This is a genomic window from Oxobacter pfennigii, from assembly GCF_001317355.1.
In the GTDB taxonomy this organism is placed as follows: Bacteria; Bacillota; Clostridia; order Clostridiales; family Oxobacteraceae; genus Oxobacter; species Oxobacter pfennigii.
In genome coordinates this window covers 230,687-346,029 of the sequence record NZ_LKET01000029.1, presented here as the reverse complement: position 1 = coordinate 346,029, position 115,343 = coordinate 230,687, and the positions used below count along the sequence as shown (strand labels likewise).

The window sequence follows — 115,343 nt, the reverse complement described above, 5'->3', positions numbered from 1 at the left end:
AAATGGGATTTGGCTCATACTGTGGTCAAGCCGGTTAAAATGGATATAAGAAGCTATTATTTTAATATACTTAAAATATATTATAAAATAACCATGAACCCGGTAAATATTTTAAAGATGATAAAAAAGTATGGCATAAAGGAATGCTTTAAATTATCACTGGGAACAAGCAGCATTACGATGCAATACATTAAAAAATCACTGCAAAAGGAAATCAGGTGAAAGCTATGAATAAAAAAATACTCTTTATACAGCCTACACCATATGACATGAATAAAAACCTTATAAAGAAGAAAAAGCTTTATTTTGTAGGCCTTGCCTTTCCTCTTCTTGCCGCATTGACTCCTCCCGATTGGGAAGTTGAAGTTTGCCTTGAAACAATTGAGGATGTTCCTTATAAAACGGATGCAGATGTAATTGCCATCGGTAGTATGGGACATGCCGTTATAAGGAGCATGGATATTGCAAAAAAATTTAAAAAAAGAGGCAAAACTGTGCTTTTGGGAGGTTATATGGTTAGCCTTATGCCTGAAGAAGCAAAAAAGTGCTGCGACAGCATCGTCATAGGAGATGCCGAAGGCGTATGGCATGAGGTTTTAAAAGACATTGAAGATAATAATCTCAAGCCCTTTTATCAAAAGGAATTGACAGAGTTAAATTGCCCTACCCCAAAATATGAATTGCTTTTAAATAAAAATATCGGTGACTTTCTGCCGGTACAGGCAGGAAGAGGCTGTCCCAATGTATGCAGCTTTTGCTCGGTCTACTGCCTTTATAAGACTAAATATTACAGAAGCCCAATAGAAAACGTAATAAGAGATATAAAAAGAGTAAAAGAGTTGGGTTTTAAAAAATTTCTCCTTCTGGACGATAATATACTTTCTGACAAAGACTATTTAAAAAAGCTGTGTACAGAAATCAAAAAGCTTGATATGTCCTGGCTGTCCCAATGTTCTGTTGAGATAGGCAGAGACGGTGAGATATTAGAGATTGTAAGAGACAGCGGCTGCATTGCCTTAAGCTTTGGAATAGAGAGCATATCTCAGGAGAGCTTAAACAGCATGAACAAGGCCTGGGCAAAGGTTGAAGAATACGGAAAGCTATTGGAGAATATCAGAAAGGCGGGGATTGATGTATCCACAGAGATGGTAGTGGGTGCAGAAGGGGATACCGTTGAATCCATAATGGCAACTGCCAAATTCATTGAAGATAATAAAATTGTTGTGCCCAGATTTTATATTTTGACCCCCATACCCGGCACGGAATTTTTCAGCAAGATGAAGGAACAAAATAGAATTATAAACCATGATATTTATTCATATAACGGCACGGAAGCAGTTCATCAACCAAGAAATATGTCTCCCGATGAGCTTACCCAAAGCTACTGGAAGCTCTATAACAAAGTATTTTCAATTAAAAGCATATTGAACAGGACGATTTTTCACGGCAATTTTTTTAAAAGGCCGTTGAATTTCCTTTTTTATCTGGGCGTTAATTTATTTTACAGGTCTCAGATAAAAAACAAAATTACTCCAAATATTATATAAAACAAGAGGTGCCCTATGAAAATACTGTTGGTACGCCCTCCCAGGGTTAAGCAGGCGGTAACCTTAGGTGAGTTCATGTTCTGTGAACCCATTGGCCTTGAAATGGTGTATGCGGTCTTAATGGACAGACATGAAATCAAGATACTGGATATGATGATAGAAAACACGCTTGAAAAGGAACTGGAAACCTTTAAACCCCATGTTGTGGGCATTACTTCTCTGTGCATTGATGTAAACATGGTTAAAAGCATTGCGTGTAAAGTAAAAGAAATAAATTCCGGCATCATAGTCATTGCAGGAGGTACTCAGGCATTTTTAAATCTCTCCTCTTTTTATGACATTAACATAGACCATGTATTTAAATACACCACAAGGGACAATTTAAATTTACTCTTTGATGCTTTAGAATCTAAAAAAGAACTGCATTTAATTGACGGAATCCACAGCAAAGTAAACCAATATAGATCCACCAATGTATTCGGAAGAAATGAATATATCATCCCAAACAGGCTATCAACGCAAAAATACAGGCAACATTACAGCTACCTTGGATACAAACCCTGCGCAATTATGCAGACTTCTTTAGGCTGCAGCAGCAACTGCGACTTTTGCCTAAGGTGGAGGATTGAGGGTGCAAAAGAAAATGATATAGACCTTGAATGCGTTATGAATCAGATAAAGGACATTCAGGAAGACAGCATAATGTTTTATGATAACAATTTTCTCAATAACCGGGACAGGCTGGAGAAATTCTGCGATTTAATTGAGCAAAACAATATAGTAAAGAATTTCATTTGCTACGGCAGCGTAAAAAGCATAATATCTCACCCAGAAACCATAAAGAGGTTGGGAAAATGCGGCCTTAAAGCAGTATTGGTGGGATATGAAACCTTCAGTGAAAAGGAGCTTGCAGATTATAAAAAGAAATCCACAGTGGAAGACAACTATAAAGCCAGCAAAATCTTAAAGGAAGCAAAAATTGACTGCTGGGCATCCTTTATGCTCCACCCTGATTGGGATACAAAAGACTTTAAGAATTTCAGGAGCTTTGTAAAAAAACTAAAGCCTGAAATAACCACCTTTTGTCCCTTGACTCCTTTTCCCAATCTTCCCATGTACCAAAAATACAAAGACCGCCTTCTTTTAAGGATTGAGGATTATGAAATGTGGAGCTTTAGCAAGGTTTCCATAAAGCCTTCCAAAATTTCATTAAGCAGGTATTATTTCGAGATTCTTAAGTTTATTCTATTCGTAAACCTCCGTTTAAACAGCGCCTCATACATGATAAATCGCTTTGGATTTATGACTCTTATAAGAATCACAAAGGGTTCCATAAAAATACTCCCTTTATATATAAAGCTGATGCTGGAAGTAAGAAAAAGTTAAGTTTAAAGCCGGGAAAGCCTCCCGGCTTATTTCTAAAGCTGAAACTTACTTGTCTCAACGGACAACTCCTGTGCCATTGTTTTTAAGTCTTCTGCAAATTGGGATATCATTTCAATTGATGCCAATTGCTGTTCACTGGAAGCTGAAATCTCCTGGGCACTGGCTGCAGATTGCTGTGAAACAGCAGCCATGTCCTGGGTTTGAACTGCTATTTCATTTGAAACTTTATTTACATTTTCAAGCATATAGGCGGATTCTCTGGTGCGTTTTACTATGTCTTCAACTGCCATCCTGATTTTTTCAAAAGCATCCTTGGTTTCGTAAATGGCCTTGGTTTGTGCATCCACTATGGTTCTTACCTGTGCCATCTTATCCACGGTATATTTGCTTTTGTTTGTGGTGGCATTTATTATTTCAATTATCTCTTTAGCTGCATCAGAAGAGCTCTCGGCAAGCTTTCTTATTTCATCGGAAACCACGGCGAATCCTCTTCCTGCTTCTCCCGCCCTTGCCGCCTCAATGGCTGCATTCAATGCAAGAAGGTTTGTTTGCTCGGCTATAGATGTTATGACATCCACAATGCTTACAACTTTTGAAATCATTTCACCCAGCTCTCCGACGGATGTCCCTACTTCTTTTGATATTGCTTGATTTTCATTGCTTTTTTCTATTGTATGTGCCACGGCTTTCTGCCCCAGCTGGATTATTTCAAGGGATTTATCCGCGCTTTGCGTATTTTCGGCTGTTGCAGAGTTTACCTCGTCTATGGTTTTTACCACCTGAAGTATGGTGTCGCTGGTCTTATTGACCATTTCGGCCTGCTTGCTGTTTCCTTCGGCAATTTCATTAATAGTGACAACTACCTGCCCAATAGATTTAGTATTCTCATCAGCTGCAACGGCCAATTCCTTAGAACGGTCTGTTAGATTCCCTGAAACAGTTATCAAGCGCTTTGCCATTTTTCTTAAGGATTTACCCATCTCGTACATATTTTGAGACATCGCACCCGTCTCGTCCTTACTGTTCATTATTATTTTGGAGCTGGGGTCATAGGTAAGATTAAAATCCGACAACCTTTTTATTATAGTATTTATACCGTGGATAGGCTTGGTAATGGATTGAGCAATAAAATAACCGAATACCAGAGCAAGCAATACTACAGATGCTATTATGATGAGAATAAGCATACCTACTTTACTGTCTTCATCCGTATTCTTATACTTGCTCATAAATATACCGGAGTTATAATTTGAAAGCTCAAGAATGGCATCGTTAAATTCATCCAGCGCACCTTTCCCTGTGGATTTAAACAATGAATAAGCTTCATCTATGTTTCCGCCTTTAATAAGTGTGATACATCGGTCAATAACATTGACCCATGCGTTCAAACTATTTTTAAGAAGCTCCAAATTCGCAGCTTCATTTTCATCAATGGTGCTTCTTTCATAGGCTGCAAGGCTTTCGTTAATCAAGTTTTTCCGATTTTCTATATCGTTAGTGATAGCATTTTGTTCTGATAAACTATCATTCATTATAAGCTCAATTAAATCGGCTTCCATAGCACTTGATTGTTTACTGATTTCGTTGATAAATTGGATTGGAAGAAGATATTCATTGTATATTTCTGCCGTATTTTGTCTGTCCATATTTGTGTAATAGTATCCTACAGCTCCTACCGCTGTAATTCCAATGGCCATAAAGATGGTTAGAATAGTTAGTTTTGTTCTGATTTTTAGATTTGACAATATGCTCATGGATAAATTACCTCCTCATATGTAGCGTCTATTCGACGTAAATCATCGTGTTTCCTCTTTTTTTTAAATATTTCTTCATAGTTTCTTTTTATTTAAATCTATATTTATATAACCATTAAAATATTGATTTTATTAATTATTTAATAATTTTTTGACTTAAATTATATTGATATATATACTTAAATTATACTGAATGCCAAATACCTCTAAGTTGAGCAAAGAATGTCAGGTTTTTTGATTATTAATTGTATATAATATCTATAAATATGAATAATGAAAGGCGACACTTCTCCTTCGGTGAAATGTCTCCAACTAAAGGAGGGTATATCATGGAGTATGCAACCAAAATTCAAAAATCAATTAATTTTATAGAAAATAACCTATGTGAGAAATTGAAACTGAGTGATATAGCCAAACAGTCCTACTTTTCGGAATTCTATTTCCACAAGCTCTTCCGAAATGTTACCGGAGCTCCTGTTATGGAATATATAAGGCAAAGAAGGCTTAATGAGGCATCAAATGATTTGTTAAGAACAGATGAAAAGATTACTGATATAGCTTTCAAATACCAGTTTAGCTCCGAAGAGTCATTCTCAAGAGCTTTTAAGAGGGTTTTCGGTTTGAGTCCCAGAAAATATAGAAACATGATAAATGAAAATGTTCATGTTCTCCAAAAGCACTCTGTTAAAAATACACCTGTTGAAACCATAGTTTCAATGGCTGCATAAAAATATACTGTTACAATTCAAATTAATGATACAAGGAGTTGATTATATGTCATTAGTACCAATAGTAGTTGAACAAACCAATCGTGGAGAACGTTCCTACGATATATATTCCCGTCTTTTAAATGACAGGATAATAATATTAAGTGATACGGTAAACGACGTAACCGCAAGCTTAGTAGTTGCCCAATTGTTATACCTGGAAGCAACCGACCCTGATAAAGACATTCATTTTTATATTAACAGTCCGGGGGGTTCCATTTCATCAGGTTTTGCCATCTATGATACAATGCAGTATATCAAATGCGATGTTTCTACCATTTGCATAGGCCTGGCAGCAAGCATGGGTTCCTTCTTGCTGGCAGCAGGCACAAAGGGAAAACGCTTTGCTCTTCCCAACAGCGAGATACTTATACATCAGCCGCTTATTGGAGGATTGCAGGGTCAGGCTACGGATATCAAGATACACGCTGAGCATCTTTTAAGGACAAAAGATAAGTTAAATAAAATATACAGCGAAAGAACAGGTCAGCCTTTGGATAAAATCCAAGCCGATGTTGAGAGGGATTTCTATATGACTGCCGACGAAGCAAAAGCATATGGGATAATTGACGATGTAATATTAAAAAGATAAACTAAAGGGGGGTATAAAACCTCCCTGCTTTTATTTTAACTCAATCTCCGGATCATCCTCATAAGCAGAACCCATCAAGCATAACTGATTTAATACTACTGCAAATAAGAAATATAACATTTTTAAAACTTCTACTTCCTTAATAACTCCTGTAACCTGAAAGCACAGTTCATCCACTCCCTCGGGAAACTGGGAACCGAACCAGCCTTCATCATCCTTAACCTCTAAATGTATTCCTGGCTGATACTCTATTAATTCGCGAATCTTTTGATTTGCAAACAATTCCTTTAATTTTTCTGTGTCCGTTCCCTGTATAATAAAATCCCTGTCAAAGCCTTCATAACCAACCTCTACATCCTGCATGCCGAAAAGCTTGCCTAAATCGCTGAAAATTCCCTTGCGATATATTTTGAATCTGAAGCCGTCTTTATTTACATAAGGAGCTCTCATCCTGGTATAAGTAACGGAGGATTTTCCCGTAGAAACTGTATAGGTATCTAATATAATGGTCCAATCTCCAACCTTGGCAACTACCTTATCACCTTTCCAAAACCCGCCATTTACATAATCCGCTCCAATTTCTTCACTTAACTTTGTCCAAATTTCTTCTCTGCTTGGCCCGAATACATCTCTTAATATACCCATAAATGCATCGCCTCCTTAAACATTATTATAGACCCATGTGCGGCAGTTAACAACTTTAACTGAAGATAGGATGTCATTCCTATTGTATATTTCCTGTTAAAAATTTATAATGTGCTGGATAACTAAAACTTTTTGCAGGGCACAGCCGTCTAACAAATGTTGAACAACAAGATACGTATCTTAAAGGAGCGGCCGGTGAAATGAATTTAATCAGTTTAAAAAACCAATTGGCAGAGCATGTCATTGAATACAGGGAAAAATATTATAGGCTGGCATACAGCCATGTAAAAAATATTGATGATGCAATGGATATAGTACAGGAATCCATATATAAAGCAATTTCGACAATAAATACCTTAAAAGAACCCTCTTACATAAGAACCTGGTTCTACAGAATTGTAGTGAACACTTCGCTGGACTTTTTAAGAAAACAAAAAAGGCTGAAAGTTGTGGGTGAAGATGTAATTACGTACCTTGACAGCGGTATAACCGATACTTATGAGAACATTGACCTTAGTATAGCCATTGACACTCTGCCGGATATCTGCCGTAGCATCATAATATTAAGATATTTTGAGGACCTTAAATTATCCGAAATTGCTGAAATTTTAAATGAGAATATCAATACGGTAAAAACTCATCTGTATAAATCCTTAGAAAAACTGCGTCTGGAAATGATTGACCTAGACGAGGAGGTATAACAATGAATAATAAAGACATGAACAAGCTTAAAAATGATTATCTGAATGTACCCATCCCCGGGAACCTTGATTTTGTTGTTAAAAAAGCTTTTGAGGATAATGGAGTTGCTAAAAAAGTCAAAAGAGGTAATTATGTTTTAAAAGTATCCTCCCTTAGTGCAGCTGTTGTCCTCTTAGTAGTTACAATAGGGGTAAACAGCAGTTCTGCAATGGCTTCTGCTTTATCAAAAATACCGGTAGTAGGCGGCATTATAAAAGTGCTTACAATCAGGGAATACAAAATAGAGGATAAAAACTTCCATGCAGATATAAAGGTTCCTTCCATAGAAGGTTTGGAAAATGAAGAGCTTCAAAGCAGTTTAAATGAAAAATACCTTGCTGAAAATAAAAAGCTTTATGAACAGTTCATGCAGGATATTGAAGAGCTGAAGAAAAACGGTGAGGGAAAAATGGGCATTGACACCGGTTATAAAGTCATGACCGATAACGACGTCCTATTTTCAGTGCAGCGCTATGTTGTAACCATTGCCGCTTCTGCTGCCGAAAAGCTTAAATATGACACAATAGATAAAAAGGACCAGGTTTTAATCACACTGCCCAGCCTGTTTAAGGATGAAAGCTATATAGATATCATAAGCCAAAATATAATAGATCAGATGAAAGAAAGCATGGAAAAGGATGAAGGTGTTATATATTGGTTTGAAGGCGGCATTGATGATGAATATATTGAACCTTTCAGAAAAATATCAAATGAGCAAAATTTCTATATAAATGGAGATTATAAGCTGGTAATTTCATTTGATGAATATGAAGTTGCCCCCGGCTACATGGGCACACCGGAATTCATCATCCCGACAGAAGCTATAGCTGATATTCTGGTTGGCAATGAGTATATCAAATAAATTTTTTATAGTATATTTGGTAATCAAAAAGGCACTCCGTGAAGAATGCATTTTTCATGGAGTGTTTTTCTTGATTACATTACATTAATATATATTATAATATAATTATTCGAAATCAACCTATAGATAGACTATACATGTTAAATGAGTATGGCTTAGAAGGAAGGTAATAAATTGGATAAAAGTGCTGTTGAAATAAAGATGTTGAGAATAGCTGATTTACATCCGGATACTTTGAGAAAGTTCAACCGTTATCAGATTACAAACCGGGTAAAATATATGGAAAGCGGCCATTATGACTATAAGGATGATCATTTTATTGAGCACTGGGATGATAATAAAAAGCATCAGGTTATAGAATCTCTTCAAAGATGTATCCAGACAGGCGGTATTGCTGCAGGCGCCTTTATATGCTGCGAGCTAATTGGCTTTGCAAATATAGAAAAAAACTTTTTCGGAAAGAACAAAGAATATCTTGAACTTCCATATATCCATGTATCCTATGAATACCGCAGCCATGGCATCGGCAAAAGATTATTCGCCCTGTGCTGTGATCAAGCAAAAAAATTAGGGGCCAGAAAAATATACATATCATCCCATCCGTCTGAAGAAACCCAAAGTTTTTATAAATCAGTTGGGTGTGTACTGGCATCCGAAGTGAATATGGAAATACTTAACAGAGAGCCTCTGGACATACAGCTGGAATTTGTATTATAAACCTGACCTCATTATCCTTGCATATGCATCTAAATTTTATTACAAGTAGTTATTTGTCAATGAATAAATTGATCTCTCCAAAACCTTCCCGTCAGAAGGATCAGTCTCATAAAAACTTTCTCCCTTTAGAAAATTATTTCTTTCCAGGAGTTTTACCGACTTTGAATTGCCTGGGTCAGGTACAGCTTCTATTATACTAAGTCTCATATCTTTAAAGCCGTATTTAATTACGGCTTTAATTGCTTCCTGCATTATCCCTTTTCCCTGCCAATCTACCATCAATTCATAACCAACTTCAGCCTTGGACTCATTCCTGGAGATATTCCAAAAACAGATTGAACCAATTAATTTATTTTCATTTTTAAAAGTGATTCCCCATGTTATGGACTCATTCTTACCTATATCATCGTTAAGCACCAGAAGCTTTCTGCGGGACTCCTCATAGGTCTTAGGCTTTGCATTGTAATATTTCAATAATCTCTCATCAGATTTAAGTATAAAAAATTCGTCCATGTCTTCAATTACAATCTGTCTTAAATTTAAACGTTCAGTTATCAGCACCGGAAAAGGTGTAAAATTTATATCGCTCATTTTTCTATGGCCCTCCAAAATTTCATTAGATGCATTAAGCTTACCTTATAGCAGTATAGCAGTAAAATTGTTTGTTTACATCCTTAATCATCAGTTTTTTTATATATCACAATAACCTATGTTTTAAAAAACATGCAAATACCCAATAAAAGTGTTGCAAAGTTGATTTTTATGTTTTGTTCCCTTTCCTTCACCTAACATTTTAATCGTGAATACAGTTCAAAATAGGCTTAAAATATTGCATAATTATTAGTTAAAGATTAGAAGCATTAAAATTGACTATGCAAAAATAAAATTCTTTTATTCATATTCTTGATATTTTTACAAACGGTATATTATAATCTCTATATGCTTTGGTGAAAAATAGCATCTGAATGATCCTTCTATTTTAAAGTCATAAAATCTATTTATTGGCTAAGTAAGGAGGGTAAAATTCGTTATAAGGAGGGAGTATTTGAGCACCAATGCAAAAAAACAATGGAGGTTAGTATCTTGAAAATTACCAAAACAATTTCTTTAACTCTATTAGTCGTACTATTTATCTTCACAGCAATCCCATCTACAGTTCTGGGGGCCGTCCCTGCTGACAAATATACCTATTCTTTGTCCGGTAAAATAGACGCAGAAACCAAAACCCTTCAGTTCGAACCCAGCCCAGCCGAGGAATACGAGGTTGTGTATGTCGAAGCTAATGCTGAAGTAAAGTTCACACCCAAGGAAACCATGTCAGCTAGTATACGTGCCTATGACCCCGATGGCTTCTATTCGGGTAGCCTCATGTGGACCATAGACGGTCAGGAAGTGGCCGCAACTGAAATTGAAGCCAATAAAACTGCATCTGCAATCCTGACAGAATACTTTTGGGGTATGGAACCTTACTACGTATTCAGTTTTGGTGATGCTGATAATACTACAAAAATCGTATATAAGGTCACCGATGGCGTAGCTCCGACTCAGGAACCTACTCCTGCTCCAACTCCAGAGACAACCCCTGTTCCCACTCCAGAGACAACCCCTGTTCCCACTCCGGAACCTACCCCTGCTCCGGCTCCAGAGCTAACTCCTGTTCCGACTCCGGAACCTACCCCTGCTCCGGCTCCAGAGACAACTCCTGTTCCCACTCCGGAACCTACTCCTGCTCCGGCTCCAGAGACAACTCCTGTTCCCACTCCGGAACCTGCAGCAGAATCTCAAGGAAATATCATATATACAGTACAAGCGGGAGATACTTTGGGAACTATTGCTTTAAACCATTATGGAAGCTACGGGTATCATACAAAAATATATAATGCCAATGCAGAACTTCTTAAGAAAAATAACAATCATCTAATTGCCGGTATGAACCTCGTTTTACCCGGAGATGGAATGCTGCCAGCTCTTAAAAGTGAAAATGGAACAGTTTACACTGTCCAAGCGGGGGATACACTTGGCAAGATTGCGGCGGAGTATTATGGAGATTCAAGCAAATACATTAATATTTATGAGGCTAACAAGGATAGAATTAAAAATCCGAACCTGATCTTCGAAGGGCAAAAAATTGTCATAACGAAATAGGCCGACCTGGCTTTTAAAAGCATTCATTAAGTTCTATACAAAGATCGGTTAGTTTTTTTCACACCTGAGCACGATAATAATGTCGTACTCAGGTGTTCATTTGAAATCGCCCTCTCCTCCTTACTTCCATAGCATAAAAAATCTAAATTTGTTATAATTAATTCATATTTTTATTTTTATTATTACCGGGGGATTAATATATGTATAATCAAATGGCAGTTATAAACCAAGTCATCATACTCTCGATTGTTATGGTTATAGGTATTATAGCCAGAAAAAAAGGATTTATGAAAGACCAGGTGAGAAACGGGATAACAGACCTTCTTTTATATGTTACTCTGCCCCTAATGATAGTTTCATCATTTGATTTTGATTTCTCAAAGGACATGCTGTTAAATGCAGGAGCTATCGCTTTTTATTCTTTTATAGTACATGGCGGACTGTTTTTCTTAAGCAAGTTTCTATATTATAAATTTCCTAAGGATGTGCAAAGTGTATTAAGATATGTTACCGTATTTTCCAATGCTGCCTTCATGGGCTTTCCTATCCTTGAAGGATTGTACGGAAAGATAGGTATCTTTTATGCGTCAATTTATAATATCCCTTTCCGTATCTTCATGTGGACCCTTGGAATTGCATTGTTTTCCGATAGCAAAGAAGGCAAATCCATTAAAGGCCTTTTGTTAAATCCCGGTATCGTAGCCGTTTATATAGGAATGGTGCTGTTTTTCTTCTCTATTAAGCTTCCGAGCGTTATAACAGAGCCTATAAGCATGGTAGGCTCGATGACAACTCCTTTATCCATGATGATTGTTGGTTCCATTCTGGCTGACATTAAAATCAAAGACATTTTTACAGATTTAAGAGTATTTTACGGCACCTTTGTAAGACTCATACTATTGCCCGTAATAGCTCTTTTAGCCCTTAAGGCCATAGGTACAACAGATATGGTATTGGACATTATAGTTATACAGGTTGCCATGCCTGCCGGTATTACAACAGCCATCCTTGCGGAAAAATATAAAGCAAATGCAGCTTTCGCATCAAAATTAGTCTTTATGACTACCTTGTTTTCCATTGTGACGATACCGTTGTTTATAATTTTCCTATAAATGAATGGGGACACAACTAAAGTTATCCTCAGGATATTCAAAATCGAATATCCTTTTAATGCGCTTCAAGCCATGCAAGTACATCATTCATAACTTCATCTTTATTTATTTCATTCAGCATTTCGTGCCTTCCGCCTTTGTAAAACTTATAGGTAACATCACAAATGCCCAGTTTTTGGTATTCCCTTATAAGCCACAAAACTGACTTACAGTTTTTCCCTACAGGGTCCAGCTCTCCGGAGAATAAATATATGGGAAGATCCCTTCTTATATTTTTTATGTTCTCTTTTTTATGTGCAGCCTTTGTACCTCTGAAGAAATCATAATAAAAGCCTGAAGACATTATGTATCCGCAGTATGGATCATTGACGTATTTATCTACTTCTTCTGTATCCCTGCTAAGCCAGTCGCTTTTTGTGCGGTTGGGGCTGAAGGCATTATTATAGCTTTCGGTTGTCATTTTGTTTATCCTGATGCTCTGATGTCTTTCTCCTTTGCTAGCCATTTCCATCCTGGCAATTTTAATTCCTATATCAATCATAATTCCCTGATTGCCAAAGGTCCCGGATAATATAACTCCGTTTATATCCTGGCCGTTTGATATAATATAGCGCTGTGCTAAAATAGAACCCATGCTGTGCCCGAAGAGATAGATGGGAATATCATTGCTTTCTCTCCTTATTATCTCTGTAAGCTTAATCATATCCTTAAGCATAAAATTAAAGGAATCCTTGCCTGCGAAGCCTAAGTTTTCCTTCTGGCCTGCAGTTTTTCCATGCCCTCTATGGTCATTGGCATAGACAATATATCCTTTATTGTTCAAAAAGCTGGCAAACCTGTCATATCTTGCAGCTGTCTCTGCCATGCCGTGGGAAATTTGGACAGCTCCCTTTATCTTTACATTTTCTTTGGGAATCCACTTATATGTATGTATACTAACCTCTTCATGGCTGATAAAAGTAAATTCTTTTCTTTTCATAAGCCCCCCACTGAAAATTGACATTTTTTCTTCAATCTTTATAAATATTATAGCATGAATCATGTTGTAGAAATTGCATTTTGAATATGTTTAGATTTTCATAATTAATACATACTATAAATAACCTGCCGTATCTTTATTCGCTCAATTTTTACAAGTGGGGGGACATGTATGAGTATTATTTTCTTTTATATATCAATACTAATCATATGGATTTTATTCTTTGCAATTACCCGTAATAAACACCTAGATAAAAATATTTTAATCATCGGTATAGCTTCTGCCGTTTACTCCCTTATATTTGAAATGACGATAGGTGGGCATTATGGGCTTTATCATTATATAAATCCTGAAAATTCAATGATTTATTTGATTTTAGCATCTATTCTCATATATCCCTTGCTGAATATGTTTTATATAATTTATCTGCCCGGTGATAAAAATGCATTATTAAAATATACAATTGTCTGGATTATCGCCATGCTGATTTTTGAATTAGCAAGCTTGTATACCAAAACCATTGTACTGACAGGATGGCAGGTAATGCCCTGGTCCATTTTAACCTATGTTTTTACCTACTTTTGGATTAACATACTATATAAATACTTAATTAAAAGGCCCTCGTCTATGCGGGCATGAATTATTAATTATGAGCCATACTTATTTAAAACCATAAACCACAATAGTACGAAGCTGCCAATAATAGATGTAAATAAAATATATAGAAATAAGCTCATTTTTTTCTCCTTATTTATATTCCTCCATCGGAATTTCTGTTAAGCACAACTATATCAAACCAGCTTATAACCACCATTGCAGCAGTATTTACAATAATACTGTCATAAAAATGCCAGTTCATATATTCAAGTGAACCCCTGATAAGCAACAAATATTCCTGAGCTGAATAAAGAATTGTAAGAACAATTATATTTACCATTCTGAACCTTCGCTTCATTGGATGAAATTTGCATATAAGCATACCTATTACAAACACAGGACCAAGTACGAAAAATACAGACGTCCCATATAATTTCAATGAGCAATTGTGTATTTTATAAAGCTGATGAGTCATTGCATTCGTATCAACCAGCATTTGTAAAACTACAGCCAAAATCCCAGACCATATTGTAAGTTTAAGATTCTCCCATCCTTTTAATATAAAGAATAATATCCAGCTTGTAGTAAAAAGTATTACCCAGTCCAATTTAAATACCTCCAATTTAATATCCAGGTCTCGATATATAAAATTACTTTATCTAGCTCATACCTTAGACATAGATATTTTCCCGAATTTGTGTAAACATTATTCTTTAAAGATGTGCCACTCAAACCCACAATTTCTTGTATAACACCTGATATACCGATTCGTCACCCATTATCACCCAAACTCAGCTTACTGACTCCGAGTGCATAATTTGCCCAAAGCGTATCTTGAACCATTTCTGATTTATCTTCATTACATTCAATAATAAGAACGACTTCCGGTACCTTTTTATAGCTCTGTTTTCTAGAATACTTCTTTGTAACTATCAATTTAATAATGAATCCTAGGGCAAATCCGGCTACCAGTCCAATTAATCCCCACAATATGGGTCCCCACTTTAGAATGAAACCATAAATAGTGCCGATAATCATAAATACGGTTCCTAATACTGCAGCAAGATCTATTAAACTCAATCCATCAGAGCTATGCATTGTATCAAAAAGCTTTCTCTCCTCTCCCCTTTTATCCATAGAGACTGCAAGGATATCTTCCTTTGCAATACCTTTCATTTGGATTGCAGTGATTGCTTTCTCCAAATAAATTGAATGTTCAAACGTAGAAATAATATGCATTCTATCACCTCTTCCAGCACTTCTCTTGGACGGTATATTAAAATTCTTGTTTTGATAATCCCTTTTAAAAAATTTTGTCTGCTCCCAATCAAAAAGCTTATTATTCTCAACAGTGTTTGCATAAGCATCGTACACTGCAAATAAATATACTGAAGAAAAATTCAAAAGCCAGTGAGGGTCAACTACCTCTTTAACCTGTTTAAAATCCCCTATAAAAGTGTAGTGAATAGCAGGAAGTAATCTAGATAAGTATACAATAGCTATCCACCATACAAGAACAAAAGCTGCAGTAACAATCCGGTGAATATAGAGCTGGCCTGCACCAGGCACCAGTAGCGACCATACCGCCGACACCCAGGGCGTTCTTTTATCCAGATAATTAATCTCCATTGCACTGATGTTAAATGGTTTAATTTCAGCATCTTCCCTTGCTGCCAACATGTAGTTATTATTGATATCAACTGTTGTCCTATAACTATCCCAGATAGCAAAAACATATAATGAGCAGTAAAGCATCGTCCATCTAATATCAAGTACTTCTTTTGCCATCTCATATCTTCCTGTAAAAGAATAGAGGATGGCCAGATTAATATGCGCTTCTGTATTTATTACTACTTCCCAAATAAATAATAAAAATCCTCTTAAATATTTAGAAAGCAACAGGTGACCCATCCCGGGAAATGCAGCAGACCACCATGCAATGACAAGGGGATTTCTCAAATGCAATTGAGTTGTACCCAATATACTTGTATAGGCTATTTGCCGGCGGGTTGATGAATTATTTGACTCATTTCTATTCATTGCAGCAGCTCCTCGTTGCGACTTTCCAATATTTCCTCCAGGAGTGATTATATAATTCCAGTATAATTATCAGCATATTTTATGATTTTAAAACCTATTTATCATCACAGTCAGATTAACCCAGTTTAAGATCACCTTCTATTGAAGCTTCTGAAACTGCAGAACTTATTAAAAAGCAATACGGCCTCCTTACTTATTTGAGTATAATTTAACCTGTGCCGTAAAGACTAACACATATAAAATAAATAATATAAAAGGGAGAGTGATTGACTTTGAAAGTAGCTATAATCGGAGCCGGGACTTCGGGTCTGTCATGCGCAATCGAACTTGAAAAGCAAGGTATTTCTCCAGTTATTTTTGAATGTAATGACTTTATAGGTGAGTATCACTCCCACGTATCTGCTTTTTTAGGCCTTATCACCCGCCCGGTAGCAGACCCCATTGTATATATAAACCGGGATTTAGGCATAAAATTAAAACCTTTAAACCGCTTTCGCAAGGTTATACATTACTCCCCCAATAATCAGACTGTAGTTTCCGGTCCTTTAGGTTATTTTATGATACGAGGAAGAGAAGAAATATCCGTAAAAAACCAGCTTTACGCCCAAATTAAATCCCACGTCCATTTTGGAAGCTTTGTACAGCCGGAGGACCTGGAAAATGAATTTGATCATATAGTTGTGGCTGATGGGCAGTGGACAATACCTGCACGTTATGGAATATGGCAGGAAATGATGAGAACCTGGCTTAAAGGCGGTATATTTGAAGGTGATTTTGAAGACGATACGTTACATATGTGGTTGGATAAAGAGCTTACCAATGGTGCATACATATACCTGGCACCTTACAGCAAAAACAAAGCTGTTATAGCCCAGATTGTGCAAAATATAGAACATGCGGAACTGAATGATTACTGGTACAGATTCTTAAGTTCCCGGGATATCCTTAAAAAATATAATTTGCTTGAAACCTGGGAGCTTCCCCACCATGCAGGCTCTGTAACCACCAATAAGCTTAATAAAATGTATTTCATCGGTGCTTCCGGCGGCGGCGCCGAACCATTTTTAGGCTTTGGGCAGTTCAATGCCATAGTGGCGGGTGTGATGGCTGCAAAAAGCATCGCAACAGGGGCCGATATGAATTTTCTTATGAAAGATTTAACTAAAAAAGGTCAGCAGATGGCAGACTTCAGGTCTTTGATGAATTCTGCCACCAATAAGGATTTTGACCATTTGCTGACTTTTATGAAAACACCCGGTTTAAGAAGTCTTATATACAAGACAGACATTAATATTCTTGATATTCTCGCAAAGGGTTTGTCATTTATGCCCTCAAGAAACAAAGGGGATATACTGCAAAGCAGGGGAGGAAAATAATTTGACAGGATTTAAAATCTCATGCGGCAATTGCGGTTCAGATAAAATTGTTGAAAAAAGTGCCCATAACCTGCTGGGACAATCAGGTGAAAGGAGCATTTACGGTGAAGGGATCCAAAGAAAATGCCTGAATTGCGGAAATGAAGATTTCTCTTTATTAAAGACCCGGCTCACTTAAGCCGACCTTTCACTTTATCCCTCATCCTCAGCACTGTAGCTCCATATTTTATAACATTAATCGGCGTATCATATATTATAGGTTTTACTCCTGGAAAACCTATAAGTTTAACCAGTAAATCATAGTTATTGTGACCGGCTCTGTTAAAAGCCTTTCTGAATTCATAAAGCCTTAAATTAAGGGTATAAATATCCTTAATGAGTTCTTCATAATCTGTACCATCAACAATAGCCTTGGCTGCCATGGCCCCCATATAAACAGACTTTAAGGCTCCAAAGCCTAAAAACGGGTCAATAGCACCGCCTGTGTTTCCGGCAAGAAAAATATTATTTACCCTGTGGGGATAAACATCTCCGCTGGTATGCTTTACCTTGAAGGTCTCTATAATTTTATATCTAAGCCCTTCCTGGCTTAAAAACAAATCCCAGTAATAATCAAGCTGATTTTTATCAACATCGGGTACATATAATTCCAAAGAGGCCCTTTTTTCATTATAGGGGGTAAGATATGCATATCCGTTTTTACAATAGGTATGATTTATCCACATAACCAATTCGTTAGGATTGAAGCTGCCTTCTATTACAGCTCCCTTCACAAATCCTTTTATCCAGTCTTTAAAGCAGCTCAATTCCTCGGCTATATCCGGCTTACCGTCGGCAGCCACCACAAAATCATATTCATTTATCAGATTCTTATAATTTACTTCTATATTAAACGTAATAGGTGTCCTTTTAAGCTGGGAATACAGCTGACCTTTAAGTGAATTTTCTTCCTTGCCTCGTACCAAAAAATAGCCAAAATTACCTTTGATTGTTGTACTTTCGTTAGGCGAGTAATGTGTCAATAAATTTACGGCATTTAAAGGTTTTATGTCTATGCCGCATTTTTCTTTGACGTACTTTATCATATCCTTGACCGGCCTGTTTATTATATTTAAATCCGCACCAACATGGGGCTCTCTGTCACCTATAAAACCGTTTTTTTCAAATACATCAGGTATTATACCATTCCTCTCTAGCACAATTGCACAGGATAGACCTGCTATTCCGGCACCTATAATCGCGACTTTCATTTAAATTACTTTTCCCTCCCTTTCCCTTAGCTTTTTAACTTATCTCGTAATGATTACATATAAGGGCAGTATAAACATTATTACCGTCAGCAGAACACAGCCAAAGGCTGCGAACTTATTCTTTTTGTCCCAGTTGTATTTCGCATAGCTTAAGGGATTAATAGATATTATCAGCAAAATAGGTATAACTATGTATATCATTTATACGCTCCTTTCTTTTTTCTGAATATAGCTGCCATTAAAGCAATAAAAGGCATTATATAAAACACCGGTATGGCATAAATCCTTAATATTTCAATATATTTTGTAATAACGCTGTTAAAATCCTTGGGTATCATGGCAGTTGTAAAAAGAAGTACCGCCGAAGGTATTATAACCGGCTTTGTTTCCTGCATCCTGAAGGTTTTGCAATAGCAGCTTACAATGCAATAAAACAATACTGCAATGGTTATAAAGGTAGTTATGTTCCATAAAAAGATAAATAAAGGGTCCAGCCTTTGTACAAAGCTTCCGTATTTTATGAGCCTTGTAATCTCGTATACAGGTGCAGCAATCTCCTGGACTATGCTGTATGGAAAAGTAAATGAAACACATAATACGGCAGATGATACAAAGAACCCTGAAAGTATTAAGGATATAAATCCAGCTTTTTTTATATGTTCAGCGCCCTGCAGGGCATTGGCAAAAACTGAAATCACGATAATTTCACTATAAGCTGAGCTCCTTCCCAGGCTGCTTATCACCGTATTTTTTAAACCATATCCAAAAACTGGAGATATATAAGCTATATTCCAATTTTGTATTGATAATATCAGTAAAAGCATATATCCTAACAAGACAGCATAAGCAGAAAGTTTGGCGAACCTTGCTATACTTTCTAAACCAAGAAATGCTGAAATTGCCGCGGCAGAAACCAGGGCGGTTATCAGAAACTTAGGATCAATTGACTGAAATATATATGTGTTCAATACATCTATAAATTCTCTTAGCAATATGCTGCACCCCACAAGGAAGGACGCAGCGTATGTAAAAGAAAAAACAAATCCCACAACAGGACCTAGGGTAATATAAAAGATCTCTATTATACTTTTGCCCGGGAAGCGCTTAAGCAACATATATATGAAAGCAAAAGCAATTATGGTGACAGCAGCGGATATCAATGCCGCGTACCATCCGGCAGTGCCCACAATTTTAACCAGGGCAGAAGGAGAAGTAAAGAAAATTTTATTGCTTATGGTTATGGTCGTAAGGCATATGGCTTCTGCAAGCCCAATTTTCCCTTCCTTAATCAATTATTTTTCACCGCCATTCGACGTCTTTACCGGATTGGTCTTGGTCATTGTACCTGTTCTTCTTATTATGAAATTAACACCTGTTGTAACTTTACATTCCTTAAAACGGCTTATCCAGTTATATTTTTCCCATTCCTGAATGGTAAGGAACTGAGTTACCGCCTTTTCTCCAAAACCAAATACGTCACAATTTAAAGCCTTGCATTTGTCAATTGTCTTATCCAAATCTTTTTTTATAAGTTCTTCCAGAGTTTGCTCCAGCAGAGGATTTAACTCCTCACTTTCATATTCTTTTTCGCTCTGAACATTCAGCAAATCTCCTTCAAGGTATACTTTTACATCTATAACAGGTTTATCTCCGTCAAAATAAATATTTACAGCAGGCCCTTTATGGGGGTGAGTTTCAACGCTTATTCTCCTGTCGGGTTCAAGGGGGTCGGGTATTGTTATTGACCCTCTTGAAAAATCACCTCTCATCATAAGCATAGCTCTCGTTTCATCTCCGTTTAATTCTCCTATCATCTTATCTCCATTAAAGAGAGCACTTCCTAAAAATTCAAATTTGTTTCCTCCCGAACGAGGTGTTTGTCCGGGCTGATAATCTCCCTCCGATTTATTGTTTTCCTTATTCAATTCTGCTTCATTAAAATGAGAAAAATCATTTATGGCTGCCAATGCGGCGTCAGATTGCCTGTAGGAGGACTTCATATTATTTACAAACTCATTGTATGTAACTGAATCGAACAATCCCGTTTCATGCTCCTGATCTATCATCTTTTCCATCAATTTTGAAAGTCCCATGCCTGTTACAGGGGTAAGTATTTTAACAAATTCTCTGGCACTTCCTTTGACAACTATAATATTCATAGAACGCCTTATTTGGCGGCTCCTTATCATGCCATTTATAAAGCTTTCCACTCCGTGTCTTGCCAATTCTTCCGATACCATAATGTATTTGGCATGGGTATAGCTTACTGTTTTTGCCAGGGAGGAATTGACCATGTTGGTTGCGGCATAAAGAGTTGGGGCATCTACGGAGATAACAGTAAAAGCATCCTGAGCCTGCGCCTGAAAACCTCCCTGGCTACTCTGCCCTGTTTCTCCTCCTAATATCGGCAGTTGAAAAGTATAACGGTATTTATCAGCAACTCCTTTATCAATGCCTATGGAGTATACATAAGCCCACTCATCAATTTCCTTGGCATCGGAGCAGGATACAAGAGTAAACATATTGATGAGGCATAAAAAGGCCAATATAAGCTTACGCATTTGATACATCTCCCTTCTTTTTACGGATTTTTGCAGCTGCCAGCGCAATTATAGGCAGGCCAAAGAAGACAAGTGATCCATATATTCTGGAAGACTGGACATATTTTGTAACAACGCTCATAAAACTTTCGGGAATAAATGCATATGAAAAAAGAATTACGGCCATGGGTACAATAACCGGCCTTGCATCCTGCAGTCTGAAAGCCTTGCAACATACGCTTACAGAGGAATTAAACAGTATGCAAATCGTTATAACCGTTGTTATATTCCACAAAAACAGAAAAAAAGGATCCAACCTTTGTACAAAGCTCCCGTATTTTATCAATCTGGTCAGTTCATATACCGGCGCCGTTATTTCCTGAGCAATCTGATACGGAAAGGCCATGGATATGCTCAAAAGTCCCAGGGATATTATGAAACCCGACAGTATGAGAGAAATAAATCCTACTTTTTTTATATCGCTTATTTTCTGTATGGACCCTGCATATACGGCAAGAATAATTACTTCAGCATAGACGGAGCTTCTTTCTATCCCAATACTTACTGTTTTACTCAAGCCATAACCCAGCACCGGAAAGATATAGTGGTACTTGAAGTTCTGGGATGTTAAAATCAAAAGTGTAAGAAAGCCGATAATTGAAGTATATGCCGACAGTTTTGAAAACCTAGCAATGCTTTCTAATCCTAAGGAAGCTGCAATTGCAGCTGATATAACTGCCGGTATCATCAATAAACTAATGGGAGTCTCGGGATATACGTATATCTTTATTACTTCTGCAAATTCTCTTAAAAATACGCTGGTGTTTATAAGAAAAGCTATTCCCATGGTTAAAGAGCATATAAAGCCAATGATTCGTCCAAATGAAATATCAAAAATTTCTACTATGCCTTTACCCGGGAAACGCTTTAGCAATAGATAAGTAAAAGCAAAAGCTGCCATAGCCGTAATATTTGATATCAATGTCATATACCAGCCGGCAGTCCCTACGAATCTCGTTAAAAAGCCGGGACTGGTAAAAAATAATTTGCTGCTTATGGCTGCCGTAACAAGGGATATCATCTCCTGAGCACCCAGTTTACCTTCCTTTATCATGAATTGTCCCCGCCTTCTTGGCTCCCATCGTCTTCTTTGCTCCAATTCGTTACATTTCTGCCCTGTCTTCTCCTGTTAGGTACATTTAAATAGTCAGGCCGATTTCTTTGCATCCATATAGGATATTTAATGATAATATCCGGATTTGTTCTTGTCTTTGGTGCAACAGGTGAAAAGAAGGGCACTCCGAAAGACTTCATACTGCAGGTCATGATACCTAAAAGAAAAATCAGCAAAGATATACCGTAAAATCCCAGAGCCGCTGCGAAAAAAATGAAAAAAAACTTTTCAATCCTGATTGCCATAGCCATGGTATAGTTTGGTATGGCAAAGCTGCCAAGGCCTGTTACGGATACGATAATTATAAGAATCGGACTTACCAATCCCGCTGCCACCGCTGCCTGACCAAGTATCAATGCACCTACTATTCCAAGGGTCTGGCCAATGGCGCTGGGAACCCTTATTCCTCCTTCACGTATAAGCTCAAAGGATACTTCCATTATCAATACTTCCAATATAGTGGGAAAAGGCACTGTTTCCTTTGCCTTTGATATGGATGACAAAAGTTCTGTCGGTATCATTTCAGGATGATAAAGGGCAACTGCAACATATAATCCCGGCAGCAGAGTTGCACAAAACAATCCAAACATCCTTATAAGTCTTAAAAAAGTACCCAAAGGCCAGCGGACAAATGAATCTTCAGAAGTATGAAATAATCTGAAAAAGGTTACCGGCACTGCCAGTGCAAAAGGAGTCCCTTCAGTTATTATTACAACCTGTCCTTCCATGATGAAAGATGCTGTTCTATCCGGCCTTTCAGTGGATAAGATCTGGGGAAAGAGCATAAATGGATTATCTTCTATAAATTGCTCCACCATGCCGTCGCCTAATATAAAGTCTGTATCTATTTTTTTAAGCCTCTTTCTTACCTCCTCAATTACTTTGGGATTTGCTATACCCTCCAGGTACATTACTGCACAGCTGGAGTGATTGGTCTTCCCAAGAGGTATTACCTCTGTCATCAAGTTTTCATTTTTTATAATCCTTCTGACTAATGTAACATTGGTCTGAAAATCTTCGGTAAAGCCCTCCTGTGAACCTTTTACAACTGTCTCTGTCATAGGTTTGTCTACGCTTCTTTTTTCATATCCTCTGGTATCAATAAGTATGCACTCTGAACTTCCTTCAACAAAAAGTGCGCTTAAGCCGCTCAATACGTTTTTAATAATTGTTCTATACTCGCTTGTTTTATTTACGCTATATACGGCGATGACGTTTTCCATGAGGTAATCTGCAGTACATTCCTCGTTTCTTCCGTCAAAAGCCTCCTTAGACATGAGCTGGGGAAATATGGACAAATTCAAGGTATTCTTATCTACCATTCCGGCAATATACAATATGGCCGCCTTAACTTTCCTTCCTATATTAAACTCCCGGATTACAATTCCCTGATTTTTATATGTGCTGAATTTTTGCCTCATGACTTCAATGTTGATCTGAAGGCTTTGTGACACCGCCTCGTTATTCTCCTTTGACTGACTGGATTGCTGAGGCTTTCTTTTTTCATTTATCTTTCTGGTTTTTAAAGGCGCTATACCTGAGGCAGTCCTTTGCTTCTCCAAATTTTCTTTTTGACTGTCACTTCTATTATCAGAAGTATTATCATCTTGCCTTTCAATGCCTTCAGTTTTGTCTTCTAATAGCTCAAAGCCCATCTCTTCTTTCTTGGGTTCTTTATATAAAAACAAATCTATGACTGAATTGAAAAATTTTTTCATATAAACATCCTCTACAAAAATCCATGATATTTATTATTTGTTACAATCATCCATGATATTCAATTTAAAAAATAATCCCTTCAATATATAGACTATTTCTGTCAAAATATTTACAATGTTAATTAAACATAATTTTTCGGAGGTACATATGAGTAAAGAAAATTATAAAACAGGAAAGCATTCATCTGAAGGTTATATAAAAATGGTTGATGGAGTGGAACGGAAGACCTTAGTTTATGGAAACAGCTCTTTAATGACGGAGTTTCGCCTTGAGAAGGGCAAAAATCTGCCTATGCACAAACATGAAAACGAGCAGACAGGTTATCTGGTATCTGGTTACATAATACTTACTATTGACGGTGAGAAACACCCTATGCACCCAGGGGACAGCTGGGCCATTGAAGGCAACATCGAGCATGGGGCGGAAATTGTTGAAGATTCCATAGCTATAGAAGTATTTACACCCATAAGGAATGATTATATATGATTATAAAAAAGAGAATCAAAAATTTGATAAGCCAATTTGTTAAAGAATATCCCGATAAAAACAACACGGAAACTATGTGGCAAGAACCCTTAACCGCTTTTGCAGATGCAAAAGATGAGTTGTTTTATGAATTAAAGCAGTATGTAAGTCCTACCCATGCTTTGCCTGTGGACTTGCTTCCTGGAGCCGAGACAGTGGTGACTTATTTTATACCTTTTGATAAGACAATAGCGAAGAGCAACATAGAAGGGCCGGAGGCCTCGAGAGCATGGGCAAAAGCTTATATTGAAACCAATAAGCTAATACTGGATTTGAATACACATATGCATAATGAAATACAAGCTTTAGGATATAACTCAAATATCATGCCTGCCACCCACAATTTCGATGTAGTAAAGCTTATAAGCGATTGGTCTCACCGACATGCAGCCTATGTTGCAGGCCTTGGTAAGTTTGGTTTAAACAATATGCTTATAACGGAAAAAGGCTGCTGCGGAAGATTCGGAAGCTTTGTAACAGATGCACAAATTGAAGCCGATGAAAGAAAGATAAGTGAAAATTGTTTGTACAAGCATAAAGGTATATGCAAAAAATGCGTGGACAGATGCGTTAACGATGCCTTGAAAGTCGGCTCCTTTGACAGGCATAAATGCTACGGAATGTGCCTTTTTAATGATAAACTCCATTCAGACCTAAGCATCTCCGATGTCTGCGGCAAATGCCTTGTAAATGTTCCCTGCTCTTTTGTAAATCCAGTAAAAAAGGCTTGAGTATTTGAATTGTTCAAGCCTTTTTCCCTTTAGGTTATTCCATTTACACAGAAGCTATTACACTCTCCATAATATAATAACAATGCTTGAAATTACTAATGTCGCAGTTATCCATTTTGCAACTTTTTTTGAATGATCATAAGAAGAATTTTGTGAAGAATCTTATATCTTAAAATATAAATTATTTGTTATCGTATTTCTTTGATTTAAAATTCCATTGTACCATGCTAACTACAATTCCGCCCAATCCAAAGATAATTGCATAAGAAACAAACCTTGCAACTATACTTGCAATATTGTAGTTTTTTGGATTTGGATTAAAAAATATAGTTAGAATACCGAATATTAAAGAACCATATACACCCCAAAGTAATACCCCATAAATTAGTATAAATCTTTTCTTTCCTATAAGTTTTTGATTATTACATTTTTTCTTTTCTCTATCTGTATTGTTCAACAAAATCACCTTACTTTTGGTTCATATTTTTAACTGTTATGACTGAATAAATGCATTCTAGTTCATAATCGTATTTTACCTCGTCCTTTACTACCCTATAGAGTTTTATATTAACATGTCGTATACCTCGCCATTATATACTATTATGAGTATAACTCCGGTTAGTATACTGATATAACTCACTGGTATATAGAAGTAAAAATAAAAATCCCGCCGTTTGGCGAGCTTTATTAAATTAGATTGACATATATGTTTTAACCTTATAAGCCTTGCTTTTATTAGTGTAGTTATGCCAGTCCACACAATTTCCGTGTGTGCTCTCTCTTTCCCGAATTAAGCAGAGAATATATGAGCCGGGTGTTACACCGGATATTATGAATGAACAAAAGTTAAAAGAGATTGCGGCTGAGATTGAGGCTGAAACTGAAGAAACTAAAGTATTAACTACGCTTAAAAACCTGGGATTATCAGATGAAGAAGCAAAATTGCTTATCTTAAGAATAATTGAAGTTGTGAACATGTAAAGAGCGTACCAAACAGTGAAGGGGCTGTATCTTCAGCTCTTACTGAAGATACAGCCCCAATATATCAGTGTATGGATTATATTAACCCAGAGAACCATAAATTAATTTAACCCTGCTGCAATTTTGATATTTGCCTGGTGTTTGGCATCGACGCTGCCGTCGTTATGCCTTGTACTGTTTAAGAAGTGAATATCAAAATGGCCGTCGATGCCATTATTCTTTATCCAGTCAAAATTTGTACCTGCTCCATAATTATCGCTTCTCCAGCTTGTCCAAACTCCTGCCGCGGCAGCATCATTTCCCGCGTGAGGCATAGAGCTCACACTTGCTGCTATTTGCCTTCCATTATATTTAATTAATACAGGCCGTCTTGTCCAGCTAAAACTTCCCCCCCATATTTCTTTCATTTTTTTAGTATCTTCAAGGGTCAAAGTTTCACAGTCAGCATGATTGGCGCCGGTGGTGCGCCTTGCATAGAAGGATTTTCCCGTATAGAAGTCGACAACTTCAAAGTCAGCTCCTACAGGTATTACATACTGTGCTTCAGTCCACCAGTCCAAGGCTTCCCCATACTTTGGTCCCGGAGTACTTTTGACAGGTATGTGATGCACGGGAATTTTCAGTACATCATTAATATTTAGCATTGACGATTGGCTCAAGTTATTTGCCTGTAATAATTCAGTCAGAGGTATCCCGAATTTATCTGCGATGTTCCACAGTATATCACCTTTTTGCACCGTATAATTTGTATATGTTATATAGGGTTTACTGCCAGTTTCAGGCTGTGGAGCAGTACCCGTATCTGAAGAGGCAGCGGGTATTTTAATCTGCTGTCCTATATACAGATAGGATTTTTCATCGGCTCCGTTTAATTTCAATAGCTCAGCGATATTTACACCGAACTTTTGACTGACGTTCCAGTAAGTATCCCCCTTTTGCACGGTATATACTTTTGTTTGAGATGCGGAAGTTTTGTAGGGTATAACTACTTTATCCCCAACATTAAGCCAGGATTTGTCAGTAGCATTGTTGGCACGTAGAAGCTCATTGAAATCAACAGAATATGCCTTGCTTATTGTCCAGTAAGTTTCACCTGATTTGACGGTATGCACAGTATTTTGAGGGACTTTTATATTCTGTCCTATGTATAATACCGTATTCTGGTCTGCATTATTTGCCGCCATCAGGCTCTGGATGGATATGCCCAGTTTCTGACTTATGAGCCAGTACGTATCACCTTTCTGCACCGTATAGGTAGGATTTTGTGCAAACACCCCCGTGATGCTCCCGGCAAAAACAGCAGTGCTCAATATCCCTGAAACTAAAAGTTTTCTAAAATTCATAATGCCCTCCTTTATCGTCATACGATTTTACCGCATCTTAATAATAAATCCCATGAACATATAATTTACCGTTATATGCTTTAATTCCGGAATCTATGTTAATTAAGGTTACATAATATTTCGACAAAAAACCGGCATTCCCTCCATGTAAATAATAGTAAAACCTGAAATGATATCCTTATGTGCAAAGTGCGATAATATAAAACAAATCTGTAACATAATTAACTTGAACCTAGTATTATAAAATAGAAATATAATTGTAATAAGGCGGTTTGAATGATAAATCCATATTTTTACAGACAGTGTCTGGCAGGCTTTGTACCATACACTATCAGGAGAGGTGATACGCTGGATAGAATAGCTGAGGCATATGGCACTTCGGCACAGGACATTATGATTGCTAATCCAGGTATCAATCCATATAATTTGCAGGTTGGCATACTTATCTGCGTGCCATTGAAAATTCAGTTATATCCATCCTGTCCAACCACCAACTACTACGTAGTCAGGCAAGGCGATACGCTGGAATCCATTGCAGGTTATTTCAACATAACACCAATGCAGCTTTTATACTCCAACTACGGCATCGACCCCGATGACCTTTATGAAGATCAGATTTTATGTATCCCTGTAGCCCCTTCTCCTGTGAGTATCGACGTAAGAATATCAGAAGGGCGTCTAATAGTATACCTCGACGGAAATGCATTCCGGACTTATTCTATAGCAATTGAAAACACCGCATATCCTGTCCCCCGGGGTACCTTCACAGTTTTAAATAAACAGGTAGATCCCGGTACAGAACGCGGCGCAAGATGGCTGGGACTATCGGAAGCCGGTTTTGGCATACACGGAACAAATACTCCCGGATTTATTGACGTTGTATCCTCAGGTAACAGCATTATTATGTCCAATCAGGATATAAGCGAGCTATTTAACCTCACACCTGTGGGCACAACTGTAAAAGTATCATAGTTAGGAGGGTGCAGGAATGTTTTATGGAAATTGGTTTCGTCAGTGTCCAATGGGATCAGCTGCTTATATAATAAGGCAGGGGGATACACTTTATAAAATCGCCCAAAAGTTTAGCACCACCGTAGAAGCTATCATTTCAATTAATCCGGGTATAAATCCAATGGCGTTATATATAGGCCAGCAGATATGTGTGCCTCAACGCCTTCCGCAGCCTTTATCCTGTCCTATAGGGACATCGCCTTATCAGGTAAAAGCCGGAGATACACTGTATGCCATAGCAAAAAAATTTAATACAACTGTACAGGCAATTATATCCGCCAATCCTGATATAGACCCCGATAAGTTATATGTAGGGCAGCAAATATGTGTAACTGAAGAACTGCCGCCAGTTACTACATGCCCTACATTGAATACCTATGTCATACAAAAGGGAGATATATTATCTGTAATAGCCAGAGCCTTTAATGTGTCAATACAAAATATACTGGCAATTAATCCGGGGCTTAATCCTAACAATATGCCTGTGGGCGCCGTTATATGTTTACCTGTAGCACCGTCGCCATTAAGCATCAATGTCAGCATACGTGCTAAAACTCTGGGCTTGTACCGCTCCGGAAGCCTGGTGAAATCATACCCCGTAGCCACAGGAAAGCCCACAACCCCTACCCCTGAAGGGACTTTTAGTATAATAAATAAACAGGTTAATCCCGGCGGACCCTTTGGGACGAGATGGATGGGATTATCAAAGCCCCATTATGGTATCCATGGTAATAATAATCCGGCATCCATAGGAACAGCAGCCTCAAACGGCTGTGTGAGAATGTACAACGATGATGTAAACGAACTTTTCAATCTCGTCCCCGTTAACACCATAGTAAGGATATTTTAAGTGAAAAATGCATAATAAATATCATACCTGCTGCGATATTAGTAAAGGTATATACCTGTTCTTCTTCCATATGCTGCTGAATTGGGAAAAGGGCAGGGGGCTTTCCCCTTCCCCCAGTTCAATGGTAAAACCAGGACGGCCATAATTTTGAACGTACCAGTCCTTAAGTCCACCGCTTGAGACCTTATTTCCTTTTGGAGGCAGCTTATAACCCGTGGTGTATGCAATAGCATCTGCGATTTTTCTATCCCTGTTATATGAACTTCCTTTTTGAAAATAATACCAGTACACCACTTGACCAGCACTATGATAAGTAAGCACTGCATTAAAATTCCTTTTACTTATATAGTTTGCAACAGCCCAGCTTTCAGGCTCACTTAAAGGATATGGACCCTTATAGGCTTCCGGCCCCGCAGGCATATATTGTATTTTCTTCCACCCTGCATTGAAATTGCGGTTTAAGTCCACACCTCTGGCATTGGCTTTCCAGCTTTTAAAATTATGGCTCCCCTTATTTAATTTAAGCAGCATATTTTTCATTTTTTGATTTTTTACAGAGTTCAGTCCCGCCTGGGAAAGCATCACTCCATCTGGATTAAGCATGGGTATAAAATAAATGCATACCCTTTGTAATTGATTGACAATATAAACCTGGTTGAAAGAATGCATAGGATTGTTAAGGTAAAATTCCATCTGCTTCATTATAAGCTGAGTGCCTATATACTCGCGGCCGTGAATGCTTCCGATAACAGCTATTTTCTTCGGAGCCTGCGGATTCCCAAGTATAATTACCGGTATATCTCTTCCTAAGACGCTCTTGCCGATAATCCTTTTTTGTATTTTCCCGGTATGTGCTTTCACTAAACTATCGATATCCTGAATCATCTCATAATAGGAATATATCTGTTTGTTATATCTCAAGGAGGGTTTTTTTATTTCTTTACCCTTAGCCGTGTTTTGGGCCAGATAATTTACAGGCGTGCAGCTTACAGCTAATTCCTTCTTTATTAATATGTCATTAAAAGAAATATTGATTATATATAAAGCTGTCAAACCTGTAATACATACTGTTCTTAGAATAAACCTTGAGTATTTGTGCCTTACAGCCATATTAGCCACCCCTGTCGCTTTATTTTTATTATACATGTCTTAATGCATCTATCGGATTTAGCCTGCTGGCTTTTCTCGCCGGTACCAGCCCAAACACAATACCTACTGAAGCTGCAAAACCTACTGCAAGTAAAATAGTTGAGGCAGTTATTGCCAATGAAAATTCCATCATATAAGAAGCCGCCAGTGCAATCAAAATGCCCAGAATGAGCCCTATGATGCCTCCGAACAAAGAGATAAACACCGACTCAATCAAAAATTGCAGCTGAATTTGCAACGGTTCCGCCCCCAATGCTTTTCTCAAGCCTATTTCAGCAGTCCGCTCCGTTACAGATACCAGCATCATATTCATAATACCGATACCGCCGACAAGAAGGGATATTGACGCTATACCTGCCAAAAGAAGGGTCATCATTCCTGTTATATTGTTTAAAACATCAAGCATATCCTGCATATTAAATATTGAAAAGGTATCCTCCCGATAATTAAATGCCGAATTTAATATCCTTTTAATATCATTTATTATGGCTTCTGATTTTGAAGCATCCGTCATATATACATCTATATTTGTAATATAACCTGTGCCCAGAGACTTCATGGAAAAGGTATAGGGTATAATTATAACATCGTTGCCGGGACCGGTTAATGAATCGCTTTTTGGTGCCATTACCCCTATGACATTAGCAGTATAACCGTTTATAATCATCTTTCTTCCGATAGGATTCTCACCGAAAAAAAATTCTTTTGCAATATCACTGCCTAAAACAGCCACCTGGTTTTTATTTTCAACATCAAGTATGCTTATTTCTCTGCCTGTTAACAGGCTGTCTTTTTCCCTGTTAAAATACACTTCATTCCTGCCTTGTATTGATACATCGTCTTTTACTTTTTCGCCTGCCACGATGGAGGTTTTTCCCGATACAGTAGGCGAGATACCGCTGATATAATTAACATCCATAATTCTATCTAAGTCCTTTTCATTAAGCCCTCTCTTAATGCGGGTTCCTATGACCTGTATGTTGATTTTATCAGCTCCTAAAGATGTTATCTGGCTTGTAATGCTTCCCGTAGCACCCTGTACAATAGTAATAAGCGCAATTATCGATGATACGCCTATTACGACACCTAAAACTGTTAAAAATGAACGCATTTTATTATGAGTTATGTTGTTCCAGGACATCTTAATGCTTTCTGCGAACACTAATTTAGAGCCCCCTCACTTAAGTTACCGTCAAGTATATTTATAATCCTCTTTGCATGCTTTGCAATATTTATATCATGGGTGATCATAATAATTGTCCTTCCTTCTTTGTTAAGCTCTAAAAAAAGCTCCATAATCTGCCCTCCTGTCTTTTGGTCAAGGGCACCGGTAGGTTCGTCAGCCAGGAGTATTGAAGGTTCGGTGACTACAGCCCGGGCTATTGCAACACGCTGCTGCTGCCCCCCTGATAATTGGTTGGGATAGTTTTTCATTTTTTCTGACAGTCCCACCCGTTTTAGCATTTCAGCTGCTTTTTTTCGACGGTCGTGAGATGATATACCGGCATAAATCATGGGAAGCTCTACATTTTCAATGGCATTCATTCGAGGCAAAAGCTGGAAGCTCTGAAAAACAAAACCTATCTGCTTATTCCGTATCCGTGCCAGCTCTTTTTCATCCAGCTCCTTCACATCATGGCCAGCCAGGGCGTATGTACCGCTTGTGGGAGTATCAAGGCAGCCTATGATATTCATTAGAGTGGATTTTCCTGAGCCGGACGGTCCCAAAACAGATACAAACTCACCTTCATTTATTATGAGATTTATATTTTTAAGCACCTGAAGCTCTTCAGCCTCAAGATAATAGCTTTTGACTATATCATTCATATTTAATATTTCTCCCATATTCCGCCTCCCTAAGGTCCTTGTAAATATCTGCTCCTGTTTTGCTGAATGGGACTTTGCTCAAACTCAGCCATCTTTGTCTGATAAGGTAACAATATGGTATCATTTTCCGATATGCCGCTTTTTATCTCTGCCTGTACGCCGTCATTCATTCCAATATTCACAGAGGTTTTCTTAGGATTATTATCCATGTCCTTCAATAATACATAGGGATTATTATCTGCATCAAACTGTATTGAAGATATAGGCAGCAGTATTGCATTTGAAACTTTCTTGTTTAACACCTTGGCTTCAGCGGACATGCCTACTCTTAAGTCATTTTCCGCCGGTAGGGATATTAAAGCGGTAAAATTAGCCACCCCATTCAAATATTCACCCTCTTTGGATATGTCGGTTATTATGCCAGTTACATCTCTATTCAAGGCATGGATGGTCACTGTTGTTTCTTTATCCTTTGAAATGGCTGCAAGATCATATTCATCCACCTGGATTACAAGCTGCAAATCCGAATAATCTACTATATCAATTAATTTAGATCCGGCCATTAACTGGGAATTTTCTTGTACATAGATACTGGTTATTTCTCCGGCAATTTTGGATTTTATATCCGCGCCCATGGTTGCGGTCAATAAAACAGTATTCTCAGATACTCTATCGCCTTCCTTGACCTTTATGCTTTTAATCTGCATATTCCTGTCTGATAAAACCGTCTCTTTGTTTTTTACCTCAATGCTTCCGGGAAAGCTGTAGTATGTTTCCAGGCCTCCTGTAGATGCCTTGATTTCTGTATATAGTGTACTTCTGGGCATAAATATTCTGTTTAAAACAAAGGCTGCTGTCAATAAACCAAGAACCGACCATATAATTACACCTGTAATGGTTCTTCTTTTTTTCATTTTTATCTCCCGCTCCTATTATCTTAATTTACTTGCTTATTTTTTGAAGCATTGCTTTCAAATATACTCCTTCCACAAATTGCATAAATATTGCTTTCATTAAAAAAGAAACTTCAACTTCCTCAAAGATGAAAGTTGAAGTTTCTTACAGTATCCATAATAGAACGCATTAAAATTTTTATTTTGCAGAAAGCCTATGCCTTACATTTCCTTTTTCATTACCATAAAAAAATACTCTTTACCGAATTCATTGGTGAATTGATTTTCAAATTCTTTCAGCCTTTCTTCCTGGGCCTTGCCAAGCTCCGCGAATTTTAAAGCTTTTAGTGAATCAAGATACATCTGCTCCATTTGCTTGCACCTCCTTATAAACAAAAAAGTTTTCTGTTAAGAAGCCTTGATAGTTTAGTTATTACCCTTATTTTAAAATTTATCACTCATTTTAACCTTCGACGGGTCAAGAAAGTTTTTTAGGAATATAGTAATTATCATTTAAAGGTAAAAGTATATTGACATGCCCCCCCACATGTAGTAGATTAATTGGTAATAACAAATTAAAGTAAAGCCTGTCAATTTTTAAAATTGTAACGTGGCAGACTATTGACCAAAAAGGAAATAGTCTGTTTTCTTAATATAAAAAACTAAGGAGGCATCCTAATGAACAGTCATGAAGTAACAAAAGGCCTGGCCAGATCGCCTCACCGCTCTTTATTCTATGCCATGGGCTACCTGCCCGAAGATCTGGAAAAACCATTAATAGGCATTGTCAATTCTAGAAATGAGATCATACCCGGACATTTTCATCTTAATGACCTGGTACAAGCAGTTAAACTGGGAGTAAGCGCTGCAGGGGGAACCCCCATAGAATTCCCTGCAATCGGTGTATGCGATGGAATAGTTATGAACCACAGCGGCATGAACTATTCCCTATCCAGCAGGGAGCTTATTGCCGATTCCATAGAAGCAATGGCAATTGGACACAAATTTGACGGCCTTGTACTGGTAGGTAACTGCGATAAAATTGTACCGGGAATGCTTATGGCGGCAGCAAGGCTTAACATACCTTCAATTTATGTAAGCGGCGGCCCTATGCTTGCAGGAAAGAGCAAGGGCAAAAAGCTTGATTTGATTCGCGGGCCCTTCGAAGCCGTAGGGGCCGTTACCGCGGGCAAAATGACTCAGGAAGAACTGGATGAGATAGAAGTTTCATCATGTCCTACCTGCGGAAGCTGTGCGGGATTATTTACCGCAAATACCATGAACTGCCTTGCAGAGGTTTTGGGAATTGCTCTCCCCGGAAACGGAACTGTGCCTGCCCCTTATGGCAAGAGAAGGCAGATTGCCAAAAGAGCCGGGATGAAAATAATGGACTTGGTTAAAAACAATGTGCGTCCGAGGGATATACTTACACTTGATGCATTTAAAAACGCCATCACCGTTGATATGGCAATAGGAGGTTCCTCCAATACCGCCCTTCATCTTTTAGCAATAGCCCATGATGCAAAGGTGGAACTGGACATTGATGAATTTGACAGAATAAGCAAAATGGTTCCCAATATAACAAAAATAAGTCCTGCCGGCACCCACGCAATAGAGGATTTAGACCAGGCAGGCGGCATATCGGCAGTTACCAATATGCTGCTAAAAGCAGGTCTTATAAAGGGTAACACCATTACCGTAACAGGTTCAACCTTAGGGGAAACCGTTAAAAATGCTGAAGTTTTTGATTCCTCAGTTATCAGGCCACTGGATAACCCCTACGGCAAAGAAGGCGGAATTGCAGTTCTTCGCGGCAATTTGGCTCCCGACGGTGCCATTATAAAGCAGTCGGCTGTTGAGCCTGAAATGATGTGCCACAAAGGCCCGGCCAGAGTTTATAATTCCGAAAATGAAGCTTATGCAGCAATCCTTGGTAAAGAGATAAAACCTGGTGATGTGGTTATCATACGCTATGAAGGACCAAAGGGCGGCCCGGGTATGAGAGAAATGCTGAGCCCGACGGCAGCTATTACCGGAATGGGACTTCATACATCGGTGGCCCTGATAACAGACGGACGCTTCTCCGGCGGTACAAGGGGGCCCTGCATAGGTCACGTATCTCCTGAGGCTTCCGAAGGCGGTCCTATAGCTATAGTTGAAGAAGGCGATATCATAGAAATCGATATTCCACAGAGGATATTAAGAGTAGAATTATCCGATGAAGTTATAAAAGAGAGGCTTTCAAAATGGGTACAGCCGCCCTCAAAGGCGACTCCCGGGACTTACCTTTCCCGCTACAGCAAGCTTGTAACATCAGCAAGCACGGGAGCTGTACTGCAGGACTGATAAAGCAAACCGCCATAATATGGCGGTTAGGTCAAAGCTGTGCCGGCAATTGCCGGCGCAGCTTATTTTATTGCGCTTTTGTGCTATGCCCTCTTACTTTTCAAGTCTTTTACTCTGTATTACCTCAGTCAATCTCCTGTCAACCTTTATATCAAGCTCTTGCTCCAAACGCTTTTTAAAGCTGTAATAAAGCTTGACTGACTTGCTTTTCCTTCCCTGTGACATATATAGCTTAAGCAGTTCTAAGCATATGTTTTCGTTGTATGGTTCTGCTGCTAAAGCACGTCTTAAAATTTCCTCAGCCCGCCGCAGTTCTCCGCGCTTTATATAGATTGAGCCTAAGTTCAAGCATACCTCCATAAATATGGATTTGAGCCTTTCCCGCTCATAGAATACCAAATCTCCGTAATCGCTGCCTTCCATCAAGTCCCCTTTATAAACATATATCATTCTTTCCAGAATATCTGCCTGTCTTTGCTCTGTTTGAGAAGTTACAATGTTAGAGAACAACTCGCTATGGAGGCGTAAAAATTCGTGTATATCAAGATCTAATATATCATTCTTTCTTATTTGCAGGCCTTCGGGAGTTTCATATATAAAGGCATTGCTTCCTGTAACTTCCGCATTATATTTTGAAAGTATTTTCCTCAGATGATACAGTGCCGTCCTCTGTGAAGCAATTGCGGATTTGCTGTCCGAGCCGGGCCAGAAAGTCTCTGCCAGGACCTCTTTTGACATGGTGTTGCCGCTGTTAAGCAAAAGATATTCTAGAAAGCCCCTCACCTTTTTGGTTTTCCATTCGGCGTCGGAAACTTTTATACCGTTTACCGAAATCTCAGGCTTTCCAAACAGAGATGACTTTACAAAATAAAGCTGTTCGGAGCTATCCGCTTTGTACGTGGAGACAAAATCGCCGACAAAAGCTTCTATTCGGCTTTCGTCTATGGCTTTGGCCTTTTCGCTCAAGTATTTTACCGTCTTGCTGCCATAAAATTTACTCAGCAGCTCTTCGGCATAACCGGTGCAATAACCATATCGGATACTCCGGAGCGTCATTTCAACAACAGTGGGGATATGGATATCCCAGAACATGAAATATCTATTGCTCTCTGCCAGTTCCATGGCCTGCTTCAGATAATAGTGCCCTTTTTCCGTGCCGCCGCCGGCAAAATACAGCTTGGCTATGTGGAAGCAGGAGCCGCAGAGCACCTGATATCCCTTTTTTGCCTTTGCTTCCTTTATGGATGAAAGCAGGCAGTATTCTGCAAGGTTAAAATCTCCTGACTCCCTGGCAATAGCCCCCAGTACGGACAGGGAATACTCATAGACCATCATGCCGGGGCATTCCTCCCGGATTACCTCTAAATCCTCACGGGCTTCGTCAAGGTCAAGCACGGGACTGTTGTACCGTATGGCCCAAAGGCGCCGCAGCAATCTGCAGGCCGCAGCCATTGCTTTATTATTTATCCGGCGGAAATTGAAAACAGCGTGATCAAGCATTTCAACAGAAGCTTCCCCTTCAAAGGATAGGTATCGCTCAAAAGCAGCCAGACGCCTCCCATGGGCTGATAGGTATTCATAGTCATATTTCTCACCGATAGCAAGGATTTCAGCTATGTATGACGGCAGGCATTCTCTCTGGTTTTTAAGAGATAAAATAATGGAAAGGAAAAGCAGGATAAAGCCTCTGGAAGGCTCAATATTTTTAAACTTATCCAATATTAAAGCTGTCTCCATGCAGCGCTTCCCATTGTCAAGCTTGCCGAGGCAGTAATAAATGATGCAGGAAAGGATTAAATACAGCCATTTACTGTCTTCAGGAAGAAGGGTATATATTATACTTTCGCTTTGTGCTTCCGCCATGGAAAACTGTTCTTCTCCGATGGAGTGCACCATGTCAAGTACGATCAGAGTGTTTCTAAGTTCAACTGATACCTTTTGGCGCTGTTTGGGAAGACCTTCTGTCATTTCCAGCAATCCTTTCATGTTGTTGCTGCACATGAAAATATAAATGAGGACTGACGCCGCATCATAATAAATGGCAAGATTATTGTTTTGCAGTGACAGATTAAGAACCTCTTTTAAGGTGTCTACCATTTCTATCTGCCTGTTGTTGGGCATCAGCTGGGCTTTAAACAGCAAAAGCACCGGATTGCTTCTTATCATATCCTCAGGCAGCAAATCCAGCCACATCTTCAATTGTCCGGTTTCTCCGATCATAAACTTATTAAAGCCTTCTTTTGTTACCATATCCATTACCGAAGCAGAATCACCGCATTTTGCCATATGCTCTGCAGCACGGCCATAGGTTGCATGTCTCATGTAATATTGGGCAGCCTGCAAGTGGAGCCCTGCAATTTGCCCTTCATAATAGCGGTCTTTTAGAATATATAATAGGAATTCCCGGAATAAAGAATGAAAACGGTATACCACAGGATCTCCGGGAATCCTCTGGATGAACATTCCAAACCCCATACACTGCTCTATCAATGATTTTATATCATTTATTTCAAGTATTTCCGATGCCTCAGACTCGGAAAAATCCTGAAGCAGTGCAAGTCTGGCAAGGGCGTCCTGGGTAACGTTATCGACAGATTTGAGGACCTCCATGGACATGTACCTAAACAGGGCATCTTCATGACCCAGCTTGGCGAGTTCAATTGACGCGGTATCAGACCCTTTGCTTTTGACAGCCTGACATAAAATGATGATACCAGCTATCCAGCCTTCGGTGTTTTTTTCAATGAAGCCCGCCACTTTCCTGTCGGCCGCAATTTGCCCCATGCTAAGCATCAAATCTTTTATTTCAGCATTATTGAAAGCAAGACCATCTGTACCTATTTCTAAAATCTTTTTTTCAAGTTTTTGTTTTTCAGTAAAAACATTAAGGTTTGCCCGGTTCAATATAAAAATAGCACAGGAGGGCGGAAGGTTATCAAGCATATATCTTATCATATCGCATATATCCTGGACTTGAACCACGTTTTGAAAATCATCCAGCACAATATATGTCCGGATATGACCGGCCTTGCTGTGATGTGCCCACATTTCATGACATATCATGGAAATAGTATTATGCGGTTGTAATTGCATACCAGAGTTGTCAAAAAGAGCTTTCCTGGATTCTGAGAACTCAGCAGTTTCCGCTGGAAATACTGCTTCTTTGAGGTGGGCAATAAACACCGGCAGGTTTTTGTCCTCAGGGTCCAGTCGATACCAGCATACCCTGGAAGGCATAGCTGCCTGACGGTTAAAATATGAAACTACAAGAGTCGTTTTGCCGTATCCGGCAGGTGCGCATACGGTAACTGCTCTGCAAGACTTCATATTTTCATGAAGCCTTGTAAGCCTGTCCGTCAGTAGAAAGCTTCCGGACAGCTCCGGCATAATCAGCTTGCTCTTTAAAACGGGAATGTTGTCCATATAATCGACCTCGCAAGTACATTTTATAATATAATTTTCAGAAGCATCATAATACAACAAAAGTACTTTAATGTTAAAAAATTTAATGACCTTTGCTGAAAAGACGGCAGATTGGATAATAGAAAATTCAAGTTTAGATTAGATCATCTTTATAGACTTTTAAAATATTTTACTTTATTTTACCATAAAAAAACCAGGTATAAAATAGCTGATATGTTGATTTTTAAGGGCTTCCCGCACATATCAGTCCTAGTTTTCATTTTATATTTTTTTGATGGCTGTATTGTAAGATTATAAAGGAAAATTCAAATAGAATTTTTTATATTTTTGCCTTAAAAGGGACCAAACAAAAAATCTTTTTTAAGGGAGAGGAGGATTATGTACGAGGATGATAAGGCGATAAGGGCTTTAAGAAGGTAAGAAAGGATGTGATATTATGAAGCTTAAACTTAAAAAAATGTTGTCCATGTTTTTAGTCTTATGCCTTGTAATGGCCTTGGTGCCTGCCAGTATAACAACTGCAATGGCGGCAGAAAATGATGTTTGTGAAATTGATGGTATTTCATATGGAACTCTCGGCGAGGCACTGGCAGCAAGGACTGCAGTTACAACACCGACAACTATTACGCTGCTTGACGACATCGAGTACAGTGTTGCTATTGCCGTTGACGGCAAAGACATCACCTTTGAATTAAACGGCCATACACTGAATGTCAATGCGGCTGGGACGGCACTTGAGGTAACAAACGGCGCCAATGTAGCTTTAACGGGCACAGGTGAATTCAACGTCACCGGTACTGCGTACGGAGTGAAAGCGGCAGATGGCGCCACAGCTGTTGTGACTAATGCAACGGCAGAAGGCGGTACAGGCGCATATGCAGAAGCCGGCGGAGAGATCACCGTAAACGGCGATGCAGAGGGCTATGCTATGGGAGCTTACTCCAATGGTGCAGATAGTACGGTTTTCATTTTAGGAGATGCAATAGCAACCGGCATAGGTAACAGCGGTGTTAAGGCTGCCGCCGGAGGAAGCATTACTATAGGCAAAGATGTGGAAGGTATAAGTTATGGCACCTATGCCGAAGGTACAGGCTCTGTTATTACAGTTACCGGCAATGTCAAAGCATCTGGTGCTTCCGGCACAGGTGCATATGCTGAAGACGGCGGAAAAATTACTATTGACGGCACAGTCACTGCGAATAACTATATTATGGTAGACAATATTTCAAAGAACCAAGAAGATTGTGAAGCCACCAGCAATAATCCTGGCTATCTCACCTACACAGGAGGAACAAGCACCGTGTGGGTGAAGGAAATCATATCCAGGTTTATAACCGATATAGATATTGCTGCCCCACCAAAATTAATTTACACAGAGGGAGAAACCCTTGACTTAAGTGACCTTATTGTAACACTGACCTATAGTGACGGTTCTACCATGAATGTAGCCTATGAAGATTTCGTCTATATGGGTATCACAGCCAGTCCGGACCATGAAGCCCCGCTGTCGGCAGCCACCCATCATAACCAACCGGTGGCAGTGACTTATGGCACATATGCCGCATACACCGACAATTTGACGGTGACAGCAGCGTCCTCAGGCAATATCTGCCAAGTCGTCGGAGGCAGCAGCTACACATCGCTAGCTGCAGCTCTGGCTGAGGTGCCGGATAATACTCCGACTACCATTATCCTGTTGGAAGACATTGACCATCTCATCGCCGATAATAATGGTCTTGTCATATCCGAAAAGGAATTGATCCTGGATTTAAACGAAAATACACTGAATATCAGTAATACGTTGGGACCGGGGCTTGTTATCCAGAACACTTCCGATGTAAACGTAACGGGCCAGGGACTTCTGACCATTGCTTCAAAAGGCCCAGGACTATCTGTATCCCAATGCGCGTTTACCACCTCGGCGGATACGGCAGTAAATATCTGTTCCGATGACGATGTAGGAGTTTCCGCCAATGGAAGTACCGTCATGCTTAACGGCAATGTGACGGGAGATACAGCCGGCATCTATGCAGATTCGGATAATACCATAACTGTTTCCGGTACCGTCACGTCAACTACAGCAGGCACGTTCTTTAACCACGCTGTTTGGCTTCAGAATACGGGTAACACAGTGAACGTAGGCAACGCCGTGGTCTCCTCGGGTCAGGGAGCCGGGATATTTATCAGCCAAAACGGAGGAGGAGACGTAACGGTTGGCAGTGAAACTGCACCCGGCCAGGTCACCGGCCAGAGTGACGGCATTTGGACTCAGACAGTGACGGAACCGTCCACGGTTACGGTTTACGGTGATGTACAGGGTGTCCTAAGAGGGCTCTTTGTCACCGACGACTGTGACATTAAAATCTATGGCGACGTAAGTTCCACTTCGCCAAATGCCGATAGTTACGGAGTATACGGTTTTTATAACAGCAGCAATGATACCGGCGGTATCCTGGTTGAAGGAGACGTCCAAGGTGTTAACGGTATCTTTGTCCACGGCGGCCAAGTCGAAGCAAGCGTGGGCGGTAATGTGACAGCATCAGGCAGCAGTATTGACGACAATACAGGCGCCTATGCCAGCTATGCCAAGCTGTATATCAGCGGCAGCGTAACCGCCGCCGGCTGCACTGGGGTTTGCTCCTTTGAAAACTCGGAAATTACTGTGGACGGTACGGTTTCAGCCGCCAACTATGTCAGGATCAAATACGAGGATAAGGCTGCCGGAGATAACGACACCTCCAGTACAAATCCGGGATATCTTCAATACTCCAGCGGAGATGCTTTTGCCTGGATAAAGGATAATCTGCCTCCTACCGGCGCCGCGGTCTGGAGTTACCGCAGCCCCTTGCCCGCCCCAAATATTATGGAAAACGCGATATTTATCAACGGCAAATACATGGCTGTAGGTTATAGCGGGACACTGATCACTTCCCCAGACGGCATAACCTGGCAAAAAGTCGACGTCGGGACGGATACCGACCGTCTGACCGATATCGCTTACGGGAACGGAAAATATGTCATCGCTGCCACTGCCGGCGATTATGTGGCCCGGATCTACACCTCCGAAGACGGACTAAGCTGGAATGAGACTGCGGCAGTTCCCCATCATTGGCTCTATGGTGTGACTTACGGGGACGACGGATTTGTAGCCGTAGGGAAAGCCGGGAAAATCCTCCGTTCTGACGATGGGGAGAACTGGGATGTCATAACGGTGAATCCCATGAGGTTTACTCTCCTGTCGGTCGTCTATGCCGACGGTAAATATGTGGCTGCAGGCATGGGATCTCAATCGAATTATCCCAAGGGCGGCATCATGACCTCCGACGACGGGGAAACCTGGACGGAAACGCATACCCATTCTGCATACACCTTATGGGATATCACTAACGGCAGGGGAACCTTTGTGGCCGTGGGCGGGGCGTCCTCCGGCAGTTACTACATTTGCACCTCTCCCGACGGCGTAACCTGGACCCAGCGCAGTAGTTTCGGGTCGTCCTATGCCCAGCTTTTATCGGTTAACTACGACAGCGGCATCGGTAGATTTATTGCCGTTGGCAGTACGAACTCCGGCGGGTCGAGCGGGTCCAATAAGGCTTTTATTACTACTTCATTCGATGGGATCAGCTGGACTGACAGATCAGATGCGACAAAAACAGGTTTCAGAGTGGTTGTCATCGACGCCAACGACTCTGAGTATGTGGCGATGGGCGGCGCAGGAGATATCTATACCTCCGATGACAGGGGAGTAAGCTGGGATTACCGGACCTATGGAACAACCAAAGCCCTGCGGGACGTGGCCTGGAACGGCAGCGGTCTGTTTGTGGCGGTGGGCCTTGGAGGGGCGATTCAAACCTCATCCGACGGCGTGACCTGGACCATTCAAACTTCGGGAACCAACTCCGATCTCAATAAAGTTGATTATCTGAACAATCAATTTATAGCTGTGGGCAAAAACGGAACCATCCTCACTTCAGGGAATGGCACGGAATGGACCGCTCGGACCTCCGGGACTCTAAGAGAACTGAAGGGGATCTCTTACGACGGCAGCCGGTATGTTGTAGTTGGGGGAGATGACTCTTATATACCGGACAGCCCTAAACCGATCATCATTACCTCGCAGGTCGGTACTGCCTGGATCCCGGCTACCCATGATTCCAATATACCATTTCGAACGGTAGCGCATGGAAACGGGATCTTTATAGCCCTTACGGAATACGGACGGGTATACAAATCCGAAGATGGAACAAGTTGGAGTGCAATCGGTTATTTAGGCTCCATCGGAACCCAATACCCTATGGATATGATCTATGCCGGCAGTAAATTTATAGCGGTAGGCGGCTATGGGGAAATATACCTGTCTACCGATAACGGAGCAAGCTGGACCACCATTGAAAGCGATTTGGTCGGTTATCTTCGGGCCGTTACCTACGGCGGCGGAAATTTCGTAGCCGCAGGAGAAAACGGCAATATCATTGCTTCAGCCGACGGAGGAACGACCTGGCTCCTGCAGCCGTCAGGCCTGACACCCAATCCTTATTTCAACCTGCATGACGATGCCGAGCTGTACGGTGTCGTGGCCGGCGGCGGCAGCTTTGTGGCAGTGGGCTATAACGGGGTTACTCTCCAAACTGAAAGCTTCAGCATTTCCAACGATGCCGACGCCCACGACGTTACCATAGCAAAATCGCGCCTGATCATCGGTAATATTCTGGGAAGCGGAAGCAATTACAACGAAGATAATATTGTGGCAAATATGAACCTGGTCACCAGCTGGGCCCAAGATACCATCATCAGCTGGTGCAGCAGCAAACCGGAGTATATCGCAGAAAACGGCACTGTAACCCGCCCGTCCTTCGGCACCGGCGACCGGGTGGTTTACCTGACCGCCACCATCAGCAAGGGATCGGCCAGCGACACCAAAACTTTCATGGTAAACGTGATAGCCCACCCCGATCCTGATATCCAAATCGCGGAACAGGCCGTTGCAGCCCTGACCTTCAACGTGGTTAAAGGCGACAATACCGCGGAAAACAACATCAGATCCCACTTGAACCTTATCACAGACGGAGACAACGGCACTTCCGTCAGCTGGACCAGCAACAAGCCGCAGTACATTGATGCAACAACCGGCGCAGTAACCCGTCCGACTGAGGGAACCAGTGACCAGGCGGTTACACTGACTGCTACCGTCACCAAGGGGGCAGTTACGCGTACCAGAAACTTCTATCTGACTGTAAAAGTCCAGCTAAGTCCGGATGCCCAGGCTGTAGCAGACGACAGTGAGGCCCTGACCTTTGAGGCTATCAGGGGAAGCAATACTTTTTCAAGCAGCATCATGTATAACCTGAATCTAATCACCAGCGGGGTAAATGAGACCACCATCAGCTGGTCCAGCGACAACCAATGTATTGATCCAGCTACCGGAATGGTAATCCGCCCCGTTGGGGATTCTAATGAACCGGTAACCCTTACCGCCACCATCAGCAAGGGATCGGCCAGCACTACCAAGACCTTTTACCTGGCAGTCAAGTCCTGGTATATAGGGAATGTAGCTGCTATAACTATCAACAGTCAGCCGGATGATTTAACGTACATTGCCGGAGAGCCCCTGGATCTCACCGGACTGGCAGTTACCCTGACCTATAATGACGACACCAGCCTGAACGTGGGTTATGATGATTTCATTTACATGGGCGTCGACGTCAGCCCGGAGCATGGGGCCACGCTCACGGTGGCGGACCACCATGGAAAGCCGGTTGTTGTGACCTGCAACGGGCAGAGTGCTGACACAGAAAATTTGACCGTAACAGAAATATCAGGAGATAACGCCTGCACCATCGGCACCATCGGCTACGCCACCCTGGATGCGGCACTTGCAGCTGTGGATCCAGGTGAAACGGCGACCATCAGGCTGCTCACCGACATCACCTATATAGGCGAACTTGTAATTGATGACAAAACTATTGTATTTGACCTTGGAAATCATGACTTAACCATAGATAATTCCGCTAATGCGGGCAGCGGCACGGGCCTATCCGTAACCGGCGGCCATGTAAGCATAAGCCCTGCAAGTACTGGATCCCTCTTTGTGACAGGCTGGAAGCTCGGCGTATATGTTAAGGGCACCGGCTCGACAGGCAGTGCGTCGGCAGCTGTGACCGGGGCGGCGGCCACCGGTATGGGTCCGATATCCACCGGTCCCGGCCCGTCAGGCAGCTATGGCTGCTATGCCGAGGAAGGCGGAAACATTGTGGTCAACGGCAATGTCATAGGCAACTATGGCGGCGTGGATGCCGACGGTCGCGGCGTCACTGGCGGCGAACCCGTGAGGAGCAGCGTGACGGTCAACGGAAATGTCACCACCCCCCTCTACGATCCCGATCCGGATCCCCGCAACAGCTTCGGCGGAACCTTTGCCGTATCCGCAGGGCTTTACGGGAGTGTGACGGTCAACGGCAGCGTCCGGGGATATACCGGAATATATTCCTCTTCCAATTACTCAACCATTGTGGTTAACGGCAACGTCGTGGGAAGCCGGGGGATATACTGCAGCAATGTTGGAAGCAGTGTGCAGGTTACCGGCAATGTTACCGCTGAACGTACCGGCGTGCAAGTTGGCGGCGGTGCAAACGTCGTGATTGCGGGCAACGTTACAGCCGGACAATGGGGCGCAATGGCCAACAATGGCATCATCACCATCGAAGGTACGCTGACCGCGCCTGGACTGCAGTATGCGCGAATAAACAATTCAACGAAAGGGATCAATGATTACATCACCGAGGGATCTTATTATAGATATGGAGGCGTTATTGGCGGTACCAGCCACATTGTTCGTGTGAAAGGAACTGTCGATTACGGACCGGCCCTCACCAACCCCGGTTATCCTACCGTCCAAACTAACGCTGTAACGGATGTCACGCCCACCAGCGCGACGCTTTCCGGCAATGTCATCTCGGATGGCGGGGAGCAGGTTATCTGGCGCGGTTTTATCTACGGTACTTCGCCAGATATAACAACTCCAAGCGTCCTGAGGGCCCGCACCCTTGTAGTAGCTGAAGGCGGCGGCGCCGGTCCATTTATTTATGTCCTTACCGGGTTAACTCCCGGCACCACCTACTATGTGTCTGCCTATGGCAAAAGCAATCAGGGCAGCAGCACTATAGGGACGACGAGCGACGTATCCTTCACCACACCGCTATCCTTGACTGACGAAGGAAAAGTCGCAGCAGATAAGGCAGCCTTGACCTTCGACGTGATTAAAAGAAGCAATACGGCTGGGGATAACATCGTTTCCGACCTAAATCTGATTACCAGTGGGGCTAATGAAACCACTATCAGCTGGGCCAGCAACTCAAACTATATCGCAGCTAATGGCACAGTAACCCGTCCTGCCCAAGGTGCAATTGATGAGACAGTTACCCTGACAGCTACAATTAGCAAGGGATCGTTCAGTGATACCAAGCCCTTCACACTAACGGTCAAGGCTAAAACCGTGCTTGATGTAGACGGCATAGCCATTAAGACCCAGCCGGCTGATTTAACTTACACAGCCGGAGAATCCCTGGACCTTACCGGCCTGGTGGTAACCTTGACCTATAATGATCAATCAACATTAGACGTGGGCTACGAGGACTTTACCTACATTGATATTACCGCCAATCCGCCTCATGGGGCCACACTGTCAGTATCAGCCCACAACAACCGGCCGGTGACGATAACCTGCAATGGTAAAACCACTACGACCGGTAATCTGACAGTAACATCTTCCGGCAACTCGGGTAATCAGGGCAATTCAGGAGGCGGTTCAACTCCACCGGTACGTCCTGCAAATCCCATTGAAGAAGCTATATCAAATGCCATAAATGAGAATCAGGAACAGGTAGATATAACCGTAACAGAAGACACCAGCGAAGTTCTCTTAAGTGAGCAAGCCCTTTCTGATATCAGGAGCAATAATATATCATTGAACCTGCAGTATTCCGGGCTGCAGTTGGAAGTCCCATCCAGTTCAATTCCCGGGACTGAAAATGAGGGCGATATATCAATAAATGCAGCACCCATATCGGATACTAATGTCCTTGACACTCTATATGTCATGGCTCCTGACGGAAGGGCGGTAGGTATAGGCTATAACGTAGATATAAACCGAATAGTAAATGGTAATACAGAGCCTATAACACAACTTAATGATAATATCACCCTTACCTTCAATTTAAGCCAGGAAGATGTGGAGGGTATAGACCCGGCTTCACTTAGAGTTTATAAATTGGATGAAGCAACAGGAAACCTTGTGGAACTTGGAGGAGAGTATTTGCCTGATCAAAATGCTGTAAGAGTAAGCACAAATCATCTGTGTAAATTCATTATTATGGGCAATACAGCAAATGAGCGCCTCTATGGTAGTGACAGGTATGGTACGGCAGCAGCCATAAGCCGGAAAGGATGGGATAAATCAGATAATATAATACTTGCCAGCGGAGAAGATTATCCTGATGCCCTGACAGGAGTTGTACTCGCCGGACTTTACGATGCACCAGTTCTTCTTACCGGAAAGGACAGCCTTAATAATGAAGCCCTCAAAGAAATAGAACGTTTAAAAGCAAAGAAAATATACATCATTGGAGGTCCTGGAGCAATATCTGAAAACATAGAGCTTAAGCTGAAAGTAAATTATGATGTAGAAAGAATATATGGAAGTGACAGGTATAAGACTGCTATTGCCGCAGGCAGCAAAGGAAGACAGGCTAAAATGACGGATACCGCCATTTTAGCCACGGGCCTAGATTTTCCTGATGCAATGGCAATAGCGCCTTTTGCAGCAAAGGAAGGAACTCCTATACTTTACACGTCAAAAGACAGTTTAAATACCGACACAGAAAAAGCACTGAAGGACTGGAAAATAAAGAAGGTTATACTAACCGGAGGCACAGGAGTGATATCGGCTGCCGTGGAAAACTATGTAAGAAGTAACCTGAATATTCAAGTGATCCGACTGGGCGGGAGCGACAGGTATTTAACATCTCTGGAGATTGCAAAATACTACGGGCAGATTTACGACTATGAAGGCATAGTCATTGCAACAGGAGGCTTATTTGCAGATGCCCTTGCAGGAGGAGCTTTGGCGGTAAGAGAAAATTGTCCGGTACTTTTAGTGCGCAGGGATGAGATATCAGGGGATATGTTAAAATATATCAGCAGTCTAAAAATGAAAAAATATTATATTCTAGGCGGTCCGGGCGCAGTCTCCGACGGTATAAAGAAAAACATTAAATAACTATTATACTCAATCCGAACCGGAATGGCATAAACCTACAGTAAAACAGATAACCCTATCAAAGTAACATTTGGCAGGGTTATCTGTTTTTATATTGCTGCAAAATAAATCTTCCGTCACGCCTTGCACAGCAGACCTTCATCTTCTATATCATCAACATGCTTTTTATAGTTCCCCAAAAGCTTAAAATAACAACTGTTTCTTTCAATTTCCTTCGTAGCATTTATTACTGTTATATCGTTTAAATTACCCTCATAGTCTATATAAAAATAATATTCCCAGGGAGTGTGCGCAACAGGCCTTGATTCTATCTTAAGCAAATTGATATTGTTCTCGGCAAAATATTTAAGCACATTGTAAAGGCAGCCTGCCTTATGTTCCGTCGAAATTACAATACTTATCTTATCCGGACTCTCACTTTTATCCATCTCCTTGCCTATAATGGCAAACCTTGTGTAGTTGGTGTCATTCATATTGATATTTTCAGCCAAAATCTCAAGGTTGTAAAGCTCCGCCGCTCTTTTGCTGGCAATGGCTCCCAATGACTTTGACCCTTTTTCATTAACGTATTCCGCGCTTACAGCAGTGTTTCTATAAGGTATCAGCTTCCAGTCCCTGTGAGAACTTAAATATTCCCTGCACTGCTCCAATCCTTGGGGATGGGAATAAACTTCTTCTATATCATCTATTTTTGCACCCTTCACGCCCATCAAGCAGTGGCTTACCTTGATGCAAATCTCGCCTACTATATAATAGTCGTGCCTGTTTAAAAGGTCATATACGTTGGCAATGGCTCCCGTTGAGGAATTTTCTATAGGCAGCACTCCATATTCTATTGTATTTTTGTCCAATTCCGAAAATACATCTTCAAATTCCCTGACAGCTATCATATCAACTTCCCTGCCAAAATAATTTATAAGTGCTTCTTCGCTATAAGAGCCGGGCACTCCCTGGAAACCTACTTTTATTCTCATGAGAATTTCACCTTCCTTGCTACTATATATTTGAACCTAGGGCATAACATCCGGTTATGCTTTTTCAAACTAAGAATTATATAACTCTTCCCTGAATATTCACCAGGCCTTTTAGCGCTCCGACCAATGTATCGAATTCTTCCGGCCTTAAGGACTGCTCACCGTCGCACAAGGCTTTTTCGGGGTTGTTGTGAACCTCAATTATAAGGCCGTCGGCACCTACGGCAACAGCTGCCCTCGCCAGCGGATCCACCATCCATCTCTTTCCGCAGGCATGGCTGGGGTCAACTATAACCGGCAGGTGGGTAATCCTCTTTAATACTGCAACTGCGCTTAAATCCAATGTATTTCTTGTGTAGGTTTCAAAGGTTCTTATCCCCCTCTCACAGAGAATGACATCGGAATTGCCACCTGCCATTATATATTCCGCCGATAAAATCAGCTCTTCTATGGTAGCAGACAGGCCTCTTTTTAGCAGCACCGGTTTATCAACTTTGCCTAGCTCTTTTAAAAGCTCATAGTTTTGCATATTTCTTGCGCCCACCTGTATGATATCGCCATATTCCATGACATAATCTATCTGCTCTATGCTCATAACTTCCGTCACGACAGGGAGGCCGGTTTCAACGCTGGCAATCTTTAATAATTTAAGTCCGTCAACTCCCATGCCTTGAAAGCTATAGGGTGAGCTTCTCGGCTTAAATGCTCCGCCTCTTAAAAATTTTGCTCCCGATTCCTTAACCTTTGTTGCTACTTCAATTATTTGTTCCTCGCTTTCAACGGAGCAGGGACCGGCCATAATAGCCAGGGTATTTCCGCCTATCTTTCTGCCGTCAACCTCTATAACGGTATCATCAGGATGGGACATCCTGTTTGCAAGTTTAAAAGGCATAGGAGCGGCCTGAACATCGCATGCTGTTTCCACACTGCTTCCCGTATCATACTTCATAATCTGTAACATTTTAACCCTCCTTGATTTTAGGTAAAATAAGAATCCCACCCGCTATAGCAATCAAAGATTGCTGGCGGATCCCGCGGGAACCTATGTTTTTGCAATAATAAAAAGAAGACCCAATGAGTCTTCTTAAAATACATATATAGATATTAAAAGGTATACTATACCCCTAAAATAGAGTATCCCCCTTAAATTCAAACTCATTAGAAAGGTAATCATTCATTTTTTTGCAGGGCCAAAAATCTGCGCTAAAATAGCGCTGACTAAAGTTGAAGCTAAAATATTCGCCTGCAAAACCCTTTCTAATAGAATTGTTCATTCAGGTATCCTCCGATTGGACTTGAGATATTTGTATTTCATATTATATGATGCAGCTTGAAATGTCAACATCTTATTAAGAAGATTATATTTTAAATAAATTCCTTATAATCAGAAAATTTGCTGCTTTTCTATTCTTTAACAACCCTGGAAAAGAACCTGAAAACAGTTGCCACAAGCATTATACCAAAGCCTACGGCACCTGCCACCGCCAGGGTTTGGATTCCAAATGCAAAGGCCTGTATAAAGTTCTGCTCCACAATATAAGTTATGGTTTTATAAGCTGTCATTCCCGGAACCAAAGGAAATATTCCCGCTATTGAAAACTCCATGGCAGGAGTTTTTAATTTTCTCGCCATGGTCTCACTGTATATTCCCACCGTAAAAGCACCCATGAAGGAAGACATAACGGTGTTTTTGGTTAATTCAAAGGATAAAAGATAAACCGTCCAGGCAAGGGCACCGCATAAACCATTCCATATTAATTTCTTCCTGTCTATGTTGAATAAAATGACGGGGAAAATGCTTCCGAAAAAAGCCAATATTACCTGCCTTACCATGAGCCCACCCCCGTACCTACAGATAAGGCCACCGCGATTCCCGCACCAATGGCAATTATTATAAGCAGCGATTCAGCGAACTTAATCATACCCGACATAGAATGGCCGTATATGATGTCCTTGATGCCGTTGGTAAGAGGCACTCCGGGAATGAGAATTATGATGGAGCCGGTTATTACATTATCCTTAATTATAAAAGGAAATAACCCCTGGAGCATCATGCTTACGCCGCCGATTATAAGGCCGGATAAAAAATACTCGAGGAATTTAAAAAGTCCCGCCTTTGAAAGCCTTTGAAGCATGGCGTATATCCCAATGGATATGGGCGCCGATGCGATGGCATCGTATATGGTTCCGTTAAAAAACAGGGTATAAATAAAGGATATCATTCCTGCGGAGAAAAGCCTTAACCCGAGGCTGAAATTTGGGGCCTTTTCAATCTCCTTGAGCATCCTTTTAGCTTCATCGTAGGAAAGAAGCTCTTTTTGAATATTCCTGGAAAAGGTATTAACAAGCTCTATTCTGTGCAAGTCGACATTCCTTGATTTTATTTTTTTAAGGGAGGTAACCTTTTCATCGTCACCATATGCAATGGATACAAATATACCTTTTTCGATAGCCAGGCATTCACACTCATGTCCGTACGCCCTGCATATATTTTCAATTGTTTCCTCCACTCTGTAAGCCTCTGCCCCATTAGTGAGAAGTATCTCTCCTGCCCAGAGAGCAATTTTTAAAACCTGCTTAGCTTCCATTTTTACCTCTTTGTTACAAATAAATTTTAAAATGAAGCAGGCTGCAGCCTGCTTCATTCTTAGTTTTCTATGGATTTTATTGAAATATTCAAGATGCACGCCATTCCAAGGATTAATATGAGTATTCCTGATAGAAGGAACCATCTTGCAATGCCTATTATTTCCGCTCCGGGGCCTGCAACTACGAGCCCTACAGGCGAAGCAATAAGCATCATGCTGTTTATTACCCCCATTACCCTTCCTAATATACTTGGATCGATTTTGCTTTGCAGCAGTGCAAAATATGAGCCTGCAAACAAAGGGCTGCTAAACCCCATAAGAGCTGTGAGTATCACAAATGCTATGAATGCGCCAACGGGTAAAAGCCCGGATACTATAAGCGCTGCTCCCATTATTAATATGGAAAGGCTGATTATTGTAATTCTATTCAGTTTAGCACCTATAGCTCCAAGTACAGGGGATCCTATAAGCATTCCTGCAGCAAATGCAGCCTCCACAGTGCTGGCATGAAAGGCTCCGCCTTGGAAATGGCCTCTTACCATAAGAGGAAATAAAGAACCTACAGGAATATATATAACCATGTAAATAGAAGAAATAATAGTAAGCACAAATAACCCTTTATAACTCATAAGTGATTTTATGCCATAGCCAATTTCCCTCAATATGCCTTTATTGTTCATATCTTCATCGCTTTTAACCGGATCTTTAATTTTTATAGCCAGCAAAGTAATAGTTGCAATAACTGCTCCCAATACATCTATCAGCATTACATACTGTACCTCAAACATTCCCAGCATGAGTCCTGCCAAAGCCGGTCCCAATATAAGGCTGACTGACTGTATCATCTGGGTTATACCTGCAGCCCATGTCAGTTTTTCTTCGGGTACAATCATAGGAATCGATGCCTGCATTGCAGGCGTATGAAATGAAGAACCAAGAGATCTCAGTGCCAGAGCCGCATAAATTATCCCCACCGGTGGTTCACCTACGAAGAATATTATAATCAGCACAAAAGTTACTGCCGCTATACAAAGGTCAGCGACAATCATTATAAACTTTCTGCTGTGCCTGTCTACAACTGCCCCGATAAATGGTCCCAATATGGCATGAGGCAAAAATCCTGCAATTGATGCAACAGATAAAACTATTGCCGAGTTCGTCTTAACAGTAAGCCACCATATGATGGCAAATTGTACTACCGAGCTTCCAAGCACTGAAAATGCCTGGCCTGCCGAAATTATATAAAAAGTCTTCTTCCAACTGTTCATTTTATTTTCCAAGTTTTTTCTCTCCTTCAAACTGCTATTTTAATTGGATTAAATAGCACGGAACATGACATTTCATTCCACATTTAAAGGATATTTCTTTATATACGGAAGAGCATCTTCATGAACCGCGCTTTACTTCCTTAACCTTACGCTGTATATACCGCCTCTATAAAGCAATTTAAACTCCTCCTTTTAAATCTCCAGTTGTCTTTGACACAACGGTCGTATTATAACATAAATTCATTTAAAAGGAAACTTCATATACTTAATATACGTCTAATATATATATAGTTAATATAATTTTGCACCGCCATGTTTGTAATGTTATTTATGCTTTAAAATACGTACCCACAATAAATCCTAAAAGGAGGCTGAAAAATTATGAAAAAAATTGTATTGCATGTAACAGGAATTATAATTATACTATTCATTTTATCCGGATGCTCCATCAACGACGGTAGACGTGTAACTCAGCCTGGTACAGCCGTAAGGTCTAATAGCTTAGGCGGTATATGCCTCGGTGACTCTTCAAATGATGTTATGAATATATTAGGCAAGGATTATAAAGAATCTATGGAAATAGATTATTCCGGCTATTTTAGAGAAGATTTGATAATTTGGACCTACGGCAAAGGCATTGTTGTAACTTTTGGCAAGGACACTAAAAAAGTCTTAAATGCCGCTGCTCAAGGCTCGGATTTTCAAACTGACCTGGGAGTAAAGCCTGGAGACAGCGCAAAAATTGCTTTTGAAAAATACCAATCCAAATTCAATCAAGTTGTAAGCCGTCACACCGACGAGCCTATTATAGGCTGGTATGACATAGGCGATGGGCAGCTCATCATACTGGATTTAGACAAGGACGATGATTCTATGATTAATATGGATGTCGAAGAAGATTCAGTTATAGAAGAAATAGTGCTGGCATACTGGGAGCATTTTGATTGATTAAAAAATACCGAGGCAGTTTAAAACCGCCTCGGTATTTTTTTAGCTATTTAGATCTCTTTGCTTATATTATTTTTTTCCTGCATAGATGAATATGGCGTCCCTTAAAAATGCTGCGGTTCCAGACTGCTCCGTGTCATAGTATGCTGTAAATCTTTCATCATCAACATACATTTGCCCTAAACCCGCATGAGCTTCCTTGCTGTACTGGGGCCAGAAGTAAGTCAGCCACTGCCTGTGAAGGTCAACAGCCTTTTGTGCCAGTTCTCCTGACGGATCACCGGTTTTAAATGCTTCTGCCAGTGTTTCTTTTACCTGTACTGCCAGGTCGTTTACCTCATCATACTGTTCCTTGGTCATATTTTTGAATTTTTCATTTGATTTTTCAACAACGTCCTTGCCATATTTATCCCGTATTTCATTGCCATATTTCTTTTCGTTTTCATCTATAAGCTTTTGCTTGAAGCCTTCGAACTTTTCTTTATCACTCATTATAATTCTCCCTTCTGTTAATGCTATTGTCTTTTCCACGTTTGCTATAAGCAAATCCAGTTGTTCTCTTTTTTCAAGGAGCTTTTCATGGTGTTCTCTAAGTGCCTTTGCTCCGTCAAAGGAAGGTGCGGTTACTATATCCTTTATACTATCCAGGCTTACACCCAATTCCCTGTAGAATAGTATTTGCTGTAACTTGTCAACCTCTGCCTGGCCGTAAATCCGGTATCCTGACGAATTGATTCTTGCCGGCTTAAGAATACCTATTTCATCATAATACCTCAATGTCCTGGTGCTGATACCTGCTATTTTGCCAAGCTTTTGCACTGTATACTCCATGCCCTCACCTCCTTACAAAATAACTATAAACTTTTACGCAACGTTAATGTCAATAGTATTTTAAAAATATTTAGTAAAATGAAATAGTAAATTCTTGATTGCAAGACTAAATTCATCATTAACGATTTTAGCCTTGCATAAAACCTATATTTCATTCCATATTTAAAGGATACCTCTTTATGTCTAGAAGGCAGTATCGTCATGCCCCACCCCCTAATCCTCCGCTTTATATGCATCTTCTGTAAATCGATTTAAACTCATCCTTTAACATAAAATCGTCTAAAATGAAACTATATATACCTAGGTTCCGTCTAATAAATATAAATTATATAACTTTATATTTTTTGCCGCCCTCAGGATGATTATGTTTCAAAAGGCGGCTGCCTTAAAAATTCAATAATATAATCGGAGGTTTTATTTTTATGATAAAAACCGCATTAATTACGGGAATTATTATGATGCTATTTATGATTTCCGGATGTTCGGGCAATCTAAACCCGCGTATAAGCCAGCCGGGTACCGACATACAAAATAACGGCAATGTTGATGAAAATAAGAATCCTACTCCTGCCGTTGTAAGGCCCCGGAGCCTTGGCGGCATATGCCTTGGTGACTCCATCGAAGATGTTGTTAAAATACTGGGCAAGGACTATAAAGAATCCCTGGAAACTGATGACTCCGGGTATTTTAAAGAGGATTTGACTGTTTGGACCTATGACAAAGGTATAACTGTAAAATTTGGGAAAGAAACTGAAAAAGTCATAAGTGTTACTTCCTTCAGTCCCGATTTTGAAACTGACCTGGGAGTTAGAGTTGAAGATAGCGCAAAGACTGGATTTGAAAAATACAAACCAAAATCCGATCAAGTTACGAGTCGCCACACCGGAGAGCCCCTTGAAGGATGGTTTGACATCGGTGAAGAGAAGCTTATAATTCTGGATTTTGATAAAGGCAACAATACTAAGGTTAACAGCATTGTAGAAGATAGCTCTATTATTGAGGAGATAGTTCTTGCATACTGGGATCATTTCGATTGATTTTTTTAACATAAATAGCTGGGCGGTTTAAATTACCGCCCAGCTATTTATTCAAACTTTACTATTTCATATCGTATCCTACTACAGACCAAATTCCCGTTTCATCCTGCCTTACCAATCGTTTTAAATAAACCTTGGCTATAGGAGATTTTTCGCTTTCAACCTCTATTATTGCCTCAATGCCTGTATTTTCAATAATTTTAAGTTGTTCATATTTTACGGGATAATCTCCTGTAATACCTTCAGGTGAAATTTGAAGGCTTACAAAAACCTGAGTTACAAAGGTTGGGTCCAGCTGCCATGGGGAATGGCCTCCGTCAACGCCTTTTTGGTCATTCTTTGCAATTTCCATATCCACTGGCACCTCTACCTGGGGTTTAGCGGAGCTTCCATCCTGTGAAGGTATTTCAACTTCCATACCTGTAAGGCTGCCTGCAAATTCCGCCAGGGTTTCTAGTGGAGCATTACCTAATACGGCATACTCTTTTCCTTCCTGTATCCACCTTATGGAGTTCAAATTGGTCACCCCTGCATATGGACCTGTACCTAAAATTCCTGACTCTGATTGTATTGGCGATTGCATTTCCACCTGTATATCACCTATTTTTCCTAACATAGAGTTCGGTGATGGTACAAGCTCATCTGCACTTAATTTTTGCCGCAGCACAATCCTTATATCTTCATTTGATACCAGTGAATAATATATCTTGACTGCATTTTCACCGGTCTCTACGGCTATTCCCTTTTGGACATAGCCTTCGGGAATATTTTGAGGAAGCACTGCAGCAAATCCCGCAATATTTTGTGCCTCTTCAATATTTATAACCTTTAATTCCTGGTTTACATTGACTTCGCTATATCCTTCCGATGGAATATATTCCATAATAGAGCCAGGAATATCATCAGTAAATTCTATTTCCGTGTAAGTTACCGTATATTGCAGTGCATTGTTCATTGCCGACTGTTTTCTTAATGGAAGCTTTGTTTCTTTATCAACCCATATTTTATAAACATCTCCGCCCTCAGGAGTTACTTCAATTAAATCCGCTTTCCTTCCGGCAACTGTTTCCTCGCCTATAACCTCTGTAGATATGGCATTTTTAATGTTCTCTATTTCCTTTCCAAGTTCAAAGCTGAAACGGTATGAGTCGGGAAAGGCCGGAAAAGTATATACAATATTTTCATCCCTATTATAGGCAATGTCTTTAGGCACAACCTGCCATTTCTTCTCCCCGTTGTTTACAGTTACTATACTGTCACCGCTGCCATCTGACTGCTTAACATAATAGCGGCCTTTTTTATCTGCCCATACTTCCAATTTTGCCTGGGATGCAGGTTCTCCTTTGGCATTTACCGATGCAATTTCGATAAATCCATGGTAGGCCTTTATTTTGTTGTATGCCTTCTCCATGGCATACGCATAATTTAATGTGTTAAAAGGAGATATATAGTTTAAGGTTAATGCAATAACCAGCATTGCAGCAATAGCTGCCGTCATGCCAATAAGCCTTTTTAGCCAGATATTCGTTTTGCTTTGAGAGATTTGCTTCGATACATTGTGAACCAGTTTTTCTGTATAACTTTTTTCGGGCATAACCGGTTCTTTTAATGTTTTAATAAGTCTTACCGTATTATAAAGCTTCTCCATTTCAGGGGATTCAACATCCTCTTCGTGCTCTTTAGGCTTATTTTCAGCATTTAAAGTATCAATATAATCAGACAATTTATATTCAAAATCATTCATAGTTTCATTCCTCCTTGACCAGTATTCTCTGCAGATTTTGAACTGCCCTGTATTGCAGGGAACGCACCGCACCTTCGCCTTTTCCCATAATATTAGCCGTTTCTGCCACGGAATAGCCTTTAATTATCCTTAAGTCTATTACATTCTTTTGCTCATCGTTCAAGTTGTTTAAAGCATCTTCAATAACCTGTCTTTGTATACTTGCTTCCGTATAATCTTCACTGGCTACTTTTTCAGGATTAATTTCATCCAGATTGATATCTGTGCCACTGCGGTTAATTTTTCGCCATTTATCCCGCAGAATATTATGGGCAACCTTCTTCAGAAAGCCTATGTATCTTTCTGGACTTGTTTTATATTTTTTCATATAGGCAATGGTTTTTACGTATGTCTCCTGGGTTATATCCTCTGCCTCTTCACGGTTTTGCACCTTGTAATATATAAAACGGTAAATTTGCTCCCAGGTAGATAAACATACACTTTCAATTTCTTCTAAATTCACATCTTCTATTGTCATATGTCAACACCTTCTTTCCCGGCGCCGGGTTGTTTACATTAATTAAGACGAAAGAAATCTGAAAATGTCACGAAAATATTATTATTTTTATTCTTACCGTATAGTTACTATGCAAATAAACTTATTGTTCAATATGGAAAAGATGTACTCAGAATATCCTATATTTATTTAAAAGAAGGTATAGAGCAGTTGACACTGATGCCTATAAGCCTCATTATGACGAAATGGTAAAAGAGCGAGTACTTGCAAATTCTTCGCAAAACCTTGTATCGATAAAGTGAGGATGATGAATATGTTTATTGATGTTACGCCTTGAAGAAATCGACCCGCTTTACGTCATAGTTGGCTTTGTCGTTGTAATGCTACCTTACGAGATGCCGAAACTGTTTTGCAGGAGAAAAATCAATGCATTTTCCATGAGCGAGGCACTAAAAGCAGGAATGGAATAGAAAAGCTTCTTACAAAGAGATGAGTTTGAGCCACGGCGTCGCCGTGGCTCTATTATTTGCCCATTTTGAAAAAGGCAACCTACCCCTTGAATTTTTAATATTCATTTCCCTTCCCAAGCTTATCCCGCCATATATCTTCCAAAAGCTTAAGTTCCTCATCAATTTCTGATTTTGTCATTTCAGGTTTTACATCTAAAAGCTCCAATACTTCTATAGAAAAATTATCAAACCCATACTCTGTAATATCAGCGGCTAATTTTCTGGGAAACACTCCGGGGGTTGATGTCTGAGCTCCGAATTCAAACTTATTGTATATATTTTTAATATCTGTGGTGCTGCCTAAAAGATATTTTCCCGTTTTCACATTTTTTATCCTGTATACGCCCATATCAAGTTTGGCTTCTTTGTATTGCGCTATCATTTCTTTACGGCTGAGTTTTTTATCCATAAGATTTTCTCCTATTCTTTGTTATAGCCCTTTTCATTGAAGGGTTGGAGCCTTTGTATCCACTGCTTTTCAAGGTCCTTAATCTTACTCATCAGGCCTTTGATCTCTCCGTCTTCTTCAAAGGATTCCAAAATTTCAAAAGCAAAAGCATCCTCACCATACCTATTCCAATCATCCTGCAGTTCTTTATTTCTGTAAGACCCAACATTAAGCTCAAATTTGATGCCGTTGAGTTTGGATAGATTTCTCCCGCTGGTGATAAAAATCTTTTGATTTTTGGTATTCCTTATCTGGTAGACACCGCTTATAACCTTTTCATCCTTCTTTTCCGGCTTGTTTTCACCGGTATTTGAATCTTTCACCCAATACTCGCTGCAATCCTTCTTCCTGTCCATAAAGCCATATTCTATCAAATATCTTCGTAATGCAACATAATCGTATTCGTATATCTCTTTCAATATTTCGTTCAGTTCTTTTTCATTATATACCGTGCTTTTATCAAAGCGCTTTATAATCTGGCGCAGAACAATGATTTTATGCTTCTCCTGCATGGAGAAGGTTTTAAGCTTTCCGTTTATACCTTGAGGGAAGTATTTCTTTATCAGCCTTTCGTTTTCATCACCGGTGACATTATAACGGTCGTCCACCATAGTTGCCGCCATATGAGGCTTTATAAGGCTTGCTGGATTTTTATCCTTTTCCTTTAAAAGTTCCATCATCACTAAAAAGATCTTTGACTGCCTTTCTCTTTCTCTTAAGGCAAACCTGTGATTCCGTATGGTAGACGGGCTTCCTATGCCCATTTCTTTTTGTACTTCCTTATCCGTTTTACCCTGATAGAAAAGATTTATAAGTGTTCTTTGATGTTCCGACAATCCGGTAAGCTTTTTATCGAGACTGCTTAAATATTCAAAAACAGAACCATGCTCATCCTCTATGTGCTTAATCATAAACTTCCCGGCTTCGTATAAAGCATTACCTGCAGGATAGATTATACCCTTTTCTATTTTCTTTCCGCATAACAGGCATAAGAAACTCTCCTGTTCTTCTATAAATCCTCTTTTCATTTCATTAAGGGAAGCATTCCAAAACTGCTCCGATATTTCCATTCTACAAACACTCCTTTGCTACTATATATTTGGACTTTCAGCATAACATCCGGTTATGCTTCAGAAATTGCTGTACAGTTTATAGGATAATTTATACTTAAGTTTACTACTTATAGAAATATGTTGCTTTATTTAAAAGCAATCCCTTTTTCCAGCAAGCTTTGAGTTGTTTCCGATAATTTCATACCAGTAGCAATCTCTTCTCCAGCAGCTTTTAAAACTGAGAGGTAACTGGATATAGATAATTTCAATTCCTCCGCTCGTTCAGTCAGATATTTCCCCTGCGTCGCATATATTTCTCCAATCACTTCAGAACGCATCTTAAGCGCTACCCTTTTAATCCAGAGAGAAATCACTTCAAACTCCGACCTATCAGAATAACCGCAGCTGGAAATAACCACAAACTTAGGGGTAAGCGCTCCTGTACTATTTGAATCTCCACCTTCCGCCTTTGCACCCTGAGGTGGATGAGGGCTGCCTATCATAGTCATACGATCCATAAAGACCTTCAGCATGCCCGAAATGTTCGCAAAATACACAGGAGTAGCAAAGACCACGACATCGGCTCCTCCAATAAGCGAGATCACTCCCAGCATATCATCGCTGATTACGCATTGACAGGGGCCTTTAGACCAGCAAATGTGGCAGCCTCTGCAGTGCTTGATTTCCTTCTCAGCCAAGAATATGTTTACTGTCTCTGCCCCTGATTCTTGCGCCCCCTTTAAAAATGAAGACACCATTACATTAGTGTTGCCTGTTTTACCTTTAGGACTTCCATTAATCGCAACAATTTTCATCTATTTATTTTCCCCTTTGCACAAAAATACTCTTTACTAAATTATTTTTTTCTTATGTTATTCCTATAAAAATGTTTTAAATCACTTAACACAAATTTATAAACTTATATTATTTTTATCTATTATATAATAAACATAATATAATTATATCTATAGTTTGTCAACCATCAGGAATATTATTTATTAAAAAGTTATTCTTCCATATATTCGGCAATCGTTGACCTACTCTTACTCTTGCAGTAGTATATGGGTATGATAAATGACGAAAGGAGTGGAATTGTTTGGGCGGGATAAACCTGGAGTTACTAAATAACCTTAAAGTTGGAATCATTGGATGTGGCCATTTGGGACAGGCAATGGCAGGATCACTGGTCAACCAGGGGCTTGAGAAAGAAAATCTTCTCATTTCATATAAAGGAAATCCTCTCACTTATCAAAAACTTGAAGTGCAGGGTCTGGCTTCATGCCTTACTACAAATCAAAGACTGTTCCAAGAATCGGGGATTGTTTTGATCACAGTAAGGCCCCAGGATATTCTTGAACTAAAGGAAACTGTGGTGTCAAGCAAAGTCCTTATTGTTTCATGTATGGCAGGAGTACCTATAGAACTGTTAAACAGGATATTAAGTATGGATGTGTATCGGATGATGTGCAGCGGACCGGACACCATAGTATCCGGAAAAGGTATAGCAGCTATATATCCAGAGCATGAGCATTTAAAATTACTAGTACGTTCAATAAATTTAACGCATATTAAAGTTATGTCAGAAAATGATCTGGACATCTTTACTGCCGGCGTTTGTATGCCTGCGGCATTATTGAAGTCAGAAAATTCAGCAGAACGTAAAATGGCTGTTGAGAGAATTGGAATGGAATATCCCCTTATTTCGGAACTTTATGCCTGGGCACTAAAGGCTTTGCCCCATTTTCATAGCAGCTTAGACAAAAAGAAATATATCGAGAGGATGATTACAAAAGGAGGGGTTACCGATGCCATTATCAACAGCCTGGCAAATGGTGTACCCTTTGATGTTGCATTAAAAAAAGGAATTGCCCGAACTAAAGAAATTTCTATTGAAATTCAGCAATCAATCATCAGCCGTGTACGCGGATAACCTTTGAGCACAATATCGCATCTTATATGATGTTTATTATTTATTGTATCAGTCATCAAAATATTATGGGCCGATAATTAATAGTTTGACTGCCAAGCCCTATAGGATAGGGGTAGGGCCTTCCAACTGAGTTATGAATTGGAAGACCCTCTATGTGTCAATATTAACCGTCCTCTTAAGAATTTTCCTTAAGGATACCTCTTAAGCTACAAGATTATTAAACACTTTTCTTCATACCAGTTCCGCCATAGAATGATTTCTCCCTTTTCATCTTTTATATACCCAGATAAATTAGTTTATCGGATTAAGTTCAATCTTTTATCTTTGATTTCATAAATCATATCAGCCACATTATCAAGCAGCCGTTTATCGTGAGTGATAAACACAATGGTTCCGGCATACCCTTTCATCAGCATCTCCAGCGCCTCTAGACTTGGCAGGTCAAGGAAGTTGCTCGGTTCGTCCATTAACAAGATATTATACCTGCCCATGAGCATTTTAGCCAGCAGCAATTTAATAATTTCGCCGCCGCTTAAAACAGATAACCTTTTGGTAATATCATTTTGTACAAAACCCATCGAGGCCAGCACTGAACGAATTTCTGACACATTGTAATCACAATCCTCCTGCATAAATTCTATGATCTCCTGATTACGGTTGTATCTATAACCATTTTGGGCAAAGTAACCTATTTCAGCCTTAGGTGAAATCGAAATACCCTCTTCATGGTTTAAGATCATCTGAAGCAAAGTTGTTTTTCCTGCACCATTCCCACCGGTCAGCGCCACCTTTGCCCCAAGGGGTATGCTAAAAGATGCTTTTTCAAACAACACCTTATCCCCAAACCTTTTATTGATTTCTGTGCCGGTAATCGGATAGGGATTATGGAGTGCCAATGCTTCACTCTGCCGGAAACGGATACTGCGGATATTTTCTGGAGCTTCCACGTCTCCCAAAGCTGCAATTCTATGTTCCATAGATTTAGCAGCATTATACAATGTTTTTTGCTTACTTCCAATTGTTTTCTGATGGGCTAAGCGCCCGCCACTTTCAGAATTATTTTTCTTTGAAACACCTTTGGCTTTCTGTTCTATTTTACGTGCTTGTTTACGTTTCTCTTCCACAGCCTGTTCCAGCCGGTCACGTTCCGCAACAAATTGTTGATATTTTGAAGACTGGCTTTTACGTTCCTCGTCTTTCTGACGAAGATAATCGGAATAGTTCCCCCAATACTCCGTGATTTTACCGTCCTTCAGTTCCCATATTTTATCCACCACCTCATCAAGGAAATAGCGGTCATGGCTGATAACCAGCAAGGCACCGGAAAAATATTTTAACTGGCCGACTAAAAATTCGATCCCCTCACGGTCTAAATGGCTGGTAGGTTCATCTGCCAAAATACCATGTACCTGTTCTGAAAGAGCCTGTGCTATTTTAAGTCTTGTTTCTTCACCGCCACTCATGGTTTGTACCTCTAATTGTTCAACATTCAGTTTGCCCATAAGTGCAAAATCTTTGACCTCCTGCAAAACTGCTTGATCTAATTGCGGAATGTAAGCAAATTGTCCGAAACGACTTATTTTACATCCTGGCAGAGTCAGTTCACCCAAGAGTACTTTAAATAAGGTGCTCTTTCCCGCACCATTTGGCCCCACCAAACCAATACGATCATAATCATATAATTCTATTTCATCAATATCTAAAATATCACGCCCTGTGTATTCCAGGCGAATGTCTTTTGCTTTTATTATTGATTCCATTTTATTTCCTCCCGTCTAAAAATCGCACGTTTTCATTTACCTGTACGCAGGGAAAACCCTGCGATTTAAGCAGGAAGGATTATATGAAAATATAATACATAAATGTTCCTCCTAAAAACTTTCATTGTTAAGCCCAATAAGCATAGCCAGAGATATGATGCTCCCTTTCGGGAAAACACGCGGCCTATGTTTACAGGCAATAAAAAATGCAGACTAAAATCCGCAGTGGGAGCTTTAGTCTGCATATCAACGTTAAAAAGACATAGGTAAACCATATAACCTCAGATGGTTACACTTCACCCGTATCTATGTCCCAACTCGTAAAATAAGTACAACAAAAAAGCTCACTATTGTGGATGATATTACCGCTCTTTTATTGCTGGCTTATCTTAAACGAACAGAATACATAGATAGAATGTCCTCCTTTAATCTTCTTTGTTTTGAATAATTATATCATAAATAATATATTACAGTCAATTTCCAGTCCTAATGAGTATTATAACGTATCATTAAGCTTCCATTGCTTTTTACTCATTTACCCGGCATATATATTTTTAATATGCTGTCGATTTTATTATTTATACTTTCAACATCTATTGAGTCAATTTTATTATCATTGATTTTATATTTGTCCTTTAGCTTCAATATCCTGTAAATACTTTGGTTTATCCTTTCCTCAGATAGTGTCCCATTTTGCACCGCCATTTTTAAACTATTAATTACAGCAACTTCGTTATCGAAAACATGGCATACCAGTATAATATCACTTCCTGCACTGACAGACTTAACTGACGCATCACCAATATCATAGTTTTTGGTGATAGCTCCCATAGTCATATCATCGGTAATTACAACCCCGTCAAAATTTAAATCCTTTCTTAAAATATCGGTAATTATTATTTTTGACATAGATGAAGGGTATTGCGGGTCTATTTCAGGCAGCAATATGTGGGCTACCATTACTGCATCAACCTCATCTTTTACTGCCTGGGTAAAAGGAACTAATTCAAAGCTTTTAAGCCTTTCTATATCATTATATACTGCAGGCAGGCCCACATGTGAATCTACCAAAGTATCCCCATGACCTGGGAAATGCTTTACTACAGGAATAATCCCTCCTGACCCTATACCTTTCATGGTCTGAATGCCCAATATAGTAACTATATCTGCACTGCCGCCAAATGACCTGTCGCCAATTATGGGGTTTTTAGGGTTGCTGTTAATATCCAGCACAGGTGCAAAGTCCATGTTGAAGCCAAATGCATTCAGCTCCTGGGATATAATCTTCCCTATATTATAAGAAAACTCCTCACTGCCTACAGCGCCTATAGCCTTATTAGCCGGAAGCCTTTTGAAGTCGGCAGGCATCCTGTCTATTCTGCCGCCCTCCTGATCAATGGATAAAAATAACGGTATTTTGTTTGCAGCATTCCTTGCCTTTAAAGAATTAACCATATCCAAAAGCTGATTTGTACTTTTTACATTCTCGCCTAATATTATAAAACCGCCTACATGATAATCTTCTATCAGTTTAACAGTAGTATTGCTTATGGAATATCCATCCACCCCGGATATAACCATCTGACCTATTTTTTCATCCAGCGTCATTTTCTCCAGCTCAGCTTTTATTGTATCTATTACTGGAGTCGGAGAAGGCTGTATGGAAGGCTTTAAATCTTTCCCGTCAGGTTTTGCCGGCTGGACAGTCTCCCCGCCCCCGCCAGCTATATCATTGGATTTTTCACCTGTACTGCACCCTGCCATAAAGATGAGCGTGATGAATAGTATAATTAATAAAATGTATCTGTTCAACATAAGCCGCCTCCCGCTGTTTAAAGCATGTCTGTCTTTAACCATAATATTTATCTTGCTTTTCGGACCGCTAATATTATTGTAGACGCTTTTAAGCACTAAAATGTTACGGAAACCGGAAGAACAATTTCTATTTTTGTGCCCTTATTAACTGTACTTTGAACTGATATTTGACCATTATGCTTTTGTATAATCCACTTCGCTATAGCCAGCCCCAATCCAGTTCCCCCTGTTTCTTTGGTCCTGGATTTATCTACCCTGTAAAACCTGTCAAAAATATGAGGCAGGTCTTCTTTTGAGATTCCTATTCCGTTATCTTCTATAGATATCAGCAATTTACTATTCTGTAAACCGCTATTTATTTTGATTTCTCCGCCCTGAGGAGTATATTTTATACTATTATCCGTAAATACCCTTAAAGCTTCTTTTAAAAGCTTGCGGTCAGCAGTAATCGTTACTGTATCATTTCTTTCACTCTTTATTTCATGAGTATCATCAATAAGCCTTGATTCTTTTATAATTTCATCTATCAACTCGTTTATATAGAACTCTTCCTTTTCAATCTTCTGGGTGTTCTTATCACTTCTGGCGAGAAAAAGCAGTTTTTCTATCAGCGATTTCATGTTCTCGGACTCGCTCTTTATTGCAGATATGGATTCTTCCAGTATGTTCTTGTCATCTTTTCCCCATCTGTCGAGCAGATTTATATATCCCTGAATAACTGAAATAGGTGTCCTTAACTCATGGGATGCATCGGATACAAATTGGTTTTGCTGTTCATAGGAGCGCTGTATCCTGTCCAGCATATTATTAAAAGTTTTTGCCAGATCTTTAAGTTCGTCCTGAGAACCTCTTATATCCAGCCTAATACCCAGTTCATTAATGGTTATATTTTCAACAGTTTTTGTCATGGTTTCAATAGGTTTTAAAGCTTTTATGCTGGCCCTGCTTCCGATAATCAGCATCATAATTGAAAATATTATATTCAAAACCAGCAGCCCGCCGCCTAAAGCTGCCGTACTCATTGTTTCAATTACCAGCCTGTCTTTTATTTGAATATACACAATCTTCGACCGCCAATTACCTTGACCGGTACGAAGCATTGCATACCCGAAGTTGTTATTTATATCATATGGCTGGCTCCAGTTCACATTAACAGCAGCCTTATCCCATATTAACATATAGTTATTATTCAAATGCATTACATCTTTTCGTACATCTTCACTGTAAAAAACTGCTCCAGACAGCTCATCTCCGTTTGTATATAAAACATTTCCATTTTCATCAAATATTGCAACTGAAATATTATCACTTCTTGATAGGTCATCAATTTTATCTATCGGTGTATCCATATTTTCATTAAGATAATTTGAAATGAATATATAGTCTCTTTGCATATTCTTCTGGGAGTTCCATCCTAAATATAACGCAAACCCTACTGTTATAAGTATGGTTATAAAGATTAAAATTCTGTTCATTATAGAAAAATATACTATTGTAATTTTAAAGGTCAATGAAAACCGTAACTTTTCCATAAAACTGTCTTTCAATTCAACTATCAATGAAACTGATTTTTTAACAAATAAAATAAACAATGCAAAAATCTGCCTTATTGCAGGCAGAAGGGATTTTATAAAATAATATCTATTTTTCATCCTTTAGAATATATCCCACCCCTCGTACAGTATGGAGCAATTTTATATTATACCTGTCATCAATTTTGCTTCTTAAATATCGTATATATACATCAACAACGTTGGTATCACCCATATAATCATAGCCCCATACTGCCTGAAGAGCCTTTTCCCTGGTAATTACAATGTTTTTGTTCTCCATAAAATACCGGAGGAGGTCAAATTCTCTTTTTGTGAGCTCTACCGGTTCATTATTATACATAAGAGCATGTCTGTCCAAATCCAGTTTCAGATTACCCAATTGAAGTACATTGGGTTTTATGTTTTGAGTTGATTTTCTTTTTAATGCTGCTCTTATCCTGGCAAGCAATTCTTCAATGGCGAAAGGTTTTGTCACATAGTCATTTGCCCCCATGTCGAGACCCATTACTTTATCCATGGTTTCATCTCTGGCAGTAAGCATGATAACAGGTACCTCGGAGCTTTGCCTCAGCCTCCTTAAAACCTCCATGCCATTCATTTTGGGAAGCATGATATCCAGAACAATCAAATCGAATTCTCCCTCGAGAGCTTTTTTAAGCCCTTCCCTGCCGTCATTAACCTGCTCCACCAGATATCCTTCATGATTGAGTTCTAATTCCAGAAATCTTGCAATTTTTATTTCATCTTCCACTATAAGAATTTTTTGACTAGCCACACCCATTTTCCTCCACATCAGATAAACAAACTTAATACCATGAATATACAAGCACTTATAGTATATCCTATAACGGCAATACCATCTATTGCTATTATAGCAAACTAAAATGCCTACTATAAAAGTAGGCTATTTCAGCATTATACTAATTCTTACCGGTAGATATATTCTCAAGCTTAAATTTCGCTCATTATATTATTTTTCATATTTTGTATACCATCTTGTACCTTATCCAATGTCTGATTTACCTGCACATCTTCCCCTTTATTTGTTTCGAATTTAAACCTGTACCCAAACAGCAGTGCCAGAAGTAGGCCGACGACAGATACATGGAATGTCAGTATTGCTATTAATATGAAAACGTTTAAGGACACATCTATTACAGTCTTTTCTTCCTTACGCATTATAAATCTGATTTCATTTCCCCTTTTTATCAAAGCTTTAACTTTATCAAAAAAACAGGCTTTTTCTCCATTCCCATATTTAGCTTTAATTTTATTATTTTTTTCGAGATATATCAGCGCATTGACTATATCTCCGTCACATTTTTCCAAAGCTTCTTTTGCATCCTCGTAGCTCACATTAGCTCTCTTTTTTAATTCATCAATCAGTTCTATATTTATTGACATTTTACTACCTCCAGGAATTTTTATTTATCTTATGTTTTTATTATAGAAGGCACTCATTAGAGAATAATTAATGAAAGATTAAAAACAGATTAGAAATAAAGGCTATCAGGCAAGCTATCCCTGGAAGTAAAATAACCAACTATGCCCTTATATATTACTTCGGCTAAATAGTCTCTGTATTCCTCTTCTTGAAGCAGTAAAAGGTCGATTTTATTAGTGATGAATCCCGTTTCAATTATAAGGCCGGGAATTTTTGAATAGGCAAGAAGATAATATCTTCCAGCCTGGGGCCTATGATTGCCCTTATATGTATTGCCCTCATAGCTGAATCCATCGTTGTTGAATATGTCCTGAAAAATGTTTGCTATGCTCTTGTTGTGGGGGTGGGAATTATAATAATAAGTCATTATACCTCTTGCTGACGGATTGCTCCTGCTGGAATTGGCATGAATGCTTATAAACATATCCGCATTGGAGTTATTTATTAAATTCAGTCTGGCTTTCAGATCCCTTCTGTATCTTTCCCTGTCAATTTTACCGTAGCGACTTAAATCCACATCCTCTGTTCTGGTCATTATGACTTTTACACCGCTCATCTCCAGTTTTTTCTGAAGCTTTAATGCCACATCAAGGTTGATATTCTTTTCTAATATGTAGCTGTTGTTTGCCCCGCCGTCCACTCCTCCATGACCTGCATCCACAACTATAATCTTTCCGGCAAGCATATTCTCCTCCGAGTATACGACGGTTAAGTAATAGGAAAACAATATGGCAATAATAAAAGGGATTAGGATTAAAAATATAATTTTCTTTTTATTTATTACTAAAAAAATGCTTTTCATTTAATTCTCCCGAAATCCAATTTGTAAATAAATATGAATCTATTAGCGGGAGAATTACCTTAAAATAAAAGCATATAAAAACAGCCTCTCCATATTATGGCGAAAGCTGGTCCTCTTTACGGAATATATTTATCCCTTTTAAATACAGATTTCTGATTTTACTAGCTTTTCCTTGAGTTTATCAATGATATCATACCGGAGCCTAACTGCTCAACCAAGTGAATATCTTTGAAAACTCTCATTAATTCCTTATTTCTTGGTGCAGAATATCCGCTGAAGAACTCCTTCTCAGTCATTCCCTGAACTAAGCCCGCTTGAAGACGTTATTTCTATCTATCAGAGAATATTTCTATTTTAGGCGGAGCTTCATTTGAATCTATGGCATTTATTATAGCTTCTCTTAAGACAATTTTATCAATAAGATTCTTCTCTTTCTTTTGAAGTAATCTTTAAATGTGCGGTTTTCAATTTCCAGCTTGTCCAAAACTCGTTTTGATGCCTTAATAAGGGAAAAAGCACAGACAAGCTGCGCTTTTGAGGCTATAATATATCATCCTTCCCAGACGCTACCTGGCCTTTAAGATAGGCGTTTATGAATATATCTATGTCTCCGTCCATAACTGCATTTATATTTCCGACCTCTGCGCCTGTCCTGTGGTCTTTGACCATAGTGTAGGGCTGGAATACATAGGACCTTATCTGGCTGCCCCAGCCTATATCCTTCTGATCTGCGGTTAAATCTTCAATCTTTTCCATATGGGCTCTTTCTTTTAGTTCAAGAAGCTTTGCCTTCAGCATGTTCATTGCCGTTTCCTTGTTAGAGTGCTGGCTTCTTTCATTCTGGCATGCAACTATTATTCCTGTCGGTAAATGGGTAATCCTTATAGCTGATTCCGTCTTGTTAACGTGCTGGCCGCCGGCGCCGCTGGAACGGTATGTGTCGATTTTCAAATCCTCCGGACGTATATTAATGTCCTGGTCTTTTGTAAGCTCCGGCAGCACTTCACAGGATGCAAAGGAGGTATGCCTTTTTCCTGCCGCATCAAAAGGTGAAATTCTCACTAATCGGTGTACTCCCTTTTCTGATTTAAGGTAGCCATAAGCATTTTCTCCTGTAAGCTTTATGGTTACGCTTTTTATGCCGGCCTCATCTCCTGCCAGATAGTCTATGGTTTCTACTTTAAAGCTTTTACCCTCCGCCCATCTTACATACATACGATAAAGCATGGATACCCAATCCTGAGCCTCGGTTCCGCCTGCTCCTGCATGGAGTGCAAGTATGGCGTTGTTTTTATCGTATTCTCCGGTTAAAAGCGTTTCAATTCTGAAGCTTTCCAGGTCATTTATCAAACCTTTAAATTCTCCCTCTACTTCGGGGAGCATGGATTTGTCTTCCTCTGCTTCACATATTTCAAGAAGAACTTTAAAGTCCTCAAATTTTGTTACAAAGCTATCATATTTTTCTATTTTTGATTTTAGTGTCTTTGATGCCTGAAGTATGGACTGAGCTCTTTCGATGTCATTCCAGAAATCCGGCTCAGACATCTTAAAATCATAATCTTCTATTTGCCTTAAAATTGATGGCGGGTCAAAGAGAAGCCCTCAATTCTTCCAGTGTATTTTCGATTGAATTAAGCTCCGTTTTATATTTATCCAGTTCAATCACAATATCATCCCCTTTAAAAAAATAACAATACCATTATACATTATATATATCATGTAATAAAGTTTTACCTGTATAAGCATCACCTTACATATTTATAACCCCTGTATATGTTTATCAAATCCCTTAAAACCGATGCTGCCGCAGCCTCCAGCCCAGATGCCCCACCGGATATAATAAGGTCTCCTAATGTATTGGAAACATATCTTATGGATTTATTTTTTCCGTCCACACTGTACAGTGGATGCTCGCTGCCCAATAATTCAAGCCTTACGGACATATTTACTTCTCCGTCTTTATTTATAGTCTTGCCTATAAGCTTATATTTTTTTCCTTGCTTTAATGCTTCGTTTATCATTTTAGGAGTTATTGATGTTATACCCTCGACTTCAATGTCATTTAAAGTATTTTCTTTATTCATAAGAACATTGGTAAGTATCAAAAGCTTTGTTGCAGTATCCCAGCCTTCCACATCCATGGTAGGGTCGGCCTCTGCAATTCCAAGGGATTGTGCATTTTTTAATGCCTCTTCATATGTAGTTTCGCCCTTTTCCATCTCATTTAATATATAATTTGTAGTGCCGTTCAGTACCCCTTCGATGGACATAATTTCAGCTCCTGCCAGTTCAATTATCCCTCCGTTTATTGAAGGCAGAGCCCCTCCCGTTGTACAACCAATGCCTAACTGAACATTGTTCTTTTTTGCCAGGCCGTATAGCTTTTTATAGGCCAGCATTATTGGACCTTTATTGGAGACTACTACATTAAAACCGCTCTCTAGTGATAGGGTTATGTGAGTCATACCTGGCTCTCCCGTTTCCTTATTTGTAGTAGTTGTTTCAATAACCGTATTCACATCTTTATTTTTTAAAACCGTGGAGAAGGATACGTCACTTCCGCCGCCCTTATGATATTTGGTTATATCCTTTTCGGTTTTTATAAAATCATCCAGCTCCTTTATATTTATGCCATCAGGATTATACACCCCTCCTTTACTGCTCACAACGTAGTTAACCTTTATATCTATTCCCTCTGCCTTCAGATATTCTTCCTTTTTGCAAAGCAATTTTAAAAAAGCTTTTCCGACGTTTCCATAGCCTATTAATGCAATCCTCATGGATTTCACCTCCGTATATTAGTTTTATTCTATAATTATACTCTATAATTTTATAAAGTTAAGCCATACTTATCTAGTTTTATTCCATGCTAATACAACAACTAAACATATTACCTGAAATTAACGTAACTTTTTTAGACTTATCCGGTCTTATATAATAGAAAAAAAGTTTTAAGTTTGTCAGTAAATTTAAGGAAAAGCTAAGTTGGAGGTAAGAAAATGAAAACAGTGGAAGCACCTTATGTGCCTGGCGCTATCAACCTGCGCTCGGAACTTTCACTCGCTAGATTAGTCCATGTTGAACGTAATAAATGCTCGGTCAAATTTGACCGAGCATTACTGTGTCTTAGGCTTTTCCACAGCACTGTTTGTATTTCTTACCGCTGCCGCAGGGGCAAGGATCGTTTCTACCAACAGTCTTTTCTTTTACTATGGGTTTTTTCTTTATGCTGTCATCATGGTTAGTGGTAACGGGTTCTGCCACACGCTCCCTTTCAGGAGCCCTCTCTGCCTTGACATGGTACAGCATCTTTATGGTATCTTCCTTGATATTGTAAATCATTTCATCAAACATATTGCTGGCTTCAAACTGATATTCCTGGACCGGGTCTCTCTGCCTGTAGGCTCTTAAGCCTATACCCTGCTTTAACTGGTCCATGGCATCTATATGGTCCATCCATTTTGTATCAACTGTTCGAAGAAGGACTACCCTCTCTATTTCCCTCATGTGTTCAGGAGTAAACTCTTCTTCTTTTTTCTCATACAGGCTTATTGCTATCTCTTCAAGCTTTTCTTTGATTTCTTCTCTATCAAGGCCTTCCAAATCCTTTTCAGTCAGCTGACCCTTTGGAAGGAATATGTCCTGACAATACTTGATTATTCCCGCAAGATCATAATCATCGTAATTTTTTCCGCCGCCGGTATGGGCATCAACAAAGGCGGAAATTACGTCCTTTATAATTGAAATCATCTGCTCTTTCAGGTCTTCACCCTGAAGCACCTGTCTCCTCTGAGCATAGATTATTTCCCTTTGTGTATTCATTACGTTGTCATACTGCAAAAGGTTCTTTCTTATATCAAGGTTGTTTCCTTCAACCTTTTTCTGTGCATTTTCTATAGCCCCTGAGAGCATTTTAGCTTCTATAGGCTGATCTTCTTCAAGGCCCAGTCTTTCTACCAAGCCTTTGATCTTATCGGAACCAAAGAGCCTCATTAAATCGTCCTCTAAGGATATATAGAATTTAGACTCTCCCGGGTCCCCTTGACGTCCTGAACGTCCGCGAAGCTGGTTATCAATACGCCTGGATTCATGTCTCTCGGTACCTACTATTTTTAAACCGCCTAAGGTTTTTGCTTCATCATCCAACTTAATGTCGGTACCACGGCCTGCCATGTTTGTCGCTATGGTAACCATGCCTTTTTCGCCTGCATGGGATATGATTTCTGCTTCCTTATCGTGGTACTTGGCATTTAACACCTGATGAGGTACGCCTTTTCTCTTTAGCATTGAAGATAAAAGCTCGGAATTTTCAATGCTTATGGTACCTACCAAAACCGGCTGTCCTTGTTTATATGTTTCTGCAATTTCTTCTATGATTGCATTGTATTTTCCCTTTACACTCTTGTATACAAGATCGGGCTTATCGTTTCTTATCATGGGTTTATTAGTAGGCACTACTATAACGTCAAGGTTATAAATGGTTCTGAATTCTTCCTCTTCCGTTAAAGCGGTACCTGTCATACCCGACAGCTTCTTATACATTCTGAAGTAATTCTGGAATGTAATGGTTGCCAGAGTTTTTGATTCCCTCTCAACCTTTACATGTTCCTTGGCCTCAATTGCCTGATGCAAGCCATCGCTGTACCTTCTTCCATACATCAAACGTCCGGTGAATTCATCTACTATGATTATTTCACCGTCTTTTATTACGTAATCTGTATCCAGCTTCATGAGGTTGTGGGCTTTCAATGCCTGCATTACATGGTGCTGTATCTCCATATTCTGAGCATCGGCATAATTTTCAAGGTTGAAGAATCTCTCTGCCTTAACTACGCCGCTATCCGTCATGGAAACGCTGCGGGTTTTTTCATCCACTTCGTAGTCTTCCGTCTTTTTTAAGGTTCTTACAAAAGCATCGGCGATCTTATACATTTCAGTGGACTTTTCACCGGCACCGGATATTATAAGAGGTGTTCTGGCTTCGTCTATCAATATGGAGTCAACTTCGTCCACTATGGCAAAATTAAGGTCCCTTTGAACCATTTCTTCCTTATATATGACCATGTTGTCTCTTAAATAGTCAAAGCCAAACTCGTTATTGGTACCGTATGTTATATCTGAGTTATATGCATTTTTTCTTTCTTCCGGCTTTAGATCATGAATAATGCAGCCTACAGTCAAGCCTAAAAACTTATATATCTGACCCATCCACTCGCTGTCACGCTTTGCAAGATAGTCGTTCACCGTAACTACATGTACTCCCTTGCCTGATAAGGCATTTAAATATGCCGGAAGGGTTGCCACCAGAGTTTTACCTTCACCTGTCTTCATTTCGGCTATACGCCCCTGGTGAAGCACTATGCCTCCTAAGAGCTGCACCTTAAAATGGGTCATTCCAAGGACCCTTGCTGCAGCTTCTCTTACAACAGCAAAAGCCTCGGGAAGTATATCATCCAGAGTTTCGCCATTTGCCAATCTATCTTTAAATTTTTGTGTCATTCCCCTTAGTTCTTCATCGGACATATTCGTAAAAGTATCCTTTAAAGATTCTATTTTGTCTGCTATAGGCATGAGCCTTTTAATTTCTTTATCACTGTAACTTCCGAATATCTTTTCAAGAATGCTACCCATCTATACACCTTCTCACTTTAGTTCTATTAACTTATACATTATAGCATTGTTAATTTCTTTTATCAATTAACCCAATATTAACTTCTATTTATATACATAAAACTATACCCCATTTAGTTTCAATTATTCAAAGATAAATAATAGGGCATCCTAAAGGCAGGGTTTAACTGCGGATTCTTTTCTGTTTTTCATTTTGTTAATATATTTAGCCTTCCCTCATCAAGCGTATAAATCTTATCACAAAGAGTCTCTAAATCTTCAAAATTGTGAGAGGTCATCATTATCGTTTTCCCTTCGGCCTGAAGAATACGGATAATTTCCTTTATATCGTTGTATGTTTTATAGTCCAGGGCGTTGAAGGGCTCATCCAGAATCAAGATATCCTGGTTTTCCATAATGGCTTGCGCAATAGCCAGTTTCTGTTTCATCCCTTGAGAATAGTGCTCGACCTTTGTGGGATTCTCTGCATCCAGCCCTACCTTTTGCATGGCGGTACGAATTTCCTGTTCCCCAATCACACCCCGAATTCCCGCCAAATAGCGGAGATTTTGCAGCCCTGTATAGAGGCCGATAAACCCAGGTTCATTGATCAGAACACCCACATTCTCCGGGAAATCACGGTCTTTACCCAGAGGCTTGCCGCGCACAGTTAACCGTCCGCCGTCCGGACTTACAAATCCGCAAACCAATTTAAAAAGGACGGATTTGCCGCTTCCATTTGCTCCTACAATGCCTACCGTGGTTCCCCCCTCAACTGCAAGGCAAACATCTGTTAAAACACGATGACCTGAAAAGCTCTTACTCACCCGATCCAAATAAATAATTGCACTCATATAAAAATCCTCCTTAATGATTAAAAAGTAGTTTTGTACCTTGAATGTGCAGCCATATTATTAGCCCGAAGGCCAATCCCAACAGAAGCCCGATAGCTGTCCACGGCGGAATAATTCCACCAGTTTGCGGCAGGGCCAACCGAAGCATGCTTGATAATCCCACAGGGAGCCATGAGACTGGCAAGACACATAGAAAATGCATCAGCACCACGGCTATAAAGCCAATTGTTGTATGCCCTGTCAGACAAAGGGCTGCAAAAATCAATAGGAACTGAAGGCATATATCCAATATCTTTAAGCCTACCGCTGTGAGCGTTAACCATACGTCAACCGGTTGATCCTGCATCAGGGGCGGAATTACAGCTGCAAATGTTAACAAGCAGCCGCAGAATAAAATCCACAAGAAAGCAGTGTTCAAAATTGACCCCACTAGTTCTCTCCGCCAGGTCAACCTAATTGTTAAAAAAGCGGTTTTTTCTCCTGCCGCCTGTTCTGATAAAACACACAGCGGCCAGAGAGGAAGTGTATCTATCACCAATAGAAACAGAAAACCCATTGGGTAAAAGTATCCGGTGCCGTGTCCGGCAAAAAGCCGAAAGAGCCAGTCGGTTGCATCTGCCGGCGGACCGCCGCGCAGCCAAGACCAGATTGCAAGCAAGAAGATAACTGTCGCCAGCGCCAGAACATTTTGTTTGGAAAACAGGAGTCGGCGGTAATATCGGGCAAGGCCCGTCTGCCTATATTTCGGCAGGTTAGGCTGCCATCTCCATTTCCAGCGAACCGACCAAACCATACCGATAATGAGCGCCAACGTTGTTCCGGCAGTAACCATCGTACGCCAGGGCTCGGTGAGATTATGGAGCAGCAGAATCCAGTGGTTTATCCCGGTAAAGAATACAAAAGGCGGACGGGACATAGCAGGTAGCTTGATCCATGCCACAGCCGGGAGATAGAGCCCCATCAGAAGCTTGGCGGCCAATGAACGCTGGCAGAAGTGACCCAACCATAATGCCGTCAATCCGATCACCCAGTATCCCAGCAATAAATATCCGGCAGAACAGAAGACCGCCTCTACAGGATATAAGAAAATACCCTGCAGCAAATGGAAGATGTCCGCCTTCGGCCCCTCGCTGATGTACCAGCTTCCATTGATAGAAAGCCCAAAACCGGAAATCATAATGGCTAGCATCTGCCCCATCCAGAGGAGCACCGACAGAACAGCCAGCCCTCGCCATTTTACATAAAAGTACCGGCCATAAGTCCTATAACGCAGGAGCACCATAGGTACGTCATCCTCCATAACAGAGGCGCAAAAAAACAAAAAGATAGGAAGAACCGCAAAGATGAAATAATACTGATCATTGAGTACAGCCAAAACATGCAACGGTAAAAATAGGTTTTGTCCTGTTCTCTCGCTGAGCCCAAAGAGAAGCGACAAACCCCAGAGAAGTAAAAACTTACCTTTACCAACCTCCTGTAACAGACGTCGTATCATGGCATCATACCTCATAGACAGCCCGCTTTTTTAGCTTGCTGTAATAGAGAGCGATGAGCACGATCACCCCGCACATCAGAAGCGGGCCTGCTATAAAAGAGCCGGCGTGAATGGCTTCGATGGATAGGCTGGACGGCTCGAAAGCTGTAACGAACCGATACATCGGAAGCCCCATAACCGACCAGATAAAGTTTTCTAAAATAACATAGATAAAAGGAGCAGTAAGGATAACGAAAATGTTCTTTCCATAGAGCGCCAGCACAAATCCAAAGGTCATGGTAATTACGCCGAGAAGCCCCTTCCAGAGTGAAAGCAACAAGGCGTAAAGTAAGGGTGTTTGCGTATACAGGTCATTAAAAATATGACCATAATAATCTTCGGGGAACAAGATTACGGCCGGGGACTTCACATAGAGGGCGAAAACCGCCGAGATAAAATAGGGTATAAACATCAGCAGAAACGCCGCCAAAGCGCAGGCGCACCATTTTGAACCAAGGTAATGCCTCTTATCCATACGTGGGAGGGTATAAACAAGAAAATGATTCCTGCGCTCATAATAAAGCTCCCAGCAGACTGGAACGGTTACAAAAAGCGGAAACACAAGGCCTAAAAACTCTGTGCCGATCTCCCAGGCATCAATGTCAAAGTAAACCGTATAGTCCCGGTAAAGTGTGCATGAGAGTACACTGTTAAGCACCGTCAGCACACCCATTGCGATAAGTACAGGGCTGGCTATTTTTTTTATTTCTAATTTAATATTTCGCAACATATTTACACATCCTTTCTTTACTCAGTATAAGGTTTTCACTAATGAAAGCAATGGTATGGGAACAAACAAGGGTTTTACGGGAACAAAACGGTTCGGTCCCATAAAACCCCTGCATTGATATGCGATATGTTCTACGAAATAAGTACCCCTATGGTAATGTAGTGTGTTCCTTCAATGGCCTCATTACGGGCAATTATTTTTCCCTTGTACCGTTCTACCATGCTGCGGACATTAAACAGTCCATAGCCGTGACCAGACGCTATCTTCGTTGACCAGCCCCGCTTGAACATCTGAACAAATTCCACGTTGGAAAGAGCATGGTGGGGATTTGACACGGTAAAAAGGAGTCCTCCGTTTTCCTCCACGGCTTTCACATAAAGCACAGCCCCTGGCGATGAGGCTTCAATGGCATTGTCAATCAAAACACCTATGACTTCTGCCCAATCAGCTTCGGGAAGGCTGCGATGAAGGAAAGCGCCCGCCATCGATACATCCAGTCTTATGCACTTAAGCCCAGCCTGCTTGGATTTTCCAAAAATCATTCCGCAAATGACCTTGCTGTCGCACTTCAGAAGCTCACGGTCTATGCTGTCCAGCTTCGCGTTTTGCAGCAGGGATGCCACATCAGACTTAGCTTCTTCCAAATCATTTGCGGCAGCCATCGCCGCAGAAACGGCCATCATTTTGTTGTTGAACTCGTGCTGACGGGCTCGCACCTGTTCAATTAATTCCTCCACGAGAGGAAGATATTGCTCCAGAAGCTTAGTCCTCCGCTGCGATTGGATACGATGCTGCTCTATTAAAATGGCTATGCCATCCACGAATAGCAATAGGGCCAGCGTTCCTGCGGTCACGGGAAGCCAGCGGAACATCAGAGATAGATCAAATCGAAACACCACGAGTATCAGGAGAAGCAAAATTGCTGTATTACTGACGATAATACGGACAGTCAGGCTGCCGTCACTCAATTGCTCCCTCAGCCAACGCAGCACTCCAACAGCCCAAATCGCCAGCCAAAGCATAAGTGAAAGTACCCGGCTTACATAGAGAAACCATGCCGTTTCCTCCACACCGCACAGATAGAATACTACCAAACAAAGCTCACGTAATAGAAGATAAAGGGCGAATGCTGCAATGGTTCCATAGAAGGCATGCCCTTCAACCCTTTGAAACCAGATACTATTGATAAGCAGTACGGCTAAGAAGAGGAACATAAAGGAGATAACTGTATTCACCGGCAGAACCGCATAAGCAAGATCTGCCGTACTAAATCCAAAGACTTGGCGGACCACTAAGCAGACACCGGCAAACAGGAACGGCAGAAGGCAGTCAAATTTCCCTTTCTCACGTCCCATAAGGCCAAGACAGCAGAGGGATAGAAGAAGTCCGTCCAGTACGCTCTGAATAAATGTTTCAACCATCATGGTTTTTCCCGCCTGAGTAAATTCTGTTGGTACTTCTCACCAATGTGAATCTCTGCCTTGCAATGTTTGAGATAGAGCAGACGGGTTACCTTATCTATTTTCAAAATCCAGTCTGGATTGACCAGAAAGCTCTTATGGCATTGGATAAGCTTGTCTGCCCCAATCAACGTAAGCAGCTTAGCAAGGGAATAGCCGGATATGGTATCTGTCCCCTCTGTATTTTGATCTCGCCATGTATGGATCACAATACGTTTTCCAAAGGATTCAATATATAGAATGTCCCTTATTTCATATTCAAAAATGAATTGCTTCTGTTCAATACGAAGTGTTTCGGGAAGGCTTTGCATACGCTCCCCCATTGAAAGAGCATCACGAAAAGCATCCTGAAATTCATTTTTGTTAAAGGGCTTTACAAGAAAAGCATAACACTTGATCTCCCGGTAGGCATCCAATTCTTCTCCGGCAAGTTCAGTTGTAAAAAGTATAGGTGTAAATTTATATTCTGGTATCGATCGCAATTGCTTCGCCAGTATGGTTCCCCTGTAGTCCAGGAGTTGAATATCAAGAATAAATAGATCAATCCGGTTATTCCTTGCATAATGGAGAGCTTCGGAGGCTTTGGAAAATACCGTTAAAGTGTGCTCAGACGACAGCTCCTTTATAAATTGCCTGATCAACATTACTGAGGAATCTTCGTCCTCTACTAAAATAATATGGCGCATGCCTTCACCTCATTCTTAATTGTTGTGCGGTGAATTTTGTCAGTTAATTATCCCACCATATGCTTGCACATAGTTCATTCCGAAATACTACACTTCTTCTGTGTACTTTGAATTGCTGCTGTACATAGAATTCCAGGCTATTTTTATGGATATGGTAAAATATTTTTAGTGACGGTTTTTCACCACAGTACAATTTAACTTAATATTATAATATCCCGAGTTTATACAAAACTCGGGATATTTTTAATAATTTTAGAATTCGGGTTCGATTAGACCATATTTTCCGTCATTTCTTTTATATACGACATTGACTTCTTCTGTCTCGCCATTTAAAAACACATAAAAACTATGTCCAAGCAGATCCATCTGCATAACCGCTTCATCAACGGGCATTGGTTTTATTGCAAACCTCTTTGTTTTAACTATGACCGGAGTTAGTGAATCCTCATCATCATTCAAATCAGTTTCTGTTCCAGCCAGCCTTATGGAGCTTGTTTTTAACTTTCTCTCCATTCTTGTCTTATGCTTTGCAATCTGTTTTTCCAGCTTATCAAGTACCTTGTCTATGGAAGTGTACATATCGTCGGTTGCTTCTTCGCCTCTTAGGATAGAACCGTCAAAGGGTATTGTCACTTCTATTATATGCCGATTTTTTTGGACGCTCAAGGTGGCCTGAGCTTCCACTTCAGGGTTAAAGTATTTGTCAAGTTTACTGATTTTTTTGATTACAGTGTCCTTTAATGCATCTGTTACATCAATATTCTTACCGCTTACAATAATTTTCATAAACTTCAGCCCCTTTCCTAATCTTCCTTATAATAATTATTATTCTTTATTTTATATTAAATTCCTTTTCATGTCTATTTATTTTAAACATGATAGGTTTCATGAAACTACATAAAGTTACTTCATTTTTCAATATTTTTTTTAATTTAACTAAAATTTTGATATTATTTGTAAAATTTCCTGTTCTCATGTGAATAAGTGTGTACATTTCCTGTGGATAATGTGGGTATGTCTGTGTATAACTTATAAACTCTAACATTTCATTGTGGATTCAAATGTGCATTTTATATTCATTATTTTTGTAAAGGGGAACAGTAAAAATAAATAAAAAAACTTTTCATAATTTATTATTTACATAATATATTAAAATAAACAATTAAATGCAAAAATTTCAAAGAATAACCAGGTTGCCCTAGTTATTCTTTTTGTTTGCCGGTTCGATGTTTATTCTCTTACCCTTTATCTGATTATCCTTCATCATTGCCAGCACATCTTTAGCATACTCGCTGGGTATTTCCACAAAGGTATATTTATCATAAATATCAATAGTACCTATTAGCTTACCCGGAATTCCTGAATTTGCGGCAATGGCTCCTACTATGTCCTTTGCTCCTACCCTCTGGTTGCGGCCTACGTTTATAAACATCCTCACCATTCCGGGGCTGGCTCCTGTTTCACCGAAATCTTCATCCGCTTCTTCGCCGCCTTCTGTGGCTATGGACATTTTAAGAAGGGCAGCGGCAATATCCAGTGATGTGTAATCCTCTTCAATGAGGCTTTGTATCCAATTTGTGTATTTTGATAAATGCCCTTCTTTTATGGTGCTTTTTACACCTTCCAGGAAGGATGTAACCTTGATCTCTTCAATATCGCTGACGGAAGGCACATCATTTAAGGCGATTTTAGTCTTGGTATATCTTTGTATATCCCTTAATTTATATATTTCCCTGCCTACCACAAATGTAAATGCCCTGCCTTTTCTTCCTGCCCTGGCAGTTCTTCCTATTCTATGAACATAATATTCTTCATCCTGGGGCACATCATAATTAAATACTGCTTCCACATCATCTACATCAATGCCCCTGGCAGCAACATCGGTAGCAACAAGAATATCTATTATGCCCTTTCTGAATTTTTCCATTACCCTGTCCCTTTGAGACTGTTTTAAATCTCCATGGAGTCCTTCCGCAGTATAGCCTCTTGTTTGCAGCTGTACCACCAGTTCATCCACTCTCCTTTTGGTGTTACAAAATACCAGGGAGAGCTTTGGGTTATACATATCAATGAGGCGGCTTAATATTTCCGGCTTTGTTTTCTCTTTCACTTCAAAATATACCTGCTCAATATTGGGTACTGTCAGTTCTTTATGAACAACCTTTACTATCTTTGGATTTTTCTGATGCTTTTCCGCAAGCTCCAGTATATCCTGGGGCATGGTAGCAGAAAACATTACAGTCTGCCTTTCTTCGGGCATTTTACCCAATATGGATTCGATATCCTCTATGAAACCCATATCTAGCATTTCGTCGGCTTCATCGAGTATGACCATCTTGACGCTTTCCATTTTCAATGTGCGCCTTTCCATATGGTCCATAACGCGACCCGGCGTGCCTATTATAACCTGAACACCTTTTTTAAGCGCTATAATCTGGCGGTCTATAGGCTGGCCTCCATATATTGGCAATACTTTTATATCCCTTTTATATTTTGAAAGCCTTCTTAATTCCTCCGAAACCTGCACTGCCAGCTCCCTTGTGGGGCAAAGCACCACAACCTGCAGTTTTTTATTTTCAGGCTCTACTTTTTCAAGCAAGGGAATACCAAAGGCTGCTGTCTTTCCTGTTCCTGTCTGTGCCTGACCTATAACATCCCTTCCTTCCAAGAGATGCGGTATAGCCTGTGACTGTATGGGAGAAGCCTCTTCAAAACCCATGTCCTGAATGGCCTTCTGTATCTCTTTTGATAAATTTAATTCTTCAAAACGTAACTTTTCCATTTTCTATCCTCTTTTCCGGTTAATCCAATTTATTATATATGTATTATGGAAACTATGCAATCATAATATGGTCAAAATAGCAAAATATAACCATTTTGTATACCTAAACTCAATATATTTTCTTAATTTAGAATTGCCTGTTTTGCAATTTCATATTCTTATAGAAATTTTAAATATTAAAAAGTGGCATTTGTATAAGGAAAGTGAGTACAGTATAAAGAAAAGGCCTGTTTCCATAAGTCAAGTTTATGAAAAACGGGCCTCTGAGGAGATATTAAAATATAAATTTAAGCACGTCGCTCCGCATAGATTAGAGAGTGCTGTGCTTTTGTGCTCACTTTAACCCACTAAGGTGACTAAACACAGACACTGTCTTTATATCATCTTTCTTTATGACCAGCTTGTTTTCTTATTCTTCCTTTTTCTCCATGGCTGCTTTCAATAAATCTCCCAGGCTGTTTCCCACTGTATCCTTATCGCTGAATTTTGAAATAAGCCTCTGGTTATGTGCTATTTCGTTTCTGCTCTTCTTTAACACATTATCATCCTTTGATTCCTTTTCCCTGTAGCCGCAGTTTCTGTCGGGGCAGGAAAGCATCTTTCCTTTTTTGCTGTTAATCAACAGCATATATTTTCCGCACATGGGGCATTTGTTTCGGGTGACGTTATCAGCTTTGAATGTGCCTTCATCGGTTATTACATTTTGAACAAGCCCAATTGCATCTTTTCTTATATCGTTTATGAATTGAACTTTGTTTTCCCTGCCCTTTGCGATATTTGAAAGCCGAAGCTCCCATTGGGCAGTAAGCTCGGGGCTTCTTAATTCCTCCGGAGCAAGCTTGATTAATTGCATTCCCTTTGATGTAGGCACAAGCTCCTTGCCATGGCGCTCAATGTAATTGTTGTATAAAAGCTTTTCTATTATCTCTGCCCTGGTGGCAGGAGTGCCCAATCCTCCCTGCTTTATGGATTCTCTCAATTCTTCGTCTTCTATTAATTTACCCGGGCTTTCCATGGCAGTTAAAAGGGAGGCCTCGTTATAGCGGGCAGGAGGCTTGGTTTTTAATTTATTCACCTTGCACCCTTTAACTTTCTTTGTTTCTCCTTTTTTCAAAACCATCAAAGTCTGGTCTCTTAGATTGTCTTCATCATCTTTTTCCGTATCCTGGGGCTTTGCCTCAACTGCTCTCCAGCCTAAATCCTTTACCACTCTGCCTTTAGAATAAAAACTCTCACCTGATGCTTCCGTAACAATTGTGGTCTGGTCGTATTTATAGGGGGGATATAATACCGCAATAAACCTTTTTGCAATTAAGTCATACAGCATCCTCTCGTCCCTGTCCAAAGCTCCTATGTTTAAAGTCTGCTCTGTGGGAATTATGGCATGGTGGTCCGAAACCTTGCTGTCATCCACAAAGCGCTTAGTAGTTTTTATAGGCTGCTCTAAAAGAGGCTTAATAAGGCTGCTGTATGATGTCCCCATGGATTTCAGCCTTATTGGCAAAGTAGGAACAATGTCAGAGCTTATATATCTCGAATCCGTCCTTGGATAAGTTACTATTTTATGGTTTTCATATAATCCTTGCAAAACCGATAAAGTCTTTTGTGCCGAGAACCCCAGCCTTCTGTTTGCATCTCTTTGAAGCTCTGTCAAATCGTAGGCCAATGGTGCAGGCTCGGTTTTGGGCTCCGTCTTTACTTCTTTTATGGTGCCTATGCTATTTCTTACCCTTTGGGCTATTTCCTCAGCCTTATTATTGTCAAATATCCTGCCGTTTCGGTTTTTGTCTCTCCATTCTCCCGTATATCCGTCAAAATCAGCGCTTATGGTCCAATAGTCCACGGGAGTGAATTTTTTAATTTCCTCTTCCCTATCTATTATCATGGCCAGGGTAGGTGTCTGTACCCTGCCGGCAGTCAATTGAGCATTGTATTTGCAGGTCAGGGCACGGGTAACGTTAAGTCCAATCAGCCAATCGGCTTCCGCCCTGCATACAGCCGCATCGTAAAGGCTGTTGTAGTCTTTGCCCGGCTTTAAATTTTTAAACCCCTCAAGGATTGCATTGTCGGTCTGGGAGGAAATCCACAGCCGTCTGAAAGGTTTTTTCCACCCTACTTCCTCCATTATCCAGCGTGCCACAAGCTCACCTTCTCTCCCTGCATCGGTGGCAATTATAAGCTCGCTTATATCCCCCCGTTTCATAATACCTCTTACGGCCTGAAACTGGTTGTAGGTCTGCCTTATAACCTTAAGCTTCATAGAGTTTGGCATCATGGGCAAATCCTCCATGCGCCAGGTTTTATATCTTTTATCATAATCGTCGGGTTCTGCCAATGTTACAAGATGACCCAAGGCCCAGGTAACTACGTATTTATTTCCTTCAAGATATCCCTTGCCTTTTACGTTACAGTTAAGGACCCTTGCTATTTCCCGGGCAACGCTGGGTTTTTCAGCCAAAACTATTGCTTTCATATCTATCCCCTCAGTTCTTAATTATATCTGCAATCATTATATCATGAAATTTGTATAGCAATTTCATGTCGCAATAAATCCCGAAAGGATTTATTATATCATTAATTTTACACGTTAAAATTAATGTTAAATGAATCTTTGATTTATTATAACATATTCTCAAATACACGCAGCTAATGCGAAACCAAAGACATCTTATGCGATATATTCTCAAGCAAGGTGTCAATGTCCGCCCTGCCGGAATATCCGACATACATTACACCCTTATTCCTTGATGCCAGGACTTCTTTAAAATCGCCGCTGTCGCATATAAGCAGCCTGTCGAAGCTGTCGCTATTTATTTCTGTATAGTCTTTCGCACCCATCCTCCAGAAATACCGCGTCATCAGTTCGTCAATAACCCTGTCTGCTAAGAATGGCAGGCTTAACTTATACACACTTGTGCTGATACTCGGTGAATATTCACCTGTGCCAACTTCCGCAGCTTCCGGAACCACACCGTTTTCCTGGCTTTTATATTGCTCTGGCGCCAGAGGGCTCCAGCCATATCCTATACTGTTTCCATAATCTATATTATTATTAATATAAGTAGTTTTACTGACTAAGCCGGGATTTTTTTCAACATCATGAAGCCTGACTATAGGCAGATTTGTGTCATATAAAGGCAATTCCTCTGTGGTATTCATCTTAAAACTTACAAAGGCAATTGTAAATAAAGACATAATAATGATTATGTGGATTACAGCTATTGCAGTGTTTATAGCCTTATATTTTCTCCAGGGCGCATTATGGTCAATAGGTTTTCCATCCTTCAGCCTTCTTTGCAGGATGCCTATGGAAATGACAGCTTTTATTGAATAATAGATATAATATGAATAAAGTACAGTAAAATAAACTGATGTATATATTGCTGTTTCTATAAGTTTAAGCACAATAATTCTATTTAAAGCCCAAGAGGAAAATATGATAAGCAGCAACAAGATGATTGCTCCAATAAGCAATAATAAAGAGATAACGGACTTTTTCCATACTGCCTTTAAGCTATGGGACTGTTCTTCAGGGTCGTCATAAAGCTCGGGAGCAGAAAGCTCTTCCGATGAAGAAAAAACACAGAAATCACCGTATTCCGTTACATAATCCCAGCCATTTTCTTCATGCGCCTTCTTTCTCTCCTCACTTAACGCAAAGTTGGATACATCTACTCTGTACCGCATATCCTTTGGTTCACCCTTTTTAAATTTCGCAAAATGCTTTCCTGCTTTAACAAGGTGCTGACCCTTTGCCGCCATATCCTGAAACCAGCTCTCCCGTTCACCGATGCGCCATTCATCCCACGGAAGTAATTTATAACTGATTTTATTCACGGTAACCACCCCCTTCTAAATTATTCCAAACCTGTTATCTTGTCAATAAAAAAGGATGCGCCTTTGCATCCCTTATGACTCTGTTTAATCTTCGTTAATGTGAAACAAAAGACATCCTGTATGATACATTCTCAATAAGTGTGCTCATGTCAGCCTTACCCGAATACCTGACATATATAACCACATTATTGCGGTATGCGAAAACCTCCTTCATATTGCTTGATTCACGTATAATCAGACTGTCAAATCTTAAGTCATCTATTGATCTGTAGTCCTTTGCATTTATTCCCCGGTTATGACGCATTATTAATTCTTCGGCCAATTTATCTGCCAAAAATGGCAGGGTTAGCTTGTAAACCCTTGTCTGTACACTGGGTAAATATTCACGTCCGTCTATTTCAATCTCCCCCGGTACCATGCCGGTTTCTTCGCTTATATATTGTTTCGGCGCCAAGGGACTCCAGCCATACCTTATACTGTTTCCGTAATCAATATTCTTATAAGTATAGGCAGTTTTTCTGACCAATCGGGAGCTTTTTTCAATATCTGATAACCTGACGACAGGCAGATTTGTGTCCCCAAGGGGCAGTTCTTTGGTGGTACCCATCTTTATAGTTCCTAAAGCACTTGCAATTAAAGCTACAACCATAATTATATAAATAAAAGCTATAGCATCATTTATTATTTTATGCTTTTTCCAGGAGGCGTTGTGGTTGATAGGCCTTCCCTCGGACATGCTTTTTTGCAATATTCTTATGGATATGGCGGCCTTTAATGAAGAATAGGTATAATATATATATGTTATACTGAGAAAAATCTGCGTGAAAAGTGATGTTTCTATAAGAGTTAAAATAGGAGTTTTATTTATAAACCATGGAAAAAATCCAATAAGCAGCATGATTAAAGCCGCACCGAGGCTAAACAATGAAGATACAATATGCTTTTTCCATAAGCTTTTTAAGGTATAGGCCTGTTCGGCAGAGTCGGTATGAAGCTCGGGAGCATCAAGCTCATTTGGTGAAGAAAAAACATAGAAATCTCCGTATCCCGTTACATAATCCCATCCATTTTCCCGATACAGGTACTTCATCTCTTCATTTTTATCAAAATTCATATCAAAATCAGCAGATACCTCTATCCTATACCGCATCTCTGCAGGTTCACCCTTTTTGAATTTGGCAAATTGCCTTCCCAGCTTGACAAGGTGCAAGCCTTTTTTTGCCATATCCTGAAACCAGCTTTCATGCTCCCCGATACGCCATTCATCACAGGGACGCAATTTGTAAATAATTTTATTCATGGTGATCACCCTTTTCTAAAATTATTCCATCACGTACCATTGCTTTCAAACGCTCATATTCAATTAAAAGAGAGAGCTTGCCGTCATCAGTTATTTCATAGATTTTTCTCCTGCCGTCATCCTCTGCCAAGGATATGAGTCCTTCTTTTTGCATGCGTGTTAAGACCCCATAGAGCGTACCCGGACCCATATTTAACCTTCCGCAGGAAACTTCTTTGATGGCGTTCATAAGCTGATATCCGTGGTTTGGATTCACCAAAGCCAGCAGAACATAATACATGGCTTCTGTCATAGGCCCGCCGTTATATGGCATAGCAAACGTCCCCTTTTTTAATGATTTACTATTATGCATAACGATATATCGTATAACATAATAATAAAACATAACCTGTTATCTGTCAACGAAAAAAGGATGCACATTTGCATCCTTGCTATCTCCCAACATCATTCAATAGAGATGAGAGAGTTCCCGTATAATAAATATATAGTTTATGAAGAGGCCTTGTCATGGATACATATAATAATTTTGCATCCAATTCCGTGTCTTTATATTGTTCCCCTTCACCGTCTGCTATGAAGCAGACGTCAAACTCAAGTCCCTTGACAAGATAAGAAGGAACAATAACAACTCCGCCTTTGTATTCCTTTTCGTTACCCGTTATTATATAGGGGCTGTTCTTATCCTTTTTAAAATATGAGAGCATATCTTCGCAGGATTCCATTGTCTTTGTTATTATGGCAACGGATTTAAAACCAGCTTTTGTAAATTCCTTTATTTTCTCTCTTATGTCATTTGCAATTTCGGCTCTTGAATCTTTTTTAATTACAGATACCTTTTCACCATGCCTTATTACAGGTTTTGATAAGGGCAGATTGCTATCTCCTATTTTATTTATGACGCTGTTTGCAGCCTCCGTTATCTCAACTGTAGTCCTGTAGCTCTGCTCCAGAGTCAAAAGCTGGCAGTTGCTATCCTCAAAGGCATATTTCATAACGTCCTTCCAGTCCATCGTGCCTCTATACGAATGTATTCCCTGGCATAGGTCTCCCAATATGGTAAAAGAGCTCTCAGGTATGATTTTCTTTAAAACATAAAACTGAAATACGCTGAAATCCTGGGCTTCATCTATTACAACATGTCTTACGGGGATTTTTTCATCCATACCATATATGCAATATTTTAAATAAATTAAAGGTGCTAAATCCTCAATTTCCATGAGTCCCGACCTTATACAAACCAATGAGTACTTTCTCACAGGCTCAATGTCTTCATCTGCTATTTTTTCTTTAAGAAGCTTATGAAAAAGCTCCCTGTCATTTATAAAGTCTTTGTAATATTGAAAGGGATTTGCCTTTGATATGCCGGCAATATAATCCTTTACTACTTTTTTAGATTCCTTCTCCAACCCCTTTATGGTATTGTCCTTGAAATCTATTGCTTCTATTATAAGGCTGCGGCGCTCAGCCGTATCTTCCATGGTGGATTTTAGCCTGGCTACCGTCCTGTCACAGTTATATTGAAGCCTCTCTACCAAGCTTTCCTTTCTCCTTTTAAGTCCGTTTGTCAGATGCTTTTTAATTTCCTGCACCCTTTTCATTAGAGGTAAATGCCTGTATTCATTTAAAAACAGCTTATTTATTTCATCATAGGTAAATACAGTATATGAAGCAATTTTAAAATCCTCATTTGGAATATATTTTTCTTCTATAATAGAGACATAGTCATCCAGCACTTCTTTAAAAAGTATGGAGGACTTAAGCTCTGACACCTTCCTTAAAAGTACATTTTCTTTTATTTCAGTCTGGGTGGTATTATTGTTTACAAACCTTATAAGCTTTTCGCTTGTATCTTTAATCTTAAGCTTTTCCCCTATAAGCTCCAAGGCAAAATCCTGGAATGTTGATTGCTTAACCCTTTCAACGCCAAGCTCCGGAAGCACTGTTGATATATAGTTTAAGAACAGCTTGTTTGAAGCAATTATCATAAAGTTTTCAGGGTTGAAGCGCTTTTCAAAGGTGTAGATAAGATAAGCTATCCTGTGTAAGGCTATGGTGGTTTTTCCGCTGCCTGCGGCTCCCTGCACTATGAGGGGCTTCCACATATCCGCCCTGATAATCTGGTTTTGTTCCACCTGTATGGTGGATACGATATCCTTTAAACGATTATCCGCATTAGCTCCCAAATATGTTTGTAAAAATTCATCATTGGTGGTTATGTCTATATCGAATATTTCTTTTAGAATACCATCATCTATGGTAAACTGCCTTTTTAATGTAAGATCTCCGCTGATGTTTCCATCAGGGCAAAGATAGCCTGCTTCACCTAAACGGGCTTCATAATAAAGGTTTGCAATAGGTGCTCTCCAGTCTACAATTATAAGCTCTTGGTCCTCATCTCGTATCAATACCATTTTACCTATATAGAGCTTTTCGGGTACTTTCTTCCCTTCTTCCTTAAAGTCAATCCTGGCAAAATAAGGACGTCCCTCTGCTTTCTCAAGATTTTTAACCCTTAATTCTACCCTGTCCTGCAGCATGGTATTTACCATAAGCCCTATATAACTCTGGCTCTCCGAGGAATCAAAATGCCTTTTTGCGCTGGATACTTCCTGGTCTATACGCTGCTTTTCCTTAATCGATGATTCCAGATTTTCTTTAACATAGCCCAGTGTATAGTCCAAATGTTCTTTTTCTTCCATGAAATCAGGATGATTTTTTGCTGACAAATCAATCACCTCCCGCCCGATTTTAAGACATAAAGATATTTTATTCCAAATGGAGAAAAAAATAAACACATTTCTTTTATCATGACACAAATAATAAAAATGGTTTAATAAACCTATCATTTGCAGATACTTATACTGCAGGAATTTACTCAAACATAATTGCTTTGATTTTAAAGGAGCAAAAATACATGCACTTATTTATATTGTTCTTTACCTTAATAATTGTGTGGCGCTATGGCGACTGGAAAAACTGGCAGAAATATCACACTACCATGCTTTATGTGGCAGTGGCCAATCTTTTCTATAATTTTATTTATACCGGAGATAACCTGTTATGGAAGCTGCAGCCGGCTTTTTTGCTTGGAAATCACAAAATCGCAGAGATTTTTTACACTTTTATAATTTTTCCCTCTACTGTTTTATTGCTTTTAAAAAATTTCCCCTCGGACTTAAAATCTTTGAGCTTGCGCCTCATTAAATTCATCAGTATATATTTTATATTTGAATGCATTGCATATAGTTTGGGATGCATATCCTATCATAACGGCTGGACCATATGGTGGTCCCTGGTTTGGGATTTTATGATGTTTCCTATGTGGATGCTTCATCATAAAAAGCCGCTGATTTCTTATGCTGTTTCAGCAGCCGTAATATCCTGCATGCTGGTGCTCTTTCCCGTGACAATTAAATAAGGCTTATCTCTGTATCCTTGACTTATAATGATTTTTTGTCATAATATATGAGATATACAATACATATGGGTGGATGGATATATGAATAAGCGATTTTTTACATTGATTTCAATACTGTCAATATTTTTTATATCAGCCTGCGGCAGCACAAGCAAGGATATTGACCCTGTAAATAAAATTCAATCCGGCAAGGATATTAATTTTTTTGTTACAACAGATATCCACTATTTGTCAAGGAGCCTTAGGGATGACGGTAAAGCTTTCCAAAAATTCTATACAACAGGAGCAGGAAAACAATTAAATTATATAGATGAGATAATGGATGACTTTATTTATGAAATTGAAAGAGAAAAGCCCCAGGTGCTCATAATAAGCGGTGATTTGACGACCAACGGTGAAAAGCAAAGCCACATTGATTTAGCAGGGAAGCTTCAAAAAGTGGAGGACATGGGTACTTTTGTTTATGTAATTCCCGGAAATCACGACATATCAAATCCCTGGGCAAGGAGCTTCAAGGATGACAGCCAGTATTTAGCAAGCACCGTAAGCCCCGATGATTTCCGTAAAATTTACAGGAACTTTGGATACGGTGAAGCCATTATGAGAGATAAGGATACATTAAGCTACCTTGCTGCGCCATCGGATGATTTGTGGCTTTTGATGATTGATACAAATTTATATAAGAATAATTCGATCTTAGGGGCTCCCCAGACTGACGGCGAAATTTCTAAGGATACCTATGAATGGATAAAAAAGTGCGGTGCTGAAGCTTCAGAAAAAGGAGCGGAGTTAATAGGAGTTACTCACCACAGCTTGCTTGACCATAGTGAGGTAATACGTGAAGGCTACACTTTGAACAACAATAAAGAGGCTATAGAAGTTTTCAAAAATTTGGGAATCAACATAAATTTAAGCGGCCACATTCATATTCAAGATATAAGCTCTTATAAAGAAAATGACTATAACTTATATGATATAGCCACAAATGCTCTCTCGGTATATCCAAACCAGTACGGCAGAATCAAATATTCACCGGCTGATTCCTCCTATTCATACACAACGTCAAAGCTTGATGTTGAAGGATGGGCAAGGGAAGTAAAATCAAACGATCAGAACCTGCTTAATTTCAGCACATATTCAAAGGATTTTTTTGGAAAGCTTGCCTATGACATGGCCTATAATAGTTTATCCGGTGATGCTCAATTTTCCGAAGAAGATAAAAAGTCCATGTCTGATGTCATGGAGATCCTCAATTTGAGGTATTTTGCCGGAACTGAGCATTTAAACTCACAGGATGTAGTGGATTCTGAAGGCTTTAAAAAGTGGCTGGGTGTTCCCCCGAGTTTTCACAAAAGCTATATTTTGACTATAATCAGCGACAACGATACCGATGACAACAATTTATATATAGGTCCGAATAATCAATAATGGGGCTGTTGTATTTGAAACACTGCATTCGCTGTTTCAAATACAACAGTCCCTTGCTTATTCCACTTTGATTTTCATTGTAAAATAAAGATTAACCACAGCTATAACTGCTGCCAGCATAAATACGTATTTATATCCGAAGGCGGTCCAGATAACCCCGCCGAAAAATGGTATGGTCATAGCTATTATGTGGTCGAAGCTCACTCCGGCAGAAAGCGTGGGAGTAACATCCTCGGGATAAAGGGCGATTTTCTTTACATAGGTTGACCTTGCCATCTCAACAACGTTCATGGAGTTATCTATGATATAACAGGCTGAAAGTACTATGACGGCTATGCCGGCTGAAAATAAATCCCCGGCTGCCGAGTAACCTATGCAGATTACTATTATCAGCATTGCTCCCAGGGAAAGGACAAAGCGCTCTCCTTTTTTGTCTATGGCGTCGCCTATGACAGTTCTGGTGACAATACTTAAAAGAGATACCATTACGCCTAAAATTGCAAAGGTGGGCGGGTCCAAATGGTATACCTGTATGAGTACCCAGGGCGCAAAGGTTAAAAATATCTGCTTTCTGGCACCGTTGATGACGTTTAATATATAATAAAGAGTGTATTTTTTTCTCAGAACCAGCTTAATTTTTTTCTCTTTAGGCTTGTCGGCCTTCATGGCCAATAAAAAGCCGGCGGCGATGATGTAACAGACGGCGCCTATAATAAAGGCGGTCTTATATGTGAAGCTTAAATATTTAAAGCCCAGCCAGACTATGGCATAGCCTGCAATGGTAGCCGCCAGGTTATATGCATTGTATCTTCCCAGACGCCTTCCGTAATCCTCTTTTTGAGACAGCGACATTCCTATGCTGGCAGACAGGGGCATAAAAACATGGGTTCCAAGGCTGTAGGTCATAAGCCAGACAAGCATCACTGAAAATGTTGGCGAGAAAAGGCCCAGTCCCATAAAACCCAATGCCGCGCAAATCATTCCTATGACAGACATCCTTATATCTCCTAAGAAGGATAAGACTCCCAAAACCAGCATAACCAGCATTCCCGGAAGCTCCCTCGGAAACTCCACAATTCCTCTTAATGATGCCGAAAGATTATGAATATCGTTTAAGTAATTATTGAATACCGTAAAATTTATCCCCTGGGATATACCCACAAAAACACCTACAGCTAAAAACAATGCAAATTCTCTGTCCCTTTTAACATATTCCTTTATGGCTTCGGCAATATTGACCTTCTGCGCTGTCTTCTCCGTCACAAATCATGCCCCCTTAATTATTAGAGCTTCAGAAACATCATAACTCTATAGTAATAATTTTACCTATATATTTCAACCGTTGATTTAACTTAATATCAGAGTATATTAAAAAAAGATGAAATTAATATATATTTCATCTTTTTTTAATGTGAAATTTACACTCAGGGCTTATTATTAAGACATGGTATTTTTCATTTGATCTCCCTCATTTGTTAATAGCCCGAACTAAAGATTTTTACATTGAACGTTTAAATGTCCAGGCCTATCTGGACATTTAAACGTTTCCGTATTTAATTGAACTTATATTTTCTTCTTAGAAGCCTGTATAGGTAAACAGTCAGTTTTCTGCCTGCCCTTCCGGGAAGATTGGATATTCTCCCCAATAGGTGATATCTTAAACGAATATACAGCTTTTCATCTTTGCTTTTTAAATAAGACCAAAGCTCCGCCTTTTTCTCAAGGTTTTCCTTCAAACCGGAAATAACCGAGAGCACCGAGGATATTGCCATCATGACCGAAAGATAATTTAGCATGTACTGGTCAAGCTTTTTATCCGGAAGCTTAAGCTGGCTGAAGGAATCTATCATAATCCTTGTAACCCTGTACTGCTGATCTATACGCTTTATCATAACCTGCTCGTTTACCGACTGGTCCGAGCGGCCTATAAAATATCGATAAAGGTCTATATCCATATAATAGAGGGTTTTGACATAGGGCAGCGGCTGAAAAACAAAAATATTATCAACATAAAATGTATGCTTCGGAAGCACCATGCCGCTTTTTCTCAGAAGCTCAGTATTGTATATCACAGAATGCATCAAAAGATATTGGGAAGGCTTGAAGCTGCCTACCTCTTCCCAGGTAAATATGCGGTTTTCCGGCAGCACATTTGTGTAATTTACTATGTGGCGGGTATTATCCTCCGCATGTTCGTATACATAATTGCATATCATCATATCGGGATTTTTGCCTGAATTTATCAGTTGCTTTAATGTTTCTATTACTTTTAACATTCCCGGTGCATCCAGCCAGTCGTCGGAATCCACCACCTTGTAATACATGCCGGAGGCGTTTTTTAGGCCGGTATTTACACCTTCGCCGTGGCCGCCGTTTTCCTGGTGTATGGCTTTGACCAAGCCGGGGTATTGGGATGCATACTCATCAGCAATTTTCCCGGTATCATCGGAGGACCCGTCATTTATAAGGATTATTTCAACATCCTCTCCTCCTGGAAGCAGGGTTTCAATGCATTTTTTCATATAAGCCGAGGAATTGTAGCATGGAACCGCAAATGTCACAATTTTCATCATTCCTTACCTTCCTTGCAACAGAGTTGGTCGGCTAAAGCAAGTGCTCTCTCAACTATTGCATCCATGTTGTAATATTTATATTCCGCCAGCCTGCCTAATAAATGAAAATCATTTAAAGAATCAGTCCGCTGTTTATATTTTTGGTAAAGTTCCACGTTTTTATTATTCAAAATGGCATAGTAAGGTATCTGGCCGTTTTTGCCTGTATATTCCCCTGGATACTCCTTCATTATTACAGTTCTATTTGAAAGAACTTGACCTGTCAAATGCTTGAATTCCGTTATGCGGGTATAAGGCATATCCACTGTATAGTTAATGGTACCTTTTTCCTGATACCACTCAACATCATGGGTTTCAAACTCAAAATCAAGAGTCCTGTAAGGCAGAGGTCCAAAGCAGCAGCTAAAAAGCTCATCAATAGCTCCCGTATATATTATTGTTCCGGTAAATTCCTCATCATCCAAAAACACTTTATCATCCTTCATTTTTATATGGCTTACAGCATCATAATTAAGGAGCAAGGTTATGTCAGGATGGTTAAGTATGTTTTCAAAGAGAGATGTGTATCCATTAGCAGGCATTCCCTGGTATGTATCCTGAAAATACCGGTTGTCATGGGAAATAAGTATGGGCACCCTGGCTGTAACGGATGGGTCCACGTGTTCCGGAGATGTCCCCCACTGCTTTTGGGTATAGTAAAGAAAGATATTTTTATAGACATAGTCAGCAAGCTCAACGAGGTCGTCATCAGTCTGAGCTTTTAGCTCTCCGATGGTAACTTTCTTATTCAAACCAAAAGTAAAAATAAGCTTTTCTTCAACTTTTTTAGCTTTATGGGGCTCAAAGGTCATATAAAGTGAATTAAGATTAAATGGGACAGGGATAAGTCTTCCGTAGACATTGGCTAAAACCTCGTGGGAATAGTCTCTCCACTGGGTAAAACGGGAAAGATAATCAAAGACTCTTTTAAAATTGGTGTGAAATATATGAGGCCCGTATTTGTGTAGAAGAATGCCGTCATTATTTGTAAAATCGTAGGCATTGCCTCCTATATGGCTGCGTTTCTCAATAATCAATACTTTTTTGCCTGCGCGTTCCGCCAGTTCCCGGCCTATTACTGCACCGGCAAAACCGCAGCCTATAACCAGGCAGTCATATGCGCTGCTCAATATTAAAACCTCCATTCATCAGACATCATATATGCCCAACATAAATAATTCTACATAGCCCCAAATATTTTGTCAATTGGTATTAAATCAAGTATTGCGAGAGCTTTTAAGTATCAGATTTTTTTCATAAGCCTCCCATAAAATTAATATTACGGCGGCAGCCAAATAACACATAATATCCTTTATATCAAATGAAGTCCCCATAATCGTGGAAATCAGTTTGTTATCCCGAAGTCCTAATATATCTACGATCCGAAAGTACTGAGCCGCTTCTATCAAGGCCGAAAATATGAACAGGTATATAGGCAAAAAATGTATTGGTTTTTTTACAATTCCTTTGATGAAAGTGTACATAAGAATTACAACCAATATATCCCCTGCATATGGCCTGATGAAATTATCTTTTACAAAAAGGGCAATTATTACTTCAATCATCAGCAAAATTAAAAATGCTAATATGTATTTAAAATTTTTTATCATAAGCTATCCCCTTTAATTTATTTAATCATATATCCACCAGATATTTTTACTTAGTAAAAACAACATACATTTATATCATCTTTTAAAAGGATGCAAACATTGTTTATACCCTTTACCAAATAAACGTCAGACCATACCATCCACGATATACATCCCAATTATATCTGACATTGCAATGTACGTAAAACAACCTATTTGCTTTATACCTCTATCTCTTCTATTATTTTTTAATTTTATTGAAACTTTTTATAAAATATGGTGTATTTATAATTGTATTGATAGGGTGGTGGTTCCTTGGAGGCTCCTGAAAAAAAAATAATAAAATTATGCAAAGATAATAAAAAAGAAGGCTTTGACCTGTTATTCGAGAAATATGAGAGGTTTATATACGGTATTGCCTTCCGCTACACTGCCTCAAGGGATGACTCACTGGATTTGCTTCAAGAGGTTTATATAAAGATATATAAAGCCATTAGCCGTTTCAATGATAGTCAGCCATTGTTGCCCTGGATCAAAAAAATCACCGTAAACACCTGCCTTAATTTTTTAAGGGATAAAGAAAAAAGCACCCTGTCTTTAGACTCAAAAACAGATGATGACAAAGGTTCAGTTTTAGACTATATTGCATCTGCTGCATCCGTGGAGGATGAAGTAAGCTATATGGACACCAAAAAAACTCTTGAAAAGAACATACATGAATTGCCTCCCGAGATGAGGATGGCGGTAATATTAAGGCACATGAAGAATATGAGTTATGAGGATATCTCAAAGGCAATGAGCTGTCCCGTGGGAACAGTTAAAACATATCTCTTCCGGGGCCGCAAAATTTTGAAAGACAAGCTTAAGGCGTCGGGAATATGGGAGGTGTAAATATGGATTGCAAAATGGATTATGAATATCTTCAGGGATATCTTGATGATACATTGAATCCGGTAGAAAAAATCATTGTAAAAGAGCATATAAATACCTGCAGCAGCTGCAAAAAAGAACTTATTGAAATGAAGCTTCTTATGTGGGAGCTGGATGAATTTATGTTAAGCGAAATAGAAGTTCCAAAGGAAGCTGCATTAATTCGTAAAAAAATTACTGAAGAATGCACTAAATCAAAAAGATTTAGCGTAAAGGATTTGTTATCCGTACAAAAAAACATAAGGAAACACTCCACCATATTTTTAAATTACGTACCGGGATTTAAAACAGGTGTATCCTTGGCTCAAAAAACAGCAAAGAAAGCCCCGGCGTTTGTTTATAAAACCTTAACAGGTATGTACGCCGGCGGCAGAAAATTAGCAGCCTTGAGGTCCCAGTTATGATGATACTTTATATAATCGGTTGTATTTTCCTTTTCCTGTTTTTATTCCTTATCTTATTTATATCAATACCCATTGAATATTGTATGGAGGGCCAAAAATATGGCGCTGCTTATATAAAGAGTGAAGTGATGCTTTTTTTTAATCTAATGAAATTCGTATTTCATAAAGAAGCTGGGAAAAGAGCAGAAATGACAATCAAGATATTATTTTTCTCCTTTAGCCCGGATATGTCCTCACATCAATCAAAGAAAAAGGATACGCGAAAGAAAAAGAATAAAAAAGCAAGCGTAAAAATAACAAAAGAGCTTATAAAAAAGCTTTTGAGCGCAATAGGTGAAGCATTTGTTCATATAAAGCCTAAGGTATTCCAGGCGGAAGGCAAGATTGGTTTTGATGACCCCTATCATACGGGAATTTTAAGCGCTTTTGTCTGTTCACTGCCTTTAAGGCATGAAGGTTTTAATGTAAATATAGAACCGGTTTTTGACCGGGAAGTAATGGAAGGAAAGCTTGTAATTCAGGGAAGGATAATACCCGCAGTCCTTATATGGATTGCCCTTAAATTATTAATATCCCGACCTGTAAGAAATATTTTATTTAAAGAAAGGAAGAAGAATGCATATGCCAAATAATTTTAGTGTAAATGAAAATCTCGGTTTATTATTTGAGAAGCTTGAAAGCTTTATCCAATCAAAGACCATATTCGGAGAATCCCTGAAGATAGGAGAAACTACATTAATACCCGTTGTTGATGTTTCCTTCGGAATGGGTTCCGGAGGCGGTGACGGCAGCGATCCAAAAGGAAACGGAGGAACAGGCGGCGGTGCAGGTATAGGAGCAAAAGCAACTCCTACAGCATTGATAGTAATCAAAGGCGATAATATAGAAGTTCTCCCCATAAAGAAAAGCTCGGGCTTAGAAAAGCTCATCGAAATGGTCCCCCAGATAGTTGACGAGGTTAAGCTCCATAAGCATGTTAAAAAGGAAGAACCATCCGAGGAATAGTTTCAAGCTGGCACAAAAACTGCCGAAATTGATGATAATTTTGGCAGTTTAATTTTTTATTCCATATGTAAAAGCAATATAGTATGGACAACGAACGGAGCATTGGTAGGGTTCTGTATAAGTTCTCAGCGAAGCTGCCGAAGAAAATACAAGAACTTTTGATTGTCTGAGCGTAAGCGAGTTATCAAAAGTTCTTGTATTTTCTAGGCAGTGAGCTTTAGAACTTACAGAACCCGGACAGGCGTAGGGAGTGTCTAAACTATATTGCTTTTTATTCAAACAACTTTACAAGATTCTCCCCATAAGGCGGATAAACAACACCCTTTTCCGTTATTATGGCGGTGATGTATTTTGCTTTGGTAACATCGAATGCCGGGTTGTAGACTTTTATGCCGTCAGGTGCATGAGATTGGCCCCAAAAGGCAGTTACTTCATCAGCGTTTCTTTGTTCGATTACAATATCGTCACCGGTTTTGGTAGATAAATCAATTGTAGACATTGGAGCGCAGACGTAAAAGGGGATGCTGTATTCTTTTGCAAGTATGGCTACGCCTGATGTGCCGATTTTATTGGCGGTGTCACCGTTTGCAGCGACCCTGTCACAGCCTACCAAAACTGCATCTATTTTTTTCTCGGACATTACAATTGAAGCCATGTTGTCGCAAATCAATGTGACGTCAATTCCCGCCTGTATAAGCTCCCAGGCTGTCAGCCTGGCACCCTGCAAAAGGGGCCTGGTTTCATCGGCATATACTTTAAAATCATATCCTCTTTCCTGCCCTAAATACATGGGAGAAAGCGCGGTGCCATACCTGGCTGTTGCTATAGCTCCGGCATTGCAATGAGTTAAAAGGCCCATGCCTCTTTTAAGGAGAGACAATCCGTGTTCACCGATTTTATAGCATACTTCCTCGTCCTCTCCTCTTATTTTTTCAGCTTCATCAAGTAAAGCCTTTTTTATTTCATCGATTCTTTTATGTTTTTCCTTATTTGCCCTTTCATCCATCCTTTTTAATGCCCAGAATAGATTTACAGCTGTGGGCCTTGATGATGCCAGATAATCCAATTTCTCTTTGAAAATCTTATAGAAATCTTCAAAGCTTTCTGTTTTTATATTCTTTATTCCTAAGTAAAGGCCGTAGGCGGCGGCAATACCGATAGCGGGAGCACCCCTCACTCTCAGCTTCTTTATTGCTTCCCATACATCTTCAATTGCATCCAGCTCAATATATACAGTTTCGCGAGGCAGCAGGGTCTGATCCAATATGACAAGTTTATCCCCCGCCTCATTTAATTTTACCGAGCTTATATATTCAATCAATTGTTTAACCTCCTAAATTAAGGTAATATGTGGGGCTGTTGCATTTGAAACAACGTAAATAAGTACTGTGAGAGTTCTCTCTAAAGCTCTTGGTGACTCTGCCAAAGATATTACTTAAAATTTTAGATTTTTTGAACGAAGGAAGTTTAAAAATTCTTGTATTTTCAAGGCAGGGAATCTTAGAACTTGCGGAACTCGAACGCAGTAAATGCAGTGTTTCAAATGCAACAGCCCCAACTTGTGTCCCGTTTACTTAAACAGACCTTTTATATTTTTAAAAATGGATTTATCCCTGCTGTTTAAAACTTCATTGTACAGCCGGTTCCATAAAACCGGCAGACTTAATCTCCGGTTTTCAAATTCTCTTTTTATATTACCATCAATTTCTCTCAATGTGGAAGCAGATTGTTCTTTTAGTGTTTCCACAAGCTTATTATTTATGATTTCAATCAATTCCTCTTCTTCAAGAATCCTATATCTGGGTTCAAGATAAAAGAAATAATACACACAAAAGCTGCTTAATAAGCCGGCGCCTACCCCATTGTCATTGGAAACAATTTGCCTTATACCGCTCATATATCCTTTGTAAAATTGCTCATCCTGCCTGTCTTTGCCCAATATGTGCATGATTTTTTTGTGGTCTTCCGCCTCTCTGGAAAGCTTCATTAAATAAGGTAAGCACCATTTCATATACATTTCGGCTCTTTTATCATCCAGGCTTTCTATGCCCAAAATACCCTCTAAGGCTTCATCTAAGGATATATTTCCGGCCTCTGTGCTCTGAAGAAACAGGGCATAATCTATTATTTCAGTTATGTCAGGATAGGTCTTAATGCTGCGGGCCTTCTTCATCCTCTTAATTTCGGGAATAAGGTTTTTGATATAATCTGAAGGTGGAATTTCCACCTGGGCTTCAAAAGCTTTTAAACAAACCAGCAGCGCTGTATCATCCAAATCATAGCTGCTGTTTATCATTCCGTCAATAAATTTCAGACTCTCGGTATAAGCCTCTGCTTTATCAAGGCTTTTTATAAAATAGTCAACGGCATTTGAAAAGCAAGCTTTCTCGTAAGCACTCATGCTATTTAATACCTTCGTACGGTATTCCTCAAAGAAGGCTCTCTTATCTTCTGCCTTCTTTAATCTTTCAGAAAACTCATCCAGAAGAAGCTTTGAACCTTCAAGCCTAAAGATTTCCTTTCTTATTTCGATTTTATTATCTTCATCTTTTATATCTAAAATGCTTATAATTTTATCTATCATCCTGCTCATTATATCGGGATTTTTTATGCGGTTGTAAAAGAGCATAATCGTTCTTGTAAAATATTCGGTATTTTGGGATGCGATATCCAAAACAAACTCCATACTTGAATGTGACTGGCATATATGTTCTAAGGACATATCCAAAAGAATGGGCATATCCTTTATATGAAGAGCCTGACTCCAGCTGCTTTCCAAATTAATCAGACTGTGAAGAACAATACTTAAAGCCGCCTGTGCCCTATGGAGGGATGGCTTTTCTTTGAGCATGGCTGTAATATATACTATATGTTTTTCATCGATGCAATTTTTATAAAAAGAGCTTACTCTCTCCCCGCACATAAGCGAAGCTTCATTATATATATAAAATACTATATTTGCATCTTCAATTTTATAATCGAACATCAAATGATCCAGCATTGTATAAAAAAACTCGTATGCACCGCTCAATATTGTAATTCTAGGCGAATTCAGCGCTGCTTTAAATAAAAATCCGGCAATTGAAAGTGCATTTTCAAAATCAGCTGCCTTTATAATGCCATGGAGCGTAGGCTCAATCATGTTATATATATAATCCAAAACATCGGCGTCGCCATAATTTTTAGCATAGTCAAGAGAAGCCTTGATTTCTGCATTGCTAAGGGCATTAACCTGCTTAAGCTCAGCCAGCAAAAACAAATTATAGCAGTCGTCAATTTCCTCATTCAAAACTTTGCAGTCAAATTGCAATAAAAATCTATGGAAGGCATCCAGTACCTTTCTGGATGATAAATATCCCATCTCAATTATTCTGAAGGATTTTAAGGCTGTTTTGGGCTTGCCCCTGATACCCTTTTTAAAATCAAAAATGTACCTGTCACTTATATCTTCTGCTGTCATATAGTTCGAAGAACTGCAATGGAACATGAACCCTTCTCTGTTTATATTCAATGAGGAAAAGGTGACTTTGTGGGACAACTCCACCGGAAAGGACATTTGCACCGCTGCAATCCACATTAAGCTGTTTTCATTGCTGTCTGTTATATATATAGGAAAACCATTTTCATGATAATCTATGGCACAGCTTATCATTTCTTTAAATCCAGATGCTATTTTTTTCTTTACAAAGTCTGTGACCTTATCCATGGATATTGTATCACTGAGAGGTATACCATGAAGCACAGGCAATGTCTTATTAACTAAAATATCTTCGTAGCTTACTTCAAAAACATCGGAGTCAACAAGCTGTATGGGATAAAAAGAAAATGTTTCTTCATCCAGTACCAAAAAATGATATATGGAACCATAAACAATATCAATTTTCTTATTAATGAAAAAGCAATGCCTTCCGCTTTTGAGGACAAAAAATCCATATAAAGCCGGGATATCTTCATCCTCAGAACCCGGTCCCTGAGACTTTAAAAGCTCTTCAATTTCTGATTTGTCCTCATCCCATAACCCTTCGGATTGAGCTAAAATTTCCGATGTTTCATTTAAAATGCCTTTTTTAAGGGCACAAATAATCTGTTCTATCTTCAATGCAGTTACATCTCCTTTTATAGCAGCGAGTTCGTGTCATAAATTGGTGACATATACGTTGGTGACATTCCTTTAGGAGTGTCGCCTTTCATTATTCTAATGTCCCTAACTTATATTTCGTAAATTTGGCACATTTTCATTAGGGTATGATACCGAAAGTTTTCATGGACAAAAATGTAAGTTTGGCTAAACTCTCAATTCAGCTTCGTGCTATAATTATATAAAAAGAATTTACAGCTTTATTGGGCTGATTCATTTGGAACAACAAAATGAGCATTGTGAGAGTTTTTAACAAGTTCTTGGTGACTCTGTCTCAGAAAACACTTAGAATTTTAGATTGTTGAGCCAGAGCGAGTTATCAAAATTTTTGTGTTTTCAAGACAGGGAGCCTTAGAGCTTAAGTAACTCTCAACACAGTAAATGTCGTGTTCCAAATGAATCAGCCTCCATAAGAAATTCTTTTATACAACATTTCGGAGGACATGATATGAAATATAAAGTAATGAAGAAACAGAAAAACAGCAGAAAATGTATAGTGTGCGGTATGAAGAACGATCTTGGGCTTAAAGCTTCTTTTTATGAACTGGAAAACGGTGAATTGGCTGCAATTTTTACTCCCATTGAGGAGCATCAAAGCTATCCAGGCAGGCTCCACGGCGGAGTGGCGGGAGCCATACTTGATGAAACCATAGGAAGGGCAATCAATATCACCGATGAGGATGTTTGGGGCGTCACTGTTGAATTAAATTTGAAATATCACAAGCCTGTAGCCCTTAACGAGCAATTAAGGGTGGTAGGCAGGATAACAAGGGATACAAGAAGGCTATTCGAAGGCACTGGCGAGATTCTTTTAAAAAACGGAGATATTGCCGTAAGCGCTTCTGGGAAATACATGAAGCTGCCCCTCAGCCAAATTGCTGATTTTAACGAGGATACAGAAGAATGGAGGGTGCTTCCGTCAGATGAAGACCCAGCCGAAATAGAGGTATAGGTTATTTCCTATGCCTTTTCCACTATTTCCAATCTTTCCTTCTCAAGCCTGTCAATTTTTCTCTTCATATAATCGGATTCTTCCTTTAACTTCAATAATACGGTTTTTACCGTAGATATAGTGTCTTTGACCTTATACTGTGCATCATCTATCCTGCCCTGTACCGCCGAGTCTGCAAATAAACCGTCGAAGAAATAGTCCGCAAAGGTTAAGAAAGATCCTATTTCTATTTTAATTTCTACTTCCCCGCCAACATCCCTGAGTTCGTTATGAAACCTTCTCAAAAGTGACTGAGTGTTGTCTATCTCCTTCTTGGCTTCATCTATACTGGAATGCTTGGCGGCGGTCGATAAGAACCCTCCTCCAAACATGTCCCACACTCCCCAATTGTGAGCCGATTGGAGGCTTTCGCTTACTTTATCGAGAGAATTTAAAAGGCGGTCTCCGGCATATAATGCCTCGTCAACTTCCTTTTGCCTGGATTTTAGCCCAGCCTGTTCTTCAATTATTTCATTTATTCTGGAAGACTCAGGAGTACCGGAGGTCATATACTTTTCCTTCTCCTTAATGACTTCTTCATACTCCTTATCGATGCCTTGATAGCCTGAAATTACTGTGCTGGTCTGCCAAATCTGCTTTGATGTTTCCTCCAGTTCGGTACACACACTGTCGTACTTAAGTTTTACAGTAAGTACTTCACTTTTTTCCTTTTCAAGCCGTTCTTCCCTATCACCTTTAAGCATGTGTAAAAATCCTGTAATAGATATGCCCTGCAGCTTCTCTACATCAAATTCTTCCTTTTTAAGCTGTTGACCAAGGTTTAGCTTTTTAGCCTCTAATTCCTTCTGTATATCTACGAGCCTATAAAGCAATCCTTTAAGCCTTTCTCTTTCATTTATTTTATATTTTATCTCAAGCAGCCTGTCATTTACTGTAGGCATCTCATTTCCTCCTTTATTATAAAATATTACTTGATTTCTCTTCTTAACCAGTCAAGGGCAGATATGGCAGTGCGGTTTCTTATATTCTGCCTGTCTCCCCAGAAATTTAGTTTCTTCGTCTTAACGCTTCCTTTTATATATAATCCGACATATACCAGGCCTACAGGTTTTTCAGCAGTGCCTCCGTCAGGGCCTGCAATGCCCGTAACAGAAATCCCTATATCCGTACCTGCTGTTTTTGCAATTCCAACAGCCATTTCTTCGGCAGTTTCCTTGCTTACAGCACCGTATTTGTCCAATGTCTCTTTCTTAACACCAAGTCTTTTAACCTTTGCATCATTGCTGTAGGAAACTACCCCTTCCATGAATACCGAGGATATGCCGGGATAATTTATAAGCTTTGATGCAATAAGGCCTCCGGTACAGGATTCAGCCGTTGCAATCGTAAGGTTTTTATCTATCAAAAGCTTTGCCACCACTTCTTCTATGGTGGTATCATCCACTCCGTAAATATAGTCTCCTAATCTCTCTCTTATATTGCTCTCCATGGGTACAAGAAGCTTAACAGCCTCCTCTTTAATGTTTGCTTTTGAGGTAATGCGAAGTGTAGCTTCACCATCTTTTACATAAGGCGCCACAGTAGGATTATCCTGGGAATCTATTATATCTTTAACCCTATCCTCCATTTCGCTTTCGCCTAAACCCAATACCCTTAATACTCTTGAAACTAAAACACCGTCGCTGAATTTTTCAAGATAAGGCACAGCATAATTTTCAAACATAGGCTTCATTTCCCTTGGAGGTCCCGGCATCATTATAAGTATTTTCCCTTTATCCTCTATAATGCAGCCGGGGGCGGAACCATGGTCGTTTTTAAGTATGATGCAGCCTTTTGGCATATAGGCCTGCTTCTTATTGGACTCTAAAACAGGCCTGTTATTCCTTTTTGAATACTCTTCTATTTTTTTCATGGATTCCTCATCCACGACAAGCTCCTTATTAAAATACTCCGCTGCAATTTCCTTTGTCAAATCATCCTTTGTAGGTCCTAAACCACCTGTTGTTATGACTAAATCAGCTCTTTTAAAAGCCAGTTCATAGGCATCTTTAAGCCTCTCAGGGTTATCTCCCACCACTGAATGGTGATACACGGATATCCCAAGGTCGGCTAATCGCCTTGCAATGTACTGAGCATTAGTATTTACGATATCTCCAAGAAGAAGTTCGGTTCCTACCGCCAGAATTTCAGCTTTCATTTTGCTACCTCCATTATATTCACAAAAAATTTAGTTTTTTTGTTGTGTCTCAATATACCAGAATATGCTCTGATGACTTTAAACATTGCCGCGGTATAAAAGACTATCCTTTATCAAAACTATCAGTACCCAAAGTAAGGTATATGCTATAGAAAAATAATATGAATCATTTATATTTCCTGCCCATGGAGTAAAGAGCTTATTGCATAAATACAGATTTAAAGGAAGGTTCACTCCGGCTGCTTTATCCGGTACCTGCAGGACCCAGAGAGTTTTAGACACCAGATGAAACCCTATATATATGAATATAGGATTGCTCCCCAGAATGAGGAATGGTTTAAATACTGTGCTATACCCTATTACATCTAATATGAGGTAGCATACACCAAGTATGATTAAGGCAGCTCCGCAGGTATACAGTACGTAGGAACTTGACCAAAGGTCTTTATTTATTGGAATGTATTTACCTGCCATGGTTCCCAATACCATACTTATGACTCCCGATATTATCAGATACCCTATCTTGTTTATACTTTTGAGTCTTTCAGATAACAGCACCTGTCCTCCGATTACACCAAAAAGTATAGTTGAAATAGCAGGTATTGTGCTTATCAAACCTTCCGGGTCCCAGGTGGAAGTATACAAATGTCCTTTTAAAATCAGCATATCCACATATTGCACAAGGTTTCCGTCCTTTGCAAGTATCCCGGGCCCATAGCCCGGCACACTTATATACTTTATCATCAAATAGTAAATAACAAGTATGAATATGGATATAGCTCCCTGTATAAATGCATTTGTCCAAAGCACCAGAATACCCGCAACCAGATATACAACAGCTATCCGCTGGAGAACGCCGGGTATCCTTATTGCCGAAAAATTAAAGGCAGGAAATCCGTTAAGGAACAATCCCATCAGGAAGAGTACGGCTGCCCTGTGTAGTATATGTATAAGTATCTTAAGCTTCGATTGCCCTTTATCCATCCTTCTTCTCACAGAGTTTGGAATTACTGTTCCTGCTATGAATATAAAAAAAGGAAATACATAATCAGCCCAGGTTAATCCATCCCACGGCGCATGTACAAAGCTTGAAGAAACATGTTCATAGTTTCCCGGGTTTTCAATAAACAGCATTGATGCAATTGTGATGCCTCTGAAAGCATCAATACATTTCATACGTGTTTGATTCGATGCTGCTATTTTGCTGTTGGCTTCTTTATGTACCCTGCTATCTTTTGAAAAATTGTCTTCTTGCATCCTGTTCACCCCGTAAAAATATCTTCCGATTAGCAATAACCTTATTAATTATGACTCTCATTACCAAATCAAGGAAACACTTGAAATGCATATACTGCTTATTAATACAATTTCCCAAAACTGATTTGTTTTATATACAAAAGCAAATATAATATTGTTCCTTATCTCTCCACAAGTTTATTTTACCCTAACTCACTCACCTTTGTCCGGCAAATTGAGTATTTATAACCCATATTATATATCCAAAAATAAACTTTTTCCATAATAAGGCGATATAAAAATTTATTATGTCGTATTGCGCGAAGTTTATCGAAACTTATGGAAGATTCCTATCTTAGCTATAAATCAGTATTTATATTAAATAAATTTATCAAAAAATTCAATTTTTATTAAAATTAATTAAAATTTTCATTAAAGTATTGATTTTTCTTGCCGAAATATTATACTGATAGTAGAAAGCAGTCATTTCTTATAAAATTAATGTTAAATTACGGAACTTGAATAAAGTTGACATTTCGCGTATCAATTCTTACAGAAGAGAAAATGTTGGAGAGGTGCGATTTAATGAAGAGTATTAAGGAACTTCAGCTCCCGGAAATTGGACAGACTATCATATTAACAGAAAACTACGGCAAGAGGAAAATAAGAAAAATTCCCTGCCGTGTCGAAGGTATATATAACACTTACATACTTGTGAAGCGTCAGGACAATTCGACAAAAGAATCCTTTATGAAGTCAGATTTTCTTACGGGCTTCTTAGAATATGAAAAATGTGCTTATTAAAAAATTTTATTTAAAGAGGAGACATTGAAATGAACAAAAGCGAACTCATAACTAAAGTTTCAGAAAAATGTGATTTCACAAAAAAGGACGCATCAAAAGCTCTCGAAGCGTTCATGGAAAGCATTAAGGAATCAGTCTCAAAAGGCGACAAGGTTACACTTATAGGATTCGGTTCCTTCGAACCAAGGAAGAGACCTGCACACAAAGGAAGAAGCCCGCAGACGGGAATTGAAATAGCTATTCCGGCTTCAACCTATCCTGTGTTTAAAGCAGGCAAGGATTTTAAAGTCAGGGTAAACAAATAATACTATCCCCTTCAAGTATAATAAAAGCAGACCGAGATAATATCTCGGTCTGCTTTTATTATAGCACAAACATAGGTTCCCTAAGACGGGGCTGCCGCATTTGAAACACTCATTCGCTGTGCTCATTTATGTTGTTTCAAAATGCGGCAGCCTCGTTAAGTTCTTATTTCACCATATAAAATAAGACCCCACCATTAGGTGGAGCCTTTTGTGACCTGCATTTATTGGATTATAACCCTTTCGCAAAGCTTTAAGGGATTACTTCCTTGCCTCGTAGCAATCACGGCAATAAACCGGTCTGTCTGAACTTGGCTGGAATGGAACCTGTGCTTCAGCACCACATCCTGAACAAACAGCTGTAAACATTTCTCTCTTTGCTCCTGCTGGCTTTCTAGCACCTTTCTTAGCCATTCTGCAATCCCTGCAGCGGCTTGGTTCATTCTGGAATCCTTTCTCAGCATAGAATTCCTGTTCTCCTGCTGTGAAAACGAATTCCTGTCCGCAGTCTTTGCATACTAAAGTTTTGTCTTGATACATTGAAAAATCCCCTCGCTTTGTGGCAACCGCCATGAGTTATTTATTAAACCAGAGCTTGTACGCTCAAAGTTTCATATGTACTAAGCATTATATTAGCTGACCTGGTCTTTGCCCCCACACCCGCCTGCTGGAAGTTTTGCTTAAGGTTCATTCCTCTCACTAATCCCTCTCTCGCCCTAAGACGGCAGGTCTTACCCCTAAACCGCACCATGCTCATTGAAATTTTTTTCAACTTACGTGGGTCGTTTCGCTTGCGACTAGCATCGACTTTCAACCACAGACCTAATATAATACTACTAGATTATTATAACTTCAAATTATATCAAATTGCAACAATTATTTGACAGATGACGGCGTAGCTGCTGTCAGGCAGTATATTTTTCGTGCTCCAAAAGACTTCAAAACGGAGCTGCACTCGTTCAATGTTGCCCCTGTTGTCATTATATCGTCTATCAGCAAAATGTTGCTGCCTTTGATTTTCTTAGCAGAACCGATTTCAAAGGCGCCTTTAATGTTGTTTCTCCGCTCAGTTTTTGAAAGGTTAAACTGACTCTTTGTATACCTGTTTCTTATAAGCCCGCCATTTAATACATCGATATCGCATTCCCGTCCAACTACTTCAGCTAAAAGATAAGATTGATTATACCCTCTCTCCTTTAATTTATCAGAATGCAGGGGAACAGGTATTATAATGTCAACATCCCAGCTCTTACTTTTAAGCTTTTCTGCCATAAAAAGTCCTATAGGGTGTGACATATAATCTTCACCATCATATTTAAACCTGTGGAGCATATCCTTTGCAATACCTGAAAATTCAAAAACAGATAAACATTTATCAAACTGCGCATCCTTGCAGTCCTCGCATACCGCTCTTTCTTCTCTTTCAAGAGGCCTGCCGCATGTATTGCACACCCCTTCTCCTAAAACAGGCAAAAGGCTTATGCAGTATCCACAAAGCTCATGGTCATTAAAGTTTTTTAAAGGAGTACCGCAGTATAAGCAGTTAATTTTTTTGGGGTATACCAAATCCAATACCCCATTTATAACATTCTTTAAAACTTCCATTTACTTTAAATACCCCATTTCCCAGGCGCATTTATTTAAAAATCTCAGCATTTCCCTTGCTTTTTCCATAGGACGGTTTTCCTTTGAAGCCACGTAAACAACTTCGCCTGAGGATTGTAAATCACTCATTCCGCAAAGCCCGGCACATAATAACAAGCTTCTCTCATCAAAAACATTTTCGTCATCTGCAAGAAATACTATTATATTTTCTGCCTGTTCCAATGTTATATCTGCCGAATATTCTTTTATTTCAATCAATGGCATTTCTTTGGAGAGCCACTTTTTTTCTATTTCCCCTGTAGATATAAGCTCTTCCTTTAATAAACTTACAAGCTCACTATCCGGAGCTATTATATTTAAATACTTCTTCTGTACAGCAGAATAAGTTATAAAATCCATGACGCTTCTTGGTATAAATAAGTTGTCCTTGGATAATGTGTTATATGTCATCACTCTGGGCTCCGGTGACGGTTTGCCGTGATTTCTAAGCGGTACCGCCGCCACATTCATTTTTTTCTTTTGTGCCGTATCAAATAATTCAAACTTGGGGGTTGAAGTCATATAAATAACTTTCCCACAAGGCTTAACTGCTCTTCTTACTATCTTCAGTCCGGGATTTATACCTCCGCCTGTTTTGCCTGTTTTATCCCATAGCAGCAATAAGTCAAAGGCGCCCGTTAATCTTTTTATATCATCGAAGGCAAATATATTTATACCTTCAGTTATATCCATACTTAATACTCTTTCAAACCTGAATTCATAATCGGGAAAAACAGAGTTTACGGCTGAAGAAAACATGTTTCCCATTTCTTCAGTTTCCACAGCTACGCCCACATTACCGCCTTTATTAAGCACCTCTCTCATCGCCCTCATGGGAATGTTTAAATCCTCTGCTCCCGGTACTGTCCAAATCAAGCATTCCTGTGCGTCTTCAGTCAAAAAGTTCATAAGCTCGTAGGATGCTTTATCCTGATATAATGAAAGTTTTCTCGTATCTTTAAATTTAATATGAGTCCTTCTAGTCTCCTCTTCTTTATAAACACAAAAATACAGCACATCTTGAGCTTCAGCATTTGCACCGCAGCAGGGGCATGTTGCATATTCTGTGCCGTATCCGTACAATTCTTCTTCACAAAGCATGCATATATATTTCCGCCCGGGTCTGTCTATCCATAAAGATGGCAGTATATTTATTTTTTCCTGAAGGTAAAGTACATGAAGGAGATCATGGAGATTGCCTTCGGTAAAAATATGCTTCTCTTCTATTATATTAATAAGTTCATGATAGCTCATAATCCTGCCTTTAATAAGGGAATAAACAGCATCAAGACTTAATTCATCCACCCATTCTCCCATAGCAACATGCCGGGCCTTTTTCAAGGGCTTTATCCCGAGATCACTCATGGCTGATTTTATGAGGTTTAATTTTGCAGCATCCCCTTTTCTCCCCCCATAAAAAATCATGGTTTTCAAAAGGCCTTTATGTCTGCTGACTGATCTCATCACATAGTTTGCCTGTGAAATATCCATGTCTGAAGATATGACTTCAAAGCCATATAAATTATGGCTCCTCTTTATAAATTCGTAATCAATCTGAGGGTTATGGGTAATGTTCACAATATTGCCATCAGCGGTGTGGGCGCAGTATATCACATACTTCATATATTCACCTCGCAGCAAAGATTCCAGAATCTATAAGCTTCTCCATCCTGTGCTTCAACCCTGAGAATCTTTTTGTGATTCTGTTGTTATCTACCATTCCGGCCAAAACCTTCCTGCTCCCTGCAATTACCACCATTTCCTTCGCCCTGGTTATTCCGGTGTACAAAAGGTTTCTGGTCATAAGCATGGGGGGACCCCATACTGCAGGCATGACTATAACGGGGAATTCACTTCCCTGGCTTTTATGTATGGTCACTGCGTAAGCAAGCTCAAGCTCCTCAAAATTTATGGCTTCATAAATTACCCGCCTTTCATCATCGAAAATAACCGAAATATTATTATTTTCATTATCAATGTATTCAATATATCCAAGGTCGCCGTTAAATACTCCTTTCCCTTCATCATCGCCATATCCTGCAATCCTGTCCCATTTTATATTGTAATTGTTTTTAATCTGCATTACCTTATCACCTGAGCGGAGAATGCAATCCCGTATTTTCTTCTCATCCTTGTCTGGAGACTTCGGGTTTAATATTTCCTGGAGCCTTATATTTAAATTATTTACACCGCATACTCCCTTCCGCATGGGGGTTAGAACCTGAATGTATTTTTGCGGGTCTATGCCGTCTTTGAAACCAGGTATGCGGTTTTTTACAAGGTCCAATATGAGCTTAACCGTGTCCTCCTGATTGGGAGTAGACAAAAAGAAGAAGTCCTTCTCCTTTTCATTGAGATAAGGATATTCACCCCTGTTGATCCTGTGAGCATTTAAAACTATGAGGCTTTCCTCAGATTGCCTGAAGATTTCAGTAAGCTTGACTACAGGGATATATGAGCTCTCTATGAGGTCACGCAGCACATTTCCCGGCCCTACTGAAGGCAATTGATCCACATCCCCCACTATTATAAGGCGGGTACCGGGAACCAATGCCTTAAGAAGATTATTCATCAAAAGTATGTCTACCATGGATGCTTCATCTATAATGACAGCGCCTACCTTTAAGGGGTCTGAATCATCCTTTAAAAATGTCATGTTATCTTCCCCTTCTGAATAGCCCATTTCTAAAAGCCTGTGAATGGTTTTTGCTTCTCTCTTCGTCGCTTCAGTCATTCTCTTTGCCGCCCTTCCTGTAGGGGCAGCCAAGGATATGGATACCTCGTATTTTTCCATTATATTAATAATGCATTTTATTATGGTTGTTTTACCCGTTCCCGGGCCTCCCGTAATTATTGCCACACCGTTTTCAATGGCGCATTTTATAGCCTCTTTTTGCTGGGGATGAAGTTCAATGCCAGTCTTATCCTCATATTCTTCTATCTCTTTTTGCATGTCTACATCCAGCTTTTCTGTTTTAAATGCTGCCATTTCAAGGATTCTTTTGGATACGCCGGTCTCGGAATAATAAAAAGGCATGAGATATACGCCGGTTACATCATCCATAACCTCCAGCACAACTTCTTTATTTAGTGCGAGGGAGACTAGAGAATCTTCAATAAGGTCTTTATCTACATTTAAGAGCTCACCGCATTTATCTATCAGCACATCAGAAGGAAGATAGGTATGTCCTCCGCTGCCGCTGTATTCTGCCAGCACGAATTTAATCCCTGCCATAAGTCTGTATTTGGAAGCCCTTTCAATGCCCATATTTTGAGCTATTCTGTCTGCCGTTTTAAAGCCTATGCCAAAGACGTCAACTGTGAGCCGGTAGGGATTTTCTTTTATGGCATTTATGGCGTTTTGGCCATACTTTTTATATATTTTTATGGCATTAGCGCCGGATATTCCGTAGGTCTGCAAAAATACCATGACGTTTTTTAGCTCTCGCTGCTCGCTAAAGGATTCCGCTATGAGTTTTGCCTTTTTTTCGCCTATTCCTTCCACTTCTGTAAGCCTTATAGGATTGTATTCTATGACATCTAATGTATCTTCTTTGAAATAATCCACCATCCTTTTGGCAGTAGCCGGGCCTATACCGTTTATAAGGCCTGATGCCAGATACTTCTCAATAGCAGAAATGTCAGTAGGCAGGACTTCCTCAAAAAAATCAATTTTGAGCTGCTGTCCATACTCGGGATGATTAACCCAGGCTCCCTTAATTCTTACAGACTGCCCTTCATTTATGACAGGTACATAACCTACAACAGTGATTATCTCTCTTCCTTTTTTAAGTCTTGCCACAGTATATCCGTTACTTTCATTTGTATATACTATGGAGTCTATTACTCCCTCTATCTCAACCAAGTATATCTCTCCTTAAATACTCTTTTGCCCTCTTATCAATGAAAAGCAAATATCTTTGTATAAGTTTCCACCATTATCAAGTATTTCCTGCACAATTTATATTATATCATAAAATTTGCATAGCAAATTTCATGTGGCAACGATTCCTAAGGAATCATTATATCATGAATCTTACTGTGTAAAATTTATGTGAAATAAATCTTTGATTCATTAATTCATGAAATTTCTCATGTGAATTTCATGACAAAGGTTATTAAATAATTATTTTATATAAACTTAATAATTATTATATATAAAGTTCATGTTGAGTTCATATTGCTCCTTTACGATAAAAATGTCGAATATCAGTAAAGAAAAGGGGTTAAACCAATATGAAAAAAAAGGTTCTTATATTCAGTGCAGTACTAGTTTTAGCAATAGCAGCAGTTATAGGCTGGAGATTATCGGTATCAAAAGCGCAAAGTAAAACAGATATACAGACCTTTACTTTAAAAAAATCCGATCTTTTGGATTCCGTGCTTGTATCTGGCA

98 protein-coding genes and 2 pseudogenes (2 of these 100 running past the window's edge) are annotated in these 115,343 nt (G+C 39.6%); 34 read left to right on the top strand and 66 right to left on the bottom strand.

From position 1 onward, the window contains the following. The 3 genes in view from OXPF_RS09440 to OXPF_RS09430 are tightly spaced (at most 15 nt apart) and all read left to right on the top strand, a layout consistent with a single transcriptional unit that may run on beyond the window. Positions 1–222, top strand: partial view of a B12-binding domain-containing radical SAM protein gene (locus OXPF_RS09440; RefSeq protein WP_054874943.1) — the end only. It extends 1,143 nt beyond the left edge of the window; only the last 222 of its 1,365 coding nucleotides appear in the window; its start codon lies beyond the left edge, outside the window; its stop codon occupies positions 220–222. A gap of 5 nt (positions 223–227) precedes the next feature. Next, positions 228–1,547, top strand: coding sequence for a B12-binding domain-containing radical SAM protein (locus tag OXPF_RS09435; protein ID WP_054874978.1), 1,320 nt, complete (start codon positions 228–230; stop codon positions 1,545–1,547). A 15-nt stretch (positions 1,548–1,562) separates the two neighbouring features. After that, the gene (locus tag OXPF_RS09430) at positions 1,563–2,933 is read left to right on the top strand and encodes a B12-binding domain-containing radical SAM protein (protein WP_054874942.1); all 1,371 of its coding nucleotides are present in this window, start codon (positions 1,563–1,565) and stop codon (positions 2,931–2,933) included. Positions 2,934–2,965: 32 nt separating this feature from the next. Here OXPF_RS09430 and OXPF_RS09425 read toward each other — a convergent pair whose 3' ends face one another. Then, complete coding sequence (locus OXPF_RS09425) at positions 2,966–4,687, bottom strand: methyl-accepting chemotaxis protein (RefSeq protein ID WP_054874941.1); 1,722 nt, start codon at positions 4,685–4,687, stop codon at positions 2,966–2,968. A 329-nt stretch (positions 4,688–5,016) separates the two neighbouring features. Between OXPF_RS09425 and OXPF_RS09420 the strand changes: the two genes are divergently transcribed. Together OXPF_RS09420 and clpP are read left to right on the top strand one after the other, a co-directional pair. After that, a complete protein-coding gene (locus tag OXPF_RS09420) occupies positions 5,017–5,415 on the top strand; it encodes a helix-turn-helix transcriptional regulator (RefSeq protein ID WP_054874940.1) in 399 nt (132 codons plus the stop codon). 46 nt (positions 5,416–5,461) lie between these two features. After that, the gene (gene clpP, locus OXPF_RS09415; protein WP_054874939.1) at positions 5,462–6,046 is read left to right on the top strand and encodes an ATP-dependent Clp endopeptidase proteolytic subunit ClpP; all 585 of its coding nucleotides are present in this window, start codon (positions 5,462–5,464) and stop codon (positions 6,044–6,046) included. Between the two features lie 30 nt (positions 6,047–6,076). Here the strand turns inward: clpP and OXPF_RS09410 are convergent, their stop codons facing one another. Continuing rightward, positions 6,077–6,691 carry a hypothetical protein gene (locus tag OXPF_RS09410; protein ID WP_054874938.1) on the bottom strand — a complete coding sequence of 205 codons (615 nt, stop codon included), beginning with the start codon at positions 6,689–6,691 and terminating at the stop codon, positions 6,077–6,079. A 200-nt stretch (positions 6,692–6,891) separates the two neighbouring features. On the opposite strand from OXPF_RS09410, the gene OXPF_RS09405 reads away from it, so the two are divergent. The 3 genes from OXPF_RS09405 to OXPF_RS09395 all read left to right on the top strand — a co-directional run bounded on the left by OXPF_RS09405 (position 6,892) and on the right by OXPF_RS09395 (position 9,011). Further along, positions 6,892–7,392 (top strand): RNA polymerase sigma factor, encoded by a 501-nt coding sequence (locus tag OXPF_RS09405; protein ID WP_054874937.1) that lies wholly within the window; start codon positions 6,892–6,894, stop codon positions 7,390–7,392. Positions 7,393–7,394: 2 nt separating this feature from the next. Then, on the top strand, positions 7,395–8,294 hold the full coding sequence (rsiV, locus tag OXPF_RS09400) for an anti-sigma-V factor RsiV (RefSeq protein ID WP_054874936.1): 900 nt from the start codon (positions 7,395–7,397) through the stop codon (positions 8,292–8,294). Positions 8,295–8,468: 174 nt separating this feature from the next. Further along, positions 8,469–9,011, top strand: a complete 543-nt coding sequence (locus tag OXPF_RS09395; protein ID WP_242854372.1) for a GNAT family N-acetyltransferase — start codon at positions 8,469–8,471, stop codon at positions 9,009–9,011. A gap of 39 nt (positions 9,012–9,050) precedes the next feature. On the opposite strand, the gene OXPF_RS09390 is transcribed toward OXPF_RS09395, so the two are convergent. Next, positions 9,051–9,602, bottom strand: coding sequence for a GNAT family N-acetyltransferase (locus OXPF_RS09390; RefSeq protein WP_054874935.1), 552 nt, complete (start codon positions 9,600–9,602; stop codon positions 9,051–9,053). Positions 9,603–10,094: 492 nt separating this feature from the next. On the opposite strand from OXPF_RS09390, the gene OXPF_RS09385 reads away from it, so the two are divergent. After that, entirely contained in the window at positions 10,095–11,156 is a 1,062-nt protein-coding gene (locus OXPF_RS09385) for a LysM peptidoglycan-binding domain-containing protein (RefSeq protein ID WP_201779696.1), read from the top strand. A 200-nt stretch (positions 11,157–11,356) separates the two neighbouring features. Continuing rightward, a complete protein-coding gene (locus tag OXPF_RS09380; RefSeq protein ID WP_054874933.1) occupies positions 11,357–12,268 on the top strand; it encodes an AEC family transporter in 912 nt (303 codons plus the stop codon). Positions 12,269–12,323: 55 nt separating this feature from the next. Here the strand turns inward: OXPF_RS09380 and OXPF_RS09375 are convergent, their stop codons facing one another. Continuing rightward, complete coding sequence (locus OXPF_RS09375; protein ID WP_054874932.1) at positions 12,324–13,247, bottom strand: alpha/beta hydrolase; 924 nt, start codon at positions 13,245–13,247, stop codon at positions 12,324–12,326. Positions 13,248–13,418: 171 nt separating this feature from the next. On the opposite strand from OXPF_RS09375, the gene OXPF_RS09370 reads away from it, so the two are divergent. Continuing rightward, positions 13,419–13,886: a hypothetical protein gene (locus tag OXPF_RS09370; protein WP_054874931.1), complete on the top strand. Its 468-nt coding sequence runs from the start codon at positions 13,419–13,421 to the stop codon at positions 13,884–13,886. 112 nt (positions 13,887–13,998) lie between these two features. On the opposite strand, the gene OXPF_RS09365 is transcribed toward OXPF_RS09370, so the two are convergent. Both OXPF_RS09365 and OXPF_RS09360 read right to left on the bottom strand, forming a co-directional pair. Beyond that, positions 13,999–14,451: a hypothetical protein gene (locus OXPF_RS09365; RefSeq protein WP_054874930.1), complete on the bottom strand. Its 453-nt coding sequence runs from the start codon at positions 14,449–14,451 to the stop codon at positions 13,999–14,001. A 164-nt stretch (positions 14,452–14,615) separates the two neighbouring features. Further along, positions 14,616–15,884, bottom strand: a complete 1,269-nt coding sequence (locus OXPF_RS09360; protein ID WP_054874929.1) for a hypothetical protein — start codon at positions 15,882–15,884, stop codon at positions 14,616–14,618. A 272-nt stretch (positions 15,885–16,156) separates the two neighbouring features. Between OXPF_RS09360 and OXPF_RS09355 the strand changes: the two genes are divergently transcribed. Both OXPF_RS09355 and OXPF_RS22455 read left to right on the top strand, forming a co-directional pair. Further along, the gene (locus OXPF_RS09355) at positions 16,157–17,260 is read left to right on the top strand and encodes an NAD(P)-binding protein (protein WP_054874928.1); all 1,104 of its coding nucleotides are present in this window, start codon (positions 16,157–16,159) and stop codon (positions 17,258–17,260) included. A gap of 1 nt (position 17,261) precedes the next feature. Continuing rightward, positions 17,262–17,438: a hypothetical protein gene (locus tag OXPF_RS22455; RefSeq protein ID WP_160317189.1), complete on the top strand. Its 177-nt coding sequence runs from the start codon at positions 17,262–17,264 to the stop codon at positions 17,436–17,438. Here OXPF_RS22455 and OXPF_RS09350 read toward each other — a convergent pair. From OXPF_RS09350 to OXPF_RS09330, 6 genes are read right to left on the bottom strand one after another with little or no spacing between them, the layout of a single operon-like run. Next, positions 17,431–18,510: an NAD(P)/FAD-dependent oxidoreductase gene (locus tag OXPF_RS09350; protein ID WP_054874927.1), complete on the bottom strand. Its 1,080-nt coding sequence runs from the start codon at positions 18,508–18,510 to the stop codon at positions 17,431–17,433. The genes OXPF_RS22455 and OXPF_RS09350 overlap by 8 nt on opposite strands. A gap of 39 nt (positions 18,511–18,549) precedes the next feature. Continuing rightward, positions 18,550–18,711: a hypothetical protein gene (locus OXPF_RS22450; protein ID WP_160317188.1), complete on the bottom strand. Its 162-nt coding sequence runs from the start codon at positions 18,709–18,711 to the stop codon at positions 18,550–18,552. Beyond that, the gene (locus OXPF_RS09345) at positions 18,708–19,802 is read right to left on the bottom strand and encodes a GerAB/ArcD/ProY family transporter (protein ID WP_054874926.1); all 1,095 of its coding nucleotides are present in this window, start codon (positions 19,800–19,802) and stop codon (positions 18,708–18,710) included. Before OXPF_RS09345 ends, OXPF_RS22450 begins: the two co-directional genes overlap by 4 nt. Continuing rightward, entirely contained in the window at positions 19,803–21,071 is a 1,269-nt protein-coding gene (locus OXPF_RS09340; RefSeq protein ID WP_054874925.1) for a Ger(x)C family spore germination protein, read from the bottom strand. Continuing rightward, positions 21,064–22,164, bottom strand: a complete 1,101-nt coding sequence (locus tag OXPF_RS09335) for a GerAB/ArcD/ProY family transporter (RefSeq protein WP_054874924.1) — start codon at positions 22,162–22,164, stop codon at positions 21,064–21,066. Before OXPF_RS09335 ends, OXPF_RS09340 begins: the two co-directional genes overlap by 8 nt. Next, positions 22,161–23,942: a spore germination protein gene (locus OXPF_RS09330; RefSeq protein ID WP_054874923.1), complete on the bottom strand. Its 1,782-nt coding sequence runs from the start codon at positions 23,940–23,942 to the stop codon at positions 22,161–22,163. Before OXPF_RS09330 ends, OXPF_RS09335 begins: the two co-directional genes overlap by 4 nt. A 148-nt stretch (positions 23,943–24,090) precedes the next feature. Here OXPF_RS09330 and OXPF_RS09325 point away from each other — a divergent pair, with 148 nt between their 5' ends. Together OXPF_RS09325 and OXPF_RS09320 are read left to right on the top strand one after the other, a co-directional pair. Beyond that, positions 24,091–24,429: a cupin domain-containing protein gene (locus OXPF_RS09325; protein WP_054874922.1), complete on the top strand. Its 339-nt coding sequence runs from the start codon at positions 24,091–24,093 to the stop codon at positions 24,427–24,429. After that, the gene (locus tag OXPF_RS09320; protein WP_242854371.1) at positions 24,426–25,199 is read left to right on the top strand and encodes an epoxyqueuosine reductase; all 774 of its coding nucleotides are present in this window, start codon (positions 24,426–24,428) and stop codon (positions 25,197–25,199) included. Before OXPF_RS09325 ends, OXPF_RS09320 begins: the two co-directional genes overlap by 4 nt. 181 nt (positions 25,200–25,380) lie before the next feature. Here OXPF_RS09320 and OXPF_RS09315 read toward each other — a convergent pair whose 3' ends face one another. Beyond that, positions 25,381–25,656, bottom strand: coding sequence for a hypothetical protein (locus tag OXPF_RS09315; protein ID WP_054874921.1), 276 nt, complete (start codon positions 25,654–25,656; stop codon positions 25,381–25,383). Positions 25,657–26,030: 374 nt separating this feature from the next. On the opposite strand from OXPF_RS09315, the gene OXPF_RS22445 reads away from it, so the two are divergent. Continuing rightward, positions 26,031–26,180, top strand: a complete 150-nt coding sequence (locus OXPF_RS22445) for a hypothetical protein (RefSeq protein WP_160317187.1) — start codon at positions 26,031–26,033, stop codon at positions 26,178–26,180. Positions 26,181–26,281: 101 nt separating this feature from the next. On the opposite strand, the gene OXPF_RS09310 is transcribed toward OXPF_RS22445, so the two are convergent. Continuing rightward, complete coding sequence (locus tag OXPF_RS09310) at positions 26,282–27,523, bottom strand: LysM peptidoglycan-binding domain-containing protein (protein ID WP_054874920.1); 1,242 nt, start codon at positions 27,521–27,523, stop codon at positions 26,282–26,284. A 276-nt stretch (positions 27,524–27,799) separates the two neighbouring features. Between OXPF_RS09310 and OXPF_RS09305 the strand changes: the two genes are divergently transcribed. Then, entirely contained in the window at positions 27,800–28,495 is a 696-nt protein-coding gene (locus tag OXPF_RS09305; RefSeq protein ID WP_242854370.1) for a LysM peptidoglycan-binding domain-containing protein, read from the top strand. A gap of 517 nt (positions 28,496–29,012) precedes the next feature. Further along, positions 29,013–29,384, top strand: coding sequence for a L,D-transpeptidase (locus tag OXPF_RS23065; RefSeq protein WP_242854376.1), 372 nt, complete (start codon positions 29,013–29,015; stop codon positions 29,382–29,384). A gap of 21 nt (positions 29,385–29,405) precedes the next feature. On the opposite strand, the gene OXPF_RS09295 is transcribed toward OXPF_RS23065, so the two are convergent. The 5 genes from OXPF_RS09295 to OXPF_RS09275 all read right to left on the bottom strand — a co-directional run bounded on the left by OXPF_RS09295 (position 29,406) and on the right by OXPF_RS09275 (position 33,625). Then, positions 29,406–30,530 (bottom strand): M14 family zinc carboxypeptidase, encoded by a 1,125-nt coding sequence (locus OXPF_RS09295; RefSeq protein WP_054874918.1) that lies wholly within the window; start codon positions 30,528–30,530, stop codon positions 29,406–29,408. Further along, entirely contained in the window at positions 30,523–31,695 is a 1,173-nt protein-coding gene (locus tag OXPF_RS09290; protein ID WP_152967732.1) for an ABC transporter permease, read from the bottom strand. The genes OXPF_RS09295 and OXPF_RS09290 overlap by 8 nt, the downstream gene beginning before the upstream one ends. After that, positions 31,695–32,378 carry an ABC transporter ATP-binding protein gene (locus OXPF_RS09285; protein ID WP_054874917.1) on the bottom strand — a complete coding sequence of 228 codons (684 nt, stop codon included), beginning with the start codon at positions 32,376–32,378 and terminating at the stop codon, positions 31,695–31,697. Before OXPF_RS09285 ends, OXPF_RS09290 begins: the two co-directional genes overlap by 1 nt. Before the next feature lie 11 nt (positions 32,379–32,389). Further along, the gene (locus OXPF_RS09280) at positions 32,390–33,274 is read right to left on the bottom strand and encodes an efflux RND transporter periplasmic adaptor subunit (RefSeq protein ID WP_054874916.1); all 885 of its coding nucleotides are present in this window, start codon (positions 33,272–33,274) and stop codon (positions 32,390–32,392) included. A 201-nt stretch (positions 33,275–33,475) separates the two neighbouring features. Further along, the gene (locus tag OXPF_RS09275; protein ID WP_054874915.1) at positions 33,476–33,625 is read right to left on the bottom strand and encodes a hypothetical protein; all 150 of its coding nucleotides are present in this window, start codon (positions 33,623–33,625) and stop codon (positions 33,476–33,478) included. Positions 33,626–33,931: 306 nt separating this feature from the next. Here OXPF_RS09275 and ilvD point away from each other — a divergent pair, with 306 nt between their 5' ends. Then, positions 33,932–35,599, top strand: a complete 1,668-nt coding sequence (ilvD, locus tag OXPF_RS09270; protein WP_054874914.1) for a dihydroxy-acid dehydratase — start codon at positions 33,932–33,934, stop codon at positions 35,597–35,599. A gap of 93 nt (positions 35,600–35,692) precedes the next feature. Here the strand turns inward: ilvD and OXPF_RS09265 are convergent, their stop codons facing one another. Further along, on the bottom strand, positions 35,693–39,022 hold the full coding sequence (locus OXPF_RS09265; protein ID WP_054874913.1) for an AfsR/SARP family transcriptional regulator: 3,330 nt from the start codon (positions 39,020–39,022) through the stop codon (positions 35,693–35,695). A gap of 436 nt (positions 39,023–39,458) precedes the next feature. Between OXPF_RS09265 and OXPF_RS09260 the strand changes: the two genes are divergently transcribed. After that, positions 39,459–48,296, top strand: coding sequence for an immunoglobulin-like domain-containing protein (locus OXPF_RS09260; protein ID WP_054874912.1), 8,838 nt, complete (start codon positions 39,459–39,461; stop codon positions 48,294–48,296). Positions 48,297–48,412: 116 nt separating this feature from the next. Here OXPF_RS09260 and pheA read toward each other — a convergent pair whose 3' ends face one another. The 5 genes and pseudogenes from pheA to OXPF_RS09235 form a co-directional block, all read right to left on the bottom strand. Next, the gene (gene pheA, locus OXPF_RS09255; protein ID WP_054874911.1) at positions 48,413–49,270 is read right to left on the bottom strand and encodes a prephenate dehydratase; all 858 of its coding nucleotides are present in this window, start codon (positions 49,268–49,270) and stop codon (positions 48,413–48,415) included. A 76-nt stretch (positions 49,271–49,346) separates the two neighbouring features. Beyond that, positions 49,347–50,216 (bottom strand): annotated as a pseudogene (aroF, locus tag OXPF_RS09250) (3-deoxy-7-phosphoheptulonate synthase); the annotation flags it as partial. A 458-nt stretch (positions 50,217–50,674) separates the two neighbouring features. Continuing rightward, positions 50,675–51,103 (bottom strand): threonine/serine exporter family protein, encoded by a 429-nt coding sequence (locus OXPF_RS09245; protein WP_054874910.1) that lies wholly within the window; start codon positions 51,101–51,103, stop codon positions 50,675–50,677. Further along, a complete protein-coding gene (locus OXPF_RS09240; RefSeq protein WP_054874973.1) occupies positions 51,097–51,858 on the bottom strand; it encodes a threonine/serine exporter family protein in 762 nt (253 codons plus the stop codon). Before OXPF_RS09240 ends, OXPF_RS09245 begins: the two co-directional genes overlap by 7 nt. Before the next feature lie 59 nt (positions 51,859–51,917). Then, entirely contained in the window at positions 51,918–53,138 is a 1,221-nt protein-coding gene (locus tag OXPF_RS09235) for an MFS transporter (protein WP_242854369.1), read from the bottom strand. 369 nt (positions 53,139–53,507) lie between these two features. Between OXPF_RS09235 and OXPF_RS09230 the strand changes: the two genes are divergently transcribed. Further along, positions 53,508–54,074, top strand: coding sequence for a hypothetical protein (locus OXPF_RS09230; protein ID WP_054874909.1), 567 nt, complete (start codon positions 53,508–53,510; stop codon positions 54,072–54,074). Between the two features lie 69 nt (positions 54,075–54,143). Here the strand turns inward: OXPF_RS09230 and OXPF_RS09225 are convergent, their stop codons facing one another. Next, positions 54,144–54,905: a MerR family transcriptional regulator gene (locus OXPF_RS09225; protein ID WP_054874908.1), complete on the bottom strand. Its 762-nt coding sequence runs from the start codon at positions 54,903–54,905 to the stop codon at positions 54,144–54,146. 422 nt (positions 54,906–55,327) lie between these two features. Here OXPF_RS09225 and OXPF_RS09220 point away from each other — a divergent pair, with 422 nt between their 5' ends. Beyond that, entirely contained in the window at positions 55,328–55,942 is a 615-nt protein-coding gene (locus tag OXPF_RS09220; RefSeq protein WP_054874907.1) for a hypothetical protein, read from the top strand. Between the two features lie 61 nt (positions 55,943–56,003). Here the strand turns inward: OXPF_RS09220 and OXPF_RS09215 are convergent, their stop codons facing one another. Then, entirely contained in the window at positions 56,004–57,686 is a 1,683-nt protein-coding gene (locus tag OXPF_RS09215) for a LolA family protein (protein WP_054874906.1), read from the bottom strand. 4 nt (positions 57,687–57,690) lie between these two features. Further along, positions 57,691–58,203, bottom strand: coding sequence for an RNA polymerase sigma factor (locus tag OXPF_RS09210; protein ID WP_054874905.1), 513 nt, complete (start codon positions 58,201–58,203; stop codon positions 57,691–57,693). Between the two features lie 299 nt (positions 58,204–58,502). On the opposite strand from OXPF_RS09210, the gene OXPF_RS22440 reads away from it, so the two are divergent. Continuing rightward, positions 58,503–58,652, top strand: coding sequence for a hypothetical protein (locus OXPF_RS22440; RefSeq protein ID WP_160317186.1), 150 nt, complete (start codon positions 58,503–58,505; stop codon positions 58,650–58,652). Between the two features lie 94 nt (positions 58,653–58,746). Here OXPF_RS22440 and OXPF_RS09205 read toward each other — a convergent pair whose 3' ends face one another. From OXPF_RS09205 to OXPF_RS09195, 3 genes are all read right to left on the bottom strand, one after another. Next, positions 58,747–59,100, bottom strand: coding sequence for a GIY-YIG nuclease family protein (locus OXPF_RS09205; protein WP_054874904.1), 354 nt, complete (start codon positions 59,098–59,100; stop codon positions 58,747–58,749). An 11-nt stretch (positions 59,101–59,111) separates the two neighbouring features. Further along, positions 59,112–60,209 carry a DUF2087 domain-containing protein gene (locus OXPF_RS09200; RefSeq protein ID WP_054874903.1) on the bottom strand — a complete coding sequence of 366 codons (1,098 nt, stop codon included), beginning with the start codon at positions 60,207–60,209 and terminating at the stop codon, positions 59,112–59,114. Positions 60,210–60,337: 128 nt separating this feature from the next. After that, the gene (locus tag OXPF_RS09195; RefSeq protein ID WP_054874902.1) at positions 60,338–61,006 is read right to left on the bottom strand and encodes a flavodoxin family protein; all 669 of its coding nucleotides are present in this window, start codon (positions 61,004–61,006) and stop codon (positions 60,338–60,340) included. Between the two features lie 281 nt (positions 61,007–61,287). On the opposite strand from OXPF_RS09195, the gene OXPF_RS09190 reads away from it, so the two are divergent. Continuing rightward, on the top strand, positions 61,288–62,121 hold the full coding sequence (locus tag OXPF_RS09190; RefSeq protein WP_054874901.1) for a pyrroline-5-carboxylate reductase family protein: 834 nt from the start codon (positions 61,288–61,290) through the stop codon (positions 62,119–62,121). A gap of 296 nt (positions 62,122–62,417) precedes the next feature. On the opposite strand, the gene OXPF_RS09185 is transcribed toward OXPF_RS09190, so the two are convergent. From OXPF_RS09185 to helD, 22 genes and pseudogenes are all read right to left on the bottom strand, one after another. After that, on the bottom strand, positions 62,418–63,881 hold the full coding sequence (locus tag OXPF_RS09185; protein WP_054874900.1) for an Msr family ABC-F type ribosomal protection protein: 1,464 nt from the start codon (positions 63,879–63,881) through the stop codon (positions 62,418–62,420). Between the two features lie 531 nt (positions 63,882–64,412). Next, positions 64,413–65,696 carry a beta-N-acetylhexosaminidase gene (gene nagZ / locus OXPF_RS09180; protein WP_054874899.1) on the bottom strand — a complete coding sequence of 428 codons (1,284 nt, stop codon included), beginning with the start codon at positions 65,694–65,696 and terminating at the stop codon, positions 64,413–64,415. 95 nt (positions 65,697–65,791) lie between these two features. Next, positions 65,792–67,348, bottom strand: coding sequence for a sensor histidine kinase (locus OXPF_RS09175; RefSeq protein ID WP_054874898.1), 1,557 nt, complete (start codon positions 67,346–67,348; stop codon positions 65,792–65,794). After that, a complete protein-coding gene (locus tag OXPF_RS09170) occupies positions 67,338–68,024 on the bottom strand; it encodes a response regulator transcription factor (RefSeq protein WP_278308373.1) in 687 nt (228 codons plus the stop codon). The genes OXPF_RS09175 and OXPF_RS09170 overlap by 11 nt, the downstream gene beginning before the upstream one ends. Before the next feature lie 176 nt (positions 68,025–68,200). Beyond that, positions 68,201–68,653 (bottom strand): DUF4342 domain-containing protein, encoded by a 453-nt coding sequence (locus OXPF_RS09165; protein WP_054874896.1) that lies wholly within the window; start codon positions 68,651–68,653, stop codon positions 68,201–68,203. An 89-nt stretch (positions 68,654–68,742) separates the two neighbouring features. Next, a complete protein-coding gene (locus OXPF_RS09160; RefSeq protein ID WP_054874895.1) occupies positions 68,743–69,495 on the bottom strand; it encodes an N-acetylmuramoyl-L-alanine amidase family protein in 753 nt (250 codons plus the stop codon). 161 nt (positions 69,496–69,656) lie between these two features. Continuing rightward, a pseudogene (locus tag OXPF_RS23625) lies at positions 69,657–69,794 on the bottom strand (hypothetical protein); the annotation flags it as partial. Positions 69,795–70,035: 241 nt separating this feature from the next. Next, positions 70,036–71,164 (bottom strand): peptide chain release factor 2 gene (prfB, locus tag OXPF_RS09155; protein WP_201779699.1). Its coding sequence is split into 2 segments (ribosomal slippage): positions 70,036–71,085 and positions 71,087–71,164, totalling 1,128 coding nucleotides; the frame shifts between segments, so codons are not numbered across the junction. Positions 71,165–71,240: 76 nt separating this feature from the next. Then, entirely contained in the window at positions 71,241–72,275 is a 1,035-nt protein-coding gene (locus OXPF_RS09150) for a homoserine dehydrogenase (protein ID WP_054874893.1), read from the bottom strand. A gap of 346 nt (positions 72,276–72,621) precedes the next feature. After that, positions 72,622–75,126, bottom strand: coding sequence for a preprotein translocase subunit SecA (gene secA / locus OXPF_RS09145; RefSeq protein WP_054874892.1), 2,505 nt, complete (start codon positions 75,124–75,126; stop codon positions 72,622–72,624). A gap of 188 nt (positions 75,127–75,314) precedes the next feature. Beyond that, positions 75,315–75,959 carry an ABC transporter ATP-binding protein gene (locus OXPF_RS09140; protein ID WP_054874891.1) on the bottom strand — a complete coding sequence of 215 codons (645 nt, stop codon included), beginning with the start codon at positions 75,957–75,959 and terminating at the stop codon, positions 75,315–75,317. A 13-nt stretch (positions 75,960–75,972) separates the two neighbouring features. Continuing rightward, the gene (locus OXPF_RS09135) at positions 75,973–77,454 is read right to left on the bottom strand and encodes a hypothetical protein (RefSeq protein WP_160317185.1); all 1,482 of its coding nucleotides are present in this window, start codon (positions 77,452–77,454) and stop codon (positions 75,973–75,975) included. Positions 77,455–77,458: 4 nt separating this feature from the next. After that, a complete protein-coding gene (locus tag OXPF_RS09130; protein WP_242854368.1) occupies positions 77,459–78,223 on the bottom strand; it encodes a hypothetical protein in 765 nt (254 codons plus the stop codon). Between the two features lie 131 nt (positions 78,224–78,354). After that, positions 78,355–79,647: a sensor histidine kinase gene (locus OXPF_RS09125; protein ID WP_054874889.1), complete on the bottom strand. Its 1,293-nt coding sequence runs from the start codon at positions 79,645–79,647 to the stop codon at positions 78,355–78,357. Then, entirely contained in the window at positions 79,644–80,369 is a 726-nt protein-coding gene (locus tag OXPF_RS09120; RefSeq protein WP_054874888.1) for a LytR/AlgR family response regulator transcription factor, read from the bottom strand. The genes OXPF_RS09125 and OXPF_RS09120 overlap by 4 nt, the downstream gene beginning before the upstream one ends. 252 nt (positions 80,370–80,621) lie before the next feature. Further along, positions 80,622–81,155: a ribosome hibernation-promoting factor, HPF/YfiA family gene (hpf, locus tag OXPF_RS09115; protein WP_054874887.1), complete on the bottom strand. Its 534-nt coding sequence runs from the start codon at positions 81,153–81,155 to the stop codon at positions 80,622–80,624. Positions 81,156–81,567: 412 nt separating this feature from the next. Further along, positions 81,568–83,151 (bottom strand): DEAD/DEAH box helicase, encoded by a 1,584-nt coding sequence (locus tag OXPF_RS09110; RefSeq protein WP_054874886.1) that lies wholly within the window; start codon positions 83,149–83,151, stop codon positions 81,568–81,570. A 409-nt stretch (positions 83,152–83,560) separates the two neighbouring features. Beyond that, positions 83,561–85,624, bottom strand: a complete 2,064-nt coding sequence (locus OXPF_RS09100; RefSeq protein WP_054874884.1) for a DNA topoisomerase III — start codon at positions 85,622–85,624, stop codon at positions 83,561–83,563. A gap of 173 nt (positions 85,625–85,797) precedes the next feature. Continuing rightward, positions 85,798–86,988, bottom strand: a complete 1,191-nt coding sequence (locus tag OXPF_RS09095) for a DUF2812 domain-containing protein (RefSeq protein ID WP_054874883.1) — start codon at positions 86,986–86,988, stop codon at positions 85,798–85,800. A 94-nt stretch (positions 86,989–87,082) separates the two neighbouring features. Beyond that, positions 87,083–88,288: a DUF2812 domain-containing protein gene (locus tag OXPF_RS09090; protein WP_054874882.1), complete on the bottom strand. Its 1,206-nt coding sequence runs from the start codon at positions 88,286–88,288 to the stop codon at positions 87,083–87,085. Beyond that, the gene (locus OXPF_RS09085) at positions 88,281–88,601 is read right to left on the bottom strand and encodes a PadR family transcriptional regulator (protein ID WP_054874881.1); all 321 of its coding nucleotides are present in this window, start codon (positions 88,599–88,601) and stop codon (positions 88,281–88,283) included. Before OXPF_RS09085 ends, OXPF_RS09090 begins: the two co-directional genes overlap by 8 nt. Positions 88,602–88,719: 118 nt before the next feature. Then, complete coding sequence (gene helD / locus OXPF_RS09080; RefSeq protein WP_054874880.1) at positions 88,720–91,014, bottom strand: RNA polymerase recycling motor HelD; 2,295 nt, start codon at positions 91,012–91,014, stop codon at positions 88,720–88,722. 188 nt (positions 91,015–91,202) lie between these two features. Here helD and OXPF_RS09075 point away from each other — a divergent pair, with 188 nt between their 5' ends. Continuing rightward, positions 91,203–91,706: a CBO0543 family protein gene (locus OXPF_RS09075; RefSeq protein ID WP_054874879.1), complete on the top strand. Its 504-nt coding sequence runs from the start codon at positions 91,203–91,205 to the stop codon at positions 91,704–91,706. Positions 91,707–91,787: 81 nt separating this feature from the next. Next, positions 91,788–93,134, top strand: a complete 1,347-nt coding sequence (locus tag OXPF_RS09070) for a metallophosphoesterase (RefSeq protein WP_054874878.1) — start codon at positions 91,788–91,790, stop codon at positions 93,132–93,134. 57 nt (positions 93,135–93,191) lie between these two features. On the opposite strand, the gene OXPF_RS09065 is transcribed toward OXPF_RS09070, so the two are convergent. From OXPF_RS09065 to OXPF_RS09050, 4 genes are all read right to left on the bottom strand, one after another. Beyond that, on the bottom strand, positions 93,192–94,397 hold the full coding sequence (locus OXPF_RS09065; RefSeq protein ID WP_083479793.1) for an MFS transporter: 1,206 nt from the start codon (positions 94,395–94,397) through the stop codon (positions 93,192–93,194). Between the two features lie 290 nt (positions 94,398–94,687). Then, entirely contained in the window at positions 94,688–95,704 is a 1,017-nt protein-coding gene (locus OXPF_RS09060; RefSeq protein WP_054874969.1) for a glycosyltransferase family 2 protein, read from the bottom strand. Next, a complete protein-coding gene (gene glf / locus OXPF_RS09055) occupies positions 95,704–96,876 on the bottom strand; it encodes a UDP-galactopyranose mutase (protein WP_083479791.1) in 1,173 nt (390 codons plus the stop codon). The genes OXPF_RS09060 and glf overlap by 1 nt, the downstream gene beginning before the upstream one ends. Before the next feature lie 87 nt (positions 96,877–96,963). Then, on the bottom strand, positions 96,964–97,356 hold the full coding sequence (locus OXPF_RS09050; protein WP_054874876.1) for a ribosomal maturation YjgA family protein: 393 nt from the start codon (positions 97,354–97,356) through the stop codon (positions 96,964–96,966). A gap of 294 nt (positions 97,357–97,650) precedes the next feature. Here OXPF_RS09050 and OXPF_RS09045 point away from each other — a divergent pair, with 294 nt between their 5' ends. The 4 genes from OXPF_RS09045 to OXPF_RS09030 all read left to right on the top strand — a co-directional run bounded on the left by OXPF_RS09045 (position 97,651) and on the right by OXPF_RS09030 (position 99,674). Beyond that, a complete protein-coding gene (locus tag OXPF_RS09045) occupies positions 97,651–98,226 on the top strand; it encodes an RNA polymerase sigma factor (protein WP_054874875.1) in 576 nt (191 codons plus the stop codon). Positions 98,227–98,228: 2 nt separating this feature from the next. Beyond that, on the top strand, positions 98,229–98,669 hold the full coding sequence (locus OXPF_RS09040; protein ID WP_054874874.1) for an anti-sigma factor family protein: 441 nt from the start codon (positions 98,229–98,231) through the stop codon (positions 98,667–98,669). A gap of 146 nt (positions 98,670–98,815) precedes the next feature. Continuing rightward, positions 98,816–99,301, top strand: coding sequence for a DUF2953 domain-containing protein (locus OXPF_RS09035; RefSeq protein WP_160317184.1), 486 nt, complete (start codon positions 98,816–98,818; stop codon positions 99,299–99,301). Beyond that, the gene (locus OXPF_RS09030; protein ID WP_054874872.1) at positions 99,291–99,674 is read left to right on the top strand and encodes a GerW family sporulation protein; all 384 of its coding nucleotides are present in this window, start codon (positions 99,291–99,293) and stop codon (positions 99,672–99,674) included. The genes OXPF_RS09035 and OXPF_RS09030 overlap by 11 nt, the downstream gene beginning before the upstream one ends. 271 nt (positions 99,675–99,945) lie before the next feature. Here the strand turns inward: OXPF_RS09030 and mtnA are convergent, their stop codons facing one another. Together mtnA and OXPF_RS09020 are read right to left on the bottom strand one after the other, a co-directional pair. Further along, positions 99,946–100,992 carry an S-methyl-5-thioribose-1-phosphate isomerase gene (gene mtnA, locus OXPF_RS09025; RefSeq protein WP_152967736.1) on the bottom strand — a complete coding sequence of 349 codons (1,047 nt, stop codon included), beginning with the start codon at positions 100,990–100,992 and terminating at the stop codon, positions 99,946–99,948. 252 nt (positions 100,993–101,244) lie between these two features. After that, entirely contained in the window at positions 101,245–103,773 is a 2,529-nt protein-coding gene (locus tag OXPF_RS09020; RefSeq protein WP_054874870.1) for a hypothetical protein, read from the bottom strand. A gap of 487 nt (positions 103,774–104,260) precedes the next feature. Here OXPF_RS09020 and OXPF_RS09015 point away from each other — a divergent pair, with 487 nt between their 5' ends. Further along, positions 104,261–104,764: a PaaI family thioesterase gene (locus OXPF_RS09015; RefSeq protein WP_054874869.1), complete on the top strand. Its 504-nt coding sequence runs from the start codon at positions 104,261–104,263 to the stop codon at positions 104,762–104,764. Between the two features lie 8 nt (positions 104,765–104,772). On the opposite strand, the gene OXPF_RS09010 is transcribed toward OXPF_RS09015, so the two are convergent. From OXPF_RS09010 to OXPF_RS09000, 3 genes are all read right to left on the bottom strand, one after another. Next, complete coding sequence (locus tag OXPF_RS09010; protein WP_054874868.1) at positions 104,773–105,705, bottom strand: hypothetical protein; 933 nt, start codon at positions 105,703–105,705, stop codon at positions 104,773–104,775. A 26-nt stretch (positions 105,706–105,731) separates the two neighbouring features. Next, on the bottom strand, positions 105,732–106,961 hold the full coding sequence (locus OXPF_RS09005) for a competence/damage-inducible protein A (RefSeq protein WP_054874867.1): 1,230 nt from the start codon (positions 106,959–106,961) through the stop codon (positions 105,732–105,734). Positions 106,962–107,039: 78 nt separating this feature from the next. Further along, a complete protein-coding gene (locus OXPF_RS09000) occupies positions 107,040–108,218 on the bottom strand; it encodes an acyltransferase family protein (protein WP_054874866.1) in 1,179 nt (392 codons plus the stop codon). Positions 108,219–108,782: 564 nt separating this feature from the next. On the opposite strand from OXPF_RS09000, the gene OXPF_RS08995 reads away from it, so the two are divergent. Beyond that, positions 108,783–109,001, top strand: coding sequence for a hypothetical protein (locus OXPF_RS08995; RefSeq protein ID WP_054874865.1), 219 nt, complete (start codon positions 108,783–108,785; stop codon positions 108,999–109,001). 29 nt (positions 109,002–109,030) lie between these two features. Next, the gene (locus tag OXPF_RS08990; protein WP_054874864.1) at positions 109,031–109,306 is read left to right on the top strand and encodes an HU family DNA-binding protein; all 276 of its coding nucleotides are present in this window, start codon (positions 109,031–109,033) and stop codon (positions 109,304–109,306) included. A 258-nt stretch (positions 109,307–109,564) separates the two neighbouring features. On the opposite strand, the gene OXPF_RS08985 is transcribed toward OXPF_RS08990, so the two are convergent. From OXPF_RS08985 to recD2, 4 genes are all read right to left on the bottom strand, one after another. Next, positions 109,565–109,843, bottom strand: coding sequence for a zinc-ribbon domain containing protein (locus OXPF_RS08985; RefSeq protein WP_054874863.1), 279 nt, complete (start codon positions 109,841–109,843; stop codon positions 109,565–109,567). A 336-nt stretch (positions 109,844–110,179) separates the two neighbouring features. Next, the gene (locus OXPF_RS08980; protein WP_054874862.1) at positions 110,180–110,908 is read right to left on the bottom strand and encodes a ComF family protein; all 729 of its coding nucleotides are present in this window, start codon (positions 110,906–110,908) and stop codon (positions 110,180–110,182) included. Beyond that, the gene (locus OXPF_RS08975) at positions 110,909–112,570 is read right to left on the bottom strand and encodes a hypothetical protein (protein ID WP_054874861.1); all 1,662 of its coding nucleotides are present in this window, start codon (positions 112,568–112,570) and stop codon (positions 110,909–110,911) included. 4 nt (positions 112,571–112,574) lie between these two features. After that, positions 112,575–114,812 carry an SF1B family DNA helicase RecD2 gene (gene recD2 / locus OXPF_RS08970; RefSeq protein ID WP_054874860.1) on the bottom strand — a complete coding sequence of 746 codons (2,238 nt, stop codon included), beginning with the start codon at positions 114,810–114,812 and terminating at the stop codon, positions 112,575–112,577. A gap of 371 nt (positions 114,813–115,183) precedes the next feature. Here recD2 and OXPF_RS08965 point away from each other — a divergent pair, with 371 nt between their 5' ends. Continuing rightward, on the top strand, positions 115,184–115,343 hold the 5' end (the start) of the coding sequence (locus OXPF_RS08965; protein WP_054874859.1) for an efflux RND transporter periplasmic adaptor subunit. It continues 1,079 nt past the right edge of the window; the window shows 160 of its 1,239 coding nt (coding positions 1–160); the start codon lies at positions 115,184–115,186; its stop codon lies off the right edge, out of view.

What these genes read in the sequence shown, in the direction of transcription:
- OXPF_RS09435 (WP_054874978.1), top strand. Translation starts at nt 228, where the DNA reads ATGAATAAAAAAATACTCTTTATACAGCCTACACCATATGACATGAAT.
- OXPF_RS09430 (WP_054874942.1), top strand. Translation starts at nt 1,563, where the DNA reads ATGAAAATACTGTTGGTACGCCCTCCCAGGGTTAAGCAGGCGGTAACC.
- OXPF_RS09425 (WP_054874941.1), bottom strand. Translation starts at nt 4,687, where the DNA reads ATGAGCATATTGTCAAATCTAAAAATCAGAACAAAACTAACTATTCTA.
- OXPF_RS09420 (WP_054874940.1), top strand. Translation starts at nt 5,017, where the DNA reads ATGGAGTATGCAACCAAAATTCAAAAATCAATTAATTTTATAGAAAAT.
- clpP (WP_054874939.1), top strand. Translation starts at nt 5,462, where the DNA reads ATGTCATTAGTACCAATAGTAGTTGAACAAACCAATCGTGGAGAACGT.
- OXPF_RS09410 (WP_054874938.1), bottom strand. Translation starts at nt 6,691, where the DNA reads ATGGGTATATTAAGAGATGTATTCGGGCCAAGCAGAGAAGAAATTTGG.
- OXPF_RS09405 (WP_054874937.1), top strand. Translation starts at nt 6,892, where the DNA reads ATGAATTTAATCAGTTTAAAAAACCAATTGGCAGAGCATGTCATTGAA.
- rsiV (WP_054874936.1), top strand. Translation starts at nt 7,395, where the DNA reads ATGAATAATAAAGACATGAACAAGCTTAAAAATGATTATCTGAATGTA.
- OXPF_RS09390 (WP_054874935.1), bottom strand. Translation starts at nt 9,602, where the DNA reads ATGAGCGATATAAATTTTACACCTTTTCCGGTGCTGATAACTGAACGT.
- OXPF_RS09380 (WP_054874933.1), top strand. Translation starts at nt 11,357, where the DNA reads ATGTATAATCAAATGGCAGTTATAAACCAAGTCATCATACTCTCGATT.
- OXPF_RS09375 (WP_054874932.1), bottom strand. Translation starts at nt 13,247, where the DNA reads ATGAAAAGAAAAGAATTTACTTTTATCAGCCATGAAGAGGTTAGTATA.
- OXPF_RS09370 (WP_054874931.1), top strand. Translation starts at nt 13,419, where the DNA reads ATGAGTATTATTTTCTTTTATATATCAATACTAATCATATGGATTTTA.
- OXPF_RS09360 (WP_054874929.1), bottom strand. Translation starts at nt 15,884, where the DNA reads ATGAATAGAAATGAGTCAAATAATTCATCAACCCGCCGGCAAATAGCC.
- OXPF_RS09350 (WP_054874927.1), bottom strand. Translation starts at nt 18,510, where the DNA reads ATGAAAGTCGCGATTATAGGTGCCGGAATAGCAGGTCTATCCTGTGCA.
- OXPF_RS22450 (WP_160317188.1), bottom strand. Translation starts at nt 18,711, where the DNA reads ATGATATACATAGTTATACCTATTTTGCTGATAATATCTATTAATCCC.
- OXPF_RS09340 (WP_054874925.1), bottom strand. Translation starts at nt 21,071, where the DNA reads ATGCGTAAGCTTATATTGGCCTTTTTATGCCTCATCAATATGTTTACT.
- OXPF_RS09335 (WP_054874924.1), bottom strand. Translation starts at nt 22,164, where the DNA reads ATGATAAAGGAAGGTAAACTGGGTGCTCAGGAGATGATATCCCTTGTT.
- OXPF_RS09330 (WP_054874923.1), bottom strand. Translation starts at nt 23,942, where the DNA reads ATGAAAAAATTTTTCAATTCAGTCATAGATTTGTTTTTATATAAAGAA.
- OXPF_RS09325 (WP_054874922.1), top strand. Translation starts at nt 24,091, where the DNA reads ATGAGTAAAGAAAATTATAAAACAGGAAAGCATTCATCTGAAGGTTAT.
- OXPF_RS09320 (WP_242854371.1), top strand. Translation starts at nt 24,426, where the DNA reads ATGATTATAAAAAAGAGAATCAAAAATTTGATAAGCCAATTTGTTAAA.
- OXPF_RS22445 (WP_160317187.1), top strand. Translation starts at nt 26,031, where the DNA reads ATGAATGAACAAAAGTTAAAAGAGATTGCGGCTGAGATTGAGGCTGAA.
- OXPF_RS09310 (WP_054874920.1), bottom strand. Translation starts at nt 27,523, where the DNA reads ATGAATTTTAGAAAACTTTTAGTTTCAGGGATATTGAGCACTGCTGTT.
- OXPF_RS09305 (WP_242854370.1), top strand. Translation starts at nt 27,800, where the DNA reads ATGATAAATCCATATTTTTACAGACAGTGTCTGGCAGGCTTTGTACCA.
- OXPF_RS23065 (WP_242854376.1), top strand. Translation starts at nt 29,013, where the DNA reads ATGCCTGTGGGCGCCGTTATATGTTTACCTGTAGCACCGTCGCCATTA.
- OXPF_RS09295 (WP_054874918.1), bottom strand. Translation starts at nt 30,530, where the DNA reads ATGTATAATAAAAATAAAGCGACAGGGGTGGCTAATATGGCTGTAAGG.
- OXPF_RS09285 (WP_054874917.1), bottom strand. Translation starts at nt 32,378, where the DNA reads ATGGGAGAAATATTAAATATGAATGATATAGTCAAAAGCTATTATCTT.
- OXPF_RS09280 (WP_054874916.1), bottom strand. Translation starts at nt 33,274, where the DNA reads ATGAAAAAAAGAAGAACCATTACAGGTGTAATTATATGGTCGGTTCTT.
- OXPF_RS09275 (WP_054874915.1), bottom strand. Translation starts at nt 33,625, where the DNA reads ATGGAGCAGATGTATCTTGATTCACTAAAAGCTTTAAAATTCGCGGAG.
- ilvD (WP_054874914.1), top strand. Translation starts at nt 33,932, where the DNA reads ATGAACAGTCATGAAGTAACAAAAGGCCTGGCCAGATCGCCTCACCGC.
- OXPF_RS09265 (WP_054874913.1), bottom strand. Translation starts at nt 39,022, where the DNA reads ATGGACAACATTCCCGTTTTAAAGAGCAAGCTGATTATGCCGGAGCTG.
- OXPF_RS09260 (WP_054874912.1), top strand. Translation starts at nt 39,459, where the DNA reads ATGAAGCTTAAACTTAAAAAAATGTTGTCCATGTTTTTAGTCTTATGC.
- pheA (WP_054874911.1), bottom strand. Translation starts at nt 49,270, where the DNA reads ATGAGAATAAAAGTAGGTTTCCAGGGAGTGCCCGGCTCTTATAGCGAA.
- OXPF_RS09245 (WP_054874910.1), bottom strand. Translation starts at nt 51,103, where the DNA reads ATGGTAAGGCAGGTAATATTGGCTTTTTTCGGAAGCATTTTCCCCGTC.
- OXPF_RS09240 (WP_054874973.1), bottom strand. Translation starts at nt 51,858, where the DNA reads ATGGAAGCTAAGCAGGTTTTAAAAATTGCTCTCTGGGCAGGAGAGATA.
- OXPF_RS09230 (WP_054874909.1), top strand. Translation starts at nt 53,508, where the DNA reads ATGAAAAAAATTGTATTGCATGTAACAGGAATTATAATTATACTATTC.
- OXPF_RS09225 (WP_054874908.1), bottom strand. Translation starts at nt 54,905, where the DNA reads ATGGAGTATACAGTGCAAAAGCTTGGCAAAATAGCAGGTATCAGCACC.
- OXPF_RS09220 (WP_054874907.1), top strand. Translation starts at nt 55,328, where the DNA reads ATGATAAAAACCGCATTAATTACGGGAATTATTATGATGCTATTTATG.
- OXPF_RS09215 (WP_054874906.1), bottom strand. Translation starts at nt 57,686, where the DNA reads ATGAATGATTTTGAATATAAATTGTCTGATTATATTGATACTTTAAAT.
- OXPF_RS09210 (WP_054874905.1), bottom strand. Translation starts at nt 58,203, where the DNA reads ATGACAATAGAAGATGTGAATTTAGAAGAAATTGAAAGTGTATGTTTA.
- OXPF_RS09205 (WP_054874904.1), bottom strand. Translation starts at nt 59,100, where the DNA reads ATGGATAAAAAACTCAGCCGTAAAGAAATGATAGCGCAATACAAAGAA.
- OXPF_RS09200 (WP_054874903.1), bottom strand. Translation starts at nt 60,209, where the DNA reads ATGGAAATATCGGAGCAGTTTTGGAATGCTTCCCTTAATGAAATGAAA.
- OXPF_RS09195 (WP_054874902.1), bottom strand. Translation starts at nt 61,006, where the DNA reads ATGAAAATTGTTGCGATTAATGGAAGTCCTAAAGGTAAAACAGGCAAC.
- OXPF_RS09185 (WP_054874900.1), bottom strand. Translation starts at nt 63,881, where the DNA reads ATGGAATCAATAATAAAAGCAAAAGACATTCGCCTGGAATACACAGGG.
- nagZ (WP_054874899.1), bottom strand. Translation starts at nt 65,696, where the DNA reads ATGTTGAACAGATACATTTTATTAATTATACTATTCATCACGCTCATC.
- OXPF_RS09175 (WP_054874898.1), bottom strand. Translation starts at nt 67,348, where the DNA reads ATGAAAAATAGATATTATTTTATAAAATCCCTTCTGCCTGCAATAAGG.
- OXPF_RS09165 (WP_054874896.1), bottom strand. Translation starts at nt 68,653, where the DNA reads ATGTCAATAAATATAGAACTGATTGATGAATTAAAAAAGAGAGCTAAT.
- OXPF_RS09160 (WP_054874895.1), bottom strand. Translation starts at nt 69,495, where the DNA reads ATGAAAAGCATTTTTTTAGTAATAAATAAAAAGAAAATTATATTTTTA.
- OXPF_RS09150 (WP_054874893.1), bottom strand. Translation starts at nt 72,275, where the DNA reads ATGAGGATTGCATTAATAGGCTATGGAAACGTCGGAAAAGCTTTTTTA.
- secA (WP_054874892.1), bottom strand. Translation starts at nt 75,126, where the DNA reads ATGGGTAGCATTCTTGAAAAGATATTCGGAAGTTACAGTGATAAAGAA.
- OXPF_RS09140 (WP_054874891.1), bottom strand. Translation starts at nt 75,959, where the DNA reads ATGAGTGCAATTATTTATTTGGATCGGGTGAGTAAGAGCTTTTCAGGT.
- OXPF_RS09135 (WP_160317185.1), bottom strand. Translation starts at nt 77,454, where the DNA reads ATGATACGACGTCTGTTACAGGAGGTTGGTAAAGGTAAGTTTTTACTT.
- OXPF_RS09130 (WP_242854368.1), bottom strand. Translation starts at nt 78,223, where the DNA reads ATGTTGCGAAATATTAAATTAGAAATAAAAAAAATAGCCAGCCCTGTA.
- OXPF_RS09125 (WP_054874889.1), bottom strand. Translation starts at nt 79,647, where the DNA reads ATGATGGTTGAAACATTTATTCAGAGCGTACTGGACGGACTTCTTCTA.
- OXPF_RS09120 (WP_054874888.1), bottom strand. Translation starts at nt 80,369, where the DNA reads ATGCGCCATATTATTTTAGTAGAGGACGAAGATTCCTCAGTAATGTTG.
- hpf (WP_054874887.1), bottom strand. Translation starts at nt 81,155, where the DNA reads ATGAAAATTATTGTAAGCGGTAAGAATATTGATGTAACAGATGCATTA.
- OXPF_RS09110 (WP_054874886.1), bottom strand. Translation starts at nt 83,151, where the DNA reads ATGGAAAAGTTACGTTTTGAAGAATTAAATTTATCAAAAGAGATACAG.
- OXPF_RS09100 (WP_054874884.1), bottom strand. Translation starts at nt 85,624, where the DNA reads ATGAAAGCAATAGTTTTGGCTGAAAAACCCAGCGTTGCCCGGGAAATA.
- OXPF_RS09090 (WP_054874882.1), bottom strand. Translation starts at nt 88,288, where the DNA reads ATGAATAAAATTATTTACAAATTGCGTCCCTGTGATGAATGGCGTATC.
- OXPF_RS09085 (WP_054874881.1), bottom strand. Translation starts at nt 88,601, where the DNA reads ATGCCATATAACGGCGGGCCTATGACAGAAGCCATGTATTATGTTCTG.
- OXPF_RS09075 (WP_054874879.1), top strand. Translation starts at nt 91,203, where the DNA reads ATGCACTTATTTATATTGTTCTTTACCTTAATAATTGTGTGGCGCTAT.
- OXPF_RS09070 (WP_054874878.1), top strand. Translation starts at nt 91,788, where the DNA reads ATGAATAAGCGATTTTTTACATTGATTTCAATACTGTCAATATTTTTT.
- OXPF_RS09060 (WP_054874969.1), bottom strand. Translation starts at nt 95,704, where the DNA reads ATGAAAATTGTGACATTTGCGGTTCCATGCTACAATTCCTCGGCTTAT.
- OXPF_RS09050 (WP_054874876.1), bottom strand. Translation starts at nt 97,356, where the DNA reads ATGATAAAAAATTTTAAATACATATTAGCATTTTTAATTTTGCTGATG.
- OXPF_RS09040 (WP_054874874.1), top strand. Translation starts at nt 98,229, where the DNA reads ATGGATTGCAAAATGGATTATGAATATCTTCAGGGATATCTTGATGAT.
- OXPF_RS09035 (WP_160317184.1), top strand. Translation starts at nt 98,816, where the DNA reads ATGAAATTCGTATTTCATAAAGAAGCTGGGAAAAGAGCAGAAATGACA.
- OXPF_RS09030 (WP_054874872.1), top strand. Translation starts at nt 99,291, where the DNA reads ATGCCAAATAATTTTAGTGTAAATGAAAATCTCGGTTTATTATTTGAG.
- OXPF_RS09015 (WP_054874869.1), top strand. Translation starts at nt 104,261, where the DNA reads ATGAAATATAAAGTAATGAAGAAACAGAAAAACAGCAGAAAATGTATA.
- OXPF_RS09010 (WP_054874868.1), bottom strand. Translation starts at nt 105,705, where the DNA reads ATGCCTACAGTAAATGACAGGCTGCTTGAGATAAAATATAAAATAAAT.
- OXPF_RS09005 (WP_054874867.1), bottom strand. Translation starts at nt 106,961, where the DNA reads ATGAAAGCTGAAATTCTGGCGGTAGGAACCGAACTTCTTCTTGGAGAT.
- OXPF_RS09000 (WP_054874866.1), bottom strand. Translation starts at nt 108,218, where the DNA reads ATGCAAGAAGACAATTTTTCAAAAGATAGCAGGGTACATAAAGAAGCC.
- OXPF_RS08995 (WP_054874865.1), top strand. Translation starts at nt 108,783, where the DNA reads ATGAAGAGTATTAAGGAACTTCAGCTCCCGGAAATTGGACAGACTATC.
- OXPF_RS08990 (WP_054874864.1), top strand. Translation starts at nt 109,031, where the DNA reads ATGAACAAAAGCGAACTCATAACTAAAGTTTCAGAAAAATGTGATTTC.
- OXPF_RS08985 (WP_054874863.1), bottom strand. Translation starts at nt 109,843, where the DNA reads ATGTATCAAGACAAAACTTTAGTATGCAAAGACTGCGGACAGGAATTC.
- OXPF_RS08980 (WP_054874862.1), bottom strand. Translation starts at nt 110,908, where the DNA reads ATGGAAGTTTTAAAGAATGTTATAAATGGGGTATTGGATTTGGTATAC.
- OXPF_RS08975 (WP_054874861.1), bottom strand. Translation starts at nt 112,570, where the DNA reads ATGAAGTATGTGATATACTGCGCCCACACCGCTGATGGCAATATTGTG.